This is a genomic window from Brachyspira alvinipulli ATCC 51933 (assembly GCF_000518245.1).
GTDB classification, from domain to species: Bacteria; Spirochaetota; Brachyspiria; order Brachyspirales; family Brachyspiraceae; genus Brachyspira; species Brachyspira alvinipulli.
Genome location: NZ_KI912405.1, coordinates 139452 through 247115 on the forward strand (window position 1 = coordinate 139452; position 107664 = coordinate 247115).

Here is a 107664-nt window from a genome sequence, read left to right on the forward strand (position 1 = left end):
ATTTCTTTTGCTTGCAGCTTTTTTCTTTGCGAAAGGTTCTAAAAAGTTCCATGACTGGTTTATGTCTACAAAATTATACAAAAAACATTTGGAAAGTTTTGTTACATCAAAATCAATGACTTTAAAATCTAAGCTAACTATACTTATACCCGTTACAATAATGCTTGTAATAGCATTTATATTTATTAATAATCTTCATGCAAGAATAGCATTAATAGTTTTGATAATAGCTAAATATTTATATTTCTTTATATACATAAAAACTATAAAAGAAGATAAAATACAAGCTAATATTGAAATGGATGAATAAGGTTAAAATTATGAAAATATATAAATACGTATTAATAATCAATATTATTTCTTTAAGTTTTTTTGATACTGTTTATACTGAAGAGGATAAAAAAAACAAAATAGTATCAGGTCTTGATAATAGATTTTTTTCTATAGGTCTTTACAGCAGTGCTGATACTATAAAAACTAGTGTTAATTTAGAATTCGGATTCAAATTATTTAAATATAATAATTTTGAAATGAAAAGCTATACTACTATAGTAGGCTCTAAAATATATGATGACAACCCTGATTTATATCAATTAGGTCTTATGCAAAAAATAACTTTTGGAGGAGTAGATGAATATAAAGATAAAATCAGTATATCAAGATACGGCTTTGCTTTCGGAAGTTTTGGATTTTTATCATTCAATCCTAGCGGAAGTCATAAATTTTTATTTGCCTATCCTTATTATTGGGAAATCGGAGGAGGTGCTGGGTTTAATATAAATGTAAGCAAACATGCTGCCATAGTATTGGAATTTGGCGGGGGGCTGCATTCTGTTATCGATGGAGATAAATTAGGATATCATAAAAAAATCAATTCAGCTGGTTTTGGAAGAATAAGTATAGGAACTAGATATTATTTTTAATAGAGTATTTTATGAACAATATAATAACATCAAAAGAAGACATATTAAAAGCAAGCAAAGAATTAATAAAAAAGAATGGACTAAACGCTATAAATATGCGTTCAGTTGCTGATGCTTCAAATATCGCTGTTGGCTCTATATATAATTATTTTAAATCAAAAGAGGAATTGACTATAGCAGTTATTGGAAGCGTTTGGCTTGAAATATTTCATCCTTCAAATATTTGCTTGGAATCTGACAGTTTTATAGGAATCATAGATTTAATTTTTAAAAACTTGGAGAAAGGAAATAAAAAATATCCCAATTTTTTTACATCTCATTCTACAATGATTCTGAAAAAAAATAAAAACAAAGGTATTGATAAGATGAACACTATCATAAAGCATATTAAAGAAGGTTTATGCAAAACTCTTATCAATGATAAAAACATCAGAAATGATGCTTTTGATGATAAATTTACACGTGATGAATTCGTAGAAGCTATATTCGCATTTATAATTACTTCTATGGTTAATGGAAACTATGATAGTTCTTGCATAAAAGAAATAATTAAAAGAACTATTTATTAATATATAAAAATAAAAAATAAAGGAAAGTTTATGATCAATAAAAGGCTTATATCTTTGATGGGTAATGCAAAAAAATATATAGCTTGGCATGTTGTAATACAGCTTGTTAATCTATATCTTAATATAGCAGCAGTATTTTTTATGGCGGCTATCATACAAAAAGCCTTTCAGGGTAATGTATTAAAAGAGGATATAATCAAACTATGTATTGAGATATTGGTAATAATAGTTTTAAGATTTAGATTCAATATTTTAATGGCCAAAATGTCTTATCATGCATCTGGAAGAGTTAAGCAGACTTTAAGAGAGAAAATATATTCAAAACTTCTTACACTTGGAAGCAGATACAAAGAAAAATTTTCTACAAGTGAAATTGTACAGATATCTATGGAGGGTGTTGATCAGCTGGAAATATATTTTGGAAGATATTTACCCCAGTTTTTTTACAGTATGATAGCTCCTATAGTACTTTTTTGTGTGCTTTCTACTATAAGTGTTAAGTCAGCTGTTATACTTTTAATATGTGTTCCTCTTATACCTATATCTATTGTTGCTATAGTAAAAATTGCTAAAAGAATACTAAAGAAGTATTGGGGAAGCTACAGCGACTTAGGAGAAATATTTTTAGAAGATGTACAAGGGCTTACAACTTTAAAAATATATAAAGCTGATGAAAAGAAAAATAATGAAATGAATGTAGAAGCTGAAAAGTTTAGAATTGCTACTATGAATCTTTTATTTATGCAGCTTAATTCTACAACTATAATGGATATAATTGCTTACGGCGGTGCTGCTTTAGGAGTAATCATTTCTGTACTTGAGTATATGAAAGGAAATATAAATTTGGCAGGTACATTCACTATAATAATGCTTTCTGCTGAGTTTTTTATTCCTTTAAGACTTTTAGGCTCTTTCTTCCATATAGCTATGAATGGAATATCAGCAAGTGAAAAAATGTTTGAAATACTTGATATGGAAGAAGATGAAAAAAGAGTTAATAATATAAATAAAAACAATGAAGAGATTACTTTTAAAGATGTAAGTTTTGCATACAATGAAGAGAAGACTATATTAAAAAATATTAATATGACTATAAAAGAAAAATCATTTGTTTCTATAGTTGGAGTATCAGGCTCAGGAAAAAGCACTATTGCTGGATTAATATCTTTAAAAAATGAAAATTACAAAGGTTCAATAAAAATCGGAGATATAGAGCTTGATACAATAAATAAAGATGATTTATACAAAAAAATCGTTGTTGTTGATCATAACAGTTATTTGTTTGAAGGTACAGTATACGATAATTTAAAGATGGCTGGAGTTCATATTACAGAAAATCAAATGAATGAAGCATTAAAGAAAGTTGAGCTTTATGACTTTTTACAGTCTGAAGACGGACTTAATACAAAAATAATGGAGAAAGCTGCTAATTTATCAGGCGGTCAAAAACAAAGATTAGCATTAGCACGTGCTATACTCTTTAACGGTGATATATATATATTTGATGAAGCTACTTCAAATGTTGATGTTGAAAGTGAAGAGAGTATTATGGATGTTATAAGAGATATTGCTAAAGAAAAAACTGTTATATTAATATCTCATAGACTTTATAACTGCATATTATCAGATCATATATATTTCTTGAAAGACGGCATCATAATGGAAGAAGGAACACATAATCAATTAATGAATATCAATGGAGAGTATGCTAAAATTTTTAATGAGCAAATTAATTTAGAAAGTATAACAAAGGGAGAGAGTTTGAGCATAGCTATATAATTATTAGTATGCTTATATAAAGGAGTTTATAATGCGTAGAAGCGGTATAAGAATTATGGCAGAACTTATAGGTTTAATTGCACCTCTTATGCATGTTATGATATTAGCAATAACTACAGGAGTATTAGGATTTCTATGTGCTATATCAATAACTATATTGGGAGGATATGCAATATTAACATTTTTAAATTTAAGTTCTCTATTTACAATAAAAACAATATTTATAACTGTTTTAGTACTTGCTGTTTTAAGAGGTGTATTCCATTATATAGAACAGCTAAGTAATCACTTTATAGCTTTTAAATTACTTGCTTTAATCAGAGATAAAGTTTTTAAGGCTTTAAGAAAATTATCCCCTGCCAAACTTGAAGGAAGAGATAAAGGAAATTTGATAGCACTTATTACAAGCGATATTGAGCTTCTTGAAGTGTTTTATGCACATACAATTTCTCCAATAGCTATAGGAGTATTAACTTCTCTAATAATGACAATTTTTATAGGAAGTTTTAATATTATATTAGGAGCTATTGCCTTTTTAGGTTATTTTACTATAGGTTTTATAATACCTTATTTTTCATCAAAGTTCGGCAAAAATGACGGAATGGCTTATAGAAATGATTTCGGAAAATTAAATAGTTACTTTCTTGACAGTTTATGGGGAATAAAAGAAATACTTCAATTCGGATATGGTGAAAAAAGAAGCAAAACTATAGAAAGCAAAACTGATAATTTAATGCACCTTAATGAAAAATTAAAAAAATATGAAGGCATAATATCAGGACTTACTACTTCAGCTGTATCATTATTTACATTAGCTGTACTTGCAGTTAGTGTAATAATATCAAAAGATACAAATACTAGTTTCGTTAATATTATAATACCAACTATAGCAATGGCAAGTTCTTTCGGACCTGTTATAGCACTAAGCAATTTATCAAATAATTTGTTTATGACTTTGGCAAGCGGAGAGAGAGTATTAAATTTACTTGCTGAAAAACCTATTGTTGAAGAAGTTTATAATGGAGAAAAAGATTTAAAATTCAGCGGTGTTGAATGTAATGATGTATATTTTGATTATGAAGGCGAAGAAATATTAAATGATTATAATTTAAATATAGAACCTAATAAAATAATAGGAATAAGCGGTAAAAGCGGAAGCGGAAAATCTACACTTTTAAAATTATTCATGCGTTTTTGGGACATAAAAAAAGGAAGTCTTAAAATATCAAATACCAATATAAAAGATATCAATACAAATACTCTTAGAGATATGGAAAGCTATGTAACACAGGAAACTTCAATTTTTAAAGACACTATAGAAAATAATATAAAAATAGCAAATGCTGATGCTTCAAGAGAAGAAGTTATAGAAGCATGTAAAAAAGCGTCTTTACATGATTTTATTATGACTTTGCCTAACGGATATGATACCAATGTCGGAGAACTTGGAGATACTTTATCCGGAGGAGAAAAACAGCGTATAGGAATAGCTAGAAGTTTTTTACACAAAGCACCTTTCATACTCCTTGATGAACCGACAAGTAATTTAGATAGTTTGAATGAAGCTGTTATATTAAAATCAATAAAAGAAAATACTAAAGACAAAACTGTTGTTTTAGTTTCACATAGACTTTCTACTCTTAATATAGCTGATAAAATCTATAAAATAAAAACTGACAGAGTAAGTTAATATAATAGAAAAAGTAAAAAATAAGCATGCATATAAAATATGCATGCTTATAACTAAAGTTAATTAATTTTCTCTTTTCTTCATTTTGCGTAATACTATTATAACAACACAAAGTAAAACTATAACACCTAAAGCAACAGGTATTACCCATCCTTTATAAGTAGAATCATTAGAAAGTATTTCATTCCATAAATCTTCCATTAATATATTAGTTTCATCAGGTAAAGTTATATAAACTTCGCAATTATCTAATGTTGCTTGGTCTGGATATATTATTTTATTATTTCTAGTCTCTTCACTCATAATAGCAATAGCTCCGTCATTTGGAGAAGCATAATTAATGTATTCTATATTAGCTAAAGCAATTTCAGGCTCGCAAAGAAAATTAATATACATCTCAGCTAATTCAGGGGAACCAGAACTTGAAGATATACATATAGAATCTACAAATAAGTTAGCACCTTTTTTAGGTATAACAAAATTCAAATCAGGGTTGCTGTCTATCATAGATAGAGAATCTCCTGCATAATAAACACCGATAGCAGCCTCTCCTGCTTCCATTTTATCATATATTTCATCCATTACATAAGACTGTACTAAAGGTTTTTGTTCTTTTAAAAGTCTTGCACATTCTCTTAATTCCGTTTCATTAGTAGTATTAAGTGAATATCCTAAATATGCCTGAGCTATACCGAAAGCATCTCTAGGGTTATAATACATAAGTATTTGGCCTTGATATTTTTTATCAAAAAGTATTTTCCAATCTATTTCATCTTCTCTTTCTGAAACTAATTGTCTATTATAAATTATACCTGTTACTCCCCAAGTATAAGCTACAGAGTATTCTCCTGTAGGATCGAAAGGAAGCTTCATAAATCTTGCCGCTATATTTGTATAAGCTGGTATATTATTATAATTTAACTTTCTAACTAAATTTTCTTTTATAAGTCTTTCTATCATATAATCAGAAGGTATAATAATATCATACTGAATACCGCCTACCTTTAATTTTACATATAACTCTTCATTTGAAGCAAAAGTAGAATAATTAACTTTGATGCCTGTAAGTTCTTCAAAAGTTTTGTTTACATCAAGAGAACCTTCTGAACCATCAGATATATACTCTCCCCAGTTGTAAACATTAACAGATAAATTTTGCCCTTTAAATTTGTGATAATAGTTAGTGTCAAATTTGCTGAGATCAACTGTCTGAGCAGTTAAAGATACAGCAATTAACATTAAAACGGCAAAAACTTTTTTTTTCATTTTTATCTTCTCCTTTTAATATCAAATTTATTAATTAAATTATTATTTATGTATCTTTCTTTTAAGCTGAAGCAAATATTTTTCTTTTTTTATCTCTTTTAAATTCATAATGACAAGACTTACAAGTACAACTATAAATATAACAGTAGATATAGCATTAATCTCAGGGCTTACTCTCTTTCTAGTCATAGAATATATTGTAATAGGCAAAGTTTGTGAAGTAATACCTGTAGTAAAATAACTTACAACAAAATCATCTAATGAATAAGTTAATGCCATTAAAAAACCAGCAAGTATTCCAGGAAGTATATCAGGTATAACAACCTTCCAAAAAGCCATAGAGGGAGTACATCCTAAATCTAATGCTGCCTCATATAAACTATTATCCTGCTGTCTTAATTTCGGCAAAACATTAAGAATAACATAAGGAACATTGAAAGTTATATGTGCTAAAATCAAAGTTGTAAATCCGAATTTTAATTTCATTATAACGAATAAAAGCATTAATGATATACCTGTTACAATTTCCGGATTTATTATAGATATATAAGTTACTCCCATAATAGCACTTTTCATTTTTTTATTGAAACTATTAATACCAATAGCTGCCATAGTACCAAGCACTGTAGCAAATATGGAAGAAACAGCAGCTACTATTATGGTATTTAAAAATGAATGAAGTATTAAATCATTAGAAAATAATTCTTTATACCAATGTAAAGTAAAACCTGTAAATACTCCCCTTCCTCTAGCTCTATTAAAAGAAAAGAATATAAGTATAGCTATAGGAGCATACAAAAATAAAAATATAAAAGCAATATAACTTCTTGATAGTATTTTCTTTATCATAACGGCATATCCTTATAAAAACATACCCTTAACATCTTCATCTTCTTCATCTATTTGCTGCATAAGCATAATAGCACATAAAGATATTACAATAAGAACCAAACTTATAGCCGAACCCAAATTAGGATTATAAGACATACCTAAAAACTGCATCTCTATCAAATCGCCTATAAGTATATTAGATCCGCCTCCAAGCATACGTGAAATTACAAAAGTACTGACCGCCGCCACAAATACCATAGTAACACCAGCAGCCATACCAGGCAAACTTAATGGAAATATTACTTTACTAAATACATTAAATGAATTTGCTCCTAAATCTTGAGAAGCCTCTATTAAACTTTGATGTATTTTTGTCATAACTGAATAAAGCGGAAGTATCATAAAAGGCAAATAGTTATATACCATACCAATTAAAACAGCCGCTTGAGTATTTATTAATTTAACCGGAGAAAGCCCCATAAAAAGTAATGCTTTATTTATTAAGCCATTATTTTCTAATATACTCATCCAAGCATAAGTTCTAAGAAGGAAATTCATCCACATAGGAAGCATAACCAACATTATAAGTGCATGCTGAATAGTTTTTTCCTGTCTTGATATATAATATGATAAAGGATAAGCCAATATTAAACATATTATAGTGGAAATAGTAGCAAGTATAACAGAACGCATTATAACAGGAGTAAATGCTGTAACACTTGAAAAATTATCTAAAGTAAAATCACCTCTTTGATTGGTAAAAGCAAAATATATTACCAAAAAAAGCGGAACCAATACAAAAACTAATGTCCAAATTAAATAAGGTACTGCTGGAATTTTTGATTTCATATTATCACCTCTTCTACAGTTTTTTTCATAATATGAATATTTTCTTTGGAAACATCTATTCCTATTTCTGTGCCTGCTTCCCATTTTTCTGTTGAATGTATTATCCATTTATAGCCATGGGCATCAAGTATCATTTCAAAATGAACGCCTTTAAATATAGCTGATTCTACCAAACCAGATATATTAGCATTTTCGGGAGGCACAACTATTATATCTTCCGGACGTATAACTACATCAACTTTTTCTAATTTTTCAAATCCCTTATCAACACAATCAAATACATATCCTGCAAACTCTACAACATAATCATCATGCATAATACCATCTATGATGTTGCTCTCTCCTATGAAGTCTGCTATAAATGCATTCTTTGGTTCATTGTATATATCTTCAGGAGTACCTATTTGAAGTATCTCTCCGTCTTTCATAACTGCAACAGTATCACTCATTGTTAATGCTTCCTCTTGGTCATGAGTAACATACACAAAAGTAATTTCTAATGACTGCTGAATTTTCTTTAATTCTATTTGCATTTCTTTTCTGAGTTTTAAATCCAATGCTCCCAAAGGCTCATCAAGAAGCAAAACTCTAGGTTTATTAATTAATGCCCTTGCAATTGCAACTCTTTGCTGCTGACCGCCTGAAAGTCTTGCAATATTTCTGTTTCCGTAATTTTCTAAGTTAACCATTTTTAGCATTTGATTAACTCTTTCTTTAATTTCTGATTTAGGAACTTTTTTTAAATTAAGACCGAATGCAATATTTTCAAAAACATTAAGATGAGGAAATAATGCATATCTTTGGAAAACAGTATTTACTTCTCTTTTATAAGCTGGAGTATCATTTATAACTTTTCCGTCAAAAAGCACTTCGCCTGAATTTGGCTTTATGAAACCAGCTATTGTTCTAAGTATAGTTGTTTTTCCGCAGCCTGATGGCCCTAAAAGGGTTAAAAATTCTTTATCTTTGATATCAAGATTGAGATTTTCTAGTATAGTATTTTCTTCATACGAAACATTGATGTTTTTTAAAGACACGATAATATTATCGTCCATAAACGACCCCCTATGCGTATATTTACAATAGCCTCCGTAAAATTACGTATATACATATTAACGTATAAAACGCAGTTTACTCGTCGCTTACCCGCATAGGGTTTTTTTCGTTCTAGCTATTTATAGATTAATAAATAAACTATAATAAGCCTTTCTTAGTCAACAGATACACCTGCAAAGAATATCCATTACTCGAGCTATTGCATAATTATTTTTTTAATTGGATTCAATATAATACAAATACAAATAATGTCAATACTATAAATAGATTTTTTATTCATTTTTTTAATGTTTTACATAATCATAATTTTTAACTACAAATAAAAAATGGAGGATTTTTTTAATCCTCCATTCATTGTTTCGTATATAAAAAAAATTATATACTAGTTTATTTTTTTAAAACTTCCTAATGACATGCTAGAATAAGTAAAACCAATGGAGGCAATAGTTATTTTATTGTTAGCATCTATTTGAAAATCCCAGTTAATAGATGATCTTTTCAAAGATATAGTTAAAGTATCCTTAGTATCATTCAAAGACATCTCAGTACCTTTATAAAAATTTTCTTTCACAACAAGCTTTCCAGTAGAAGCATCATTTATGAAGAATGAAACAGGTATTTTTATAATTTTTGTATTTGAAATTGTAACAAATGTATCATCAATAGTTACACTTACAGTTGAACCCGATATATTTTGTCTTTGCCAAGTACCTTTATACTCTGTTGGTATACCTCTATCTGTTCTATCAATATCAATAAATCCTTCTATTATTGTACCATCAGTATTTTTCAAATAAATAGTTCCTACATTATCATCAGTTTTAGGAAACATAATAATTCCGTTATAACTATTATTATATAATATATACTCTTTATAAGTTCCTGTATAATCATCATCGCCATCTGCATTTTTACTGTAAATACTGCTTTTATCAAAAGAGTAAGTTCCTAATCCGCTAATACCTCCATCTTTAATAGTTATTTGATAAGTATTACCGTCCATACTAAAAAAATTTATAACCTTTGCCATCATAAATAGAAGATATTCCATTAGCTTTGTAAGGAGATTCTACAACTGTACCGCCATCATTTGTAGGATCTGAAATATTATTGCCGCATCCGACAATTAACAAACTAGAAATTAACAAAGTAAATAAAAATAATCTTTTCATCATACAGTTTTCTCCTTATCAGCATTCTTATAATAAGATATAAATTTTTATAAATTAGTCAACCGCAAGCTCTACCTCAACAAGCTCGGTACGCTTCGCGGGCACCTTCCCGCACGATACTATTTAATCTTATCAAACGTCCACTATATGCGACCAAAGGAAGGCTGACTACCTATTATTGTACAAAAAGTAATAATTTATCTTACAGTAAAAACATATTTTAACAATATTAGATTATATTATGAAAAAATTATAATTTATATTTACAAAATATTAAAATTGACAAAATATGGTTGTTTAGGTATATTTTTATAAATTAGTAAATATAATATTATTACTTAAGAAAATTAATCAAAATACATGCTATTTTTAATTATCAATAATTATATTCCAATGCTATCTCAAATGTATGTTCCAAAATTTCATTACTTTTAAAAGGCGTATAATAATTAAAGGTAAAACTAAAATTATTATAATTGATAAGAAGTTTTGCATTTAAATCCATTTTATAATTAGGCGAATGAGAAAAATAAGTTATTATATTAAATAAATTGTTAAGGAAAGATAAATAAAGCCCTACCGAATAAAATGAATGGCTATATTCATAAAAATATTCTACATAAGGACTAAGTATAAAATCATAATTATAAATAAAAGTATAATTAATACCTAATAAACTTTTTATATCATTAAGACTCTTTCCTAAATTGTTGCTGCTTAAAATATTATAAGTAACATTTCCATAAAGTTTAAATCCTATATCAAATATATATGAAGCCTCAAAACCAAGCATTAAATTATTTTTCTTTTGTAAGTCATAAGTATATTTAGTTATTCCCATTAATCCCAAATGAGATGAAGAATATTTTAAATAATACCAAGAAGTATAATACTGTGGTTCTTTCAATAAATCTATTGATTTAGTGTCTGTAATGAAACCTATAGAATGCGTTATATTTCCCTGATAAAAATTAAGTTCAGTATTATATAAAGCCTCATAATCATTATAAAGTACGCTTTCACCAACAAACATATACTGCCTGTTGAAACCTTCACCGAAATGGAATTTTCTCTTTCCTATATAAAAACCTAAAATTTCATTGATATAATTAAATTGTATTTCATCGAATGTAAAAGAGAAATATGCCTTATTATCATTTTGTTTTATGAGATTGCCGTTATCATAAATAAGTTCTCTATTGTCTTTTGTGTATATTCTAATTGCAGGCTTGAATGAAAAATAAAAATTATTATTAAGATATTCAAATCCTAAATAAAAATAAGTATCATTACTTAATATTGAATTTGGTATATATTCATTTTCTTTTAAATCTATATAATTAAAACTATTCTTTATACCAAATTTAGGAGTTATATCAGCAAATACTATAGATGATACAGCAAATATAAAAAATAAAAAATACCTTTTCATAAATCACAATTATCAACTTAATATATACATAAACAACTATATTTTGTCAAAATTAAAATTATATTTTCTTTTTAATATATGGGGCTTTGCCCCATACCCCAGTTTTTTTATTGGTATAAAAGAACCAAAAGAACTGCATTTTAGTATAAATATAGGATATATCCTATATTTAATAAGTATTTTTAAAATATAAAGTTCTAGCAATTGCGTTTTTTGCTACTTTGGCAAAGCCCGCAGAGCGTGTGCGGCAAAAAAGTAGATAAAATTTACATAAAGTGCATCGGCTGACAAACTTAAAAATTTTTAGTATATTATCAATTACAAACCAATTATATAAATATTTTTCATTTTCAAAAAATCACATTATAACCCAATGCCTAACCGAGCATAGCGAGGAAATACTCGATGCCTGGCGCAAAAAGTCCCGCCCGCCCACCCTTTAAAGTTAAACAAACATTTTTTAAAGAATAAGCCTGCAAATCCCAATTTTTTAAAAAATAATTAAACTTTCTTCTCCTTAAAAGTCAATAACTTATCTCTATAATACTCATACTGTTTTTTACGCATTTCAATTTCCGCAGGCAACCCTGAACTAATGTCATTACATAATGCCTCAAAACGGTCTAATATCTTAACTATACGCTCCTGCTCCTCCAAAGGCGGTACAGGAACAGGAAAATTATTTAACATTGGTCTTCTAATTGAAGTTACAGAAGAATGAAAAGAAGTTTTTTCTATATAATGTAAAAAAGTAGTTTTCATATAATAAAAATAATATTTAGGTATTACATTTTTATCAATAATATGAATTCTGTAAGCTCTTTGATGTAAAGCATATTTTCCTTCAACATAATGAAATATTTTTCCAACACCTACACCATCTCCAGAAGTTATAATTGCTGTTTCATCATATTCATATTCATTTTTACTACGAACTTCTTGAGAACGTACAAAGAATGGATATTTACCATTTTCAATTTCTTCATTTGTATTGCTACTACCTGTGCCTATTTCAGCAATGTCCGATAAGTTTTTCCATTCAATATCATCACCAAAAGTTAACAGCTTATCCCTATAATACTCATACTGTTTTTTTCTTAGTGTTAATTCTGTTGTTAATTCTGTTGTTAATTCTGTAAAAGTGTCTAATATACGTACTATTTCTTTTTGTATTTCTATTGGAGGGAGTGGAATTTCTATATTTCTTAAATTTTGCTGATTAATTTTAGGAGGTGTACCTCTTACAATATTACTTACATCAGTAGTTTGTAAATAATAAAATACAAATCTTAATGTATTAATATTATCATTAAATAAAATATGAGCATGATTATTAACCCATATTTTACCGCTAGCCCAGTTTAAAACAGGTGAGTTGTCTTTATTTATTACACTACCATCTTCACCCATTAAAATAAATGTACCATCAAAAAGATAATTATCAACATAGTCTTGAATTCCATTAGCACCATAATAAGGATAAATCCCTTTCGTTCTTTTATCTTTAGAAACTGGTTTCCTTAAATTATCTAAAATACTAATAACTTCATCAAGTTTTTTATATTCCACGCCGTCGGGACAATATTTATTAAGCAATTCTTCCAATAAACTCATATAATAACCTTATTCACTATTATTAATAAGCATTATAGCAAATTATCAAAATAAAACTACTTAAATAAACTAAATAGCATTTTCATGTTCTCGCTTCTGAAATACGAACTTGATGAACTTGAAGGCTCTGTCTTTGATATTTTACATACTGTACTTGTATTGGTATTGATAATCAAATTATAAAATTCCATATAATCAAAACAACCTGTAGATGAATTATTTTTATATATTCCCTTTTTTAATGCTTTACCGCTATTATCAAAAAAATCTATACTATAACCGCCTGCAATTTTTTTTAGTGTTGCTTTGGCATAAGGTACGCTCCTATTTTTCTTTACTAGATTTACTTCTTCAGAACTTATAACTTTTTCTACTTTGTAATCATCTATAAAGTTTATAGACATCAAATCATTCATATTCGCAGCACCTGTTACAACATAGTTTCCTGAAATTTTTAAAGCTGAATTTTGTTTCTCGCCTTGAATAAAAAATCCCTGCTTATTTGCCAAAAAAAGACTTCTGCTCTCTTTCAAATACATAAGCTTATAATCTTTTCCCACTATCATATCAAAATTATTAACTTTCTTTTTGCCGTCTTTTATATCAGTGAAAGTTCCTGACATTTTATAACTTTTACCGTCTCTATTATAAATTTTAACAAAATCTTCAAATATATCCTGACTGTACAAATTAAAAGATAAAATACTTATTATAAATAAAATTTTTATTATTCTTTTATGCATACTTTTACCTCGCATTAATCATAACTAAACTACAATAAATAATAATCACCAAAAATTATAGAAAATATCGCAATACAATTAAATATCAAATATGATAAAATTAAACTTATCATCAAAATTCTTATTATAGTTTCATACATATTTAATAACCTCTATTATAGGCATTCTAATAACCTTTATTATTGGATAAATACCTGCTAGTATTGATACAGATAATACCCATACAAATATTAAAACAGTATCTTTCAATGTTAGTAATAAACTTAAAGTATAACCATCTGTAGCACCCGGAAACTTGAATGTAAAATGAATAACATTTAATATGCTTGAAACACCATAAGAAATAATTATTGAAATAACAGAACTCAACACTGCCATTATAATAATTTCCAAAAATAAAAGCAAAGTTACATTTTTTATATTTATTCCCAATGCACGCATAGTACCGAATTCATTTAAACGCTCTAAAAAATTTGTTGTAAGCATTTGCATAACTGAAACAAATACTAATATGCTTAATATAAATAATGCTATTAAATAATTATTAGTATTCATATCAATAACAGAAAGTAAAAATGCATTCAAATCCTTCCAATCTCTAGCCTCATAATTTAAATTATTTTCATTGAAATATTTATTAAGATTATTTTTTATTTCAGTTGCCTTTTTATAATCTTTTAAATATACGAGTAAATTATGAGCATTGCCGTATTCAAGCCCAAATACTTCATACATAGCATTAAGAGGACAGTAAAGAGTAATAGCATCAGCAGCACTATTATTCAAAGACATTGAACCCACAGCCATTAAAGAACCTAGATTTATACCCTCTCCGAAATCTGTCATCAAATTTAAATATGGCGTATCATCATAATTGATATTAAAAAACTCTCCCAAATCTTTGCCCAAAACCATAGTATCAATATCATCATCAAATATAGGAGTTCCTGCCTTTATAGAAACTGATGACATTATTTTTGATGATTTTTCATAGGCATAACCTGAAAAGAATTTACTTTTACTTTCATTACCTACAAGTCCGCTTATATCAAGTTTTTTCTGATAATCATTAACTTCATTTATAGTATCAAGTTTTTTATAAATAACTTCAAAATCATTACTATTAAGCATATTGATTTTTTCGCTTTTTGTATCCCAATAAGATTTATCTGCTATTACAACAGATCCTCCGCTTGTATTAACACTTATAATAATACCTTCTTTTGTGAAGTTATTATATCCGCTTATCATCATAAGGGATACGAAAGACACTATAATAAGTATCATATTTAAAATTGTTCTGGTTTTATTATACCAAAGATTATCGAATGCTAATTTTATTATATTCATTTATCTGTCCAATTATAGTTATTAATAAAATTTTATTATCTATTGAGTGTTACCTCTCCATCCCTCATAATATATTTTTTGTCTGCGTAGTCTTCTATCAATTCATCATGCGAAATAAAAAATCCTATACCGTTTCTTTTCTTTATAGTGCTTCTTATATATTCATAAATAAATTTGCTTGTTTCCGTATCTAAATTTGCACTAATCTCATCGCCGAATATATAATGTGCTTCGCTTACCAATGCCCTTGCAATTGCAACTCTCTGTTTCTGTCCTCCTGAAAGCTGTTCCGGTTTCTTCTTTTTTAAATTATCTATTTTTAAGTTTTCTAATATTTCATTAACTTTTTTATTTATATTAGAAGAACTTTCATTTAAAAATTTTAGAGGAAGTGCTACATTATCAAATACACTCTGAGTTTTCAAAAGCTCAAGCGACTGTAAAATGAGTCCTATGTTTGAAAGTCTGAAACTGCTTCTTTCTTTATCGCTTAATTTTGACACCTCTTTATCATTCCAATAAACAGAACCTGAAGTCGGAATATCTATACTCGATAATATATGAAGTAATGTACTTTTACCAGCCCCAGAAACTCCAGCCACCCATACAATTTCACCATCTTTTATTTCTAAACTTATATTCTTATTTGCTGTTATATTATAATCTTTAGTTTTATATATCTTTGAAATACTCTCGCATCTTATCATAATTAAAAGTCAGAACCCTCCGCACTTAAAAATCCGTCCTTACCTTTATCATAAGAACTCTTTAATAAATATCCGTAAAAGCCTTTAGGATACATTTTTAAAGCTTCATCTAATTCTTTAAAAGCCTTATCTGTTTCATTTACTTTCATATATGCCATAGATCTATAAATATAAGCTCTGTAAACCATATAGTCTGGTAAATTGCTTGTATCATTTAAAGAATTCATTATAGAATAAAAAGCAGCATTATTATAAAAACCTAAAGTAGCTATCTGCCACATTCCATATACTTGTTTTGCCCTTATATTATTTTTATCTTTTAATAAAGCCATACGTGCATAGGTATACATATCAACTATGACACTATAAGGATATTTGTTATTAAAAAAAGCAAGTGAAGTAAATGAGTTTGCAAAATTAGCAAATGAAGCATAAATATCTGAAGAACCTTTTTTGAAAACTTTATCTTTCTTGAGGTTATTGTATACCTCACCTAAAGTCTTATAATCTTCTTCAAAAGTTCCGCTTGCAATAGATACATTGGCCCAAAGAGTGTAGCATTCTATACTTAAATGCATTTTCTCTTCTTCGCTTAAATTGCTATTCTTAACTCTATTTAAAATATCCTTAGCTTCGCTAGTTCTTACAAGTCTTGATCCTGAATGGTATTCATTATTTTTATTATCTATTTCTTTTAATATGGAATTGGCCTCGCTTGAAATCTCTCCATATAATCCGCATAAAAAGAAAGCGTTAATAAAAATAAAAACAATCACTCTAAACATTTTAATTTCCTTATATTTATTCAACTTTTTCCCGCCGCACGCCTGCCAAAGGCACGCAGAGCGAGGGCGGACAGCGTCAAAGTTGCAAAAAGTGCAAATACTATAGCTTTATATAATTGCAATACATATCAGTATATTTAATAATTCTTAAATATATCAATTAAACATTCCTTTTCCTTTGGCGTTCATATCAATAACGTTTTTTATAAAAGCTCCTTCTGGAAATATATCTTTTGCCATTTTTATATATTTATCATAATTGGCTTTATCATTATTTTTAAAATAAGCCTGAGAAGTCCATAAATAAACTATATGTTTTTCCCATTTCTCTTTAGCATTGCTTTCAGCCTTTTTAAATATTGGAAGCGATTTATCTATTCCGCCGCCTACAAACTCAGGGCTGTATGCTGTGAGTATTGCTTTACCCAAAAGAGAAGGAAAATGATTCGCATTAATTTTTAAAGCATTATCATATATTTCTCCTGCCTTGCCTGAAAGTTTTATAACATCATTAAATGAAGAATAATTAATAGCTCCGCTCATAACATCAGCAACAGAAGCCATGTAATCAGCATCCTTCTCCGATAAAAGAGGAGTATTCTTTTTTATATTATCATTCAATAATTTATAAGTCTCTCTTTTACTTCTAGGATTCATATATATGTCCATAAGCAAAATAAGATTATCATAAGTTTGCTTTTCTATTTTTCCAACATTTGCTTTTTTCATTTTTTCTATAGCGAGATTTAAATCATCTGCTTTATTTGTATTAGCCATATAATACAAGTTATAAAGTTCATTAAATTCTTTGTTATATGAAAAAGATGAAATAGTCAAAACAAAAGATAAAAATAAAACTGTCAAAATCTTTCTCATCATATTAAATCCTCCTTAAAACAAAATACAATAAAAACTACTCATTATTATTTAAATTATTCGTATTAGCAAAAAACGGTTTATCTTTTATCTTCATATAAATAAAATAAGAAATCATCACAGCTATAAAAGTAACTATAACAGAAACAACATAAGTAATAATCTGCTGAAGTATTAGAGCATTACTAATATTTATTTTATTTACTATAAAATTAAAAAAGAATGATGAAAAAGATAATCCGCTTATAACAAATTTTATAAATGTAATTATCAAAGCAGTTATTAAAGCCATATTTATATTAAAATCAATACCTTTATTTTCAATATACTTCTTCATAAAATAAATAGTTAAGCAAGTTAATATAATACCAATCACATTCATAATAATACCCAAAGCACTTTGAATCATAATATAAATCAAAGTTACAGGAGTAGAATCTAGTGTAGTAAAAAGTTTTATAATTTCAAACAATCTAAAAAATATATAATATAAAACACCAATAACTATTGAATAAATAGGAGAATATAAAAATGCAGGAAGCAGAAAAAAGACACTAAATATAGCAGCACAAATTATTGCAATTATACCCAATACTTTTGAATTAAAAGGTATCAAAAAAAATACTAAACTCAATGCTGTATAAAAGATCAAGCATAAAAAAGAAAATGTTATTTTATTTTTAATACTTCCCATTAATAATAAACTCCAAAATATTAAAACACTATAGTACTTATTATCAAGTTCATAACCAAACTTTTATTATTATCAACACCAAAAGTTAATTGTAAAGGTGTTGTACCGTAAAGATTATACCCTATTCCGCCTCCTACTACATACAATAAATTACCTTTATCAATACTACTTTCAAAATATTTTCCGTAACCGACATTTCCAAAAGCAACTAAATATATATCATTAAAACCAGATGGAAGAAATCTCATAAAAAACTTATATTCAAGATGAACGAATGTAAGAAAGTCCATATTTTTAAGATGAGCCTCTAAATTTGATAAAGGCATCATCATAAGAGAGTATAAATATTTAAATCCAATAGAATATTTTTTCTCACTTTTATCAAAATAAGCACTGTATCCTATATAAGGCATAATTCCAAGCTCTCCCCAATAATGAAAGAATGAATAAGGCAGGCTAGCTGAAACATTATAAGAATACTGCTTTTCATTAGGTATAATGCTTGCCCCTACACCAGCATTGAATTTTAATTTATTAACTCCGTCATCAACAAATGTAGAACTTAAGTTAATATTTTGATTAATTTTAAATATAGAACTTAATCTATAAACCTCTCTTTCGGAAGTTAGTATCTTACCTATATTCATACCATAAGAAATACTGACATTATCAAAATAATAACCTAATCTTAATTGTCCGTAATATTCTAAATCTTTATAATTGAATGTAGCAAATGGAGGTGTTATTCCTTGCTTGTAATTTAAATCTATAAAAAATCTTCTGTATCTGTATTCCATTCCAGCATTGGCGAATATTCCAAATGATGATTCTGCACCATAATCAAAACTTATTCCTATACGAGGAACATATACAAAATGAGAGTTCTTTTTATATGCATATCCAAAATCAACAGAAAATGGAAATCCAAAATAATTATAACTATAATGGAAACCTGAGTTTACGAAATCATTCTGAGCAAAAAGGAAACTTGATAATATAAAAAATAGTAATAACAATCTTTTCATAAAAACAATACACCTACTATTTATCCTATATTACTATTATAACAGAAGTATTATGTCTGTCAATATACTTTGTGTAAAATATTAAGAATTTCAACTCTTATATAAAAACAAATCATTTTATGAACTGTAAATTACACACTAAGTGATTAACTATATTTAAAAATAGTATATAAAAGAGATTATACACTAAAAAATTTTAAGTTTGTCAACTACTAGCCTATACCCATTGGGTACGCTTTGCTGAGGCAATCCGCACAGTATATACTGAAAATTTTTAAGTTTGCCAATTTTTTGTTGTTCTTTTGGCAAAGCATGCAGAGTAACTGGGAGCTAGTCAAAAAAATAATAGCAATATAAAACTAATTTTTTAAAACATATTCAAATATTCTGCTTCTAAATAAATGATAATCTGCAATTATAGAAATAGTCCAATTTAATATTCCATTGAAAGCCCAAATAAACCACAAATAATTATTATATTGATATGTGATGATATTTACAATAATCATTATCACAGAATAAATTATAACAGCAATAATAGAATTTTTTAAATTCATTTTATATATATCATAACTGTACTTTCTTATTTTAGGCTTTATATTATCAGAAAAATTCCAAAAAGAATAAATCACTATATAAATAAATAATACCAAATAAAAATAAGGCATAGTAAGTTTATAACCTATTTTAGTAGTTTCATTAAAAAAACTTAAATTATCTACAATCAAACCAAAAATAAAAGCTAAAAGAGCTGTAGAAAAAGATGATATAAAAGCTGTTAATATTTTTATATATAAATTATGAACAATTTTTGCATCTTTGCTTATATCTTCAAAAACTTCATCAATATTTCCAAGCTCATCTATAGATTTACTGCATGCTTCTTCATATTTCATTCCATTTTTTACATAATGCTGAACTTTGGAATTTAACATATCTTTTATTTCATCTAATTGCTCAAGAACTTCTTTAGTATTAGGATATTTCTTTTTAATATTTTTATAAAACTCATTAATATTCATCATCATTTCCTATTAATATTTTTATCAGAATTTTTAAAAAATTGATAAAATAAAAACACAGTCAAAGGCCAAGATAAAAAGTATATAATAACAAATACAAACCAAATATGATGCGGAGTAAAAAACATATTAAATATAAATACCGCTATAGATATAATAATAAAACCTATTATAGAATATTTTAAATTTATCTTATAATCATTGTAAGTATATTCTACTGTTTCGTATATATTACGCATATTAATAAATTGTATAACTATGAGTAAAAAAATACTAATTATTCCAGAAATAATAAAAAATATGCTAACAATCAATGAATTATTTATATAAGAGAAAAATGATATATTATTATTTTTTAAAGATATAAAGCATAATAATAAACTTAAAAAAGCCACAATAACAATATCAATAATACCAACAAATAGATATAATCTATATTTACTAACTATTTTTGTATCCTTTGATAATTCCTCGAGAAGCGAATCTACATCTCCAAAAGATTTAAGTGCCTTTTCAAAAGCTTCTTTTTCATCTTTACAATCATCTATATATTCTTCGCTTTTCATATATAAATAATTTCTAAGTTCTTCAATTTGATCTCTAATTTTCTGGGTATTAGGGTATTTATTTTTTAATTCATTACAAAAATCATCTATCATAATATTTTACCATAACATTTTATAAATCTATTCAATATCAAGAAGTTTATCTATTATCTTTTTAGTAAACAGCCATATTTCTCTTTCTTCCTGCAAAAACTTTTTACCTTCTTCAGTAATTTTATAATATTTTCTTCTTCCGCCCTGACTTTCATCACCCCAATAACTTTCTATTAACTTTTTGCCTTCAAGTCTTCTTATAGCACTGTATAAAGTCTGACCGTTAATCTCATATTCTCCATTAGTTTTATCAGTAATTAATTTAGAAAGTTCATAACCGTAAGAATCGTTATCTTTCAAAAAATGCAGAACAACAGCATCTATATGACCTCGTATTATATCGCTTTCTATATACATTAATACTAACCCTAAACTAATTATAATTTATTTTTTAAAGTAAGATAAATATGGAATTTTGTCAATAACTAAAAAAATAATTTATACTTGTTTAAAAACTTTAGCTGATAAAATGATATGTAAAATTATTATAATTTTTTAATTATAAATATAATATGTTGCATATACTTAATTTTTTAAGTTTGTCAACTGATACACTTTATATAAATGTTATCAACTTTTTTGACGTACAAAAAAGTTGCAAAAAACGCAAATATTACAACCTTATATTATTAGAATATGTATTAAAGATGGTGTAATACCTTAGTTTTAGGTTAAAAATGCAGTTGTTTTTGTTCTTTTATACCAATACCGAAAGGTACCTACTCGGTAAAAGAACTGGGGTGCTGCACGCTGTGTACTTCGTAAGGGCAAAGCCCTGCAAATATTTTAAATTTAAAAAATTATTTTTGACAAAATATAGTTGTTTAAATATAAAAACAATCCTATTATTATTTATCAGCATATCTGAAAGTATTAACGGCAAGAATCAAAGCAATTATTAAACATACTAAAAGTACAGCTATTCCAATAAAATATGCATGAAAATCAAAATAAAAAGCACCTCTAAAGGCATTCAAAAAATACTGAAAAATATTTAATTTGCTTAAAATTTTCACTATATTCGGAGCATTGTATAAAGAATAATATCCATCGCTCAAAAACATAGAAGCCATCAAAATAATATTATATAATATGCTCGCAGTTTCATTATTTTTAACCAAACTAGAAACAAAGAAGCTTATAAATATATAAAGCAAAGAAGCCAATATAATTACAGGCAAAAATAAAAGTATAGAAGCAAAAGAAAATTCCAATTTAAAAAATAAAGCACATACAAAAAATACAAATAAACAGCTTATAATAGATATTATCACCCAAGCACATGATAAACTTATAATATATTTGTATAAAGGAAGAGGCGTTACTTTAAGAAGGTTATAAACCCCTCTCCTTCTCTGACTAAGTACATTAAAACTTGTAGTCATAAAGGAATAAGCAAGCACACTCACACAGCTCATAGCGGTAAGTATATGCACAGTGTAGCTTTCCATTTTGAAAAAAAGTCCCAATGATATAACTATCACCAAAGGAAAGAATATAGACCAAAATATAAGAAAAGGATCTCTTATAGCTTTTTTCATTGTGAGTTTAAATATCGTTTTCATAACTATTCTTTTTTATAATAAATTTTTAACATATAGTTAAAATTTTATCAAACTTATTTTTTTAATTTATTTGTTGGAGCTTTACCCCACACCCCACTTCTTTTGTTGCCACAAAGAAGCAGGCACAGCCCGCCTTTGGCGAAGGGCTATATTTTAGCTTAAATTGATAATTTATATTACATATGGTTTAATTACTAATTTTATACTTGCACTTTTTGCAACTTTTTGCGGCGGGAAAAAGTTGAATAAAAAAATTATAAAATTAAAAATTTCAAAAACATATTAATAATTAGTAATATGCAGGTAAAGTTTCTCCAAACTGTCAAAATTATATTTATTTAAAAGTTCTTCTTTGCTGCCGCTTTCTAATATCTCTCCTTTATATAAAAATACTATTCTTGTAGCCATATCTTCTACTTCCTCCAAATCATGAGAAGTAAAAAGTATAGTTTTATTATTCTTAGCAAGCTCTAATATCATATTTTTTACATTATATCTTTCTCTAGGGTCCAAGCTTGCAGTAGGCTCATCAAATATAAGTAAGTCCGGATTTTGCATAGTAGCTATCATTATAGCAAGTTTTTTCTGCTCGCCTCCCGAAAGTTTTATAGCAAGAGTTTTAGGATTTAGTCCGTATTTTTTTATAATATTATCTATTTCCTCATTACTCATATTCATATCATAAAGAGATGAAAACATTAATACATTATCTCTTACTGTATATCCTTCAAAAAATGGAGTAGACTGAAGCTGAACACCTATATGTTTTTTATAATTATCTATATTTATTTTTAATTCTCCGCTGTCAGCTTTCAATATTCCTAACAATATATTTATAAGAGTGGTTTTTCCTGAACCATTAGGACCTACAAGTGCTATAACTTCGCCTTTATTTACATCAAAATTTACTTTTTTTAATATTATATTTTTATTAAATTTCTTTTCTATATCTATGGCACTAATCAATTTTTCCATTAAATCCAACTTAGTCAATTATTATAAAACCCGCTGCATTAATAAAATTAACACAGCAGGCATACTAATTTACTATAAGCTATTATAATAAATTAATTGTTTGTTGTAGTTGTTACATTAACGCAGCAAGAACAACAACAAGAACAACAACATCCTCCAGGAGTCAATACAACAGATTGGCTTTTTAGAGAACATGTTGTGCGTACTTTTGAAGAATATTTAATCATATAAACAACTCCTTTTTGATGTTTTTTATATTAATATTTTATATAAATTTTTTATATAAAATATTAATATCTATAGTAATTTCAAGAATATTTACGCATATTCTCAAACTGTCCAAAATAATACATAGTAAAAGATATATTAGCCAATATAGCAGGCATCAAACTTCCACTATACTCAAATACAAGGCTATTAATAGTAATAACAACAAAACAAGCTATAGTAAATATAATACCTTGTTTAATGCTGTTTACTCTAAAAATTTCCTCCAATGAAAATAACATACTCACTATGAAAATAGTAAAAAATACACTTTTTAATTCGTACTTAATAGCTGAATATATCACTCCATTAAAAAACAAGCATTTTATTATACTTGCTAACATTATCAATATCCATTTAGGACTGCTTCTTGATGAATAAAGCATATCCACAGACGGAACTAATAATATATTGCTAAATACAACATTCGTTTTTATACTCTTATTAATTAAACTCAATATTGCCATAATTATTTCAAAAGAAGAAATAACAGCAAAAATATTAACAAAAATATAAACTATGTATTTTCTATCTATATGTAAATATAATAAAATATTTTGTTTTTGAAAATAACTTATTAATAAAGCAAAAATAATCATAAAAAACCAATATATATAAGTGCTGACATAAACATATATTTCATTATATTCTGTTTTGCTGTGATTCATTAATTTAAAACATATATTGTTAATAATATTCTTATGCTCTGAAAATTTAACTATAATACCTAGTATAAAAGATATTGCTATATATGGCAGAAGTTTAAAAAATATCAATTTAGCCTCTCTTTACTATTTGATGATAATATATATAAAATCATATTCTGTGTAAAATGTGTAATTAAAGGTGCCGTAATACTAAAAGAAGAGTAAATAAAAAGTAAAGAGTATATAATACCTACAATAAACTTTTGAAAAACAGAATTTGCTCCAAAATATATATGATTAATAGAATATATAAATGCAGAAAGTACAATCACAATAAAAATATTTATAGATAATATATTATAAGCAATATTAAAAAATACATGCCTAAAAATTATCTCTTCACATACAACACATATAAATATGATTACAATATCAAAAAACATATTCTTTTTTTCTATAATTTTATGAACTTCAATATTTTTTATCCAAAACCTATATTTAATATAATGAACCGTCATTGCTTCTATTATTTCTAATCCTATACATACAAAAGACATAATAAAAGCTAATACAGCAAAATAAATGCTTATATTATAATTAATACTCCCAATATATCCTGTAAAAAATACTATTATAACAAATAAAATATAACTTAAAGTATTTGGAAGAATATTGTTTATTTTACCTAAATTTAATTTTATAAATATGCCAATTAAGGATGTAGGAAAAGAAACAGCAATAAGCACAAGCACAGCACTAAGGTAATGGGTGTGGGAATTCATTATTAGAAATTCCTCCATTTTTAATTATTCTAGGATGTGCACTATAAGGAAAAGCAGGCATTGACATCTGTACAAATTCCGGAATATACACTCTTATAACACGAAAATCTTTATCATGTATCTCCGAAGGCGTAATATCTAAATATACTGCATATTTTGAAATATCATAAAGCCCTTTTAATAAATATTCTAAATCATTCTCAGTATTAACTTCAAGATTTTTATATTTTTTTAATTGAACCTTTTCCTGAACTTTGCTGTTAATAAATTTTAACTTTTTATCTTTATTATCCAAATTTGCCCAATAATTAACATTACTGTCAAGATTAAGATAACTTTTTTCATGTACAGTTTCTAAATAATCTGCAGGCATAGATAAAGGACCATTAATATTCAATGTAAGTATAGCCAAAGCCTCCATAAAAGCTCTGTATATAACTTTTTTAGGATTAAGTCCTGAAGAAGCTCCTACAACAATATAAGGAGATTTTTCCTCTTTATTTGTAAGCATAACAGTAAAAACATAACCTAAATTGTTATTAACAGTATAATCAAATACTCTTACAGTATAATTAATATCTTTTAAAATAGTATTTAAAGTTTCATTAAGTATATCATCATCAATAATAACTTCTTTAACTTTGCTGTCCGTATACCATTTTATCATACATGCATCACATTCAACTATTTCAGTTATGGCTGATTTTAAAGCAAGCGGAATATTTTTATGACTTGCACTTCCCTTTGAAAAACCGCTTATAAATACTTTCTCTTTTTTATCTCTTCGTATTATATGCGATAAAAAGAAATTCTGAGCAGGAACATAATATTCTTTATCTTTATCAAACAAAGAAGGAAGAAGAACCCAAGATAATATATCATCCTCTGTAATATTTTCCAAAATACCAATACTGTTTAATTTATTACAATCATCATCGCTGTAAATTTTAACATATTCCCAAGGTATAACATTATTAGGGTACTTTTCTTTAAGATGATTATAAGAAGCATATTTTAATTTTTCCTCAAAATACAAATTTGAAGTAAATAAAGTATATCTTTCAATGCCTTCTCCTAATAATCTGATAATAGATTCATCTCTATATATTCCGTATCCTGAAAGATGATAATTAATTTCTGCGTTATCTCCTAATAATATTTTATGATAATTTGGAAGTATTGCAGTACATGTATTAATATTCTCAGAAATTACTGAATTAGACTGCATTATAATAATAGAATCAAGAATTCCTGTCTGATGTCCGCAAATTGAATTATATTTATTTAAAACATTTTTATAACTTGGGTAATAATTAAGCATGTATCCGTCCAATTATTTTAATATAACTTTACTTGAAAACTTTTCTATAACCTCTTTCGATGAAGTATACATCTCATTATATTTTGCTCTGCTTATATGTCCGCATGCAGGACAGAAAGGCACTCTAAGCAAATCCTGAATCTGAATTTCTATAGAAGGTATATAAACATTTATAACACGTCCTGCAAGTTTGCATTTTCCTATAGCAGCAAATAAAAATGCTTCATACAATGCTATAGAAGTGAAACTTTGTAAAATCGGAGTTATATAAGTCTTTTTATTTTTTATTTTGAAGTTCATAGTCTGTTTTACAAAGTTATTATAAACAGTCAAGCTTTCATTTCTTGCTACTACCCTATTTTCAAAACATTCATAGCAAGCTGTTTCCTTTCCTTTAATAGTAGTAATATTTAAAAAAGGACCATCCAATATAGATATTACTATAGGTATTGATTTTTCAAGCAATAATCTATTGATATTTCTAAGCAAGTTGAGTCTTGGTTTTTCTACGCTTACAACTACACATGATATTCCGTCAAATAACTTCAATAATTCCTTTTGAGTTTCTATATTATCAATAGCATCCGTTGTATCTGTAATATTAGATTTTTCTATTTTTTTTATGTCATCAGAACTCATCATATCAACATTCATATATAAATCTTCTGATGCTAATTTAGCATAATCTTTTAATCTGTCATTATCTGTGATGAATATTATTTTATTTTTCTGAACCTTGCTTTCATCCGGTATATCATAAAAATATTCGCCTATAAACTCATAAACCGTATTAAGCATATTATTCTTTTTATCATCATACTCTAAAAATCTGTTTCCAATCAAAGAATTTATAATATCATTTAATAAATTGCTGTCTTTTTCATTAAGAGAGCATTTTTTTACTATATCATCAAAAGATATAAGTTTATCGTCAAGAAGCTCTTTAACAATAAACATTACAACTTCTTTCATATTATCCTCTAAATCGTTAAGAGTTAAAGAAGCCTCTTCAAAATTCCATATTCCTTTTCTAAATCTAATCTCGTCATCAGAACTGAAAAAAATGCTTACACTATCATAAAGTTTGATATTTTTTTTAGCCATATTCAATTAACCTATTATTATTTTTTTATTTGTTTTATTATAAAAATCATTTTGAAAGCAAAGTCAAATGCACAACATGATTAGTATTTCCGTCAATATTTAAAAACTCTTCGGATAAAGTTTTATTAAATCCCCCTATATCGCATGCCAAAATACCGCTAGCAGCAGCAGTAAGCTGTATATTTTGAGCAATTTCTCCGGTTTCTATTAATGCAAATTGAAATCCCATATCACCGTATTTTCTTGAGTTTTCATATATACTATATACATAATAAACAGATACAGCAGTTTTTCTTAAATCTATTTCTCCGCCGAAAACATTATTGTTATAATAATTCTCTAAATCTTCTTCATTAAACAATTTAATTTTTTCAAGAGAATGAGTAAAAGGCATATATTTGTATATACCTTTATCAAGATTATTTACATTAAGAGCTGCAACGTAAAGATATATAGGATAAAGTCCTCCGCCTGAAGGAGCTGTACGTAATTTTGATATATATTTATCTCCGAATGTAATTGTACCATATTCATTTTTACCAAGTTTAAAATCAAAATCTCCAGAAATACCATCTCCATAATAAAGCAATGTTGATAAATCGCTTAATGTTAATGGCTTTCCTTTAAAATCTCTTCTGCTTCTTCTTGATCTTATAACCGAGCCTATAGGAGCATTTAAATTTTTATAAGGAGGAAGTTTAACAGCATTTCCTTTTTTATGAACTTCCTCTTCTAATAATACTCTATTACTTAGTGAAGCATCTATAGGAAATGATGAATAGCTCACAACATTATATATTTCTGATAAATCTATTGATGACTTTTTACAGTTTAAAAGATATTCTTCACTTATATTTCTATTGACCTCGGAACTTATAGCCCCTCTGTATGAAGATTCTGCAGTTTTTATGCCTATAGTATCAGCATACATTGAAACTGGTATATTTGACGAAAAATTTACTACGCTAAAAAGTAAAGGTATTTCTTTTGATTCCAACTCTTCTTTTGTTATTTCTATCTTTTTTGTTTTTTCATTTTTACTTTTCTTATCCGCTCTTTTTATGATTCCCATAACATTCCTATGTATTTTTACTTTGTCAATATAATAACCAAATATAACAAATTTCATAAAAATATAATTAATTATTTTTCATAGTGTTGAAAAACATAATAATTTTTATATAATTTTAATATACTCTAACAAAGTTATATTAGTGAGGATTAATATGATAAAAAAATTATACACAGCCCTAATATTAAGCACTATTTTTATATTTTCTTTTTCTTGTTCAAATCAAGCAAATAAAAAAACAGGAAATTCAGGAAATCTTACTATAATACACATGAATGATACTCATGGAAGAGATGAAGAAGAAATGGTAATCGATAAAGATACAAATCCTCCTACAACTAACTATATGTACGGAGCTTCAAGAAGAGCATTTTATATAAAAAGTGTAAGAGAAACTAATAATAATGTGCTTGTATTGCATGCTGGAGATACTATAACAGGAAGTGCATATTCTACAGTATTTCAGGGAAGAGATGAAGTTGATATAATGAATATGATTGGTGTAGGTGCTGCTACTGTAGGAAATCATTTTATAGATTACGGACTTGATAATTTTACAGAAATAATGAAAGAAAGAAAATTTCCTACCTTTTCTATTAATATAAAAAATAAATCTGACAACAGTTATTATGCGGTTCCATATATGATTACAAATATTAATGGATTAAATATTGCAATTATAGGGGTAACAACAACAGATTCTGTTTACAACCCTAAATATATTAAAGATATAATATTTGAAGAAGAGATAAAAACACTAAAAGATTTTATGAAGCAAAATCCTCTAAACACTACCAATGATGTTACAATATTATTAAGCCATGCAGGATATGAAACTGATAAAAAAATAGCTGAAAATATACCTAATACTTTTGATATAATAATAGGAGGACATAGCCATACGGAATTATATGAAGCTGATATTGTAAATGGAACTCCTATAGTACAGGCTGGATATTATGGTCATCATTTGGGACATATAAATTTAAATGTTAATAATGGAATAATGGATAAAGAAAATTTAGATTATAAATTAGTAGCTATGGATCAGAATATAGAGCAGGATAAAGATATGCTTAGCTTTATTGAGGAGATGAAGGGTACTGTAAATAAAGAATTTAATGTAAGAATAGGTACTTTGCCTAAAGATTTAGAACATGACGGTATAAGAAGCAACTCTATGGCTATAGGAAATTTTGCATGCGATTTGGTTTTAGATTCTTATGATAATATAGATATTGCCATAGTAAATTCAGGAGCATTAAGAACTCCTATATCAGCAGGAGATATAACTTTAGGTAAAATACAAAATGAATTCTTCCCTTTCGATAATCAAGTTGCTGTTCTTTCATTAAACGGAAAGGATTTATTGGACATAATAAAAATATCAGGACAGAAAAGAGGTAAAGGAGGATTTTTACAATTCTCAAGAGGTGTAGAAATAATTTATAAAGAAAATGGAAATTTAGTATCTGCTAAATTAAATGGAGAAGATATTACAGAAAATAAAGATTATAAAATCATTATATCCGATTACCTGCTTGACGGAGGAGACGGATATGTTGATAGTGAAGGAAATCCTATAGGAAGAAAAGGAAAAAATATTATTATGACAGGAAATGATATAAGAGATGCATTAATATCAAAAATAAAAGAACTTAATAATATACCTAATGAATATATAGATGAAAAACCTAGAATAATATTTGAATAAAATATTAATAGAAAAGAGCCTGCTTAAAAAATAAAGACAGGCTCTTTTTTATTAAATAATTATTTAAATCTCTCTCCAGTTATATAATAATATACCCATTTAGCTATATTCTCAGCATGATCGCCCATCTTTTCAAAATATTTTGCTATCATCATTAAATATATAGCCTGATCTGCATTCTCAGCACCGCTTTTAATCAAATCAACCATAGAATCACGCATCTTATAAAATAGTATATCAACTTTATCATCACTTTCTATAACATTTCTTGATAATTGTGCATCTTTTTCTTTAAATGCTTTTAAACAGTTGCTTACCATATCATCTATTATCTTAGACATCTCTATTATAGTATCAATATTATTTTTATATATATTGCCTTCTAATAAAAATCTAAGCAAATCGCATATATCTTTGGCCTGATCTCCTATTCTCTCCAAATCTGTGGATATTTTTAAAGCAGCAGAAACTATCCTTAAATCAGTAGCCACAGGATGATCCAAAAGCAGCATTTTAAGAGATGAGCTTTCTATTTTGTATGATATTCTATTTATATTTCTGTCATTTTCTATAACTTGATTTGCAAGTTCTATATCTCCATTAATTAAAGCTTTAGTAGAATTTCTTAAAGCTTCTAATATCATATCGCCTGCCTCAATAACATGCTCTGTTAATTTATTTAATTCTTCTTCAAATTTTTTCATTTTTTCTCCATGTTTATTTTTTATTCTTGCTATGCCCGCAGACGAACTCTATTTTCGCTAAATTCGTCAAACGCTCATAATCATTAATTAACCGAATCTTCCGGTAATATACTTTTCAGTTTGTTCATTTTTAGGCTTAGAGAATATTTCTTCAGTATCATCATATTCTACTATTTCCCCAAATAAAAAGAAAGCTGTTTTATCCGATACTCTCATAGCCTGCTGCATATTATGAGTAACTATTACTATTGTATATTCATTTTTTAATTCATTTATAAGATCCTCTATTTTACCTGTACTTATAGGATCTAATGCACTTGTTGGCTCATCCATAAGAAGTATTTTAGGATTAACGGATAAAGCTCTAGCTATACATAATCTCTGCTGCTGTCCGCCTGAAAGACCCAATGCATTTTTATTTAGTCTGTCCTTTATATCATCCCAAACTGCAGCCTTAGTTAAACTATATTCAACTATTTCATCTAATTGAGATTTCTTTTTCACTCCGAATGTTCTAGGGCCGTAAGCTATATTATCATAAACACTCATAGCAAACAAATTTGATTTTTGAAAAACCATACCTACATTTTTTCTTAAATAAGATACATTAACATTCTTATTATATATATTAACATCGGCTATTTCTATTTCACCTTCTATTTTACAATTAGCTACTAAGTCATTCATTCTATTAAAAGTTTTTAGCAAAGTAGATTTTCCGCATCCGGAAGGTCCTATAAAAGCAGTTACAGTATTTTTATTTATATCTATATTAACTTTTTTTAAAGCCTGAAAAGATTCATAGTACAAATCCAAATCTTTTACTTTAATAAGCGTATCAGTATCAAAATTGAAATTTATGTTATTTAATTCTTTAGTCATTTAGAATCCTTTTTTAATAGTCTTTCTTTAATTTTGTATTAACAAGAAATAATGAAGCATTAAGAAGTATAACCATAATAAGCAGAATACTTGCTGTAGCGAAAGTTTGATTAATATATAGTCCCTCGCTTGAAAACATCCACATCATTACAGAAAAAGAACTTCCTGAACTCAAATATCCTTTAGGCATATATCTTACAGCACCTGCTGTATATATTAATGCAGCACTCTCTCCTACTATCCTCCCTATACTCAAAATAACAGAAGTCATTATACCTGAAAAACCGCATGGAAGAACTATTTTAAATATTGTTCTAACCTTAGATGCCCCTAATGCTAAACTTCCTTCACGTAAACTTGCAGGAATTGATATTAATGTCTCCTCTGTTTGTCTTATTATAGAAGGAAGTATTATTAATACTAATGTTAAAGAACCTGCTAATATACTTCTTCCTATACCAAACAAATTGGCAAATACAAGCATCCCGAAAAGACCGAAAACTATTGATGGTATCCCTGATAAACTGTCTGTAAATATTCTTATAATAGATATTAATTTAGACTTGGCTTTTGAATACTCTGTCAGATAAATAGCAGCAAACACACCTAATGGTATGGCTATTATTAAAGACATAAAAAGCATCATTGAAGTTGATACTATTGCTGGTAGAAGTGTCATCTGAGAATTATTACTTTCTCCAAATAACAAGTTTAAAGTGATATGAGGTATTCCCCTAATAAGTATAAACAAGACTATAAATACAAGCAGCAATGTTGATACTAGAGAAGCAAATATAGAAATGTATTTTAATATATCCGCTTTTAGAGAAGACATTTTCATTTCAATTTTTTTAAAAGAGAAATCATTTATACTTGTTTTATATTCTTTATTTTTAGAAAATAAACTGCTGAAAGAAAATGAAAAATACAAATTATTTCTTTTAAGCATAGAAAGTACTATATTTATAACAAGTATAAATAACAAAAGAACAAAAGCAGTTCCAATCAATGCCGACCTATGTACTCCTGTAGCATATCCCATTTCTAAAGCTATATTAATAGTCATAGTTCTGAAATATGAAAATAAATCACTAGGTATAAATGGAGCATTTCCTGCAACCATCATAACCGCCATAGTTTCTCCGATAGCCCTTCCCATTCCAAGAACAACAGCAGAAAATATACCTGATTTTGCTGCCTTTACTATAACCCCGAAAATAGCCTGAGAATGAGTATTTCCTAAAGCTATAGCTCCGTCATAATAATATTTGTACACAGCTTCTAAATTATATTTTGTAATTGAAGTTATTGTTGGAAGTATCATTATAGCAAGTATTATTGAACTGGCAAGCACTCCTTCTCCTACATCATTAGGGGATAATCTTTTAAGAAAAGGAACTAATACTGACATTCCAAAAAATCCGTAAACTATTGACGGTATCCCAGCAAGCAAATCTATAACTTGAGATAATATAACTTTTAATTTTTTTGGGGCAAACATTGATATATAAACCGCTGTAAAAAATCCAAATCCTCCTCCTAAAAAAGTAGAAAGAACGGTTATATATACAGAACCTACTATCATTGGAAATATTCCAAAATGTTTTGAAGAAGGCGACCAAGTCATACCAAAAACAAAATTGAAAAATCCAACCTCTTTAAATATTGGAATACTATAAATAAAAATGAAAATACATATTGAAAATACAACTACAACAGAAAATATAGAACATATAAAAAATACATATCTCATTATTTTATCTAGTACTTCATTAAGTATATGTTTATTCACAATCTTACATCCTAATTATTTTACAATCTCAAAAAAAAGCCGATATACAAAATAAATTGCATATCGACTTGATATTTTACTTAAATAGCTACATACCCATTTTCATTGATAACCGCTTTCCCTGTATCACTATTAATGAAGTCCAAGAAAGCCTTTGTACCTTCATCAAGTTCAACTCCCTTTTTAGTGAATATGTAGAAAGGACGGTAAAGTTTGTATGTATCAGTTTTTATATTCTCTACCGATGCCTCAGCGTATCCATCCTGCCCTTTCGCTTTATAAGCTAATGGCTTTATAGTATCGTCAATAGCACCCAAAGATATATATCCTATTTTTGAAGCATCACTCATAACAGATGTTTTTACTTTTCCTGTTCCATCTAATATTTCAACTGTTGCAGGTAAAGGTGCATCCTTTCCAATAGAAGTTAAATCTGTAAAAGCACTTCTAGTACCTGAACCATCTTCTCTTGAAATTGACTTTGTTATATTCCCTATTGCTGTATTGTTTATGTATAGAGAATATAATTCTTCTTCGCTTATCTGAGTAATTTCAGAATCTTTATTAGCTATAATAACTATACCATCCTGACATAACAAATAAGAATCTAAACTAGTCAATTCATCCTCTTTCAAATTTCTTGAAGCCATGCCTATATTATTGTTTCCGCTTATAGTGTCTTGAACTCCAATAGTTGAATCTGATGTTTCTACTGTCACCGTATAATTTGTATTAACTTCTTCAAACTTCTCTGCAAGCTTAAACATAAGAGGAGCAACTGAAGAAGAACCAGTAATAACAATATCAGTAGGACTTGAGGCACCGCCTCCGCAGGATATAAGTCCGAACAGACTTATAAGGGTTAAGAAAATCAAAATCTTTTTCATAAAATTGATTTACTCCGAAATAATAATTTTTTTGTTAATCCTAAAAATTAACGCACACCTTATATACTATAAAGCATATTATGTCAATACAAATTTTGAAATTTAATTTAAATTTTCTTACTTTTTTAGCAAACTATACCCTGCTATAATATATATTTTTTACATTAGTTAATATAATTTTTTAATGATGTAAGATATAATCTATTTTAATTTATCCGGATTTAGACATTTTAAACTATCAATAACAAATAAACCGTCTTTTCTTATCAGTTTATCATCAAAATATATTTCTCCTCCTCCATATTTTTTAGTCTGAATACATACTAAATCCCAATGTATCTGAGAATTATTTCCATTAGGAGCTTCATCATAACAAGAACCAGGAGTAAAATGAAAACTACCCATAATTTTTTCATCAAATAAAATATCTTTCATAGGTTCTGTTATATAAGGATTAACTCCTATAGCAAATTCTCCTATATATCTTGAACCTGCATCAGTATCTAATATTTTATTTATTCTTTTTGTATCATTACATGAAGCATTAACTATTTTTCCATTTTTAAACTCAAATTTTATATTCTCATAAGTAAATCCATCACTATAAAGAGAAGGAGTATTATAGCTTAAAACTCCATTAACAGAATTTTTTACAGGTGCTGTAAATACTTCTCCATCAGGTATATTCATTTTCCCATCGCATTTTATAGACTTAATACCTTTTATAGAAAAAGTTAAATCCGTCCCATTTCCGACTATTTTAACTTTATCTGTCTTATCCATAAGCTTAACTAAATTATCCATAGCTTTTGACATTTTAGAATAATCCAAATTACAAACTTTAAAATAAAAATCTTCAAACTCATCGCTGCTCATTGAAGCCTGCTGTGCCATTGCTGGAGTAGGATAATTCATAACCACCCATTTTGTATTTTTTACTCTCTCTTTCATATGTACAGGATTTAAATAAAATTTCTCATATATTTTATTGTTCTCAGTTTTTACAGAAGAGTTTTCTGCACTATTTAAACCACCCCATATTCCAACATAGGCATCCATATCTTTCATAAGCATTAAATCAGATTTAGCCCAAGTTTTCATTTGTTCTTCATTACATTTTTTTAATAATTCTCTCATTATATGAGGATCATGATTCCATACAAAAGGATTAGCACCAACTTTATAAGCTTCATTAATAATCGCCAAAGCTAAATTACGTTCATCTCCCTCTCCATAGCATTTTATTAAAATATTTTCACCTTTCTTTAATTGACATGAATAATTTACTATTGTCTTTGCCAGTTTTTCTATTCTTAAATCTTTCATAACTATTAATCCTTTTTAAAAAAATTATATTATTTACAAAAAAAGCAGCTATGCAAAATAAATGCAAACTGCTTAACAATTTTCTCAATTTCAATATCACATATTATCTATTAAATAAATGCATATAAGGAGCATTCATAATTTCTGCAAGCATTACAGCAGAAAAATTCGCTTCTTCTCTATTATAATCAGCTCCATTATCCAATAATACCTTAATAACTTCTTCTGGTTGATTCTTAATAATAGCCATATGCAAAGGACTTACGCCTCTTTCATTAATTACATTTACATTTGCACCTTTGGCAATTAAAGCAGCAACTACATCAGGATTATTTATCTGTACAGCCAAATGAAGACAGCTCATTTGATTATCATAATAATTAACATCTTCCTGAGTGCTTTTGTCTATTATTTCTAATAACTTATCAATGTTTTCTTTTAAATCAAAATTTTCATCATCCTTCTTTTTAATAATTTTTTGAAGAAGTTCATACAACCTTGACTTCTTGTATAAATTTGAATTAATTGGCATTATCCTTTATCCTCTGAAATAATAATATTCAATATTATAATATAAACTTAAAATTGTTGCAATAAAAATATAAATTAGAATTTATTTATAATAAATTTTCTATATCATTCATTATATTTTTGGGTTTAACAAAAGGTGCGTATCTATGTATTATATCCCCATTCCGGCTAACTAAAAATTTAGTAAAGTTCCATTTTATATTTTTATTCAACATATAATTACTATTATTTATAAGATATTCATAAATAGGTTCTATATTACAACCCTTTACAGATATTTTACTAAATCTTTCAAATGTGGTTCCATAATGAATTTTACAAAAATTATTTATATCATTATTAGAACCTGGTGCCTGATTTAAAAATTGATTGCATGGAAAATCTAAAATTTCAAAACCTTTATCTTTATATAAATTATATAACTCCTGAAGCTCTATATATTGATTAGTAAATCCGCATTTAGTAGCTGTATTAACTATTAAAATAACTTTATTCTTATATTTTGATATTGATACATCATTTCCATTAATATCTTTGACAATATAATCATATATACTCATTTTTCTTCACGTTCTTTCATTTTATATTCATTCCAAAGTTTATCCATCTCATCCAATGTCATATCCTGCAATTTTTTATTCATCTTAAATGCTGACTCTTCAACATAATTAAATCTTTTAGTAAATTTTTCATTAACTCTTATAAGTGAGTTTAAAGGATTGATTTTATTCATACGGGCAAAATCAAGAACAGTCATAATTAAATCCCCAATTTCTTCTTCAAGATGATATTTATCATTATCATTATATGCTTCTTTTACTTCTTCAAGTTCCTCTTCTATCTTCTTTAACGAATCATCTATATGTTCATATTCAAAACCAACACTTGCAGCTTTTTTCATTAACTTATATGACTTTTCCATTATTGGTAAAGATTTTGGTATACTGTCAAGCACACTCTTAAATTCATTTTTATCATTCGGCTTTTCTTCTTTTTTTATTTCATCCCATTGCTTTAAAATTCCATCTACATCCTTTACATTACTATCAGCAAATACATGCGGATGTCTACGTACAAGTTTTTCATTAATATTTTTAATAACATCATCTACATTAAATTTGTTATCATCTCTAGCAAGCTCAGAAAAAAATACAACATGTAAAAGAACATCTCCAAGTTCTTCTTTAATATTATCATAATCTTTATTATTAATAGCTTCAACAAGCTCATAAGCCTCTTCCAAAAAACAAGGAATTAAACTATCAAAAGTCTGCACTCTATCCCAAGCACATCCATTCTCCCCTCTTAATGTTTTTATTATAGATATTAATTCTTCAAACGAATCCATTTAATACTCTCTTTATCAATTAACTTTATTAACTTCTCTATTTTTTATAATTCTATAATTAATTCTTTTAGGTTCTAATATTGCATTGTATATAATAGCATTTTTTATATCCAAAGAAGTAAGCATATTATTAACATATTTTTTATTTATTTTATTATCTACAACATCAAAGTTATTATCAGTATCATTTTTTATACTATTAATTTGAGATATTTTAGAATTATATTTCTCTTGAAGTTCTAATATTTCTCTGTCACTATTTGAAGTTTCATAATTGGAAGTATATACATTTTGAACTTTTTTATTTTCATTTAAAGTCTCTTCGCTATAATTCTTCAAAGATTCCATATTTTTTTTAAGTTCTCTAAATATTTCTTCTTCAGTATTTTTATTATTATATGTAGTAGTTTTTTTGGTATATGGTTTATTATTTTTAGATGTATTAGTTTTCTTTTTTCCTTTTACATTTTTATTTGGCTTAACAGCTTTTTGTATCAAACTAACAATACCCCATATAATGGCTATTATTATATATATAAGCAATTCTGACATAAAATACCTCTTATTATTTATCTATTTCTTTTTCACTATCATCAATATTTTCTTTTTTATCTTTATTTGCTCTAGAGTTAACTATTCTTGTAGTAACGGCATATACACAAAGTAATAAAAAACCAATTATCAAAAGTATATTAATAGGTGACATTAATTACTCCATTTATAAAAAATATTTACTATAGTTTAATATATAATTATATTAATTTCAAGATTATACTTAATAAATAAAAAAGGTGAAGTATATAAATACTTCACCTTTAATATTCTGTTATAACCTATATTACCAAGTATCTAGTGGATCATCTTCTTCTTTATAAGTTTCTAAGTACATATCTGTCTTAGCTACTAATTGATCGAAGTAGATATAATATTTACCATAAGAATCTCTAGGGTTAACTTTTACATGTATACCCATAAAGCTTATACCTTGCTCTACTTGTCCTCTAAAATCTTCTTGTTTAACTTTAGCTGGTACTTGTACAGTAATGTTTTTCCAACCCATAAAGTTAAGAGCTTCATTACCAACAGACTGAGGTTTACCATTTATATCATAAATGTAAAAACTCATTTTGTTATTGTGGTTACGTCCAGCTACCCAAACACTAAGTTCTTTAGTGTAACCAGGTATTTTAACAGGTCTAGGAGGAGTAACAGCGAACCAAGGGCTACCAGTTCTAAAATACTCTACTTTAGCACCTAATATATATTTATTATTTTCAGCACCTTCAGCCACTACATCAGCAGGACCACCTTCACGGCGAATGATGCTAACTACACCATAATCACTAGGCATAGAAGCTTGCCAAGTATTAGCAAATTCAAAATCATCTATTAAATAGTTAGTGATAGCTTCAGTTACGAAATTATTTCCACCTTCACCCTGATTTTGAGTAGTTTGCTCATCTGTTTCAGCCGCATCTTGGGCAAACAACAAGAATGCAACAGTTAGAATTAACATTGTTATCAAGATACTTAATCTTTTCATATTATTCTTCTCCTTACTTATACCTTATTGTTGCGCTTCTTGTGGCTGTTCTGTAGTAGTAGTATCACCTGTTGTAGTACCATCTTCACCTACTACTTTAGCTCCACCTTCTGTATACTGCTCAGAAGATCTTCCACCAACTTCTTGACCAAGTGTAGTTTCAATATCTGAACCGTCATAAGCTTCTCTAAATGTGTCTGTAACTGTTTGGAAGTAATCTAATAAAACTACAAAGTTATCAGCTCTTTCCTCTGGTGAAGACCAGAAACGGAAATTCATAAATCTTAAACCTTTAGCTCTAGGTACATAAGGTTCTTCTTGAGGTATGAAAGATGGTACTGTTGTACTCATATTTCTCCAACCTATATATCTTATAGAACCTAAAGGTAATGTATAAGTATAACCAAGATAATCTTCAAATATCATTTCCATAGTATAGTCATAATTACCACCCCATACCCAAACATCAAAAGTTTGAGCTTTACCTGGTATGATTTTTTGTACTGTTGGAACTAAATCAAAGAAGTTATAAGATTTTCTGAAAAAAGAAACACTTATTGATAATGAATTAGTTGAATTATAACTTTGGTTACCCATACCATATGGTTTTGTAGCGAATAATCTCATATTAGGATATTTCATTACAACACCATTTTCATTTGTTCTATCACCTCTAAACATAAAGCGGCTTGCATTTGATATTGGCTGCCATTCATCTAATGTTTCAAAGTTGTAAAGTAGTCTAGTTTCCATGTAAACACTAGTACTTTGTCCATAAACAGCAAATGAACATATGCTTATGAATAGACAAATGATTATGAGGTAGCGAGATAAATTTCCCGTACTTCTATAGAATTTCATAGCGCACTCTCCTTAATATTTATAGCTAAGCAATTATATCCAATAACTTAGTACCATTATATTATAATAGACAAAAATTGTCAACTATAAAATATAAAATTCTCATACTATTATATCGTTATAATAGATATTTAATTTTAGTAAAATATTTAATAAATTTGATTAAAAATGAAATTATGTTATTATACAAGAAATAATATTATGGAAGAAATATAATGAGACTTAATAAATATATAGCATCAATAAATATTGCAAGCAGAAGAGAAGCTGATAAACTTATACAAAATGGCCACGTAAAAATAAACGGAATAGTAATAACCAATCCTGCAACACAAGTTTCAGAAAATGATAAGATAGAATGTGATACAAAACAGCATGAAGAAAATAAAATATATATAAAATTGAATAAACCAAGAGGTTATGTCGTTTCTAAAAATAAAGAAGAAGGTAAGCCAATTTATAATTTAATTAAGAATGAATTTGATAATATATACCCTGTTGGAAGATTGGATAAAGATAGTAATGGTCTTATACTCTTTACAAATGATGGAGTATTTAGCAGAAAAATTATTGGAGAAAATACAAACTGTGAAAAAGAATATTATGTTAAAGTTAATGATGATATTTCAGATGGTGCATTAAAAAAACTTGAATATGGAATATCTTTAGATGGACAAAAATTAAAACCAGCAAAAGTAACAAGAATAAATAAAAACTCATTTTATATAATACTTACAGAAGGTAAGAATAGACAGATTCGCAGAATGTGCCAAAAAATAGGTTTTGAAGTTATAATACTTAAAAGATTAAGAATAGCAGATATTTTATTAAATGATTTGAAAGAAGGCTGTTTTCAACGTTTAACAAAAGACGAAATAAATTCAATACTAAAAAAATAATTTCTTAAATAAAAATAATTACTTATCAATTGATAAATTACTATAAAAATCAAATGAAATATCATACATAGTAATATATTTATTAAACATATAATACAAACATCACATTATATGATAACACATCACTATATAATATATTATTATAGTGTATTTATTGTATTTGACACATCTCATATTTTTGATATAATTCTATATATAAAGAATATTATTTTAGGGTTATTTTATATGAAAAGTAATAAAATATTATTAATTAAATTAATAGTTCCATTTGCCGTTTTTTTATTAATTGCCTATGTCATAATATATTTTACTTACAAAAATATATATATGAACGATTTTAAAAATAATACATTAATTGAGATGGATAATACAGAATTAGTTCTTTCAATAGAAATGGAAAAAATATATGATGTAATATATACACTTAGGGGATATTTCCAATCAAATGAAAATATATTTGAAAGCATTAGAAAAACACTAGAAAATATTTTAGAATCAAATAAAAACATATATGATATACTTTATGGAAATGAAATACCTTATAATATAGGCGGGCTTTTTGTTAATGGAATACAGCCTTATCCTGATACTTATGATCAAACATCAAGAGTATGGTATAAAGGTGCCATATCAAAAGATGGAATATTTATTACCGAACCATATATTGATGCTAATACCGGAAATATATGTATAACCTTATCTTTAGCTGTTTACACAAATAATTCATTAAAAGGAGTTATAGGTATAGACTTTTTAGAAATGAATAATGTACTTGAAAAAGTTATCACAGATAATAAAGTAAATCTAATAACATCATCCGGTTTATATATGTCGCATGAAAGTAAAGATCATATATTTAATGACAAATATAATGTATATGAAGAACCATTATTTAAAGATGCAAAATCATTAGAAAGTCCTGATAAAGCTGTGCTGCAAATAGTCGGGAATGAATGGTATTCTATAAAAAATTTAAGAGATACTCCATATAAAATTATAATACGCGGAACAATGGATGAAACTAATAATAGAATAAGAAAAATGATGATTGCTTATTTAGTTATTATGATTATATTAATTATTATACAAACATCTTTGGCATTTTTAGTTGTTATACCTATATCACAAATGTTGGATAAAGCCATAAAAAGTATAGAAGAGATGTCAAAAGGAAATTTTATAATAGAAAATTCTAAATCTGATAAAATTAAAAATAATCAATCAGGACATTTAATTTCTTATGTAAATGAGATGAAAAACACAGTAGGAAATGTAGTATTTAGTCTTAAATCCAATCTTTCTACAATAAATAATGAAATAGAAAATATTTCATCAAGTGCTGAATATTTATCTGATAGAAGCAATACTCAGGCTGCCGCTATAGAAGAACTTACAGGTTCTATACAATCATTATCTAGCTCTATGAAAGAAATAACTTCTAATTCATTAAAAGCAAAAGATATGAGTACAAAAATAATAGAAACTACATCTATAGGTGTAGAATCTGTTAATAATATCTCAGATCATATGAGTAAAATATCAGAATCAAGCAAAAAAATATCTGATATTACTAAATTAATACAATCTATAGCTTTTCAAACTAACATATTAGCTTTAAATGCTGCCGTTGAAGCTGCTCGTGCTGGAGAACAAGGAAGGGGTTTTGCTATAGTAGCAAGTGAGGTAAGATCTCTAGCACAAACTGTAAATGAAGCTGCAACAAGCATAACCAATATAGTGGATGAAACTGTAAAAAGAGTAGAAATTGGAAATGAATCTGCTGATAAATCTTCTGAAATATTAGAAACTATTAATAATTTGGTTAATGATATGGAAAAGGAATTATCAAATATATCTAAATCTACAGCACAAGAAGAAGATGGCCTAATGCAAATAAATGCTGCGATAAAAGAACTAAATAATATAACTCAGGAAAATTCAGGATTGGCCAATCAAAACTCTGCTTCAAGTTCTGAAATATCCAATATGAGTCAGAATATTGTAAAAGAAATAGAATATTTTAAATTTGAATAATTAAATAAAATTAATCTTTTTTAATTATATAATTTTAGCAATATATTATTAGTGAAATAAAGTAACATAATACATATACGACATATATTTAATAATACAATTTGACATATTAATTACTTTTTACTATACTATTAATATAAAATGAGGTTTTGTTGGATTTATTATTTATGAAGAACAAAAAGATATTATTGTTAAAATTAATTGTGCCTTTTGCAGTATTTTTATTAATTTCATACATATGTATATACTTCACATATAAAAAAATATATACCAAAGAATTTATAACAAATACATTAATCGAAATGGATAATACTGAACTAGTTATAGAAATAGAAATGGAAAAGATATATACTCTTATGTATACATTAAGAGGATATTTCCAAGCCAATGAAACAGTATTTACTGATATAAGAAGGACTTTAGAAAGTGTATTAAAATCAAATAAAAATATATACGATATACTTTATGGAAATGAAATTCCATATAATACAGGCGGACTTTTCGTAAATGCAATTAATCCATATCCTGATACTTATGATCAAACATCAAGACCATGGTATAAAGGAGCAATATCAAAAGATGGAATATTTATAACTGAGCCTTATGTTGATGCCAATTCCGGAGCTATAGCTATAACTTTATCATTAGCTGTATATACTAACAATGCATTAAAAGGTGTTATTGGAATAGATTTTTTGGAAATGAATACAATATTAGAAAAGGTTATAACTGACAAACAAGTTAATTTAATTACATCAGATGGTCTATATATGTCTCATCAAAATAAAGACTATATATTTAATGATAAATATAATATATATCAAGAACCTTTATTTAAAGATGCAAAATCATTAGAAAATCCCAATGAATCAATAATGAAAATAGTAAAAAATGAATGGTATTCTATAAAAAATTTAAAAGGAACTCCATATAATTTGGTAATAAGAGGCTCAATGGATCCTATTCATAATAGAATAAGCAGAATGCTCATTATAACATTGGTAATGATGATAATATTATTAATTATACAAACATCTTTAGCAATATTTGTTGTAGTACCTATATCACAAATGCTTGATAAGGCTATGAATAGTATAGATCAGATGTCAAAAGGTAATTTTATAATAGAAAATTCTACAGATAATAAAAATTATAAATCTGGTTCTTTAGTAGCTTACGTTAATAATATGAAAACTACAATTAGAGATGTAGTATTAAAATTAAACTCACATCTATCTACAATAAACACAGAAATTGAAAATATATCTTCAAGCAGTGAATATTTATCTGATAGAAGCAATACTCAGGCTGCTGCTATAGAGGAATTAACGGGTTCAATGCAATCATTATCAAGTTCTATAAAAGAAATATCATCTAACTCATTAAAAGCTAAAGATATGAGTACAAAAGTAATAGAAACTACATCTGTAGGAGTAGAAGCTGTTAATGAAATATCTATGCACATGCATGATATATCTGAATCTAGCAAAAAGATATCTGAAATAACTAAATTGATACAATCTATAGCTTTTCAAACTAATATATTGGCTTTAAATGCTGCTGTTGAAGCTGCTCGTGCTGGAGAACAAGGAAGAGGTTTTGCTATAGTAGCAAGTGAAGTAAGAGCTTTAGCACAAACTGTAAATGAAGCTGCAACAAATATAACTAATATAGTAGACGAAACTGTTAAAAAAATTGTAATTGGTAATGAATCCGCTGATAAATCTGCTGAAATTTTATCAAATATTAATAATTTAGTTAAAGATATGGAAAAAGAATTATATGATATATCACAATCCATAATGCAAGAAGAAGATGGAATAATACAAATGAATACTGCTATAAGAGAATTAAATAATATAACTCAAGAAAATTCCAGCTTAGCATCTCAAAATTCTACATCAAGTGCTGAAATATCAAGTATGAGTAAAGAAATAGTTAATGAAATAGAATATTTTAAATTAAAATAAAACAGGAAACATCTATGATATCCTATTTTTACTATTTCATAAAGAAAAGAATATCTTTCCATTTTCAATATTGGCACTTGCTACTAATATTTTAACTTTATTGCCAAGTTCATAAGCTTTTATTTTATCTATATATACACTTTGCATATCTTGATAGAATTTATAATTTGAACCAACATATGTAGATTCTATAAAACCTTCTATTTCTAACCCCTCAATCTCAACATAAATTCCATTTTTTGTTATAGAGCTTATAACTCCATAATACTCATCTCCAAGTCTATCTTTCATATATCTTGCAGCTTTTATCTGCATCATATAACGTTCTGCCTTTTTGGATGTTTTATCAAGCAATGAACAATTTTCACAAGAATTTACACAAATATTTTTTAATTTTTCATCTATAGCATCATTATTTTCTATTAAAGTATTTTTAACTATTCTATGAACAAGCAAATCAGCATATCTTCTTATAGGAGAAGTAAAATATGTATAATAATCGAAACCTAAACCAAAGTGGCTTTTATTTACTGTACTATACGAAGAAGGCGTCATTGAACGAAGCAATACAGGTATCAATAAATTTTCATCTTGTTTTCCTTTAATTTCATCTATAAAAGTTTTTATATCATAACTCTTATCTTCAAGCTGCTTTAAATCATATCCTTTATTATGTGCTAATATTTTGAAATTATTAAATCTGTATTCATCAGGAGATCCATGATAACGATATATAACACCATCATAATTTGAAAGTTTTTTTGCTATTTCGCTATTAGTAAGAACCATAAGCTCTTCTACTATTTTAGATGATTCTTTTTTCTCTTCAGGATAAAACTCTATAGGTATTCCATCATCATTTAATACTATTTTAACATCTTGATCTTCAAATTCTAATCCCCTGCCCTCTTTTCTCTTTTTGTATAATATATTTTTTACATTTAAAGCATTATCTATTAATTCTAATAACCAGCTCTCATCCTCTGTCTCTTTTTTTATTATTTTTTCAACATAATCATAAGATAATTTTCTATCAGATTTTATAATACTCTTACATATAGAAGAATCTAATATTTCTCCATTTCCATTTATATTTACAATAAAAGTTAAAGCAAATCTGTCAACATTTTCATTTAAAGATATTATATTATTAGATAATATTTCTGGGAACATATTATATACAGTATCTATCAAATAGGTGGAATTTCCTCTATTTCTAGCTTCTAAATCAAGCGGAGAATCAAGCTCTATAAAATGGCTTACATCAGATATATGTATATAAACTTTATAATTATCATCATTCAATTTTTCTATACTAAAAGCATCGTCTAAATCCTTTGAACTTTCACTGTCTATTGTTACAGTTTTAATATTTCTTAAATCAACTCTGTTATCTTCTATATTGTTAAAATCTGCATTATCATTTATTTCTTCAGCTAATTTCAAAAGTTCTTCATTAAAATCTAATTTTATATTATATGCCTTAGCTATGATTTGAGAATCCAATTTTGCATTATTAACATCAATATTAACTTTTACTGATTTTACAGTTTTAGGTGCCTCTTCTTTACCTTCTATCTTATTAATATACTGTCTGCCTTCTTTAGTAACTTTTAGCAAATTGCCGTCTGTTTTTTGTATATATCCGTCGCTTATAGCTTTTCTTATTAAATTAGTAAGAGATGTCTTTTCTATGGCTGTTTTTGAATTGAATTTTATAAATATATTATAATCCATCTGATTTTTCATTAATTTTCTTATTAATTCTTCTACTGTTTTCATAATACGCCTTTTCATTAAAGTTAAAAATAAATATATACTTTTTTTGCTGTTATTTCAAATTAATATTATAAAAAAATGAAAATTATAATTTAATTACTATATATGGTTATTTTTTTATTTTTGTATTATAATATTTATAAAACTTTATTATAAAAGAAATCATCATTATGAACAATTTAATAAATGAGAATAGCATAGTATACAAATTGACAAAAATATATGAACAATACGGATACAAAAAAATCAAATTAAGCAAATTTGAAGATTATAATTTATATAATAATTATAAAGATTTTCTTCAAACAGAGCATATATTAACATTTATGAATTTAAATGGAAATTTACAGTCTTTAAGACCAGATGTCACTTTATCAATAGTAAAAAAAATACTAAAAGATAATGATAAATACACAAATAAAGTATACTATATAGAGGATATATATAAAATAGATGAAGTTTCTAATGAATATGAGGAAATACAGCAAATTGGTGCAGAAATAATAGGAACTTTAACTAAATATTCAAACCTAGAAATAATAAGTATGGCAATAGACAGCTTAAAATCAATAAATGATGATTATATATTAGAAATATCAAGTATAGACTTTATGTTCGCTCTTATAGATGAATTAAATCTAGAAGAGGATAAAAAAATGGAAATACTAAATCTGATATATAGTAAAAATAAACATGATTTGGAAAAGGCATTATCGTATAATAATATCAGCAGCAAATATAAAGATTCTATAATATCATTGATAGATTTCTCAGGAAGTTATAAAGAAGTTTTAAAAAAAATAGAAACATTAATAATAAATGAAAAAATGCAAAGTGCTTATGATGAATTAAATGCTCTATCATCTGTATTTGAACTATATAATAATTTTGAAAATATTTTCATAGATTTTTCTATAGAGAGTAAATTGGGATATTATAACGGTATTATATTTAAAGGATACATAAAAGGCAATAATGATGCTGTTCTATCCGGCGGAAGATATGATAAACTGCTTGCTAAATTTAATGCCCATGAAGTAAATGAAAAAAATAAAAAAAATGCTATAGGTTTTGCTGTTTATATAGATAAACTGTATACACAAAACATTAATAAAAATGAATACGATTTTGATATGCTCATTTTGTATAACAGCGGAGAAGAAAGATTATTATTGACAAAAGTACACGAATTCATAAAGAGCGGTAAAAAAGTAAGAACTGATATATATACAGATAACTATAATACAAATTATAATTACAAAGAAGTATATATATTTGATAATAATACTTTAATCAAAAAAACTTAATCCTTTTTTGTATCTAATAATATTACTTTAGTTACAAAAGGATGTACTTTTACTATAGTACCATCATTAAGTTTTGATTCTAATAAAGTTTTTTTAGTAGTTTCCATGTTTAAATTGTTAGACATATAGTCACCCCCTATTAACTTAGTATATAAATCATATTTGAATTGTCAAGAAAATGTATACAATTAATAATATTTTTTTACATATTATCATAATAATACAACTCTTAAAAAAGAAAAGATTTCATTTTTTATAAACACTAAAGAATAATAAACAGCATAATAATAACAAAAAATATTAACATTACTATTTGAAAAAATATTTTATTATATTATAATGTTTTTTAAAATTTAAAACTATTAAAGAATATAGATTATGATTAATATAGCATTGCCTAAAGGAAGATTAGTAAAAAAAGTTTATAGTCTATTTGAAAGTATGGGCTATGAAAATAAAGAATTACTTGAAGATAATAGGAAATTAGTATTTGAAAATAAAGATAAAAATGTAAGGTATCTAATAGTAAAGCCTTCTGATGTAGGAATATATGTTGAAAAAGGGGTTGCTGATATAGGTATTGTAGGAAAGGATATACTTCTTGAAAATAATCATGATGTTTATGAACTTCTTGATTTGAAATTTGGAAAATGCAGAGTTTGTATGGCATCTGTTAACGGATACAAAGAAGATATTGAAAGAAGATTAAGAGTTGCTACAAAGTATGTTAATATATCAAAAAATTATTTTAACTCTATAAACAGAGATGTTGAAATAATAAAATTAAACGGATCTATTGAATTAGCTCCGATACTTAATCTTTCTGATGTGATTGTTGATATAGTAGAAACAGGAAGCACATTAAAAGAAAATAACCTTACTGTTATAAAAGAAATTATTGATTATATAAGTGCAAGATTAATAGTTAATAAAGTAAGCTATAAGTTTAAAAATGATTTAATAAAAACTATAGTTAAAAATATAGAAGAAGTTTTATAAAGGAAGTTTTATGATAAAAGTAATTAATTATAAAGAATGCAAATCATTAGATGATATATTATTAAGAAGTCAATTCAGCTATGATGATGTTAATGAAAAAGTGAAGGATATATTAGAAGATGTAAAACAAAACGGAGATAATGCATTAAAAAAATATGCTAAAATGTTTGATAATGCTGAAATAGATAATTTAGAAGTAACAGAAAAAGAAATAGAAGAAGCATATAACAGAGTTGATGAGAAGTTTAAAGAAACATTAAAGCTAGCCTATAACAATATAGAAAAGTTCCATAAAAAACAATTAAGAAATAGTTATATAACCAATGAAGAAGACGGAATAGTAATGGGACAGATTATAAACCCAATAGAAAAAGTTGGAGTTTATATTCCTGGAGGCACAGCAGTTTATCCTTCAACAGTACTTATGAATGTAATACCTGCTAAAGTTGCCGGAGTAAAGGAAATAATATTAGTATCTCCTCCAAACAAAGAAGGAAAAATAAATGATAATATATTAGCAGCAGCAAAAATAGCAGGAGTAAACAGAGTATTCAAAACAGGAGGTGCTCAGGCAATAGCAGCTTTAAGTTACGGTACAGAGTCTATTCCAAAAGTATATAAAATAGTAGGACCAGGAAATATATATGTTGCTATGGCTAAAAGATTAGTATTTGGAGAGGTTTCTATCGATATGGTGGCAGGCCCTAGCGAAGTATTAATAATAGCAGATGAAACAGCAAATCATATACATATAGCTTCTGATATGCTTGCTCAGGCTGAACATGATAAATTAGCTTCAAGTATATTAATAACAACATCTAAAGAAATAGCAGAAAAAACAAAAGAAGAATTATACAAACAATTAGAAAAATTAGGCCGTAAAGATATAGCAATGGAATCTATAGAAAATAACGGTAGAATAATAATAACTGAAAATATAGATGAAGCAATATACATAAGCAATGAAATAGCTCCTGAACATTTAGAGATAAGTATAAAAGAGCCTTTCTCTGTATTAAGCAAAATAAAAAATGCTGGATCAATATTCTTGGGAGATTATACTCCAGAAGCATTAGGCGATTATTTATCAGGTGCAAACCATGTAATACCTACAAGCGGAACAGCTAAATTTGCTTCTCCTTTATCAGTAGACGACTTTATAAAGAAATCATATATAACTTATTATACTAAAGAGGCATTAAGCAAAGTAAAAGATAATATTATTAATTTTGCTGAGCGTGAAAGTTTAGGAGCACATGCCAATTCTGTAAAAGTGAGATTTTAATTATTAGTAATATTGGCATTCTTCTGCCATTTGTTTGATTTTAAATAGTACATGCTGAATAAAGTATTTATTATGTAGCATATACCCATAGAAAACCATATACCCATAAGTTCAAATTTTGGGGATAATGTGTATGCTAACAATGTTCTTAATACAAGAGTTGTAGAAGTTGTAAATACCATTATAACAATAGTTTTACCTGCTCCATTAATTACTCCGTTACATACGAACATAATAGAATAGAAAATAAATATAGGCATTATAGTATAAATATAACTTCTTGCATATTCAAAAACCTGCATATCTTTTGTAAACATTCGTATAAGTAAATAAGGATTAACAACAGAGAATATGCTCATAACAGATGATATTACAAGTCCTATTATAATACCGCTTTTTAAAATTTCTTTTACTCTCTCTATCTTTTTAGCTCCAATATTTTGTGCCGACATTGTCATAACAGCATTACCCAAAGCAGCTATAGGCATAATAAATAGCGACTCTACCCTATTTACTATAGCAACTGTTGCACTTGCTGCCTCTCCAAAACTGCTTATAAGTCTTGTAATTATAAGCCAGCCGAATGATACTATAAATTGATTAAATGATATTGGAATGCCTAATTTCATTATTTTTTTTGTCATTTCTAAATCAAATGTAAATATAAAAGGATTAATCTTTATAAAACTATTTTTAAATCTTAAATAAGTTGTACTAATTAATACAGAAGTAAATTGAGAAATAACTGTAGCAATAGCAGCACCTTTCAGTCCCATAGCCGGGATTATCCAAAAACCTTTTATTAGTATAGGATCTAATATTATGTTAAGTACAGATGATACAATTAGAAATATTAAAGGTCTTACACTATCTCCTACAGCTCTAAGTATTGAAGATATAAAAAAGTAAGCATAAGCAAAAGGCAAACCTATTATTGATATTCTTAAATAAATTAAAGCCATATCCATAGCATCTGAAGGAGTATTCATTATAACTAATATTTGTCTTGAAAATATAAGCATTAAAGAACCTACAGTAAAAAGTATAATGACTCCTAATGTAGTAGATACTTTTATTACATGACTTACTGTATCATAATCTTTGGCTCCGTAATACTGAGAAACTATAACTCCGTTAGCCATATTAACACCGAAAGCAAAAGAACCTATAAGCAGCATTATTGGAAAACTTACAGCAACAGATGATAGTCCTAGAGGTCCTATGATATTGCCTATCCAAATACTGTCCACTATATTATAAACAACACTTAATATATTAGAAAGCAGTATTGGTATAAGAAGTTTTATAAGAGTCGGAACTACTTTTTCTTCTGTTAAATCTGTACCTATATGATTAGCCATATATTTTATAACCTCAAATTAAACTTGATCTATTATAAACTATATGATAATTAATTAAATAGAAAAATATAAAATTTATAAAACGCACGGTTAAGTAGTTTATTTATAATAAAAATTAGAATTATAATCAGTATAAAATAAGATAGCATTATTCTGCGTGCGGTAAATTCGTACTAATTTTTTAAAAACTAGGGCGGGCGTTATATTTTCTAATTAAATTCTAAATAAAAAGCAGAAAATACAAAATGCATTAATAAACTTAAAGGGTGGGCAAATGTAATTAATTTTTAAAACTTAATTACATACCCCGCACTTTAATATATACTGAAAATTTTTGAGTTTGTCAATCAATACACTTTATGTAGAATTATCAACTTTTTTGCCGCACAAAAAAGTTGCTGCCACAGGCACGCTTCGCGAAAACGCAATTGCTAGAACTTTATATTTTAAGAATATCTATCAAATATGGTGTAATACCCTAATTTTAGGTTAAAAATGCAGTTGTTTTGGTTCTTTTATACCAATACCGAAAGGTACCTACTCGGTAAAAGAACTGGGGTATGGGGCAAAGCCCCATATATTAAAAAGAAACTATAGTTTTATTTTTGACAAAATATAGTTGTTTAGGTATATATTGCTTATTTAAAAAATATTAACTTCAATTTCTTTTTTAATTAAATTAGAAAATAAAGCCCCCGCACAAATTCTTATTAACTTTACAACTTATTCAACGCAAGATTAATCTTTTATGATTTTATAGATTTAAATAAAATAGCATTTAATTTTATTATTTAGTTTTGTTTACCGTGCGATAAAATATATAAATCTTACTTACTGCATATACTTTCAACGTCTTTTTCTAGAAGTTCTATAACTTTTTCGGTAAAGTCGTATAATTCTTTTTCCTGCTGCGGAAATTGAAATTCCTTTACCCATCTGTCGTCAAAATAAAAAGTATCATCAAATAAATTATGTTTTTTAAGCCAAGCCTCTATATCTTTATTATCTTTCTCCCATTTTTTTATAAGTTTTGGATCATCTCCTGTATTTTCACTTCTTGAAAATAAATTAAACTTATAATAATCATTATATGCATATATGGCTATAGCATAATTAAGTCCTCTTTTCTTGCTTTCAAAATCTCTGTAAAAACATTCTTTACACTTATCACCTTTAAATCTTGAAACTAAGTTATTAATACGAGTTACAATCAAATTATTATACATATCTACTATTAATTTTATTTTTTCGTATTCATCAGTATTATTTATTATTTCTTTATAAAAATCTTGTGTTAATTTATCCATTTTAGTTACTCCTGTTTCTCTTAATATTTTTAAATAATGATCTGCTAATAATATCCATTCTTTAGCTTCATTATTTTCTATAAAATCATTTAAACTATTTTCTATTACTTTAGTATAAAAATCTTCATCTTCTCCATCATATCCATATATGATTTTGATTTTTTCTTTTGGTATATCTTTTATAGACTGAGATGTAGGCTGTTTTAATGTATCAGGAGATAAATATACTATTTTATCAACTTCTAAATTCTTTTTTAGGCAATTATTATAATATCTTGATAATTGTTCATTCATATCTTTAGCCCATCTAAGCTTATTTTCTATAATTATACAGTTTATACCAGATTTAATTAAAATATCAATTTTATTTTCTTCTCTTACAACTGAATAATCATTATTTAAATATTTAGAAGTATCAACATCTATAAAATCAAGAAAATATTTTAATACCGTTTCATGCTCTAAAAGTTTTGCTATTATATCAGAATGAAAATTTTCTTTGTAATATGTATCAGAAATAAGTTCAAATATATTAAAAGGACAATCTTCACTAAAAGTATTTTTCTTGATATAATCACGATATTTTTCAAGCATATCATTATTGACATATTTTGAATAGAAAAAATATCTTTTATAATTTCTTTAGATCTATTAAATGGAAATTGCCAAGTATTTTTTAAATCTTCAATCGTATAATTCATTAATCCCTCTCAATTATAAAGCAGGTGCATGCTTACCCTTATTAGGTCCATTAGGATGTTTGAGACAATAACCATTTACTAATAACTGTAAAGATTTGTTTTTAGCCCCGCAATACTTGCAAAAATATTCTGACTTTTCACCGCCTTCATAAAGTTTATGCTTACCCTTGTTTGGACCATTCGGGTGCTTTAGACAATAACCGCTAGTTAGTGAAGCTATTGAAGAATATTTAGCACCGCAGTATTCACAGTAAAAATTTTGAGCCATAAAAAGCCTCCTTTAATATCAATTATGATTTAATTATATATTATATAGCGACAAAAACTGTCATAATTTTATTTCATTAAAAAATGATTTTTTTAATTACAAACATATAGAAAATTATTTAATAAAACAATTTTCATTAGTAATTATAATATATAATTAAAACTAAATACATATCCATAATCTAATATTCCGTTTTGATTTTGATTTATAATAGGAGCAAAGGAATAATATATTTTTCTCTCTAAATTGCTTTTATAAACTGATGAAATAATAGAAGTTAATGCTCCAGCTGTAAATAAACCTATACCTGTAAAAAACAGTGTTCTATTTAGCTTGCTTGTTTTATCAGTTTTGCTGAAATCAAAAAAATCAAAATTATTAGGCTGTCCGTTTACTGCATTTAATACAAATGGACTAGCGGCAGTTAAAGCTCCTCCAATCATTGTTATTATTCCGAAAGTATTGAAACCTTTTGCTATATTTATACTATTCATATTTTTTTCTATTAATGCTCTTCTATCTGCTTCATAAATTAATCTTTGTCTTTCTTCCTCTAATTTTTTTAATTCTTGTTCTTTTAAGCGGTTCTGTCTTTCAATTTCTTCCTGTTCTTTTATTCTTTTTTCTTTCTCTAATTTTTTTAATTCCTGCATTTTTATTTTTAAATCTTCTGTTTCAATGCACCTTTACTTTTTAAATAATCATACATTTCAAAATTATTATTATCAAATGCATAATGCAAAGCTGTTTTATTATCATAAACTTTAGTATTAATATCCGCTTTTTTAGAAATAAGGAGTTCTGCCATTTCTTTATTATTATTTTCTGCTGCAATCATTAAATATGTTTTATTATCATATCTTGTATTTACATCTGCCTTATTTTCAATAAGAAGCTTAGCTATTTCTAATTTATTGTCTTTTACTGCTAAATATAATTCTTTACCATCATTTTCATTTAAAGATATTTTTTTTGATAAAAGAGCTTTAACTATATCTTTATTGCCTTTTTCTATAGCATACATTAATGTTGTATTTTCATAATATCCATAATCATTATTTACAGTGTTATATATATGAGCATTATTTTTAAGAAGAAATTTAACTCCTTCTAAATCATTATCATTAATAGCATATAAAAGAGGATATGTATTATTAAAATTCTTATCAATATCTAAATATCCTATATCAATTAATTGCTGAGCTACATCATAATACTCTAATGCAGTACATAAACTTAGAAGATAAGTTCCTTTTTCAAAACTTTTAGTATTTCCATTTTTACTTTCAAAACTAGTATCTCTTCCTAAATATAGTTTTTGATTAGTTACCATATTATTTATTTCTTCTATTACAGAATTATTAATATTATTGGTATATGATGATACTAAAGTTTTATATTTATCAAATACATAGCTATTAAAAAATATATTCATAATACCTTTACTGTATGACTGATCCATAGCAAGCATAATAGCTGTTTTTCTGCTGTTATTTGTAATTTTTAAATTTGGTTTTTTATCTAATATTTGTTTTATTATATTTGTAGAATTTTGATCTACAGCATACATTAATAGACTATGATTATTATAATTGCTGTATTGATAATTAATGTTTATGCCTTTATCTAAAAGAGTTTTAAAAACATCATCATAATTTTTTGATGTTATAAGTTTAACAGCATACCAATCATTATTTTTATAATCGGCATTATTATTGATAAGTAATTTTGCAATATCTCTATGCTCATATCTTACTGCTATTTCTAAGGAAGTTAAAGACTCAGTAACGAATCTATTTAGATAACTATCAATATAACTTATCTTAAACAAATTATTTGAATACTCTGCCTTATTTTCTATTAATAATTTTACTATATCATAATGCCCGTTCATAATAGCATCTCTTATTGGGGTATTAAGATTAACATCAGCACCATTTTCTATAAGAAGTTTAACTATATCAAAATATCCTTTATGGCTTGCAATCAATAAAGCAGTATCCTGAATAAAATCGCTTTTTTCATTAACATTAACACCTTTTCTAATTAACTCTCTAACCTTTTTAATATCTCCAGATTCGCATGCTTCGTATAATTGATAATTGAGCCTATCCTCACAGTATAGATAGGATAAATTAAATACTGAAAATAAAATAAATAATTTGAATAATTTCATAAATCTGCTCCATTTAATAATTACTCATTAGTAGAACTGTATTCTTCCCACCATTTTTTTACTTCCATTATATTTGTATAATATTTTTTAGTTAATTCATCATTGTAATAATAGTTTTCTTCTTCTCCATTTATAGAACAATTAAGAGTATTCCCATTTAATTTGAAATTTAAATATGATTTTGAAACAAAGAAATCCATAGTATAAACAGCCTCATTTTTACTCTTTATTTCACTTGCAGAAGTAGTTAATAATGTTATAATCGAAGCCAATGGATTTATTACAGTTTCTTCATCTCCTACTAAGACTTTATCTCCTACAAAGAGCAGCGATTCATTACCATTAGTATAGAATTTATAACTTACATTTTTATACCACCCTTCTTCTTTGCTTTCGCAGGATATAAATACAAATATTGATAATAAAGCTAATAAGAATATTTTTAATTTCATTTTTTGCTCCTAATTAAATACAATTCAAAATAAAAATTAAAGGCTTCACTCAAAAAACTTCAAGCAAAACCCTTTAAATTTTAATACAATTGATTATTATTTTTTATTACATACAATATCTTGACCTACAATATCAGATGCACCTTGATTTTTTGTAAATCTAACTGTTACAGAAGAACCATCAGAAGCAAATTTTAAAGTACCTTTAATTGCATTTGGTGTTCCATAATAGTCAGTAGAAAAGCTATAATCAGTACCAGAACCTGTTACAGAAAAATATCCTTGATATTGAGGTTCTGATGTTTGGTCACTACCGGCACTCATACCAACTTTAGAATCTTTTATTGATACCCAGAAATATTGAGACTGCATTACAGCAGATGTTGATACATAGGAATTACCGTTGAATTGTTCTATGCCTGAAGAACCTGTTTTATCCTTATTGGAACAGCTCATTGATAATACACCTAATAAAAATATACTCAAAAAGATTGTTAATAGTTTTTTGTTCATAAATGAAACTCCTTTAATTAATTTTTTATTAAAAACATTATTACAAACCCAAAATAATTTAAATGCTTTAATACATTTAAATTCGAATTTAAATGTATTTATAAATTTATTATACTATATAATATTTTAAATTTAAAGCAATATAAATTTACACTTTTTTTACAGAAATTAGATTTACTATTAAAATTAATACTACTGAGGTTTGAAGCGTTTTTAAAATCAGTCTGTTATAAGAATTTTATTTCCTATCTCATATAATAGGCTTTGAAGCGTTTCCAATATTAGTCCGTTATAAGACGATATTCCCACCTCCAATAACAAGGAATTGAAGCGTTTTAAAAATTCAAAAACTTCAGAATAGTGAAAAACAAAAAATTAATGATAGTTATAATTAAAATATTAACTATGAAAAATAATCAGCTATTCGTATCTTAATAGAATTTAATTCTAACAGAAACTTGGGCAGGTGCTTTATTTTCTGATTTAATAAAGAAATAAATAAAAATTAGAATTTCAAAATAAACTATAAATATTAAGCGGCGGGGTATGTAATAAAAGTTTTAAAATTTAATTACATTTGCCCGCCCTTTATATTTTCAATCCCATTTGTGATTTTTGTATTACTTTTCTTTTTCATTTTACTTTGTTATTATGACACCCACCCAAGATTTTTTTAAATTTATTGTATCTTTACCGCACGCATACCAAATTTATAATATATACTAAAAATTTTTAAGTTTGTCAATTTTTTGTTGTTCTTTTTCCCGCCGCAAAAAGAACCAAAAAGTGCAAGTGTAAAAAATTAGTACTAAATCATACTAAAATTGTCTTATATGTAATATAGTTTATTAAATTAAAGCCTAAATGTAGCCTTTTTGCTTCTTTGTGGCAATACCACAGGCACTTCCTTCGGTCGCAAAAGAAGTGGGGGTGTGGGGGCAAAGCCACCAGAAACAATAAAATTGAAAAAACTAAAATTGACAAAATATAGTTGTTTAGGTATATATTAATTATAAATCACAATTTTCATTATATATAAAATTTTACTAACCGTGCGTTAAAATAGGTAAAAGATCAATATCTATTTAGTTAATAGAAATTCTTAAATAAATATATTATACTGTTAAAATAAAAATTACGGATAAATATATGCATAAATACAAACCAGAAATTTTAAAAGAATTATACGAAATAGTACAAGATGAAAGTATTTATTTAGGCGATATAGATACAAGTCTTATTAAGGATATGAGCGGATTATTTTCAGGAAGCGAAAGAGAAGATTTTTCAGGAATAGAAACTTGGGATACTTCTAATGTAGTAAGTATGAACTCAATGTTTTCTTTTGCCCGTAAATTTAATCATAATATAAATAATTGGAATGTTTCTAATGTAGAAGATATGGGGTATATGTTTAGGTATGCAATTAAATTCAATCAGCCTCTTAATAATTGGAATGTTCATAAAGTGAAAATTATGAATTATATGTTTTATGATGCTATGGAATTTAATCAGGATATTTCATCTTGGAATGTTGAGAATGTAAAAGATATGAGTTATATGTTTCATGGATGCAGCAAATTTAATCAGACTCTTAATAGTTGGAACGTATCTAATGTTGAAAATATGTATTGTATGTTTTCACAGGCTTCAGAGTTTAATAAGCCTTTAAATGATTGGGATATATCAAATGTTAAAGATACATCATATATGTTTTATCTTGCTTCAAAGTTTAATCAGCCTCTTGATAAATGGAATACTTCAAAAGTAAAAAATATGAGCTACATGTTTGGAGGTACTTATAATTTTAATCAATACAGTTCTTTAGAAAATTGGGATATAAGTCAAGTTAATTCAATGGAAAATATTTTTCAATTCTGTAACAACTTTAAGAATTTTAAAAATTTAAAATTGACTTTATATTTACATGTATTAGATGATAATTATTACGGTAATGATATTATAAAAGACAATTTGAAAGAGATTTACAAAATATCTTCCGAAAGTAAAAATAAAAAAATAATAGCCTTCAAAAGAAAATTAGAAAATACTTATTATAATGAATTAAAAGATTTATCGGATTGCAAAATTTTTAAAAGTATAGAAGAAGCAGAGAATTATGCTGAAAATAATTTCAATAAAAAAGATGAAAAGAAAGTTGATTTTATAAAAGAATCTAGAGTACTAATAAAAGATAAATCAAGAGAAGTTAATATAAAACTAATAAAATACATATATTTAAAATACTTAGAATTAAAAAAATATATTTATCGTATTATTGAAATTGACTCTATTATAGACTTACTTGATAAAGAAAGTTTTTTGAGAGTTGCTTATAATATTTATAAAGAAACAGGTAAAGAAACAGCACAATTAATTTACGGATTATATGGAGGATATGAAGCATTAGAAGAAATATACAAAAAGGACGGCGAATCAAAATTATTTTTTAAAATACTATCTTTAAATAAAGAAAATGAATACACTATAAAAATACTATTTAATATATATAATAATGCTAAAAAAATGGCTGTAAAAAACAATGCTTTAGATATTTTAATAGAAATTGCAAAGGATAAAAAAACTCCTTTTTATAATTTAGAATTGAAATACAATTCAAATATAGGTTTCGATAAAGAGAGTGAAAAAATTATTGATGAAAATTATAAATTAATACTAAACAATGATTATTCTGTAAGTATATTCGATATAAAAGAAAATAAAATATTAAAATCCATTCCAAGAAATTTAGATGAAAACAAAAAAGAAGAAATAAAAAATATAAGAGAACAAGTTTCTAATATGATAAAAAAATTCTCATATATATTAAATCAATTACTCATTGCAGGAGATAAATACGATTATGATTTTTTCAAAGAAGTATTTATTGATAATACAATTATGAATAAATTTGACTTATCCCTTATATGGAGTTTATATGACAATAGTAATAATTTTATAACTACATTCAGATATACAGGTGATGGAAGCTATACAAATAGTAATGATGAGGAAGTAAAAATTGATAATGATACTTTTATTAGTTTGGCAAGTCCTATTGAAATGGAAGATGAAATAATAAAAAAATGGAGAGATCAATTAGAAGATTATGAATTATCACAGCCTATAAATCAATTAAGCATAATAAATATTGATAAAAATAATTTGAAAAATGAAATAGATAAACTTCAAAATATAGAAATTGCTTACGGTACTTTCAAAGCGTTTGGAATGAGATACGGTATGTTTCCTTTATATACAGAATATAGAACAATTAAAGAATATGCTTTGACTCTTAATGATGGAGATACTTTTACAATAAAAGCTCAAATTGATGGAGAGGCAGATTATAAAGATAAAGTTAGAATAAATATTGAATTTACAAATAATGAAAATAAAGAAGTGTCAAATAGATTTATATATACTTTATTAATATTTATGATATGGGATTTTAGACTTAATTAAATAACTAAGGTTTACATTATTTTATAAAAGCATTAAATATTTTTTTATTGATTTATTCAGCCCGCCCACCCCCCCCTAATAATATTTATAATGCAAATAAAAAGGCATACATAAATTATATGCATGCCTTTAACTTCAATTATGTAATTTTTAATCTCTGCTTCTTATTTTAGATAAAAGTTTTAATATCTCTAAATAAAGCCATACTAAAGTAACAAGAAGCCCAAAAGCAGCATACCATTCAAAGTATTTAGGCATATTATACTGCTCACCTTTCTCCATAAAGTCAAAATCCAAAAGTAAATTAAATGAAGCAATAAGAACTATTACAATACTAATACCAATACTTAAAGGACTTGAACCATACAAGAAAGGAATTCTAGCACCAAAGAATGACATTATAAAATTAGCTAAATATACAAGACCTATACATAATGTAGATACAGTTATTACACTTCTAAATTTTTCAGTTACTCTTATTATTCTAAATCTGTATAATACCAACATTATAAATAAATCTAAAAAAGTAAGAAATACAGCCTGAACAACTATACCTTCATAAGCAGCATTAAAAACATAAGAAACAGCACCTATACCAACACCTTCAAGTATAGCATAAAGTATAGAAAATACTTTAGATAATTCTTTTTTGAAAGTCATTATCAAAGCTAAAACAAAAGCACCTATAGATGATCCTAAAGCAGCAGGATAAAGAAGACCAGGATTAGAGGCCAAAACAAAGAATACACTTACCATAGCTGAAAGTATCAATACTAATGTAAGTATTATTGATTTGTTAATTGCTCCATTAACAGTCATTGTATTTTCATTTTCGTAACTTGATGCATAATTAAATGCCTTATCTGATAAAACTGGATTTGCCATAATTCAAAAACCTCCAAAATTATTTTTATTTGATTTATTATTATATAATAACTTAAATAAAATACTAGTGTAAAGTAATATTTCTTTTGATTATTTATATAATAAAATTATTAATAAAACAAATATTATATCTTAATAATAAAAAATTAAATTTGTTTGTTTTTCTCATCTTCTGCTATTTTCCTTACAATAAGTATACCAATTAAAGCCAAAATAAGTAATATAAGTTTATGAAGAATTGCTGCTATTAGCTGAGTTATTATAAAAGCTATTAAAAAAGATACAGCATATTTAGAAAAAGTGTTCGGAAGGAAAGAAGCATTTTCTAATTTGAGATTATAAATAAGAATAGTAAGAGGTATAGCAATTATAATAGTAAATATAGAAACTGATAATATAGGAAATGACTTAATTTTTTTATTTGCTTTTTCGTTTTCCATTTTTCAAAAACCCCCAAAATTGTTTTTATCTAATTTATTATTATATAATAACAAAATAAAAATACTATAGTATATTAAAATAACTAACTATTTTAAATAGAATTGCATTTTTACTAGATAATAATATATATTGAAAAAAGTAAATATATCGAAATATAATATATAGAATTTAGTTAGATAATATAATATAATTTAAAAATATATTTATAAACGGAGGTAATAAATGAAGAAAGCCATACTAACAACTATTGCTGTAATATTATATACTCTTTCATTCAATAACTACTTGAATGCACAAACGCAAAAATCGGCAGAATCTTATATTAATGAAGACGGAAGAGTTAAATCAAGAGGTTTTGCTGCCGTTTCATCAGATATGAAGTTTCAATATCATGAATTCACAAGACATCCAGTAGGAAAAAAAGATGTTTTAATAGAAATATATTATGCTGGAATATGCCATAGTGATATACATGTTGTAGAAGGCAAATCAAGTAATACTCCTCTTGTAGTTGGGCATGAAATAGCAGGAAGAGTTGTAAAGGTAGGAGATGAGGTTACAAAGTTTAAAGTAGGAGATTTGGCTGGAGTTGGATGTATGGTTAATTCATGCGGAAGATGTGAAAGCTGTTTAGATAATCAAGAACAGTATTGTTGGAACAGAGCAGTTTATACTTACGGTTCAAGAGATAGATTTCACGGCAATGAAATTACTCAAGGTGGATACTCTGATAATATAGTTGTATCAGAAGATTTTGCAATTCTTATACCTAATAATGCTCAATTAGATAAAGTAGCTCCCCTTCTATGTGCCGGTATTACAACCTATTCCCCAATAAAAGCAATGAACGTAAAAAAAGGAGATAGAATAGGTATAGCTGGTTTCGGAGGACTTGGATCTATGGCTGTAAAATATGCTGTTAAATTAGGAGCAGAAGTTACTGTTTTTGATATAACAGAAGATAAAAGACAGGATGCCGTAAATATGGGAGCAGTAAAATATATTAATGTAAATAATCCAGATGAATTAAAAAATAATGATAATAGCCTTAATTATATTATAAGCACTATACCTGCATATTATGATGTTAATATGTATATGCGTATGCTTAAAAGAGGAGGTACTATGTGTTTATTGGGGCTTCCTAGAAGTTCAAAAATGCCTACACTTACCGCTATGATTGGACAACATGGAAGTAAAAAATTATTCGGTTCATTAATAGGCGGAATAAAAGAAACTCAGGAAATGCTTAATTATTCAGTAGAAAATAATATATATCCTACTGTAGAAATAATAAAAGCAGATGCACAAACAATATCTGATGCATATAGAAATGTTATTGACGGAAAAGTAAAATTCAGATATGTAATAGATATGAGAACTATAAGCAAATAAAAATAATTCTATATAAAAATAAAGGCTGATAGTATAAAACTTTCAGCCTTTTATTTTTATTAATTACTTATATTCTTTAAATGTATTTCTAGCCCGTTCGCATATAGGACATTTATCAGGTGCAGAATTAGTCTCTACATAACCGCAATTTTCACATAGATAATATTTATCTGTTATTGCTTTATTATTTTCTAAATCATTAATAGCTTTAGTAAATAAATCATTATTTAATTTTTCAACTTTAATCATTCTATTTATTTCATTTGACATTTCTTTTTTATTATCTTTATTTACTATTTTTAATAAATCAGGATACATTTTAGTATATTCATAAGAAGTCATTGATATTGCAGCTTTTAAATTTTCAATATCTGTTCCAACTTTAGGATCAATTACTTGTGCTTTTAAAATAGTATCTGTTATTTTTTCTTGAATAGATACATCATATAAAATATTAGCATGACAAGATTTTGAATCAGAAATGACTAAAAATAAATTACTTAAAGATTTATCTTTTGAAACCATAGAAAATTTTGCATACATAAAAGATGAATTAATATCATTACTATAAGCCTCTGATACAGCTTCTAAAGTAGTTTTAACTGTTTGTGAGTATAAAAAAGAACTGCAAATCAAAAAAATAGAAATAAGCAATAATTTTTTTAACATAACGATTACTCCATATTTGTTATTAATTTAACATTAAAAACATTTTATTATTTATTTTGTTAAAATTAATTTCCAAATTTTAATCCCAAATTAAAAGAGATTTCTAAACCGCTGAAACCATATTTATTTATAAAGCTGCTGAATAATGGGGTTCCTAATTGAGTATCAAGGTAATTAATATCATAAAATATACCAAAATCATAAGAAATACTAACACCAAATAAAAATGCCACATATTCATTAAAATAAAAATAATCATCAACTTGCAATTTTATATATGGTATAATAGGATAAGTAAAATTTTTATTTATATCATCAAAAGAAAGTTTTTTATCGGCCCCTGTATTATCAATATAACTTTCTGCAGTTCCTCCAAAAGGTATTTTCATTCCAAAACCAATACCTATACTTAATATAGTTTTTATATTATAATCAGGATTTATTGAAGTTAGCCAATCTTTTAAATCTATATTTAATTTAGGTATAATACCTACCAATAATGTATCAAATGATAAACTATCTTTAAAATCAATAGAAGAATAATAATATGATGCCGAAAATGTTTGTCTGTAATATCCAAACTCTGTTAAAAGACTTATTGCATATTTTCCGTCCTTTATAGAAAATTTATGTCCGAAGTTTGCTATAACACCTGACGAAAAACTACTGTTTCCTTTAATATTATTCACACTAGCATTTTTGATATCTAAAATAGGAAATGTTGATGTAAAAGATAACGGAGCGTATATACTAGCATCAAATTGTGAAAATAAAACATTTGCAAAAAATAATAAAAATGATGATGTTATAAAAAACAATTTTTTCATATTTTATATCCTATTAATAATTATGCCATTAAAATTTTAATAACATACCCCACCCTTTATTCTTTATTGATTTATAAGAATTTTTAATTTGCAGTATCTTTATTGTTTAATTATGAATCGCACACCCGCCCAAGTTTTTATTAGATTTGTAATTTCTTTACATTAATCCTGCAAAAAATCTATGAATACAGAAAAATCATTAGCTAAATAATCATCAGATATCTTTATCTTGCATTGCAAATTTAACTCTTTTACTCTATCGCAAACCATTTTGAATATATCTTCTTTTTTATAGTAATAATATTTGTCTCCATATTTTTCTTTACATGAAATATCTAATAGATTGAAACATACTCCCTTTCTAGCAGCAACTAAAAAATTTTTTACAGCATCTGCTAAAAACTCTTCATTGTTTCCAAGATTAAGATTAAATATACCAGAAGAATATATATAATCAAAATCATCTTCTATATCTGAAGTTTTAAAAAAATCCATAGTCATAAATTGAGGTGTAATATTTTTAAAAACCTTCTTCTTTGCCCTTTCAACCATCTCTGATACTATGTCAACACCAATATAATAAAGACTAATATTATGTCTGTCTATATATTCTGCTAGATTTCCAAGTCCGCACCCAACATCAAGTAAAACAGACTTTCTAATATCAAAATGATCTAATAACGCCTTAAATCTAGTTTCCTGAGCATCTTTAGATTCCCAATCTAAAACCTCATAATCGGGTATATTCAAATCCTTAACTTTGTCTATATAATGTTCTATTATTATTGATTTTTTATTATTCATAAATATTGCACTTCCAAAATATTTTTTATTATTATTATTTTAAATTTAATTTATATATTGTTTTATGATTATAGTTTTTATCAGGATCAAATATGATGCTTGGGAAATGAGGAAAATTTACCGCCCCTGGTAAAAACTCTGTCTCAAAGCAGAATGCATTATGCTTATTCAAAACTGTATTTCTTACTTCTCTATTATTAAGCATATTTCCGGAATAAAAATGCATAGCAGGCTTTGTGGTATAAAGCTCTAAAACTATTCCTGTTTTCTCACTATAACATGAAGCTCTTAATTTATTAAAATTATTTTCATCCTCATCAGTATATGATAATATATTTTTTTCATTAAAAATAAAACAATTATCATAACCATTAGCTTTTTCTATATCAGTACCTATTTTCTTTGTCTTAGTAAAATCAAAAGGAGTATTCTCTGTTTTTAAAATCTCGCCTGTAGATACACATTCATCTGTTACAGGCAAATAGAATGAAGAATCTATAAATAAATCATGATCATATATAGTACCTTCTCCATTCAGATTCCAATAAGCATGATTTGTTAAATTTATTGGTGTAGGAGCATTAACTGCCGCAAAATATTCCATAATTATTTCATTATCATCTGTTAAAGAGTATGTTATATCTATATCCATATTGGCAGGATAACCTTCATCACCTTCACTTGAACTATAACTGAAAAGTACAGAATGATTATCCAAAACTTTAGAATCGAATTGCTGAAATGATATTCCTTTTTCACCGCCATGTAAATGATGCTTACCATTATCATTTTTTGTTAATTTATATGTTTTTCCGTCAAGAGTAAACTCAGAATTTATTGTTCTATTTGCAACTCTTCCAACAGAAGAACCAATATAATCATGAGGATTTAAATAAAATGAATAATCGTCACTTCCAAATGATACCTGAACTTCATTACCATTCTTATCTTTAAAAAATACTCCTGTTATTGATGCTCCAATATCTGTTAATTTAAGCACCATACCATTTGAATTTTTTAATTCATATAGAAGATATCCGCTTCCCCAATTTTTTACTTGCATATTTTAACTCCATTGTTAATATACTTATATTATATCATTATAAAATATAATTTCAATTAACAAAAAAAGGCTATCAAATAAATTGATAGCCCTAAAAAATATTATTATTTATTTATGATAATACTGTTACGTTAAATACTAAGAATATACAGCAGGCCAAGAACATGGCAACCATAAATTTCCAATTTACCTTAACCCAATCTGTATAGCTAATATAAGCAACGTGAGTACATACCATAACAGCTATTGAAGTAGGCATTATCATGTTTGCTAAACCTATACCCATTAAATATACGTTTATGATAACAGGGCTAGCAACACCAGCAAATAAAGCCATAGAATTCATTATTGACATAGTAGCAGCAGCAAGTCCGCTAGTACTAGATATTAATATTCCCATAATGAAGTAGAATACTAAACTAACTATTACAAATAAAACAGGTGATAAACTGCTTAATGTAGTTTCTCCAAAATGCAATATTGTAGGAGTAATCATACCTTGATCCATTACTACTTGTATACCTCTTGCAAAAGGAACTATGAAAGCAGTTGAAACAACTCCGGCAGCACCTTTTATTATTAAATCTATAGTTTTATTTATATCGTATCCTAATATTTTACCGCATACTAAAGAAGATATTAATAATAGCATTGATACTTCATTAAAATACCATTGTCCGAAAGGAACCATACTTTTACCTAAAACTGTACCGATAAATGGTAAGCCAGTTAAAAATGCTACTATATCTTCAAATATAGTGAAATGCTCATTTAATGATGTCCATGGTATTAAAGAAATCATCATCAAACCAAAAGTAGAAGCAAATATTATTAATATTACTTTGTCCTTTCCTGTCATTTCTAAATTTTCATCTTCAGAAACTGGGAATGCTTTAAGATTTTCTTCTTTTCTATGATACTGAGTAGATTTCTCAGGATGTTCTTTAACTTTTTTAGCATATCTGCATATATAGAAACATGTTATTCCTACAAAAATAACGAACATTAACACTCTTACTAATAAACCGTCTCCAGGACTAATGCCCGCTATATCTGATGCAATACCTACAGCAAAAGGGTTAATAATGGAAGTTAAACATCCAACTTGAGTACCAAATATAATTATCATGGCACCAACCATAGTATCAAGTCCTAACGCCAATATAAAAGGCATTATCATGAGCAAATATACAAATGCCTCTTCATAACACCCTTCTATTGTTCCTAATAATGCCATTATAGTAACCAAAATAATTATAAGAATATTTATATTATTCTGATACCTCATAGCTATCCTTTTTAAAAATATTTTTATAGCTCCTGAACTATCCATTATTTCTAAGAAACTTCCAAACATCATTATATTCAATGAAATAATGATTGCTCCAGTTACACCTTCTCCTCCAACCATACCTATAAATGGTGCTATCAATACATCCCATAAACCTTGAGGATTAGACTCTTTAGCAGTATATGTTCCAGTAATAAATCTTCCTTCTTCATTCATTTGGTAACTTCCGCCTGGTATAATCCAACTCAGAACAGCAACTAATATCATAGCAAAAAATATTATGACGTACGTATTAGGGGCTTTTTTTTCTTTTTTTTCTCCCATATATCCTCCGATTATTATATAAAATATTACTACTAGTAACATTAAAACAAAAAATATTATTGTTAATAGTTATACTTTTTATAATTATTAATAATATAATATAATTTTAATATACTATTAGGTTATATAATTTAGTATATGAATTTTATAGATATTGTCAATATGTTTAATAAAATAATAGTTTTAATACACAACAATTCTTACAAACATTAAAAATTCAAGATTATCATATTTGCTATATTTAAAACCATTATTTTTCATTTATTATAATCTTTTTAAGAAAAACCTAATTTTAACAATATTATATTGACAAATATCGATATGTTTGTTATATTATATATCGATATATTTCGATTTAACATAATAAGTCTAAGGAGATTAAATGCAGGATTATAAAAATGATGCAATTATTTTTAAAGCATTATGCGATGAAAACAGATTAAAAATATTAGAAATGATTAAAGACGGAGAGATATGTGCATGCAGACTATTGGAAGAACTGCATATAGTACAATCTACATTATCTCATCATATGAAAATACTTTGCGATTCAAATATAGTAATAGGCAGAAAAGAAGGCAAATGGACTTATTACAGTTTTAATGAAGAAGCTATATCAAAAGCAAAGGAATTACTGAATTATTATACATCTATAGTATCAAATAAAAATGCTGAAAGTACAAGAAAATGCCAATCTGAAAATGATGCTTAAATAAAAAGGTAATAAAATATGGAAAGAAAAAAAGAAAACATTAGTTTTTTTCAAAAATATTTAACATTATGGGTATTTATTTGTATGGTTATAGGTGTATTAATATCCAAGTTTTTACCATCTATACCAAATACATTAAACAAATTTGAATATGCAAATGTTTCCATACCAATAGCAATATTAATATGGTTTATGATATACCCAATGATGATGAATGTAGATTTTCAAAGTATTAAAAATGTTACACAAAATCCCCAAGGGCTGTTTGTTACTTGGATTGTAAATTGGCTTATAAAACCTTTTACTATGTTTTTTATAGCATCCTTATTCTTTTATACTATACTAGGAAACTTCATACCTAATGATTTAGCAAAAGAATATTTAGTTGGTGCTGTACTTTTAGGAGCTGCTCCATGTACTGCTATGGTATTTGTTTGGAGTGCATTAACAAATGGAAATCCATCATACACTGTTGTACAAGTTGCTACTAATGATTTAATAATACTTATAGCATTCGTTCCTATAGTAAAATTTTTGTTGGGAATATCAAATGTTACAGTACCTTGGAATACATTATTTTTATCTGTTATATTATTTGTTCTTATTCCATTAACTGCAGGCATCCTTACAAGAGTTTATGTATGCGGTAAAAAAGGGATAGAATATTTTAATAATATTTTTGTGCATAAATTTGATAACATAACCATAATAGGATTATTACTTACATTAATATTATTATTCAGTTTTCAAGGAAATGTAATACTATCAAATCCTATTCATATAATTTTAATAGCAATACCTTTGATACTGCAGACTTTTTTGATATTTTTCATAACTTATATTGCCTGCTATATATTAAAACTTCCTCATAATATAGCGGCACCTGCTGGTATGATAGGAGCTTCAAATTTCTTTGAACTTGCTGTGGCTGTTGCAGTATCATTATTCGGAGTAAATTCTGGTGCAGCATTAGCAACTATAGTAGGAGTTTTGGTAGAAGTACCTGTAATGCTTACACTTGTAAAAATAGCAAATGCCACAAAAAATAAATTTAAAAATTAGGAGTTATAAAATGAATATTATAAAAACAATATTTATCTTTATACAAGATCAAATAATATCGATGAAATGGCTTAATACATTAATAGGAAATATATTAAATAATTTTACTTTATCAGATACAATAAAAGGTGTAATACAATTTTTTATATATGATGTTATAAAAATATTTGTTCTGCTTTCTGTATTAATATTCTGTATATCATATATTCAAAGCTACTTTCCGCCTGAAAGAACAAAAAAAATATTGAGCAGATTTAATGGGATATCAGCAAATATACTTGCAGCACTTTTCGGTACTGTAACACCTTTCTGTTCATGCTCTTCAATACCTCTTTTTATAGGGTTTACATCTGCCGGAATACCAATAGCCATGACATTTTCATTTTTAATATCTTCTCCTCTTGTTGACTTAGCTTCTTTAATACTTCTTTCAAGTGTATTTGGAATGAAAATAGCTATTGCTTATGTTGTAGTAGGACTTATTCTTGCTGTTATTGGAGGAACATTAATAGGAAAATTAAAAATGGAAAGATATTTAGAAGATTTTGTAAAAAACATACAAACTAGCAATGCCGAAATAGAAATACAAACTATGACAAAAAAAGAAAGAGTTATATACTCAAAAAATCAAGTTGTACAAACTATAAAAAAGGTTTATTTATATATTTTTATAGGTGTTGGAATTGGAGCTTTTATACATAATGTTATACCGGAAGCATGGATAGATACAATACTAGGAAAAAATAATTGGTATTCTGTTCCTTTAGCTACTTTGGTTGGTATTCCTATGTATGCAGATATATTTGGAACGCTACCTATAGCTGAAAGTTTATTTTATAAAGGTGCAGGTATTGGTACCATTTTATCATTTATGATGGCTGTTACGGCTTTGTCTCTTCCGTCAATAATTATGATAAAAAAAGTAGTAAAAATGCCTCTTCTTATTTTTTTCGTGGGAATAGTTACTTTAGGAATAATGATTATTGGATATTTATTTAATAACTTTTATTTTCTATTTGTATGATATAAACTATTAAAATAAAATATAAATAAAAAAAGGAGAAAATTATGTTTTTTAAAAAGAAACAATCAAGCTGCGGCTGAGGAGGATCATGCTCCCCTTCAGTTGAAGGAAACAAAGAAAAATCTAATAATACAAGAATCAAAATATTAGGTACAGGATGTGCTAACTGCACAAAATTAGAAGCAAATACTTTAGAAGCTGTAAAAGAAATGGGGATTGACTTGGATGTTGGGCATGTTCAGGATATGGCACAGATTGCTGCTTACGGGGTTATGTCCACACCAGCTTTAGTTTTAGATGAAAAAGTATTATCTTATGGAAAAGTTTTAAGCAAAGATGAAATCATTAAAATATTAAAAGAAAATATAAAATAATTTTTAATTTATTTTGTTGGGCTGTATAATTTATTTACAGCCCTTTATTGCAATTTTTTCAATATACCTATATGGTGTATATATAAAAATATATAATTAAACATTTTAAGGAGATAAATATGAACATAAAAGATCTTTTCTTTGGAAGCGGATGCGGATGAAGACCTGCTTCTTCTAACCTTTTCGTTGAAAAGGAAAAAATAAAAGAAACTCCTGTAGAGGCAAGAATAAAAATACTTGGAACAGGATGTGCTAATTGTCATAAACTAGAAGAAAATACTATAGCAGCAATAGAAGAAGCTAAACTTGATTTGGTTATAAAGCATGTAGAAGATATGTCAGAAATAGCTTCTTATGGTGTAATGTCTACACCTGCTTTAGTTTTAGATGAAAAGTGCTATCCTATGGAAAAGTACTAAGCAAAGAAGAAATAATAAAACTTTTAAAAGACAATATAAAATAATAATATTTTCACAGAGTTCTAATATATTTTATTATATTAGAACTCTTTTTACATTGCATTTTTTTAACTATACCTATATAATGTATATTACATTACATAGCAGAGAGTAAAAATATGATAAAAAATAGTATAGAATTTGGATGAGGATGTTTACCTGACCCTTTAGAGGATGAGGGCTCTGATAATTACATAGAAAAGGTATTATTATTGGGCGGTGAAGATGAAGATTCTTTAAACATGCTTACTAATTTGAGAAATGCAATATTAGAATTAGATTTGGACTTATCAATAAAATATACTAATAATAAAGGAACAATGTCATACTATGGGGTAATGACCTTACCCGCCCTTATTATAAATAATAAATTAATATCTTACGGTGAAGTTCTAAGTCAGAAAAAAATAGTAGAAATATTAAAAGAAAATATATAAATATAACCTTTTTATTTTTATATATTGACTTTTTTCCTTATTTTACTAATATAGTAGCATATCAGTATAATTAAAAAAAGAGGTAATTTTATGTCATATATAGTAGGATTTGGAGAAATAATGCTTAGACTTTCATCTGTTGACAATGAAAGATTATTTCAATCTTCAAGACTTAATGCCACATTTGGAGGAGTTGAGGCTAATATTTGCGTTTTAGCATCTATTTTTGGTTTAGAAAGCAGATATGTTACTGCATTACCAAATAATATAATAGGGAAAAAAGTGGAGGAGTTACTTTTAAGTCATAGAGTAGATACTTCAGCAATATCTTGGGAAGGTAAAAGACTTGGAATATATTTTGTAGAGCAAGGAAATAGTTACAGAAGTTCAAATGTAATATATGATAGAGAGTATTCATCAATATCTCAAGCATTAATAGAAGATTTTGACTGGGACAAAGTATTTAGCAATGCTGGATATTTTCACATTAGTGGTGTTACTCCTGCAATAAGCCAAACAGCAGCTGATCTTACATTATATGCTGTAAAAGAAGCTAAAAAAAGAAATGTAAAAGTATCATGCGATGTAAATCACAGAAAAAAACTATGGAAATACGGCAAAAATATAGAAGAGGTAATGCCGGAAATAGTAAAATATTCAGATATAGTATTTGCAAATGAATATGATGCTATAAAAATTTTGGGTGTAAAAAGTGATATAGATGTAAATTCTAATATAAGCGATGAAGACTATGTTGCCATTATGGATGAATTAATAAAAAAATATTCATTGGAAACTGTAATAACAACTAAAAGAGAAACTATAGATTCTAATCAAAATAATATATCTGCTATACTATATAATAATAAAAAATTATATAAATCAAAAAAATATTATATAAAAAATATTGTTGATAGAATTGGCACAGGTGATTCTTTTGCTGCTGGAATATTGTCCGGAATACAATTATTTGATAATTATCAGGATATACTTGAATTTGCTGCTGCTTCTTTTTGTATAAAGCATAGCATACCTGGAGATTGGAATCTTACCACAAAAGAAGAAGTAATTAATTTGATGAAATCTAAAGATGGCTTAGATGTAAAAAGATAGATTATTTACTTAAAATACTCAGGAAATTTACTTTTTAAAAAAATCATGTCATCTTTAACATGAGTTAAATGTGATTCTATTAGGGGAAGAATCTTTTTTATATTTTTTTCTTTTATATATTCTAGTATGTTTTTATGTTCTGTTAATGTTCTGTTTCTATCCATTTCTATAATATTAAATATTCTTACCCTATTAAAATGTTTTATCGAATCTATAATAAGGTTATATATTAACTTTTTATCTGCTATTAAAAATAATATTTCATGAAATTCATTATCCAAATTCAATAAATTGTAAAGTTTATCAGTATTTATATTTTTTTCATAAGTATCTATATTTTTCTTTATAAGTTTAATGTCCTTTTCTGAACAATCTTTACAAACTATTTTTATTATCTCTTTCTCAAGAACCATCCTCATAAAACTTGTCTCTTCCACTATAGAAGCATCTATTAATGATACTCTTGTTCCCTTTTGTGGATATATTTTCATCAAATTCATCTTCTCAAGTCTTGAAAAAGCTTCTCTAATAGGAGTTCTGCTTATAGATAATGCCTCACTTACAATTTTTTCGCTTATAAAAGTACCTGGAGTTAAATTCATGTTTATTATATTATATTCTAAACATCTTACAGCATAATCGCCTATAGGTTCATTAATCTCTCTATCTAATATTATAAGATTATCAGCATTATTATTTTTTGATTTAGCCATATTTATCCTAATGATTTTTCATATTTTTAATGGTAATTAAGATACATTATTTATCAATAAACTTCAAGTAATTAAAAAAAATAAAAAAAAATTATAATTTTTATTGACAATAGATTTTATTTTTACTACAATACTAGTATGCCAATATTTTTAAAGGAGATAACACAACATGAAAAAATATTTATTTTTATTACTAACTTCATTTTTCCTATTAATTTCTTGCGGAGGCGAGAAATCAACAACTCTAAAATTATCCCATAACCATGCAAATGGATATCCAGTTGATATTGCCTACAAAAAATTTGCTGAAATAGTAGAAAAAAACAGTAATGGAAGATTTAAAATACAAATATATCCTTCTAGCCAATTAGGAGATCAGAAAGCATCTTTAGAGCTAGCAAAATCAGGTGTAGTACAATTTGCACATATTAATACATCTGTTTTAGAAAATTTCGATTCTATATACTCAGTTTTAAATTTGCCATATATCTTTAAAGATTATGACCATTATACTAGAGTTATGAGAAGCGACAAAATGACTGAAATTTTTGAATCTACTTTAGACAAAGGATTCATATCTTTAATATATATAGAAGGCGGAGCTAGAAGCATATATACTAAATCTAAAGTTATTAATACACCTAATGATTTAAAAGGATTAAAATTAAGAGTTCAAGACTCTCCAACATATATAGAAATGGCTAAATTATTAGGAGCTACTCCTGTAACTCTAAATTTCAGTGAAGTTTACACATCTTTACAGCAAGGTGTAATAGATGGAGCTGAAAATAACTTCCCTTCTTATGTAGAAGCAGGACACGTTGAAGTTGCAAAAGAGTTCTCTGTTACAGAAATGTCAAGAGCATCAGATATATTAACAGTTGGTGCTCCTTTCTGGAATACTTTATCAGAAGAAGATAAACAATTATTTAGAGATGCTGCAAAAGAGACTGAGATATATTTTGCAACTCTTTGGAAAGAAAGTGAAGAGGCAAGTATGCAAAGAGCAACTAATGAATTCAAAGCTAATATAACTTATCCTGATATAACACCTTTCAGACAATTAATTATTCCTATGCATGATGCATTAGCAGCTAAAGATGCTAGAGCTAAAGAGTTAATAGACTATATAAAAAGTGTAGAAAATGAATAATTTAATTTTATAAGGATTTATTATTATGTCAGTTTTAGAACAAATAAAATATAAAATAGATAAATTTTTATTTTATGTATTATTTATTATAGTTGCAGCTATGCTTTTTTGTGTATCTTTGCAAGTTTTTTCAAGATATTTATTAAGAGCACCTGTTGTTTTTACTGAAGAATTGGTAAGATTTTTATTGATATGGTTAGGTTTATTGGGAGGTGCTTATACATTTGGGGTAAAAGGACATATAGCTTTAACACTTGTATTAGATAAACTAGATAATATCAATATACCAAATATAAAAACATATATAAATATATTAATAGATGTAATAGTTTTATTTTTGGCTGTATTTGTTCTTATAATAGGAGGTACAAAATTAATTTCTGTAACACATAATCAGGTTTCATCAGTAATGCTAATACCTATGTGGTGCATATATATTGTAACTCCTATTAGTGGATTAATAATAACATTTTATCAAATATATTATATCTATAAAAATATATTAAATATTAGGGAGGCAAAATGACATTATCTATAATAGCATTAGTTGTTACATTTGCCATATTCCTATTTTTAGGTGTGCCTATATCTGTTACAATAGCATTATCTTCTGTATTTGTAATGTTTTTACATTTACCATTTGATATGTCTGTTTTAACAGCATCTCAATCATTGATAAATTCATTAAACTCATTTCCGCTTTTAGCAATACCATTATTTATATTATCCGGTGCTATTATGAATACAGGCGGATTGGCTTTAAGATTAATTAATTTTGCTAAACTTATAACAGGTAAATTACCTTCTCCATTATGGCATATAAATGTATTAGCAAATATGTTTTTTGGTGCTTTATCAGGATCCGCCGTTGCTGCTGAGGTTGCAGTTGGAAAAATAATAGGACCACTTGAAGAGAAAGATAATTATGATATGCCTTTCAGTACAGCTGTAAACATAACTTCATGTACAACAGGTTTATTAATTCCTCCAAGCAATACTTATATAGTTTATTCGCTTGTAAGCGGTGGTACTTCAATAGCAGCATTATTCTTTGCCGGATATTTACCTGGTATTTTGATGGGTTTGGGAATAATGGTTATATGTTTAATTTTTTCAATAAAAAATAAAACAAAAGTAGTTAGAGAAAAAATACCTTTTAAAGAACAATTGATAATTATATGGAAAGCTATACCTAGTCTGTTCTTGATAGTAATAGTTATAGGCGGAATTATCAAAGGTGTATTTACAGCTACTGAAGGTGCAGGAATAGCTGCGGTATATAGTTTGATATTATCATTGTGCTACAGATCTTTAGATTTGAAAAAAATTATGAATATTGTAGAAGATACAATAATATTATCAGGTGTATCTTTATTTTTAGTAGCATCATCTTCTATAATGTCTTGGATACTATCATTTTCTCAAATACCTGAATTAGTTGCTAAAGCCTTACTATCAATATCTTCAAACCCAATAATAATACTATTAATAATAAATGCTATATTATTAGTAGTTGGATGTTTTATTGATATGACTCCGGCTGTTTTGATATTTACACCTATATTTTTACCTATAGTTAAAGAAATAGGAATGCATCCTGTACATTTTGGTATAATGTTGGTATTCAATTTATGTATAGGTTTAATGACTCCTCCTGTAGGAAATGCCTTATTTTTGGGATGCTCTCTTACGGGAATGAAAATAGAGCAAGTTGTGCCAAAAATGATACCTATATTTGTAGTGCTAATTATTATATTGCTATTAGTAACTTTCATACCTGCAATAAGCTTATTTTTACCAGAAGCAGCAGGACTTTTGAATTAAAATATAAGGCTATATACAATGAAATTAAATATAGAAAATTTAAATGACAAAACTTTCTGGAAAGATGCTAATATATTAATACCCAAATATGATATAAAGCAGATTAGAAAAAACACAGCTGAAAGACCAACTTGGATACATTTTGGAGCTGGCAATATATTTAGAGGTTTTGTTGCAAGAATAGCAGATACTCTTTTGAATGATAATATTATAGATACCGGCATAATAGCTGTTGATACTCACTCTGCTGGAAGAGATGATTATGATATGATAGAAAAAGTTTATAAACCGTTTGATAATCTTACTCTTCTAGCATCTATAAAAAGTAATGGGGATATAGATAAAAAAGTTATAGGAAGCATCACAGATATATTACATGCCGATTTTATGAATTATTATGAAGGGTTAAAAAAAATTTTTATATCAAGTTCATTACAAATAGTTAGCTTTACTATTACAGAAAAAGGATATTCAATAAAAGATTTAAATGGAAATTATAATAATATAGTTGCAGATGATATTAATAATGCTCCTAACAAAGCAAAAAATATTATGAGTATTACTGCAGCTATGCTATTAGAAAGATACAAAAACGGTGCGTATCCTATATCTTTGCTTAGTATTGATAATTGTTCAAATAATGGAGACAAACTAAAAAATGCTGTATTAGATATAGCAAAAGAATGGAATAAAAAAGGTTTTGTTGATGATGGTTTTATAAAATATTTAGAATACGATAAAAAAGTAGCATTTCCTTTCAGTATGGTTGATAAAATTACTCCTAGACCTTCTGATATTATATACAAAAAACTTGAAAATATTGGTTTGGAAGGAATGGAAATATTTAAAGTAGGACATAATCCAATGGCTGCTTTTGTCAATGCTGAGGTTCCTGAATATTTAGTTGTAGAAGATTTATTTCCAAATGGAAAACCAAATTTGGAAAAAGCCGGAGTTTATGTAACTAACAGAGTAACTGTTCAAAATTCAGAAAAGATGAAAGTTACAACTTGTTTAAATCCATTACACACATCTTTGGCTATATTCGGATGTTTATTAAATTATAATTTTATATACGAAGAAATGAAGGATCCTTTATTAAAAAAACTTATTGAAAAAATAGGTTATGATGAAGGAATGAAAGTAGCTGTTGATCCTAAAATTTTAAATCCAAGAGATTTCATAAAAGAGGTAATAGAAGAGCGTTTTGTAAATAATTACATACCTGATTCGCCTCAAAGAATAGCAACAGATACATCTCAAAAAATACCTATAAGATACGGAGAAACTTTAAAATCTTATATGAATAATGGACTTGATACTTCTGTTTTAATTGGAATACCTATAACTATAGCAGCTTGGCTTAGATATTTAATGGGTATAGATGATAATGGTAATTCTATGGATATAAGTCCGGATCCTATGTTGAATGAATTACAAACTTATATATCAAAAATAAAGTTTAAAGACCCAAATAGCGTTGGAAATAATTTAAAGCCTATACTTTCTAATAAAGTTATATTTGCTGTTGATTTATATGATGAAAAAATTAATTTGGGAAATAAAATTGAAGAATACTTTAAAGAAATGATAAAAGATATACATGCTGTTAGAGAATGCTTAAAAAAATATATAAAATAATAAGGAGAATTTTTTACTATGATAATGACTTTAAGATGGTTCGGGAAAAATTTTGATTCTGTTACTCTAAAACAAATTAGACAAATACCCGGAGTAAAAGGAGTTATAACAACTTTATATGACAGCAAAGTGGGAGATGTTTGGAAAGAAGAAGATGTAAAAAATCTAAAAAAAGAAGTTGAAGATGCAGGTTTAAAAATATATGGTATAGAAAGTGTAAATATACATGATGATATAAAAATAGGTTTGCCTAGCAGAGATAAATATATAGAAAATTACATAAAAACATTAGAAGTTTTAGGTAAATCCGGAATTAATTTAGTATGTTATAATTTCATGCCTGTATTTGACTGGACTAGAAGCGATTTAGCAAAAGTAAGGCCGGATGGTGCAACTGTTTTATCTTATGATCAAGATATAATAGATCAGATAGACCCTCAGAAAATGTTTGAACAAATTGACTCTAGTTCTAATGGTTTCGTTTTACCTGGTTGGGAACCAGACAGATTAAGCAGATTAAAAGAACTTTTTGAAATGTATAAAGGTGTTGATGACGAGAAATTATTTGAAAACTTAAAATATTTCTTAAGTGCTGTAATGCCTACATGTGAAAAATACAATATCAAAATGGCTATACATCCGGATGATCCTGCTTGGCCTGTATTCGGACTTCCTAGAATTATAGTTAATAAAGAAAATATATTAAGAATGGTTAATAGTGTAAATAGCCCATGCAATGGTGTAACTTTATGTGCTGGTTCACTAGGTTCTAATCCTAAAAATGATATACCTGATATAGTAAGAAGTTTAAAAGGAAAAATCTTCTTTGCTCATGTAAGAAACTTAGAACATACTGCACCTGGTAAATTCCAAGAAGCTGCTCACTTATCAAGCGACGGCTCTATGGATATGTTTGCTATTATGAAAGCATTTTATGATATAGGTTTTGAAGGACCATTCAGACCAGATCATGGAAGAGCTATATGGGATGAAGTATCCATGCCAGGATATGGACTTTATGACAGAGCGTTAGGAGCTGTTTATTTACAAGGATTATGGGAAGCTATAGATAAAATGAATAAGTAACAGCATAATATCGATGCAATACAATTGCATCATTATTTTAATCACAAGGATATTATTATGAAAACTTTTATGGATAAAGATTTTTTATTATATAATGATACAGCAAAAACACTTTTTCATGATTATGCTAATAAAATGCCTATATTTGATTATCATTGTCATTTAAGCCCAAAAGAAATTGCTGAAAATAAACAATTCAATAATTTAATAGAAATTTGGTTATATGGAGATCATTATAAATGGAGAATGATGCGTGCTAATGGAATTGATGAAAATTTGATAACAGGAAATGCATCAGACTATGATAAGTTTATAGCTTGGGTAAAAACAGTACCTAATTTAATAGGAAACCCATTATATCATTGGAGTCATCTTGAATTACAAAGATATTTTGATATTTATGAAGTTATTAACGAAGATAACGCTGATATTATATGGCAAAAAGCTAATGAAAAATTGCAGAATATGACAGTTAAAGATATTCTAAAAAAATTTAAAGTTCATACTATAGGAACCACTGATGATCCCGTAGATAATTTGGAATATCATAAAATGATTAAAGAAGGAAATACAAAAATAGGAAAAATAGATACTAATGTTATTCCTTCATTCAGACCAGATAAAGCAATGAATATAGAAATGCCTGGCTTTATAGATTATATAAAAAAGTTAGAGGAAGCAAGCTCTATGTCTATAAAAGATATAAAATCTTTAATAGATGCTCTTTATAAAAGAATAGATTATTTCAAAACTTTGGGATGTGTATCAAGTGATTGTGCTTTAGAAACAGTACCTTTTAATTTGGACAGTGAATCCAATATTGATAACATATTCAAAAAAGCATTGAATAAAGAAACATTATCCGATGAAGAAATAGAAAAATACAAAACATATATGCTTATTAAATTTATTGAAAAATATAAAGAATCAAAATTAGTAATGCAAATACATATAGCTGCTATGAGAAACAATAATGATATAATGTTTAAAAAATTAGGACCTGATACAGGCTATGATTCTATAGCAGATTCTAATATAATTAAAAAGTTATCTTTATTATTTAAAACATGCCACAGCACTGTAGGACTTCCTAAAATTATTCTTTATAGTCTTAACAATAAGGATTATTACTCATTATCAACACTTATGGGATGTTTCCAAGATGGAGGCATAAAAGGTAAAATGCAATTAGGTTCAGCTTGGTGGTTCTGTGATACAAAAGACGGAATGGAAGAACAGATAAAAATACTTGCAAATACAGGTTCATTGGCTTTATTTGTAGGTATGCTTACTGATTCTAGAAGTTTTCTATCATATTCAAGACATGAATATTTTAGAAGAATATTATGCAATATAATAGGAGAATGGGCTTATAAAGGTGAAATACCTAATGATATTAAATATTTAGGAAATATTGTAGAAAATATATGTTTTAACAATTCCAATATTTACTTTAATAATTAAGTATGGTAAATTTATTGTATAAATTTTAATATTATGGAGTTATTATGCTAGAAAAATATATACAAAATAAAATTATACCTGCAGTAGTTGTAGAAAATGAAGAGGAAATAAGAAATATAGCAGAACTTTGTTTAGAATTTCTTCCTTCTATAGAATTAACTCTTAGAACAGAATACGGATATAAAGCTTTAGAAATATTAGCTAAAGATTATCCTTCACTTCCAAGAGCAGCAGCAACTGTATTGAATACAGAACAAGTTGATAGAGTACTTGATTTGGGAACTAATTTAATAATAAGCCCTGGATTTCAGCCTGTAATGCTTGAATACGCTAAAAAGAAAAATTATCATTATATACCTGGTGCTGCAACTCCTGCTGAGCTTGAACAATGTTTAGCTTATGGATTTAAATATATTAAATTCTTCCATGCAGGTTTATATGGTGGTATTAATTGGATCAAAAATATATCACTTGTTTATCAGCATACCGGTGTTAAATTTATGCCATTAGGAGGAGTAAGTATAGACAATGTAAAAGAATATTTACAAAATAAACATGTATTTGCATGCGGAGGTTCTTGGCTTTGTCCTAGAAACTTAATGGAAGAAAAAAATTGGAAAGAAATTAAAAAAAGATTTGAGGAAGCTTCTCAATTAATTAAATCTCTTAATATTTAAAATATTTTTGATAAAAATAATTTTTGGTATATAATATTTTTTATATACCAAAAATTAGGATTTTATCAAATGATTAGTGAATATAATAAATATTTTTATAGTGCTTTGAATAACATTCAAAAATCGAAATACAATGAAGCCATAGAGGATTTATTAAAAGTTATAGAAATTGACAGCAGTAATTTGGATGCATACCATAATCTAGCTAGAATATATTATGAAATTAAAGATTATGATAAAGCTATTGAAACTTATAATAAATCTATAGAAATATATCCACATGACAGCGATACTTATTATTATAGGGCTGAAGTTTATATTGATAAAAAAGATTATGATAATGCTATTAAAGATTTAGAAAATGTCATAATGAAAAATGAGGCCTACTCGGATGCTTACTATTTAATGTCTGTTATCTATAGAAAAAATAAAAAATATAAAAAAGCTATTAAATATTTAAAATTAACTTTAGAATTTAATCCGGAAGATTATATAGCCTATTATGATATTTATAAATTATACACAATATTATCTAAGCATGAAGAAGATGAAAATACTAAGAATAAATATTTGCAAAGGGCTGAGAAATGTTTGAAAAAATCTGCTGATTTAGGATATGAAAAAGCACTAGAAACAATCAAAGAAAAAAAATAAAATATTTAAAAGTTATCAATTTAAAAAAAGAATTACTTGCAATATTACAGATATAATAATATTATTATATCATAAAAACATTATGACAAAAGGATAAAAATTATGTCAAAAAAAATTTTAGTACCATTAGCAGAAGGCGTTGAAGAAATTGAAGTTATCACTATTGTTGATATTTTAAGAAGAGCAGGTATAGAAGCTGTTACAGCATCTTTGACTGAAAATTTAGAAGTACAAGGTGCTCATAATATAGTAATAAAAGCAGATACTTTATTAGAAAAAATAATAAACTATGATTTTGACGGAATAGCACTTGCAGGCGGTTACGGCGGAATGAATAATTTAAAATCAGATATGAGAATTATCGAAAAAATAAAAACTATGTATGAAGATAAAAAACTTGTATCAGCAATATGTGCCTCTCCTATAGTATTAGGTGAAGCTGAAGTTATAAAAGGAAAATATACTTGTTATCCTAGCTGTGAAAGTGCTGTAAAAGGCGGAGAATATGTTGAAAAGGATTTAGTTGTTTGTGACGGCAATGTTATCACATCTAAAGGTCCTGCTACTACAGTATTTTTTGCTTTAGAATTAGTAAAATATTTAAATGGTTCTAATGATAAATTAGCTAATGAATTACTAATACATCTAATAAAATAATTTATAAGGATTTTATTTTGAAAGTTATTATACCAGCGGCCGGGGAAGGTACAAGATTAAGACCGCATACCATAACAAAACCAAAGCCTATATTACCAATAGCAGGGTCTACTATTATAGATTTTATAATGTATGAAATCTCTTCTATAAGAGATTTAGAAGAAATTATATTTATAGTTGGTTATTTGAAAGACCAAATGATAGAATATTTAACTTCTAAATATAAGGATATAAAATTAACATTTGTAGAACAAAAAGAGTATAAAGGTTTGGCTCATGCTATATCTCTTACTAGGGAATATGTTAATGATAATGATAAAATATTCATAATTCTTGGAGATACTATATTTAAATTAAATCTATCAAAAATAGTGAGTAAAAATGAAAACTCATTAGGTGTATGCGAAGTTGATAATCCAAGCAGATTTGGTGTAGCTATTTTGAATGAAAGCGGAGTTATAACAAAATTAGTTGAAAAACCTCAGGAACCTATTAGTAATTTAGCACTTACAGGTATGTATAATATAATTAATTCAAAAGAATTATTTAATGCTATAGATTATATAATAGCTAATGATATAAAAACTAAAAATGAGTATCAGCTTACAGATGCTTTGGAATATATGATAAAACAAGGTATAATATTTAAAACATTCAAATTAGACGGATGGTATGATTGCGGTGAAAAATCAACAATGATAGAAACAAATAAAACTATTATTAAACATGAAATATTGAGCAAAGGAATAAAAGATACTGCTATAATACCTCCTGTATTTATAGATAAGGATGTAAAAATAGAAGGCTCTGTAATAGGTCCTTATGTACATATTGGATCAAATTCAAAAATAGAAAATTCAATATTAAAAAATTGCATTATATTTGAAGATGTTAATATTTCAAATGCATTTATGGATAATTCTATAATATCAGAAAAAGTACATTATAAAGGGAAAACACATTCTATGGATATAGGAGCTTCAATAACCATAGAGCAAAACTAAAAAATAGAGTGAGATTAATATTAGTCTCACTCTTTTATTATGCCGCATTTATCAATGCCATAACTATAAATTGTAAAAGACTTACAAATAAAAATATAGCTGTATCCATTATTAAAAGTGAAAAAGGATAATTTGTAAGTAAAACAGCAAATCTCATCTTATCAGCAACAATAAAAGAAGAATACATTAAAAAACCCATTATAAGTTTTATATGTTCCCTTAATGGAATAAAATGAAAAAATGCCATAAAAAATAACGCTATAAGCAAACTTTGTATAAATGAAAATACTTCAAAATAATAAACCATTTGAAGCCTGTTATTCCAATTACGCACACCAGGAAGTATTTCTCTTCTATAATAAAACTTTTTAACAGACTGAAATTCTAATACCAATCTTGTAGCTAAAAATCTTACTATATAGGATGCAAAGACAAGCTCTAAATATTTTATTATAACTTTTTCCATAACAACAAATTAAAAATTATACAAATACCACTCATCACAATTTTTACAGAAATCCAATTTAGAAAATACATTATCTATATAATATTCTTCTAATAATTTCCATATATTATCCAAGCTATCATCATATATAGAAGAGATTTTTTTATCTTTATTTATATCAAATCTGCAAATATAAACATCTCCGTAAGTATCTATAAATAAATCTCTAGACAAATGCCAGCATCCTATATTTATTAATGGAGCCATATCCCCTACTCTATTGTCAGATATAATTCCTCTATATGTATAAAACTTCTGCATTATAATCTCTGTTTTATATTTATCAAAATATTTATAGTAAGAAGCTAAATAATCAAAATTATCTTTCTGCTTTACTATTTGCAAATAAGTATTTTTAGGCTCTCTAAGAAGATAATAATCAATATTAGAAATAGTTGTTTTTATATCTCCTGTTTCATATATTTTATTATAAACATCCACTTCTACAGCGTCTAAATGAATAATAACATTAAGATTATCATTCTCCATTTGCAAATTTATTAATTTTTTAGCCTTTTCTTCATCTAAAGCTAATGCATTTGTTTCTAAATATATATTTACAGACTTATTTTTAACAGCATATTCCAATATTTCAAAAATATCTTTATTTAAAAGAGGCTCATAATAGCTTCCTATAGATAAATGAAAATCACCGCAAAAATTAAATAATTTATCATAAATATTTTTAAACTCATCAAAAGTAAGATTTTTTTCTTCTTTTGCAAGTTCATTTTTTAGAGTTTCATTTGCAAATAAATATTTATTAATAACATTCTGTCTATTATTAATATCCAATTCTATATAGGATGGTAAAGTTCTTCTAATACTTGGATTTTCTTTTATAGCATTAACAATATCAGCGTAACTTTTATAATCTATAAGTTTTGATATTAGCAAAGCATTTCTTTTACTGTCTGCAAAAAATGAAAGCCTATAATATCTCATATCGTATTCAGATATTATTATTTCTATTTCAAAAAAATTAGGGTCAATAAAAACTATATTACTTATAGCATTTTCTGAAGGTTTTATAGTTTTAGTTTTTATTATATTAAATAACTTATCAAAAGCATCCCTTCTAATTATAAAAGGAATAACACCAAGAGGATAATTTTCACCATAACTAAAATAAGCTATATTCTCTTCATGTATCTTTGTAAGTTTCACAGTTTCATCAATATTAAATAAAGGCATATTTGAAGGTATATAAATTATATTATCATATCCTTCACTTTCTTTATATATATTATTTAAATAATTTTCTATAATATTAATATCATTATTATGAAGCTCTTTAACTCCGCAATTCAAAATATTTTTTAGAGCATCAATCTTATCATTAAAAACACTTTCAAATTCCTTAGAATAGATATTAGAAAAAGACTTATCAATTAATATTAAAAAACTCATTTATAAAACCTCTATTTTTATTATATATAATCCAGCATATTTTCCGGACTTCTCATTATTAAATTACACATATTACATACATAAAAATTATTTAAAACTTCTTCATCATCTAAAGTATAAACATTAACACTTTCTAATTTATTTGTATTTTCATTAACTATTTTAAAAATATTAGTAGAACCGCAATAAGGACATCTATAAACAAAATCTTCAGCTACATTTTTGATGTCTATTTTTAAATACTTATCTTTAACATAACTTTTAAACCTATTATTGATATATCTATGAGGATAAATTTCTATATATTCATTTAAAGTGATTTTTTTAATAGGATAACTATTTATATTTTTTAACTTAGTTTTTCTTATTAATTTCATAAATTGATCATGACGAACATTGCTTATATTAAGTACATCTATAAATTTATCATTAGTAAGGTCATATTTATCATTAGTAATATATTCAGCATAATCATTAACTACAAGTTTATTATATTCTCTGTTTTCTTTAAAAGCTCCAAACTCAACAAAAAAATATTTATCTAACTTATGATAAGCAAAAAGCCCCATTAAATTTCCAGGATCATCTTCATAAAAATAATCACAATATGAAACATTATCAAAACTTTTTATATACATCATAATAGAATCATCATCATGAATATTATGAATAACTTTTTCTTCTCCAAGAATATACTCAATATCTTTCATAAACATTCCCATTATTAATCAGAATATGAAGAAAGCATTTCCTCTTGTTCCTGTTTAAATAAAGCATCAGTTATTTCTGTTATTTCCCCATCCATAAATCTATCAAGTTTATATAAAGTTACATTAATCCTATGATCTGTAACTCTATTTTGAGGGAAATTATAAGTTCTTATTCTTTCGCTTCTATCTCCGGAACCAATCTGCTCGCGTCTCTCCTTAGCCTCTTTAGCCTTTCTCTCAGCTTCTTCTTTCTCATATATTCTAGCACGAAGAACTTTTAATGCTTTTGCCTTATTCTTATGCTGACTCTTCTCATCCTGACATTGTACAACTAACCCTGTAGGCAAATGTGTAATTCTAACAGCACTGTCCGTTGTATTAACAGACTGCCCTCCAGGTCCACTTGAACGGAATATATCCACCCTTATATCTTCATCTTTTATAACAACATCGCTTTCCATAGCCTCAGGCATAACTGCAACTGTAGAAGCAGAAGTATGTATCCTGCCGCCGGATTCTGTAGCAGGTATCCTTTGTACCCTATGTGTTCCGCTTTCAAATTTCAATGTTCTGTAAGCATCCTTTCCAGATACAGAGAATATCACCTCTTTATATCCTCCAAGTTCTGTAGGGCTTGTATCTATTATTTCCATTTTTAAATTAGATCTTTCTATAAATCTTGTATACATTCTAAATAAATCGCCTACAAATAAAGCAGATTCTTCACCGCCTGTACCAACTCTAATTTCTACTATTATATTTTTTCCATCATTTTTATCTTTAGGAAGAAGTAGGAGTCTTAAATCATTTATAACTTTTTCTTTTTTCAGATTAAGTTCCTCTACCTCCAATAATGCCATTTCTTTAAGCTCTTTATCTGTATCTTCATTATTAATCATTTCATTAGATTCTTCTATTTGCTTTAATATGTCTTTTAATTTTTTATATTCCTCTACAATATCCTCTATTTCTGATTTCTTTTTCATTAAGTCTTGAATGACTCTATTATCTTTTATATTTGCATCATTGAGTTTATGCACTATATCATCATAAGTATTTTCTACCAATGCAAGTTTATCAATTATTGACATAAAATAAATTTTCTCCAAAATAATATACTATTATATACAAATAATGATATTTATCAACTGCCAAAAATATAAAAAAGAGAAGCTAGAAAATACTAACTTCTCTATTTATAAAACATTTCATTATTTTCAATTATTTTTTATTCATAATTTCAATTTCTGTTTCTTCATCGCTTTCACTATTTAAACTTTTACTGTCATCTATATTATTGTTATTATCCTTTTCATCAGGACCGTATTTCCAAATTCTGTATTTTTCTATATCATCACTGAAGAATTTGAGACATAAACCAATAATAAAAGCATCATCTAATAATCCAAGACCAACTATAAAATCAGGTATTGCATCTATAGGAACAAGCAAATATAATAATGCCGCCGCTATTCCAGATATAGCTTTCCATGGCACATCCTTATAGCTACCATTTAGATAGTCTTTTATCATATTGATTAATAACTTAATTTTTTCCATCAATTGTGAAAGATGTTCTGATGTTGAAACTCTTGATAATATTTCTTTGGATTTTCCAATAATAGAGTCTAATTTTTCTTTAGTAATACCTCTGGAAATACTATCCCATATTTGTTTTGCTTTATCTTTAAAATCAGACATGTAAATATCCTCTAAATAATAAAATAGGATATAATAAAATAAAAAAATATCAATATCTACTTGTAAAATTTGCTTTAAAATCAATACTAATATGTGTATAATTAGACATTATTGTAGAGCCAAAAATTATACTATTTGGATAACTCCAAGTTCTAAAAGGTATATCAAAATCTCTTAATATATCCTGAGATTTTGAAAGCTGTATTGTAAATATATAGTCAGGATTAATATCTTTATGAATTTCTGTTTTTATATAAGATTCTAAACTGTCAGAATCATAACTATTATCTATAACAGTTTCTATTGCCTTTTCATCTTCACTTACAAAATATACTCTATCTATAAAAGTATAGTAAAGAACATTTCCATTATTTAAATCATAAGAATATATAAAGTTATTATTATATTTTCTTTCTGATTTATTCAAAGTCGGATATTTTTCAACTAAAGCCATTTCAAGTTTAGGCAATAAAGAATTATCATTTTCTATATTAAAAATAACAATAGGATAAACTAATTTTGAAACTTTTGATTCAATATATGCTATAGCCATTTCTCCATACAAATCATTAATAATACTTCCAAATGAATAAATATCATTCATCTTTGTAAATAAAGTATATATTTCAGATGCAAGCTCATTATCATGCTTAAATTTCAAATCATTATACATAAGAGGATACAAACCAGCCAAATATGATTTTAAACCAAGATACATTATAGTATTTTCTTTGGACAAATAACTTTGAACATCTATTTTTCCATCTAAATTATATAATGAATATCTATCAGAACCGCCGTAATCATAATTAATAAATATATCAGCAACCCCATTATCATCATACAGTTTGATATTTCCATATATAGAAGCTGTATTTTCAAAATATTTTAAAGGTGCAAATAATATAGAACCTTCACATTTATTATAATCATACAAATTTTTATTGATATAAAAAGAAACATCTGGATTATATGAATTTTTAGCATCATTTAAAATTTCTATCTCATTAAAATTGCTTGGTTTAGAATCAAAAAAATCTATCAATTTTTTTATATGATTATAATTCTTTGCCGCTATTAATATACCATTATAAAAGCTAAAAAATATAAAAGGCCCGTTATTATCTAAAGCATATATTTTTGTACCATTATAATTAATTTTTTTTACATCATATGAATTATCATCTATAGTCAGCTGCTTTGGATTAAAAAAAGAATTAAATAAAAATGAATTAACTCTTCCTATATCAAACATATAGAATACTTCAGAATCATTCAAATTATTATTATATCCCCACAATAATATAGAAGCATTTCTTTTTAGTATAGAATTGGATAATAGTTTAACAAAAAAATTATTATTGTTTTTTAATTGATTAGCAAAAGCCTCAGCAGTTTTAATCATAATAGAAAAATCATACATAGATTCATCATGCGATATTCTATAAGCATATATAGAATTAGCAAACTTTAAAATACTGCCATCTAAACTTTTAACGCTTGCATATAAAATACTATCTTTTGGCATTTTTACTTCAGACATATCCTTTTTATGCAAACCATAAGGGAAATATCCAAATACAAAAACGGAAACTATTATGATAGCTAAAATAATAGATAATACAACTAACAGTTTAATCTGTCTTTGCCTTTTAATACTAACCATAAAAAATTAATCTCCGTTTTATATATTATCTACTATCTTTTATATATTATATTTTAATTATAATCTTCGTCAATATTTAAATATTATTGATAATAAAAAACCGATTCAAGTAATTAACCTGAATCGGTCTTTATTGAGAAAAATATAAATGATAAAAATCTAATTAAAGATTATTTATTTATAGATTCAACTATAGCGTCTACTAAAGCATCCATCTCACCAACATTAGCAGCTTTCATAGAAGAAGAGACAGAAACTTGAGCATCTAAAATTTCACATTGTTTCAAGTTGTTTTCAATAAATTCTTGCATTAAAGCACCAGACTTAGGAGCCCAAGAACCATTTTCAATGATAGCAAACTTACGCTTTTGAACATTAAGAGCTTTCATATCATTCAAATAGTCATGCATTGGAGGATAAATATTAAGGTTGTAAGTAACAGAAGCTAATACAACATGGCTTAATTTGAAAGTATCAGAAATTAAGTAAGAAACATGAGTGCTTGATACGTCATGCATAGTTATATTAGTAATTCCTTTTTCAGCTAATTTACAAGCTAAAACACCAACCATATTTTCAGTGTTGCCATACATAGAAGCATATACAATTAATACACCTTTTTCTTCAGGCTCATAAGTGCTCCATTTATTGTATTTGTCAAGGATATAACCTAAATTGTTTCTCCAAACAGGTCCATGTAAAGGACAGAACATTTTAATTTTATCAATAATACCGCCAGCTTTTTTGAGTAGGTTTTGTACATGAGGGCCATATTTACCAACGATGTTAGTATAATATCTTCTAGCCTCATCTAACCAATCTCTGTCAAAGTTAACTTCATCATTGAACAATCTTCCGTCTAAAGCAATGAAAGAACCGAAAGCGTCTGCAGAAAATAATACTCCATTAGTAGTATCAAAAGTAACCATAGCTTCTGGCCAGTGTACCATTTGAGCAGCAACGAAAGCAACTTCGTGTTTACCAAATTTTTTGCTGTCACCTTCTTTTACTTGTTCCTTTTTATCTTCAGGGATACTAAAACCAAACTGATCCATAAACATGAAAGCTTTTTCAGTAGCTATAACTTTAGTTTCAGGGTGTCTGATTAAAACTTCATCTATAGAAGCAGCATGATCCGGCTCCATGTGGTTAATAACCATATAGTCAAGTTTTTTACCGTTTAAAACATATTCTAAGTTATCTAAGAATTGTCTGCAAACAGCCCAGTCAACAGTATCAAAAAGAACTGTTTTTTCATCTAAAAGAACATAAGAGTTATAAGAAACACCTCTAGTTAAAGGATGTACATTTTCAAATAAAGCCAAGCGATGTTCATTCGCTCCAACCCAATATAAATCTTCAGTAACTTTTCTAACACAATGCATTATTTTCCTCCTCAAAAAATTATTAATAATTAATTTATAACTTAAGCCTTAATAAAGTTAGCTTTTTCTTCACTACATTCTGGACATACCCATTCTTCAGGAAGAGCTGTAAAGTCTGTACCTGGAGCTACTTCTGATTCTGGATCTCCGATTAATGGATTATACTCATAACCGCAGCCAGTACATACATAGATTTTAGGTATCTCGATTGTTTTCTTAGGAGTAATCTTTTTCATTTTCTTGTATGGTATCTCTGCAGGTTTTTTAGCAGCTGTTCCGCCAAGAGCTTTAGTCAATAAAGGTAAAATCTCTAATACATCTCCAACTATACCGTAGTCAGCATTTTTGAAGATTTTAGCAGAAGATTTTTTGTTTATAGCAACTATAATAGAAGCATTTTTGATACCTTTTAAATGCTGATTAGCACCAGAAATACCGCAAGCTATATATAAGTTACCATTGAATTTTTGACCTGACATACCAACATATCTTATAATAGGTAAATATTTCAACTCTTCAGCAACAGGGCGAGAACATCCTATAGCAGCACCAGCCGCTTTAGCTAAATCCTCAACTAATTTCATGTTTTCTTTAGCACCTATACCTTTACCAGCACTTACTACTCTTTCAGCATTAACAATAGGAGTATTAATATCAATACCCACAGAGAAGTCAATTCCATCTTTCTTAAGAGCAGCTACTAAAGCATCAACTTTATCTTGAACAGAACCTTCTTTGAAGATGATATTTCTTCTTTCACCAGTAATAGGACCTTTTTTAACCATAGGACCAGCAGCAGCAACAGGAGCTTTTGGCATTTTACCAAGTATAGCAGCGGAAATAACAACTTTTTGAATTTCGCTTGTACCTTCATAAATAGTACAAATCTTAGCATCACGATAAGCTCTTTCTACTATATAAGCACCTTTAATATATCCGTTACCGCCATGGATTTGAAGTGCTTGATTTACAACTTCCAAACCTATTTCAGAAGCATATAATTTAGCCATTGCAGATTCAGTACCATAAGGTTCATGTCTATCTTTCATAGCAGCAGCACTGTATATAAGAAGTCTAGCAGCACGTAATTTAGTAGCCATATCAGCAAGTTTGAAAGCAATAGCTTGTTGCTGAGCAATAGGACGTCCAAACTGTATTCTTTCTTTAGAATAAGCTACAGCAGCTTCATAAGCACCTTGAGCAATACCTAATGCTTGAGCAGCAATACCAATACGTCCTCCATCAAGAGTCTGCATTGCAATTTTGAAACCTTGTCCTTCTTTACCAAGTAAGTTTTCTTTAGGAACTTTAACATTATCAAAAAGTAATTGAGCTGTAGCAGAAGCACGAATACCTAATTTGTCGTATTTTTCACCAAATTCAAAACCTTCCCAACCTTTTTCAACTATGAAAGCACTGATACCTCTAGTACCAATACCAGGAGTAGTAACAGCGAATACTACATAAGTTTCAGCTTCAATAGAGTTAGTAATGAAGATTTTTTCACCATTTAATATATAATGATCTCCTCTTAGTTCAGCAGTAGTTTCAGTACCGCCTGCATCCGAACCTGCTTCAGGCTCAGTTAAACCGAAAGCACCTAATTTTCTGCCTTCAGCAAGAGGAACTAAATATTTTTTCTTTTGTTCTTCTGTACCAAAAGCAAATATAGGATAACTACCTAAAGAACAATGAGCTGATAAAATTACTCCCATACTTCCATCTACTCTTGAAAGCTCTTCTACAGCTATAGCATAAGCTATATTATCAAATCCTGCTCCGCCGTATTTTGTATCAAAAGGTAAACCCATAATATCTAATTTGGCTTTACCTAATTGCTTTACAGCTTCTGTTGGAAATTTACCTGTTTGATCGTGCTCATGGGCTATAGGTTTTACTACTTCTTCAGCCCAAGCTCTTATTTTAGCACGAAGTTGTTCATGCTGTTCAGTTGTTTTAAACATTTATCTCTCCTTATAACTTTATTTAATTTATAATGATTAATACCTTATTTGTTACTTCTTCTCCAAATTTTTGCTTTTTCAGCTTCTTTAACTAATTCATCTCTTAAATCAGGATGAGCGATGGATATTAAAGCCTCTGCTCTCTGCCAAGTAGACAAACCTTTTAAATTAATTTTACCATATTCAGTTACTACATAATGAGTATTGGCTCTAGTATCTGTAACAACTGTACCATTAGCAAAACTTGGAACTATTCTTGATTTTAATTGTCCGTCTTTCCCTGTTATAGTAGATGATAAACAAATGAAGCTTTTTCCGCCTTTAGATAAATAAGCACCTAACACAAAGTCTAATTGTCCGCCTGCTCCGCTTATATGTTTAAATCCTGTAGATTCAGCACTTACTTGCCCAAATAAGTCTATTTCTACAGCATTATTTATTGACATAAAATTATCTATAGAAGATATTACTCTTATATCATTAGTATAATCTACAGGAGCAGACATACATTCTGGATTATTATCTATATAGTCATACAATTTCTTAGTACCGGCACCGAATGCATAAGTTTGTTTGTATTTGTCTATATTCTTTTTAGAACCTGTAATTTTTCCAGCTAAAGACATATCAACAAAAGCATCAACATACATTTCTGTATGAACTCCTAAATCTTTTAAATCAGATTCAGCTATTAAAGAACCTACTGCATTAGGCATACCACCTATACCTAATTGTAAACATGCCCCATTAGGAATTTCTTCTACTATGAGTTTAGCTACTGTTTTATCTACTTCTGTAACTCCTACAGAAGGCATTTCTTTTATAGCAGGATTCTGACCTTCAACTATCATATCAACTTGATTAATATGTATAGCTTCTCCTCCTGTATGAGATGCTCCTAAACATCTAGGCATACTTTTATTAACTTCTACAATAACACATTTACATCTTTCTATCATAGCCTGCATATGTGAAGCATTAGGTCCAAAGTTAAAATATCCGTTTTCATCCATTTCTGATACTTGGAACATTGCTACATCTATACCAAAAGGCAAATCTCTATAATATCTTGGCATTTCAGAATAACGTATAGGGTCATAAAAACAAAATCCTTTATCTACAGCTTTTCTTTCTAATCCAGACATATGCCATGAATTCCATGTAATATGTTTAGCAACATCTTCTACTTTAAATATTTCAGGTTCCCAAAATAATATTCCTCCTCTAAAATTAAGATCATATAATTCTGGAAGTCTCCTAGCCAATGCTTTATCTAATTCTATAGGAGTAGCAGCTACCCATCCATAATCAACCCAGTCTCCTGATTTTACAACCTTTACTGCTTCATCTGGAGTAGTTAATTTCTCTTGATAAATCTTTTTAAAATCCATAAAAAACTCCCCGCTTGTAAAATTAATAGTTATTTTAATATACTCTAGTATAGTAAAATAAATTAGTATTGTCAATTAATTTTTACTCTATGTTTGTTTTTTTCCGGTTTTTAAATCATAAAAATAAAACACAATAAAATCATTATATATACTTAATAATATACATTAAATTGAGAATTAAAAATATTAAATATCAATTTAAATAAAATAATATTATATTGACTTTTAATATAATTTTAAATATAATTAAAATAGTTCTATTTTTTCGGAGATAAGAAATTTATGAAAAAAATCTTGATATGTATATTAATTATTTTTATTATTTCATGCAACAATAAGAACAACATCAATAAAATAGATCCTTATAAAGATATCATTGTTAATATTGGAAGCGATCCCAATACTATAGACCCAACCTTAAATTCAACAGGAGCAGTAACAACATACATACTTCATAATTTTGAAGGTTTAACAAAAATGGATATAAATAATAATATACAGCCAGGAATAGCCGAAAAATGGGAAATATCTGATGATGGACTTACATATACATTTCATTTAAGAACAAATGCTAAATGGTCTGATGGAAAACCGGTAACTGCTAATGATTTTCAATATAGCTGGAGAAGAGCAGCAAATCCTAGTACTAGAGCTTCATACGGTTATATGATGGAAATAATTAAAAATGCCAAAAAAATAAATATAGGACTTATGGATGTTACAAATTTAGCAGCTTATGTAATTGATGATTACACTCTACAAGTTGTATTAGAAGCTCCTTCTATTTACTTTTTAGACTTTTTAAGCTCCTCAGGTATATTTATGCCATTAAGAAAAGATATAATAGATGAATATGGATATAAATGGGCAGAAAATATTGATACATACATATGTAATGGACAATATATAATTAAAGAGAGGGTAATTGGTGAAAAAATTGTAATGGAAGAAAATCCGTACTATTATGATAAGGATGAGATTGTAGCTAAAAGAATAACCTTTATATCAAGTGCAAATGTAGCAGATATAAGAGATAAATTATTAAATGGAGAAGTACATTTTTCTTCAATAGAGCCCCATAAGGATGATATAAATTATCTTATGAGTAATGGGTATATAGTAAACAATGAAGCTATAGGTACGCATTATTTAGAATTAAATATTACAAATTCGGCATTAAAAAACAAAATGGTTAGACAGGCCTTGGCATTGGCAATAGATAGGAAATTTATATCTGATAATGTTCTTAAAGGTCAAATACCTGCAGGTGCTTTTGTACCGCCTGCTATAAAAGGTAAAAAACAGTCATTCAGAGTTGAATCGAGCAATTATATAGATTTGGATAATTATGAAAATAATGTAATTAAAGCTAAAGAATTAATGGCCAAAGCAGGATATAAAAATGGAGAAAATTATCCTACTTTAGAAATGAAAGTATCTCCCGGAACATTTTATGAACTTGGAAAAGCCATACAAACAATGTGGAAAGATAATCTAAATATTAATGTCCGCCTAATAGAAGAAGAATTTCCTGTAACATTAATTGCATTAACAAAAAAGAAATATCAAATTGCAAGAATGGGATGGACTGGAGATTATTATGACCCTATGACTATGCTTGATATTATGTTAAGCTATGGAGGAGTAAATCATTCCGGATTTTCTAATGCTCAGTATGACAAACTAATAAATGAAGCTAAAACTACTCATAATAACAATTTAAGAATAGAATATATGAAACAAGCTGAAGCAATATTAATGGATGAAATGCCTATAATACCGTTATATTATAAATCAAATTATCTTATGGTTAGTCCAAAATTAAAAGATTTTGTTATAAACTCTATTGGAAGGTATAGATTTAATTATTGCTACATAGAAAAATAATCAAAATTTTAAAGGTTTAATACAAATGAAAAATATAATATCATTATTAATTATTATATTTGCAGTAATATCATGCAATGCGAATAATAATATACAAAATAATAATAAATCTGGAGAAATATCAATAAATCTTGGAGGAGAACCAAGAACTTTAGACCCTACTCTCAATTCATTAAGTTTCGGATCTATTTATATGATTCACTTTTTTGAAGGTTTAACTAAAAAAGATAATAAAGATAATGTAGTACCCTGTATGGCAGAAAGCTGGGATATATCGGAAGATGGTTTAATATACACATTTCATATAAGAACAAATGCCAAATGGTCAGACGGAAAATCTGTAACAGCAAATGATTTTGAATATGCATTAAAAAGAGCCGTTGATCCAAAAACTGCCGCAGCATATTCTTATATGTTAAGCATTATAAAAAATGCAAGTTCAATATTAATCGGAAAAATATCTCCTGAAGAATTACAAGTAAAATCTATAGATGATTATACACTTGAAATAACATTAGAAAACCCTACCCCATATTTTTTAGAATACATATCAGTAAGCAGCCCTTATTTTCCTGTAAGAAAGGATATTATAGAAAAATATGGTGATGAATGGACTAAAAATCCGGAAACTTATATAGTTAACGGCGCGTATGTTATGACAGAAAGAAAAACTGATGAAAAAATAGTTATGGAAATTAACACAAACTATTATGATAAAGATTCTATAATAGCTAAAAAAATAAATGTTCTTATAATGGATGATTCCAATACAGCATTAGCTGCTATGAAATCAGGAGATTTGCAGTTTTCAGTTATAGAAGCTCCTATGGGTGAAATACCTGCTTTAATAAAAGAAAATTTTATACTGCAGGAACCAGCCTTTGGAATATACTTCTTAGAAATCAATTCAGCTAAAGGAGTATTGACAAATCAAAATGTAAGAAAAGCATTGTCTCTTGCATTTGACAGAAAATATATTATATCTAATGTAACAAAAATGAATCAAATACCTGCTGGTGCTTTTGTGCCTCCAAATATGAGCGATTATAATGGGGATTTTAGAGGAAATGGTGGAAATTATATAGATTATAATAATTATGAAGAAAATATTAAAAAAGCTAAGCAATTAATGGAAGAAGCAGGATATACAAACGGAGAAAATTTCCCTGTATTAGAAATAAGAACTACACCTGGATATTTTACTATTATATGCGAAGCTATGCAGGATATGTATAAAGAAAATTTAGGTATAGATATTATTATAAAATCTGAAGAATACAATGTTACATATCAAGCTATGGTTGAAAAAGATTATGATTTAGCTAGAACCGGATGGACTGCTGATTACAGCGATCCTATGGCTATGCTTAACTTTTTTTCTAAATTTAGTTCTATGAATCATAGCGGATTTTATAATGAAAAATATAATAATTTAATAGAAACTGCATCAAAAACTAATAATCAGGAAATAAGAATGAAAGCTCTTCATGAAGCAGAAGACATACTATTTGATTATATGCCTATTATACCAATAATTTATAGAATGGATCCTTTTATGATAAGTCCGAAATTAAAAGGGGCAATATTCAATCCATTAGGAAGATACAGATTTCATTATTCATACTTAGAATAGAATATTGTACTTTTTAAAATTATGTACTATACTATAATTACTATATGATAGGAGATAGGCAATGCAAAAAATTATTAGTATAGTTCTTATAATATCGCTTGTGATGATATCATGTTCAAAAAAAGCATCTGAAGCTGAAGGCATAATTGTTTCATTGGGCGGAGAAGTTGCTACAATAGATCCTCATTTAAATAATGCCAATATAGGTACAGTTTATATAAGACATTTCTTTGAAGGTCTTATGAAAAAAGATAAAGATGGTAAAATAGTAGGCGGAATGGCTGAAAATTATAAAATAAGTGAAGATGGTCTTACTTACACTTTTTATTTAAGAACTAATGCTAAATGGTCTGATGGTGTTCCTGTAACAGCTGAAGATTTTGTCTATAGTTATAGAAGATTCGTAGACCCAAGAACAGCTGCTCCTTATGCTACACTTATGGCACCTGTAAAAAATGCATTAAAAGTTACTGCCGGAGATATTCCTATAGAAGAGCTAGGAATAAAAAAGATAGATGATTATACTGTTGAAATAACTTTAGAAAATCCTACAGCTTATTTTTTAGAATTAGCTGAGATGTTTCTGCCTGTAAGAAAAGACATTATAGAAAAATTTGGAGATACTTGGGTATTAAATCCTGAAAGTTATATAGGCAATGGTCCTTACAAAATGACAGAAAGAGTAAGAGATGAAAAAATTACAATGGAAATTAACACTAATTATTATGCCAAAGATGAATTAGTAGCTAAAAATATCACTATATCTATGATAGCTGATAGAAATACTGCTTTGGCTGCTGTTAGAAATGGACAAATACATTTTTCTAATTTGATACCTACACAAGAAATAGAAAATCTAAAAAAAGAAGGTCTTACTGTAGTAAATCATGCTTATGGAACTGTATTTTTTGAAATAAATCTTACAAATGAAGCATTTACAGATTCAAGAGTACGCAGGGCATTAGCTCTTGCTATAGACAGAAATTATATAGTAGAATCTATTAATAAATCTGATCAATTACCTGCCGGTGCTTTTGTACCGCCTCTAATTAGCGATTATGAAGGAGAGTTCAGAGCAAACGGAGGAGATTATATAAGCGTAAAAAATGAAGATTATCAAAAAAATGTAGAAGAAGCAAAAAAGTTAATGGCTGAGGCAGGATATCCTAATGGTGAAGGATACCCTGTTATAGAAGTATTAGTTGCTAATGACGGAAATGTTGTTATGGTTGAAGCTATACAGCAAATGTGGAAAAATATAGGTGTTGATGCCATTATTATACCTAGAGAATGGTCTGTTATTTCTCAAAATTTCAGAGAATTAAGTTATCAAATGGTATTAAGCGGATGGACTGGGGACTATAATGATCCTATGACTATGCTTGATTTATATTTAAGCTATACGCCTAGCAATCCTGGTTATAATAATCCCGAATATGACAAATTAATTGAAAGTTCTAAATATATAGTTAACAATAAAGAAAGAATGAAAGTTCTGCATGAAGCGGAAGCTATACTAATGAATGATATGCCTATAATTCCAATACATTATAGATCAAATGTTCTAATGATTTCAAAGAAACTGAAAGATTATGAATTAGATCCTTTAGGAAAATATAGATTTCATTACGCTTACTTAGAAAAATAATTTTTAATAAAGGGAGGATTGATTATAAAAAATTAATCCTCTTTTTTATTTTGACTTTCTGTAATTATCTATAAAAATATTATATGGATACAATTTAAAAGAATCATTATAAACATTTTCAAGCAGATTTTTTATTAAATTAAGTTTTTCTTTAAATGTTTTATTTTTATCTTTAACTTTATTAAACTCTATAAAAAATGACTTCTTTACTATTTTCATAAAGACATTAATTCTTATTAACTCATCAAAAATATAACCATTAGGAACTTTTAATTTTTTTATTATTATAAAGAAAATAGAAAGTAAATATAAAACAGAAGCTATTCTAATAAAATAAATTACAGTAAAATCGGCACCAACTTTATCTATATATAATCCAAATATTTTATAGTATTCACCTCTTGAATTTAACGCCTGAATTATAAATATTGCTAAAAAATAAGGAATTAAATGCAATAGCCTCTTTATAGTTTTATAAATAGATTTGGTAAATATTATATGAAGTATAAAAGAAGCTATTGCAATATATATTAATAAATTTACTTTTACAAAGAAAATACTTATAAATATAAATAAAGCTAATAAAATAGAAATAATATAAAGCATTATTTTATTTTACACGCTCAACATAACTGTCATCTCTAGTATCTACTTTAATTTTATCGCCTATATTAATAAATAAAGGAACATTAACCTCAATACCTGTTTGAAGTTTAGCAGGCTTTAAAGTAGAACCTGTAGTATCTCCTTTAAATCCAGGCTCTGTATAAGTAACTTCTAAAACAACATGTATAGGAAAACGAACTGCTGTAACTTCATCATTTATATATTGTAAATCTACTTCGCTGTTATCTAATAAATAATATTTACTGTCTCCCAATATATCAGAATTAACATGCACTTGCTCATAATTATCCAATATCATAAATATATAACTGTCGCCTTCTTCATATAAATATTGTGCTTTTTTGTATGATATATCAGCTTCTTCAACGCTTTCTGTAGATGCAAAAGTTTTTTCTATCATGTTTCCTTTAAGCATATTTTTCAATTTTGTTTTCACATTTGCTTTTCTTTGCTGTGCTCTGTGAAAATGTGCATCTACTACTAAATAAGTTTCTCCGTCTAAAATAATAGCATCGCCTTTTCTTAAATCATTTACTGGTAACATTAAAATCCCCTAAAATTTTGATATTCTGTTTTTGTGTATGAATTATATTTTATTAATGATAAAATTTCAATATTTTATTTTAACTTAATATATTTTTAATTCTCATCCCTAAACTTTGCCGGGTCTGTAAAAGGACGCCTTCCCTGATGCTTCGATAAATAAATAATATTACTTGCTATAGTTGTAAATCCATTATCTCCGTATTTCATTATAGTTTCTTTGGCTTGCTTATCTTTCATCATAGGATATGCCAAAGGAACATCATCTATAAATAAATGACATAGTATACGCCCGAAAATATCATAAGAGCCTACAAGCATGCTTACATTAGAAGCATTTTTTATTTTATTTTCAACATAAGCTTTAACATTAGTTCCATAATTTTGTTTTAATTCAGGAGCATCAAGTCCTATAAATCTGTAATAATTATCTTTATATTTTATAGTATCTCCATCAACTACTCTTATACTGTTTTTATCAAGTTCTGATAAATATTTATACAGATCATCATTAAAATTAGAATCTATTTTATAAAAGTTTTCATTTGTCAATGATAAAAAAATTTTGGTATTATTATTGTCTTTTAAAGTTAAATATTCATCACTGTTTATATCATCTATACTCAATACAACTTGACAGCATTTTATATTTAAAGACTTTAATTTATTGATAAAATCTTTTTCAGAAGAGTAAAACATTATGCTATCTTTGAACATATGAGAGTAAAGCATAAATCTAAAATTTCCAATATATTTAACGCTTGGAAAATGCATGCTTATATAATTTTTACTATCATCATTTAAAAACTCATCATAAACATACACTTTATCTCTGTTTTTTATATAATCATAAATAATTCTAGTTTTATTATTTTCTATCATGCTTATAATTGATTCTGAGTCAATAAATAAATCTCTGCTTTCTTTAAAATTAGAAATCCTTATAATAAAAATCAAAGCAAGTATTATTAAAGCAGAAAAAATAAAAACTTTTATAATCTTTTTATTTTTTTTATTAGAAGTTCGCATTTAGCTTTTATATCCTCAGAAGACACTATTTCTGTAAGCATGCATAAACTCATAGCATTATGTTCTATAAGCAAATCCATATTATTTAATTTTATACCGCCTATACAAACAAAAGGCACATCAATATTTTTAACAACATAATCAAGATAATCAATACCCGTAGCCTCATTAGCATCAGGTTTAGTGTTAGTTGAAAATATAGGTCCAATTCCAATATAATCGGCACTTGTATTAACTGCCTCATTAGCTTGATTTTTGTTAGTGGTAGAAAGCCCAATAATCATATCATAGCCTACTATTTTTCTTACTGCTTCAATAGGCATATCTTTTTGTCCAATATGAACACCGTCAGCTTCAACTGCAATTGCCAAATCAGCATAATCATCTATTATAAATAAAGCGTCATATTTTTTTGTAAGCTCTCTAATCTTTAAGCATTCCTCATACTTTTCACGCATATATTTATTTGGATTATCTTTTTCTCTGTATTGAATTATTTTAATACCTGCCTCAAGCATTGATTTTACAACTTCTATATTATTTCTTCCGTTAGAAAAATCTTCTGCTGTTACACAGTATATTGAATCTTTAAAATATTTTTCCTTTAAAATCTCTCTTCTTTTATTTATATCTTTTAATCCTTTAATATCTTTCATAAATAAGTCCTGAAATTTATTTGTTACATTTTATATTTTTTCAAATATTAAGTAAAGTATCAAAATTATTCGCATGCAGAGAAAAATAATAAATATTAATAAATTAACATTCATATTTATTTAATAGACAAAAATCGATTAAACATGCGTTAAATAAAATTCTAAATTTAATCAAAACTTGGGTGGGTGCTGAAAATTCTAATAAAAGCAACAAAATAAATGAAAGTAAAAACATCAAAATAAAGCAATTAAGAATAAAGGGCGGGGTATGTAATAAAAGTTTTAAAATTTATTTTCATTTGCCCACTCTTTAGGCTTTTTAATTTTTTCTGATATTTTTGTATTACTTTTCTTTTAAACTTTCAATAGTTATTTTAGCTGCCCACCCAAGTTGTATTTAAATTTATCGCATATTCACCGCACGTAGAACAAAACTAAAAATATAAATTACTTTGCAATTCAAATTTTATTATATTGGAAATTTTGCTAACCGTGCGTTAGATAAAGTTTTATTAACAAATTTATATTTTTTAGATATATAAAAACAAGCAGTTTTTGCGACATTTTTTGTCATATACTTATTATACACTATTAATAAATCGTTAATGGGAGTGCCTACTTATGTATAAAACTATAAAAGAAAAAATTAAAGAAGCAAAAGAAATATTATCAAATGAAGCAGAAAATAAAGAAGCATTAAAAATACTATACACATCATATATGCAGATTGAAAACTATGAGAAATCAAAAATATATTTAGAGAAATATTTGGAAATAGAAAAAAATGATTATAATGCTTGGAAAATATTAGGTAATTACTTGGATATGGATAATAATTTCAAAGAATCTGAAAAAGCATATTTGAAGGCTCTTGAAATTAATGATAGAGATATAAGAGTATTTGCTAATTTAGCAAGAACTTATATTAAATTAGATGATAAAGATAATGCCTATAAAACTATACAAAAAGCTATTGAATTAAAAAGCAGTGATGAAAAAATGACAATAGAAATATCAAATATTCTATGTTTGATAAATAAATATGATGAAGCTATTAATCTGCTTGAAAATTTTTATCAAATCTGTTATTCAAAATCTTTAACTGAACAATTAGCATATATTTATGAAACAGTACATAGTTATGATAATGCTGTAGAGCTATATAAATTATTAAATGATGAAAAATCACTTTTAAATATATATCTATATTCAACAAATCAATTCAAAGAAGCAGCAAAAATTTGCAGAAAAAATATATATATGAATTATTACGATTACGGATATAAATTAGCTAATATATATTTATTTTTAGGACACAGTAAAAAAGCAATGAAAATACTGAAATTGGCGAAAGATAATGATAAACATTTTTATATGCTAGCTTATATGGAAAGATTAGCTAAAATTTATGAGGCTGCTAAAAAATATTCCAAAGCAGCATATATGAGAGAACAAATGGCTAATATTGATCCTGATGAAGAAATAAACTGGGCTTATTTATCAAAATACAGATTTTTATCTAATGATTATGACAGAGCAATAGAAGCAGCAAAAGAAGCATTAGAAATAGATAAAGACTATAGAGTTCCTTTATATTATCTTGCTGCAAGTTATAAAAAACAGGGAAAAGATAAAAAGGCTTATAAAATATATAATAAATTAATAAGTAATTTTGAAAACAGGGCGGAAATATTAAAAAACTTTTATTATAAAAATCTGTATAAGTACTGTAAAACAGAAGAAGAAAAAGAAGATTTTCATAATACAGATTGGAAATATGAAAGAGTTAGTAAAGAAGAATTATTATACACATTATTAAGCTACAAAGATTTAGGAGAATATCAAAAAATAAAAGAAGTTTTTAATGATTACATATACAGAGAAAAAGATAATAATAAAAAAGATATATATTTTTTTGAAAATAAAAATATAAAAATATACATGAATAAATTTCATTATAATGATGGTTATATAACTTCTATTGAAATTGGAGAAATATTTGAAGAATTAGAAATGTATGAAGAAGCTTTATTTATATATTTCGATGTTCTAAATAAATATTCTTATGATGAAAAAATAGGCATTTATCATAGACTTTACAGCTGTTATAAAAAATTAAATAAAGATGATTTGGCAAAAGAAATATTGAACATAGCAAAAGATATAGGAATTAATACAAATAATTTTGATGAATAATAAAGTTATAAATTAATTTTTTAGAAAAAATAGGAGAATAAAATGCTAGATAATAAAAAAAATTACACAATAGAAGAAATAAAAGAATTAATAAATAAAAGCATAAATAATGAAGAACTTGAAGATAACGATGAGCTTCACTATAAAGAAGCTCAAGAAATATTAAAGAAGCATTTAAAAAATGATCCTAATAATAAAGAATTATTATTTTTATTAGCTTTGGTGCAGTATGATGGTTCATATATTTATGATAAATATAAAAAAGTAATAAAAATATTGAAAAAACTTTTAAATCTTAATTATAAAAAAGATAAAGTATTATACTATTTAGCAGCATCATATTATTATGACAGCGATTATGATAATAATAAAAAAATACAAAAAGAAATTATTGAATTATTAGAAAATGCAATCGAATTAAACAATAAAGATTCTGAATATTGGTATTTACTTGGAAAAGCACATTTCTTTGTTATAAAAGATTATGATAAAGCTATAGAGTTTCATAAAAAAGCAGCTGAAATAAATTATACAGAGACAATTCGTAACCATAAAGAATATTATTATTATACATTGGGGAAAATAAATTTATATTTAGGAAAAAGCCAAGAGGCTATAGAAAATTTTAAAAAAGCTATAAAAGATTCAATAGATTGTTTTAATGATTTTTATGAAAACTCTAATTATTGGCATTATTTAGGATTAAGCTATGAAAAAAACGGACAGTATGATGAAGCTTTGAAAAGTTATGAAAGGGCATTAGATATATATCTAAGAAGCGAGTTAGATGATTATTTTTATGATTGTTTAAAGGCATTAAAATCATTGTATGATTTATATAAAAAACTCGGTAAAAATGATGATGCTATATACGCCTTGAAAAACAGTATAAAAAAGGATATATCAGCACCATTTATGATTATACCTTTTGGTGATGAGGATTTTAAAGGAAGCGAAACTTATAATGATATAGTTCAGGCATATAATGATATTATAGATGATAGTTGGTATTATCATCTGTCAAATGCATGCCGTGAAGAGCTTGCAGATCTTTATATAAGATATGGAGAATATGATAAAGCTATAGAATTATATAATCAAATATCTATAGAAAATTATAAAAATATAGCTGAAACATATATAAAAGCAAAAAATTATAAAAAGACAGTAGATACATATAAAATGATTATAAAAATGTATCCTGATAATGAATTGAATTGTTATATTGATATTGCCCGTACTTATGAAAAGGCAGAAAATTATAAAGAAGTTGTTAATTATTACAATAAAGCTATAGAAATTGACAGTGAAAATTCGGACTATTATATTAATATTGCTGAAATTTATAAAAAATTAGAAAACTATGAAGAAGCTGTTAATTATTATAATAAAGCTATAGAAATTTTAAATAAACCATGCGAATATCATGAAAAATTAGCAGAATGTTATGAAAGTCTTGAAAAATACAATAATTCTATAGAAGCATATAAAGAATATTTAAAAATAGATGATGATGAACTATTCTTATATGATACATATACAAATGACAGCAGTAAACTTGATACATTAAAAAAGATTGCTTCTTTATATGATAAACTTAATGATATAGAAAATAGAAATTTATATTATGAAAAAGCCATAAAAAAATGCAGAGAACTTATAAAAAAAGATAAGAGAAACAAAGAAGGATATTTAAAAGAAATAGCAGATATTTATATAAAAATAGGAAATAAAAAAAAGCATTTGAAATATATAATGACTTAATAAAAAACTATAATAAAAAAATATCAAGAAATAAAAATAATTATGGGCTTTTTGAAAAACAGGCTAATTTATATTTGAAAATTGATGATAAAGAAAGTACATTAGAAACATACAATAAAGCTATAGAAGTATGCCTTAAAAATATAAAAAGTTTTGAAAATAAAAAAATATCGATTTCAGATAATGATGATAAAAATAAAATAAGTTCTTATATGAAAGATTTATCATATTTAGCATTTTTCTATCAAAAAGTTTCAAAACCAGATAAAAGCATACATATTTATGAAGAGCTTATAAAAATATATGAAGAAAATATAA

General features: G+C 26.6%; 103 protein-coding genes and 2 pseudogenes (1 of these 105 cut by a window edge). 37 read left to right on the forward strand and 68 right to left on the reverse strand.

Annotated elements, in window-relative coordinates:
- The 5 genes in view from T324_RS0112610 to T324_RS0112630 are tightly spaced (at most 31 nt apart) and all read left to right on the forward strand, a layout consistent with a single transcriptional unit that may run on beyond the window.
- Nucleotides 1-310 carry the 3' portion of a YbaN family protein gene (locus tag T324_RS0112610; protein WP_028330582.1) on the forward strand. 86 nt of this gene lie to the left of the window's left edge, so only the last 310 of its 396 coding nucleotides appear in the window; its start codon lies off the left edge, out of view; it ends in the stop codon at nt 308-310.
- A 10-nt stretch (nt 311-320) separates the two neighbouring features.
- Nucleotides 321-923 carry a hypothetical protein gene (locus tag T324_RS0112615; RefSeq protein ID WP_028330583.1) on the forward strand — a complete coding sequence of 201 codons (603 nt, stop codon included), beginning with the start codon at nt 321-323 and terminating at the stop codon, nt 921-923.
- An 11-nt stretch (nt 924-934) separates the two neighbouring features.
- Nucleotides 935-1492 carry a TetR/AcrR family transcriptional regulator gene (locus T324_RS0112620; RefSeq protein ID WP_028330584.1) on the forward strand — a complete coding sequence of 186 codons (558 nt, stop codon included), beginning with the start codon at nt 935-937 and terminating at the stop codon, nt 1490-1492.
- A gap of 30 nt (nt 1493-1522) precedes the next feature.
- Nucleotides 1523-3271 (forward strand): ABC transporter ATP-binding protein/permease, encoded by a 1749-nt coding sequence (locus T324_RS0112625; protein ID WP_028330585.1) that lies wholly within the window; start codon nt 1523-1525, stop codon nt 3269-3271.
- Nucleotides 3272-3302: 31 nt separating this feature from the next.
- Nucleotides 3303-4961 carry an amino acid ABC transporter ATP-binding/permease protein gene (locus tag T324_RS0112630; RefSeq protein ID WP_028330586.1) on the forward strand — a complete coding sequence of 553 codons (1659 nt, stop codon included), beginning with the start codon at nt 3303-3305 and terminating at the stop codon, nt 4959-4961.
- A gap of 63 nt (nt 4962-5024) precedes the next feature.
- Here the strand turns inward: T324_RS0112630 and T324_RS0112635 are convergent, their stop codons facing one another.
- The 26 genes from T324_RS0112635 to T324_RS0112765 form a co-directional block, all read right to left on the reverse strand.
- Nucleotides 5025-6227 carry an ABC transporter substrate-binding protein gene (locus T324_RS0112635; protein ID WP_028330587.1) on the reverse strand — a complete coding sequence of 401 codons (1203 nt, stop codon included), beginning with the start codon at nt 6225-6227 and terminating at the stop codon, nt 5025-5027.
- Nucleotides 6228-6269: 42 nt separating this feature from the next.
- Nucleotides 6270-7076: an ABC transporter permease gene (locus T324_RS0112640; RefSeq protein WP_028330588.1), complete on the reverse strand. Its 807-nt coding sequence runs from the start codon at nt 7074-7076 to the stop codon at nt 6270-6272.
- A gap of 12 nt (nt 7077-7088) precedes the next feature.
- Nucleotides 7089-7907 (reverse strand): ABC transporter permease, encoded by an 819-nt coding sequence (locus T324_RS0112645; protein ID WP_028330589.1) that lies wholly within the window; start codon nt 7905-7907, stop codon nt 7089-7091.
- Nucleotides 7904-8962 carry an ABC transporter ATP-binding protein gene (locus tag T324_RS0112650; RefSeq protein ID WP_028330590.1) on the reverse strand — a complete coding sequence of 353 codons (1059 nt, stop codon included), beginning with the start codon at nt 8960-8962 and terminating at the stop codon, nt 7904-7906. The genes T324_RS0112645 and T324_RS0112650 overlap by 4 nt, the downstream gene beginning before the upstream one ends.
- Nucleotides 8963-9345: 383 nt before the next feature.
- Nucleotides 9346-9996, reverse strand: a complete 651-nt coding sequence (locus T324_RS0112655) for a hypothetical protein (protein ID WP_028330591.1) — start codon at nt 9994-9996, stop codon at nt 9346-9348.
- Nucleotides 9968-10138: a hypothetical protein gene (locus tag T324_RS18085; protein WP_156920174.1), complete on the reverse strand. Its 171-nt coding sequence runs from the start codon at nt 10136-10138 to the stop codon at nt 9968-9970. The genes T324_RS0112655 and T324_RS18085 overlap by 29 nt, the downstream gene beginning before the upstream one ends.
- Nucleotides 10139-10511: 373 nt before the next feature.
- Entirely contained in the window at nt 10512-11567 is a 1056-nt protein-coding gene (locus tag T324_RS0112665) for a hypothetical protein (protein WP_028330592.1), read from the reverse strand.
- 501 nt (nt 11568-12068) lie between these two features.
- Entirely contained in the window at nt 12069-13181 is a 1113-nt protein-coding gene (locus T324_RS0112670; RefSeq protein ID WP_028330593.1) for a restriction endonuclease subunit S, read from the reverse strand.
- A 56-nt stretch (nt 13182-13237) separates the two neighbouring features.
- On the reverse strand, nt 13238-13924 hold the full coding sequence (locus T324_RS0112675; protein ID WP_028330594.1) for a hypothetical protein: 687 nt from the start codon (nt 13922-13924) through the stop codon (nt 13238-13240).
- Between the two features lie 132 nt (nt 13925-14056).
- Complete coding sequence (locus tag T324_RS0112685; RefSeq protein WP_028330595.1) at nt 14057-15274, reverse strand: ABC transporter permease; 1218 nt, start codon at nt 15272-15274, stop codon at nt 14057-14059.
- Between the two features lie 35 nt (nt 15275-15309).
- The gene (locus tag T324_RS0112690) at nt 15310-15981 is read right to left on the reverse strand and encodes an ABC transporter ATP-binding protein (RefSeq protein ID WP_028330596.1); all 672 of its coding nucleotides are present in this window, start codon (nt 15979-15981) and stop codon (nt 15310-15312) included.
- A gap of 2 nt (nt 15982-15983) precedes the next feature.
- Nucleotides 15984-16766, reverse strand: coding sequence for a hypothetical protein (locus tag T324_RS0112695; RefSeq protein ID WP_028330597.1), 783 nt, complete (start codon nt 16764-16766; stop codon nt 15984-15986).
- A 156-nt stretch (nt 16767-16922) separates the two neighbouring features.
- A complete protein-coding gene (locus T324_RS0112700) occupies nt 16923-17645 on the reverse strand; it encodes a hypothetical protein (protein WP_028330598.1) in 723 nt (240 codons plus the stop codon).
- A gap of 34 nt (nt 17646-17679) precedes the next feature.
- Nucleotides 17680-18336 (reverse strand): hypothetical protein, encoded by a 657-nt coding sequence (locus T324_RS0112705; protein ID WP_028330599.1) that lies wholly within the window; start codon nt 18334-18336, stop codon nt 17680-17682.
- Nucleotides 18337-18356: 20 nt separating this feature from the next.
- Nucleotides 18357-19361 carry a hypothetical protein gene (locus T324_RS0112710; protein WP_028330600.1) on the reverse strand — a complete coding sequence of 335 codons (1005 nt, stop codon included), beginning with the start codon at nt 19359-19361 and terminating at the stop codon, nt 18357-18359.
- Nucleotides 19362-19720: 359 nt separating this feature from the next.
- Nucleotides 19721-20383, reverse strand: coding sequence for a permease prefix domain 1-containing protein (locus tag T324_RS0112715; protein WP_028330601.1), 663 nt, complete (start codon nt 20381-20383; stop codon nt 19721-19723).
- A gap of 2 nt (nt 20384-20385) precedes the next feature.
- A complete protein-coding gene (locus tag T324_RS0112720) occupies nt 20386-21042 on the reverse strand; it encodes a permease prefix domain 1-containing protein (protein WP_028330602.1) in 657 nt (218 codons plus the stop codon).
- A gap of 27 nt (nt 21043-21069) precedes the next feature.
- Complete coding sequence (locus T324_RS0112725) at nt 21070-21399, reverse strand: PadR family transcriptional regulator (protein WP_014488735.1); 330 nt, start codon at nt 21397-21399, stop codon at nt 21070-21072.
- Between the two features lie 491 nt (nt 21400-21890).
- The gene (locus tag T324_RS0112730; protein WP_028330603.1) at nt 21891-22607 is read right to left on the reverse strand and encodes an ABC transporter permease; all 717 of its coding nucleotides are present in this window, start codon (nt 22605-22607) and stop codon (nt 21891-21893) included.
- 282 nt (nt 22608-22889) lie between these two features.
- On the reverse strand, nt 22890-23582 hold the full coding sequence (locus T324_RS0112740; protein ID WP_028330604.1) for an ABC transporter ATP-binding protein: 693 nt from the start codon (nt 23580-23582) through the stop codon (nt 22890-22892).
- A 92-nt stretch (nt 23583-23674) separates the two neighbouring features.
- On the reverse strand, nt 23675-23809 hold the full coding sequence (locus T324_RS19015; protein WP_104618768.1) for a streptolysin S family TOMM toxin: 135 nt from the start codon (nt 23807-23809) through the stop codon (nt 23675-23677).
- Between the two features lie 81 nt (nt 23810-23890).
- Complete coding sequence (locus tag T324_RS0112745) at nt 23891-24625, reverse strand: SagF family protein (protein ID WP_028330605.1); 735 nt, start codon at nt 24623-24625, stop codon at nt 23891-23893.
- On the reverse strand, nt 24622-25278 hold the full coding sequence (locus T324_RS0112750) for a CPBP family intramembrane glutamic endopeptidase (protein WP_028330606.1): 657 nt from the start codon (nt 25276-25278) through the stop codon (nt 24622-24624). Before T324_RS0112750 ends, T324_RS0112745 begins: the two co-directional genes overlap by 4 nt.
- Nucleotides 25253-26599: a YcaO-like family protein gene (locus T324_RS0112755; protein WP_028330607.1), complete on the reverse strand. Its 1347-nt coding sequence runs from the start codon at nt 26597-26599 to the stop codon at nt 25253-25255. Before T324_RS0112755 ends, T324_RS0112750 begins: the two co-directional genes overlap by 26 nt.
- A 12-nt stretch (nt 26600-26611) precedes the next feature.
- Nucleotides 26612-27703: a streptolysin associated protein SagC gene (locus T324_RS0112760; RefSeq protein ID WP_028330608.1), complete on the reverse strand. Its 1092-nt coding sequence runs from the start codon at nt 27701-27703 to the stop codon at nt 26612-26614.
- 46 nt (nt 27704-27749) lie between these two features.
- Nucleotides 27750-28775 carry a SagB family peptide dehydrogenase gene (locus T324_RS0112765; RefSeq protein WP_028330609.1) on the reverse strand — a complete coding sequence of 342 codons (1026 nt, stop codon included), beginning with the start codon at nt 28773-28775 and terminating at the stop codon, nt 27750-27752.
- 154 nt (nt 28776-28929) lie between these two features.
- Between T324_RS0112765 and T324_RS0112770 the strand changes: the two genes are divergently transcribed.
- Complete coding sequence (locus T324_RS0112770; RefSeq protein ID WP_028330610.1) at nt 28930-30489, forward strand: bifunctional metallophosphatase/5'-nucleotidase; 1560 nt, start codon at nt 28930-28932, stop codon at nt 30487-30489.
- A 59-nt stretch (nt 30490-30548) separates the two neighbouring features.
- Here T324_RS0112770 and phoU read toward each other — a convergent pair whose 3' ends face one another.
- The 12 genes from phoU to T324_RS0112830 all read right to left on the reverse strand — a co-directional run bounded on the left by phoU (nt 30549) and on the right by T324_RS0112830 (nt 40255).
- Nucleotides 30549-31193 (reverse strand): phosphate signaling complex protein PhoU, encoded by a 645-nt coding sequence (gene phoU / locus T324_RS0112775; RefSeq protein ID WP_028330611.1) that lies wholly within the window; start codon nt 31191-31193, stop codon nt 30549-30551.
- Nucleotides 31194-31280: 87 nt separating this feature from the next.
- Complete coding sequence (gene pstB / locus T324_RS0112780; protein ID WP_028330612.1) at nt 31281-32075, reverse strand: phosphate ABC transporter ATP-binding protein PstB; 795 nt, start codon at nt 32073-32075, stop codon at nt 31281-31283.
- A gap of 13 nt (nt 32076-32088) precedes the next feature.
- Nucleotides 32089-33828 (reverse strand): phosphate ABC transporter permease subunit PstC, encoded by a 1740-nt coding sequence (pstC, locus tag T324_RS0112785; protein WP_051436855.1) that lies wholly within the window; start codon nt 33826-33828, stop codon nt 32089-32091.
- Nucleotides 33829-33947: 119 nt separating this feature from the next.
- Nucleotides 33948-34754 (reverse strand): substrate-binding domain-containing protein, encoded by an 807-nt coding sequence (locus T324_RS0112790; RefSeq protein WP_028330614.1) that lies wholly within the window; start codon nt 34752-34754, stop codon nt 33948-33950.
- Between the two features lie 201 nt (nt 34755-34955).
- Nucleotides 34956-36080, reverse strand: a complete 1125-nt coding sequence (locus tag T324_RS0112795) for an aminopeptidase (RefSeq protein ID WP_028330615.1) — start codon at nt 36078-36080, stop codon at nt 34956-34958.
- Nucleotides 36081-36183: 103 nt separating this feature from the next.
- Complete coding sequence (locus tag T324_RS0112800) at nt 36184-36612, reverse strand: ankyrin repeat domain-containing protein (protein WP_028330616.1); 429 nt, start codon at nt 36610-36612, stop codon at nt 36184-36186.
- Nucleotides 36613-36697: 85 nt separating this feature from the next.
- Nucleotides 36698-37171, reverse strand: coding sequence for a glutathione peroxidase (locus tag T324_RS0112805; protein ID WP_028330617.1), 474 nt, complete (start codon nt 37169-37171; stop codon nt 36698-36700).
- Nucleotides 37168-37959 (reverse strand): nucleoside triphosphate pyrophosphohydrolase, encoded by a 792-nt coding sequence (mazG, locus tag T324_RS0112810; RefSeq protein WP_028330618.1) that lies wholly within the window; start codon nt 37957-37959, stop codon nt 37168-37170. Before mazG ends, T324_RS0112805 begins: the two co-directional genes overlap by 4 nt.
- 15 nt (nt 37960-37974) lie before the next feature.
- Nucleotides 37975-38511: a hypothetical protein gene (locus tag T324_RS0112815; RefSeq protein WP_028330619.1), complete on the reverse strand. Its 537-nt coding sequence runs from the start codon at nt 38509-38511 to the stop codon at nt 37975-37977.
- A 13-nt stretch (nt 38512-38524) separates the two neighbouring features.
- Complete coding sequence (locus T324_RS18155) at nt 38525-38665, reverse strand: hypothetical protein (protein ID WP_169730117.1); 141 nt, start codon at nt 38663-38665, stop codon at nt 38525-38527.
- A gap of 132 nt (nt 38666-38797) precedes the next feature.
- Nucleotides 38798-39502 (reverse strand): flagellar filament outer layer protein FlaA, encoded by a 705-nt coding sequence (locus T324_RS0112825; protein ID WP_028330620.1) that lies wholly within the window; start codon nt 39500-39502, stop codon nt 38798-38800.
- Between the two features lie 24 nt (nt 39503-39526).
- Entirely contained in the window at nt 39527-40255 is a 729-nt protein-coding gene (locus tag T324_RS0112830; RefSeq protein WP_028330621.1) for a flagellar filament outer layer protein FlaA, read from the reverse strand.
- A 323-nt stretch (nt 40256-40578) separates the two neighbouring features.
- On the opposite strand from T324_RS0112830, the gene T324_RS0112835 reads away from it, so the two are divergent.
- The 3 genes from T324_RS0112835 to T324_RS0112845 all read left to right on the forward strand — a co-directional run bounded on the left by T324_RS0112835 (nt 40579) and on the right by T324_RS0112845 (nt 45266).
- Complete coding sequence (locus T324_RS0112835) at nt 40579-41262, forward strand: pseudouridine synthase (protein WP_028330622.1); 684 nt, start codon at nt 40579-40581, stop codon at nt 41260-41262.
- Between the two features lie 225 nt (nt 41263-41487).
- Nucleotides 41488-43296: a methyl-accepting chemotaxis protein gene (locus T324_RS0112840; RefSeq protein ID WP_028330623.1), complete on the forward strand. Its 1809-nt coding sequence runs from the start codon at nt 41488-41490 to the stop codon at nt 43294-43296.
- Nucleotides 43297-43463: 167 nt separating this feature from the next.
- Entirely contained in the window at nt 43464-45266 is a 1803-nt protein-coding gene (locus T324_RS0112845; protein WP_028330624.1) for a methyl-accepting chemotaxis protein, read from the forward strand.
- A gap of 36 nt (nt 45267-45302) precedes the next feature.
- Here T324_RS0112845 and T324_RS0112850 read toward each other — a convergent pair whose 3' ends face one another.
- Entirely contained in the window at nt 45303-47048 is a 1746-nt protein-coding gene (locus T324_RS0112850; protein ID WP_028330625.1) for an RNB domain-containing ribonuclease, read from the reverse strand.
- A 167-nt stretch (nt 47049-47215) separates the two neighbouring features.
- Between T324_RS0112850 and T324_RS0112855 the strand changes: the two genes are divergently transcribed.
- The gene (locus T324_RS0112855) at nt 47216-48352 is read left to right on the forward strand and encodes an ATP phosphoribosyltransferase regulatory subunit (RefSeq protein WP_245580717.1); all 1137 of its coding nucleotides are present in this window, start codon (nt 47216-47218) and stop codon (nt 48350-48352) included.
- Here T324_RS0112855 and T324_RS18805 read toward each other — a convergent pair.
- Complete coding sequence (locus tag T324_RS18805) at nt 48349-48477, reverse strand: hypothetical protein (RefSeq protein WP_281171819.1); 129 nt, start codon at nt 48475-48477, stop codon at nt 48349-48351. The two genes, T324_RS0112855 and T324_RS18805, sit on opposite strands and share 4 nt — an antisense overlap.
- Nucleotides 48478-48730: 253 nt before the next feature.
- Between T324_RS18805 and hisG the strand changes: the two genes are divergently transcribed.
- On the forward strand, nt 48731-49351 hold the full coding sequence (gene hisG / locus T324_RS0112865; RefSeq protein ID WP_028330627.1) for an ATP phosphoribosyltransferase: 621 nt from the start codon (nt 48731-48733) through the stop codon (nt 49349-49351).
- 10 nt (nt 49352-49361) lie between these two features.
- Nucleotides 49362-50636, forward strand: a complete 1275-nt coding sequence (hisD, locus tag T324_RS0112870; RefSeq protein ID WP_028330628.1) for a histidinol dehydrogenase — start codon at nt 49362-49364, stop codon at nt 50634-50636.
- Here hisD and T324_RS0112875 read toward each other — a convergent pair.
- From T324_RS0112875 to T324_RS0112905, 7 genes are all read right to left on the reverse strand, one after another.
- The gene (locus T324_RS0112875) at nt 50633-51997 is read right to left on the reverse strand and encodes an MATE family efflux transporter (protein WP_028330629.1); all 1365 of its coding nucleotides are present in this window, start codon (nt 51995-51997) and stop codon (nt 50633-50635) included. The two genes, hisD and T324_RS0112875, sit on opposite strands and share 4 nt — an antisense overlap.
- Before the next feature lie 827 nt (nt 51998-52824).
- The gene (locus T324_RS17370) at nt 52825-53898 is read right to left on the reverse strand and encodes a PDDEXK-like family protein (RefSeq protein ID WP_245580718.1); all 1074 of its coding nucleotides are present in this window, start codon (nt 53896-53898) and stop codon (nt 52825-52827) included.
- 120 nt (nt 53899-54018) lie between these two features.
- On the reverse strand, nt 54019-54273 hold the full coding sequence (locus tag T324_RS0112885) for a hypothetical protein (RefSeq protein ID WP_028330630.1): 255 nt from the start codon (nt 54271-54273) through the stop codon (nt 54019-54021).
- Between the two features lie 143 nt (nt 54274-54416).
- The gene (locus T324_RS0112890; RefSeq protein WP_028330631.1) at nt 54417-54926 is read right to left on the reverse strand and encodes a hypothetical protein; all 510 of its coding nucleotides are present in this window, start codon (nt 54924-54926) and stop codon (nt 54417-54419) included.
- 8 nt (nt 54927-54934) lie between these two features.
- Nucleotides 54935-56449 carry an ankyrin repeat domain-containing protein gene (locus T324_RS0112895; RefSeq protein WP_028330632.1) on the reverse strand — a complete coding sequence of 505 codons (1515 nt, stop codon included), beginning with the start codon at nt 56447-56449 and terminating at the stop codon, nt 54935-54937.
- A 20-nt stretch (nt 56450-56469) separates the two neighbouring features.
- Nucleotides 56470-56901, reverse strand: a complete 432-nt coding sequence (locus T324_RS0112900; RefSeq protein ID WP_028330633.1) for a hypothetical protein — start codon at nt 56899-56901, stop codon at nt 56470-56472.
- A 96-nt stretch (nt 56902-56997) separates the two neighbouring features.
- A complete protein-coding gene (locus T324_RS0112905) occupies nt 56998-57414 on the reverse strand; it encodes a hypothetical protein (protein ID WP_028330634.1) in 417 nt (138 codons plus the stop codon).
- A 1149-nt stretch (nt 57415-58563) separates the two neighbouring features.
- Here T324_RS0112905 and T324_RS0112910 point away from each other — a divergent pair.
- Nucleotides 58564-60879, forward strand: coding sequence for a BspA family leucine-rich repeat surface protein (locus T324_RS0112910; protein ID WP_028330635.1), 2316 nt, complete (start codon nt 58564-58566; stop codon nt 60877-60879).
- Nucleotides 60880-61029: 150 nt separating this feature from the next.
- On the opposite strand, the gene T324_RS0112915 is transcribed toward T324_RS0112910, so the two are convergent.
- Nucleotides 61030-61764: a Bax inhibitor-1/YccA family protein gene (locus T324_RS0112915; protein WP_028330636.1), complete on the reverse strand. Its 735-nt coding sequence runs from the start codon at nt 61762-61764 to the stop codon at nt 61030-61032.
- 146 nt (nt 61765-61910) lie between these two features.
- The gene (locus T324_RS0112920) at nt 61911-62204 is read right to left on the reverse strand and encodes a hypothetical protein (RefSeq protein WP_038375275.1); all 294 of its coding nucleotides are present in this window, start codon (nt 62202-62204) and stop codon (nt 61911-61913) included.
- 223 nt (nt 62205-62427) lie between these two features.
- Here T324_RS0112920 and T324_RS0112925 point away from each other — a divergent pair, with 223 nt between their 5' ends.
- Entirely contained in the window at nt 62428-63600 is a 1173-nt protein-coding gene (locus tag T324_RS0112925; protein WP_028330638.1) for an NAD(P)-dependent alcohol dehydrogenase, read from the forward strand.
- Nucleotides 63601-63663: 63 nt separating this feature from the next.
- Here T324_RS0112925 and T324_RS0112930 read toward each other — a convergent pair whose 3' ends face one another.
- From T324_RS0112930 to T324_RS0112950, 5 genes are all read right to left on the reverse strand, one after another.
- The gene (locus T324_RS0112930; protein ID WP_028330639.1) at nt 63664-64269 is read right to left on the reverse strand and encodes a rubrerythrin family protein; all 606 of its coding nucleotides are present in this window, start codon (nt 64267-64269) and stop codon (nt 63664-63666) included.
- A gap of 65 nt (nt 64270-64334) precedes the next feature.
- Nucleotides 64335-65096, reverse strand: coding sequence for a hypothetical protein (locus T324_RS0112935; RefSeq protein WP_028330640.1), 762 nt, complete (start codon nt 65094-65096; stop codon nt 64335-64337).
- Between the two features lie 162 nt (nt 65097-65258).
- Nucleotides 65259-65900: a class I SAM-dependent methyltransferase gene (locus tag T324_RS0112940; protein WP_028330641.1), complete on the reverse strand. Its 642-nt coding sequence runs from the start codon at nt 65898-65900 to the stop codon at nt 65259-65261.
- A gap of 34 nt (nt 65901-65934) precedes the next feature.
- Nucleotides 65935-66963, reverse strand: a complete 1029-nt coding sequence (locus T324_RS0112945) for an aldose epimerase family protein (protein WP_028330642.1) — start codon at nt 66961-66963, stop codon at nt 65935-65937.
- A gap of 112 nt (nt 66964-67075) precedes the next feature.
- Nucleotides 67076-68578: a YfcC family protein gene (locus tag T324_RS0112950; RefSeq protein WP_028330643.1), complete on the reverse strand. Its 1503-nt coding sequence runs from the start codon at nt 68576-68578 to the stop codon at nt 67076-67078.
- 382 nt (nt 68579-68960) lie between these two features.
- On the opposite strand from T324_RS0112950, the gene T324_RS0112955 reads away from it, so the two are divergent.
- The 7 genes and pseudogenes from T324_RS0112955 to T324_RS0112990 all read left to right on the forward strand — a co-directional run bounded on the left by T324_RS0112955 (nt 68961) and on the right by T324_RS0112990 (nt 73758).
- Nucleotides 68961-69290, forward strand: coding sequence for an ArsR/SmtB family transcription factor (locus T324_RS0112955; protein WP_028330644.1), 330 nt, complete (start codon nt 68961-68963; stop codon nt 69288-69290).
- Between the two features lie 18 nt (nt 69291-69308).
- Nucleotides 69309-70352 (forward strand): ACR3 family arsenite efflux transporter, encoded by a 1044-nt coding sequence (gene arsB, locus T324_RS0112960; protein ID WP_028330645.1) that lies wholly within the window; start codon nt 69309-69311, stop codon nt 70350-70352.
- A 10-nt stretch (nt 70353-70362) separates the two neighbouring features.
- Nucleotides 70363-71376 carry a permease gene (locus T324_RS0112965; protein ID WP_028330646.1) on the forward strand — a complete coding sequence of 338 codons (1014 nt, stop codon included), beginning with the start codon at nt 70363-70365 and terminating at the stop codon, nt 71374-71376.
- A gap of 44 nt (nt 71377-71420) precedes the next feature.
- Nucleotides 71421-71750 (forward strand): thioredoxin family protein, encoded by a 330-nt coding sequence (locus T324_RS17935; protein WP_340638816.1) that lies wholly within the window; start codon nt 71421-71423, stop codon nt 71748-71750.
- A gap of 200 nt (nt 71751-71950) precedes the next feature.
- Nucleotides 71951-72213, forward strand: a pseudogene (locus tag T324_RS18895) (thioredoxin family protein).
- Nucleotides 72214-72327: 114 nt separating this feature from the next.
- On the forward strand, nt 72328-72645 hold the full coding sequence (gene sec1 / locus T324_RS18300; protein WP_211232594.1) for a thioredoxin-like selenoprotein Sec.1: 318 nt from the start codon (nt 72328-72330) through the stop codon (nt 72643-72645).
- A 90-nt stretch (nt 72646-72735) separates the two neighbouring features.
- Complete coding sequence (locus T324_RS0112990) at nt 72736-73758, forward strand: sugar kinase (protein ID WP_028330649.1); 1023 nt, start codon at nt 72736-72738, stop codon at nt 73756-73758.
- A gap of 5 nt (nt 73759-73763) precedes the next feature.
- Here T324_RS0112990 and T324_RS0112995 read toward each other — a convergent pair whose 3' ends face one another.
- Nucleotides 73764-74471 (reverse strand): GntR family transcriptional regulator, encoded by a 708-nt coding sequence (locus T324_RS0112995; RefSeq protein WP_028330650.1) that lies wholly within the window; start codon nt 74469-74471, stop codon nt 73764-73766.
- Between the two features lie 169 nt (nt 74472-74640).
- On the opposite strand from T324_RS0112995, the gene T324_RS0113000 reads away from it, so the two are divergent.
- From T324_RS0113000 to T324_RS0113045, 10 genes are all read left to right on the forward strand, one after another.
- Nucleotides 74641-75624, forward strand: a complete 984-nt coding sequence (locus T324_RS0113000; RefSeq protein ID WP_028330651.1) for a TRAP transporter substrate-binding protein — start codon at nt 74641-74643, stop codon at nt 75622-75624.
- Nucleotides 75625-75649: 25 nt separating this feature from the next.
- A complete protein-coding gene (locus T324_RS0113005) occupies nt 75650-76150 on the forward strand; it encodes a TRAP transporter small permease (RefSeq protein ID WP_051436852.1) in 501 nt (166 codons plus the stop codon).
- Nucleotides 76147-77448 (forward strand): TRAP transporter large permease, encoded by a 1302-nt coding sequence (locus tag T324_RS0113010; RefSeq protein WP_028330653.1) that lies wholly within the window; start codon nt 76147-76149, stop codon nt 77446-77448. The genes T324_RS0113005 and T324_RS0113010 overlap by 4 nt, the downstream gene beginning before the upstream one ends.
- An 18-nt stretch (nt 77449-77466) precedes the next feature.
- Entirely contained in the window at nt 77467-79089 is a 1623-nt protein-coding gene (locus tag T324_RS0113015; RefSeq protein WP_028330654.1) for a mannitol dehydrogenase family protein, read from the forward strand.
- An 18-nt stretch (nt 79090-79107) separates the two neighbouring features.
- Complete coding sequence (gene uxuA / locus T324_RS0113020) at nt 79108-80175, forward strand: mannonate dehydratase (protein WP_028330655.1); 1068 nt, start codon at nt 79108-79110, stop codon at nt 80173-80175.
- Nucleotides 80176-80232: 57 nt separating this feature from the next.
- Complete coding sequence (gene uxaC / locus T324_RS0113025) at nt 80233-81639, forward strand: glucuronate isomerase (protein ID WP_028330656.1); 1407 nt, start codon at nt 80233-80235, stop codon at nt 81637-81639.
- Nucleotides 81640-81683: 44 nt separating this feature from the next.
- Nucleotides 81684-82316, forward strand: a complete 633-nt coding sequence (locus T324_RS0113030; protein ID WP_028330657.1) for a bifunctional 4-hydroxy-2-oxoglutarate aldolase/2-dehydro-3-deoxy-phosphogluconate aldolase — start codon at nt 81684-81686, stop codon at nt 82314-82316.
- A 69-nt stretch (nt 82317-82385) separates the two neighbouring features.
- Entirely contained in the window at nt 82386-82970 is a 585-nt protein-coding gene (locus tag T324_RS0113035; protein ID WP_028330658.1) for a tetratricopeptide repeat protein, read from the forward strand.
- Nucleotides 82971-83072: 102 nt separating this feature from the next.
- On the forward strand, nt 83073-83627 hold the full coding sequence (locus T324_RS0113040; RefSeq protein WP_028330659.1) for a DJ-1 family glyoxalase III: 555 nt from the start codon (nt 83073-83075) through the stop codon (nt 83625-83627).
- A 17-nt stretch (nt 83628-83644) separates the two neighbouring features.
- Entirely contained in the window at nt 83645-84631 is a 987-nt protein-coding gene (locus T324_RS0113045) for a sugar phosphate nucleotidyltransferase (RefSeq protein WP_028330660.1), read from the forward strand.
- Nucleotides 84632-84668: 37 nt separating this feature from the next.
- Here the strand turns inward: T324_RS0113045 and T324_RS0113050 are convergent, their stop codons facing one another.
- From T324_RS0113050 to T324_RS0113090, 9 genes are all read right to left on the reverse strand, one after another.
- Complete coding sequence (locus tag T324_RS0113050; RefSeq protein WP_028330661.1) at nt 84669-85097, reverse strand: hypothetical protein; 429 nt, start codon at nt 85095-85097, stop codon at nt 84669-84671.
- 9 nt (nt 85098-85106) lie between these two features.
- Entirely contained in the window at nt 85107-86546 is a 1440-nt protein-coding gene (locus T324_RS0113055; RefSeq protein ID WP_028330662.1) for a spiro-SPASM protein, read from the reverse strand.
- A gap of 20 nt (nt 86547-86566) precedes the next feature.
- On the reverse strand, nt 86567-87256 hold the full coding sequence (locus tag T324_RS0113060) for a hypothetical protein (RefSeq protein ID WP_028330663.1): 690 nt from the start codon (nt 87254-87256) through the stop codon (nt 86567-86569).
- A 14-nt stretch (nt 87257-87270) separates the two neighbouring features.
- On the reverse strand, nt 87271-88347 hold the full coding sequence (prfA, locus tag T324_RS0113065) for a peptide chain release factor 1 (protein ID WP_028330664.1): 1077 nt from the start codon (nt 88345-88347) through the stop codon (nt 87271-87273).
- A 130-nt stretch (nt 88348-88477) separates the two neighbouring features.
- Entirely contained in the window at nt 88478-88957 is a 480-nt protein-coding gene (locus T324_RS0113070; RefSeq protein WP_051436853.1) for a YkvA family protein, read from the reverse strand.
- 49 nt (nt 88958-89006) lie between these two features.
- Nucleotides 89007-90623 (reverse strand): hypothetical protein, encoded by a 1617-nt coding sequence (locus tag T324_RS0113075; RefSeq protein WP_028330666.1) that lies wholly within the window; start codon nt 90621-90623, stop codon nt 89007-89009.
- Between the two features lie 170 nt (nt 90624-90793).
- On the reverse strand, nt 90794-92008 hold the full coding sequence (locus T324_RS0113080) for an FprA family A-type flavoprotein (RefSeq protein ID WP_028330667.1): 1215 nt from the start codon (nt 92006-92008) through the stop codon (nt 90794-90796).
- A 41-nt stretch (nt 92009-92049) separates the two neighbouring features.
- On the reverse strand, nt 92050-93972 hold the full coding sequence (locus T324_RS18605) for an acyl-CoA dehydrogenase family protein (protein ID WP_084548665.1): 1923 nt from the start codon (nt 93970-93972) through the stop codon (nt 92050-92052).
- 44 nt (nt 93973-94016) lie between these two features.
- Entirely contained in the window at nt 94017-95363 is a 1347-nt protein-coding gene (locus T324_RS0113090) for a butyryl-CoA:acetate CoA-transferase (RefSeq protein WP_028330668.1), read from the reverse strand.
- A 282-nt stretch (nt 95364-95645) separates the two neighbouring features.
- Between T324_RS0113090 and T324_RS0113095 the strand changes: the two genes are divergently transcribed.
- The 3 genes from T324_RS0113095 (at nt 95646) to T324_RS0113105 (ending at nt 100531) form a co-directional block, all read left to right on the forward strand.
- Nucleotides 95646-97250: a peptide ABC transporter substrate-binding protein gene (locus T324_RS0113095; protein ID WP_028330669.1), complete on the forward strand. Its 1605-nt coding sequence runs from the start codon at nt 95646-95648 to the stop codon at nt 97248-97250.
- A 25-nt stretch (nt 97251-97275) separates the two neighbouring features.
- Nucleotides 97276-98883 (forward strand): peptide ABC transporter substrate-binding protein, encoded by a 1608-nt coding sequence (locus tag T324_RS0113100; protein WP_028330670.1) that lies wholly within the window; start codon nt 97276-97278, stop codon nt 98881-98883.
- 61 nt (nt 98884-98944) lie between these two features.
- A complete protein-coding gene (locus T324_RS0113105; RefSeq protein ID WP_028330671.1) occupies nt 98945-100531 on the forward strand; it encodes a peptide ABC transporter substrate-binding protein in 1587 nt (528 codons plus the stop codon).
- 45 nt (nt 100532-100576) lie between these two features.
- Here T324_RS0113105 and T324_RS0113110 read toward each other — a convergent pair whose 3' ends face one another.
- The 4 genes from T324_RS0113110 to thiE form a co-directional block, all read right to left on the reverse strand.
- On the reverse strand, nt 100577-101137 hold the full coding sequence (locus tag T324_RS0113110; RefSeq protein WP_028330672.1) for an energy-coupling factor transporter transmembrane component T family protein: 561 nt from the start codon (nt 101135-101137) through the stop codon (nt 100577-100579).
- A gap of 4 nt (nt 101138-101141) precedes the next feature.
- A complete protein-coding gene (gene efp / locus T324_RS0113115; protein ID WP_028330673.1) occupies nt 101142-101702 on the reverse strand; it encodes an elongation factor P in 561 nt (186 codons plus the stop codon).
- Nucleotides 101703-101797: 95 nt separating this feature from the next.
- A complete protein-coding gene (locus T324_RS0113120) occupies nt 101798-102730 on the reverse strand; it encodes a thermonuclease family protein (RefSeq protein WP_028330674.1) in 933 nt (310 codons plus the stop codon).
- Entirely contained in the window at nt 102694-103386 is a 693-nt protein-coding gene (gene thiE / locus T324_RS0113125; protein WP_028330675.1) for a thiamine phosphate synthase, read from the reverse strand. The genes T324_RS0113120 and thiE overlap by 37 nt, the downstream gene beginning before the upstream one ends.
- A gap of 621 nt (nt 103387-104007) precedes the next feature.
- Here thiE and T324_RS0113130 point away from each other — a divergent pair.
- The 3 genes and pseudogenes from T324_RS0113130 to T324_RS18610 form a co-directional block, all read left to right on the forward strand.
- Nucleotides 104008-105582 carry a tetratricopeptide repeat protein gene (locus T324_RS0113130; protein ID WP_028330676.1) on the forward strand — a complete coding sequence of 525 codons (1575 nt, stop codon included), beginning with the start codon at nt 104008-104010 and terminating at the stop codon, nt 105580-105582.
- Between the two features lie 42 nt (nt 105583-105624).
- The gene (locus T324_RS17390) at nt 105625-107346 is read left to right on the forward strand and encodes a tetratricopeptide repeat protein (protein WP_245580720.1); all 1722 of its coding nucleotides are present in this window, start codon (nt 105625-105627) and stop codon (nt 107344-107346) included.
- A 74-nt stretch (nt 107347-107420) separates the two neighbouring features.
- Nucleotides 107421-107664: pseudogene (locus T324_RS18610) on the forward strand (tetratricopeptide repeat protein); the annotation flags it as partial.

Excerpts from the sequence above, each read along its gene's own strand:
- T324_RS0112615 (WP_028330583.1), top strand. The coding sequence starts at position 321 with ATGAAAATATATAAATACGTATTAATAATCAATATTATTTCTTTAAGT.
- T324_RS0112620 (WP_028330584.1), top strand. The coding sequence starts at position 935 with ATGAACAATATAATAACATCAAAAGAAGACATATTAAAAGCAAGCAAA.
- T324_RS0112625 (WP_028330585.1), top strand. The coding sequence starts at position 1,523 with ATGATCAATAAAAGGCTTATATCTTTGATGGGTAATGCAAAAAAATAT.
- T324_RS0112630 (WP_028330586.1), top strand. The coding sequence starts at position 3,303 with ATGCGTAGAAGCGGTATAAGAATTATGGCAGAACTTATAGGTTTAATT.
- T324_RS0112635 (WP_028330587.1), bottom strand. The coding sequence starts at position 6,227 with ATGAAAAAAAAAGTTTTTGCCGTTTTAATGTTAATTGCTGTATCTTTA.
- T324_RS0112640 (WP_028330588.1), bottom strand. The coding sequence starts at position 7,076 with ATGATAAAGAAAATACTATCAAGAAGTTATATTGCTTTTATATTTTTA.
- T324_RS0112645 (WP_028330589.1), bottom strand. The coding sequence starts at position 7,907 with ATGAAATCAAAAATTCCAGCAGTACCTTATTTAATTTGGACATTAGTT.
- T324_RS0112650 (WP_028330590.1), bottom strand. The coding sequence starts at position 8,962 with ATGGACGATAATATTATCGTGTCTTTAAAAAACATCAATGTTTCGTAT.
- T324_RS0112655 (WP_028330591.1), bottom strand. The coding sequence starts at position 9,996 with ATGATGGCAAAGGTTATAAATTTTTTTAGTATGGACGGTAATACTTAT.
- T324_RS18085 (WP_156920174.1), bottom strand. The coding sequence starts at position 10,138 with ATGATGAAAAGATTATTTTTATTTACTTTGTTAATTTCTAGTTTGTTA.
- T324_RS0112665 (WP_028330592.1), bottom strand. The coding sequence starts at position 11,567 with ATGAAAAGGTATTTTTTATTTTTTATATTTGCTGTATCATCTATAGTA.
- T324_RS0112670 (WP_028330593.1), bottom strand. The coding sequence starts at position 13,181 with ATGAGTTTATTGGAAGAATTGCTTAATAAATATTGTCCCGACGGCGTG.
- T324_RS0112675 (WP_028330594.1), bottom strand. The coding sequence starts at position 13,924 with ATGCATAAAAGAATAATAAAAATTTTATTTATAATAAGTATTTTATCT.
- T324_RS0112685 (WP_028330595.1), bottom strand. The coding sequence starts at position 15,274 with ATGAATATAATAAAATTAGCATTCGATAATCTTTGGTATAATAAAACC.
- T324_RS0112690 (WP_028330596.1), bottom strand. The coding sequence starts at position 15,981 with ATGATAAGATGCGAGAGTATTTCAAAGATATATAAAACTAAAGATTAT.
- T324_RS0112695 (WP_028330597.1), bottom strand. The coding sequence starts at position 16,766 with ATGTTTAGAGTGATTGTTTTTATTTTTATTAACGCTTTCTTTTTATGC.
- T324_RS0112700 (WP_028330598.1), bottom strand. The coding sequence starts at position 17,645 with ATGATGAGAAAGATTTTGACAGTTTTATTTTTATCTTTTGTTTTGACT.
- T324_RS0112705 (WP_028330599.1), bottom strand. The coding sequence starts at position 18,336 with ATGGGAAGTATTAAAAATAAAATAACATTTTCTTTTTTATGCTTGATC.
- T324_RS0112710 (WP_028330600.1), bottom strand. The coding sequence starts at position 19,361 with ATGAAAAGATTGTTATTACTATTTTTTATATTATCAAGTTTCCTTTTT.
- T324_RS0112715 (WP_028330601.1), bottom strand. The coding sequence starts at position 20,383 with ATGAATATTAATGAGTTTTATAAAAATATTAAAAAGAAATATCCTAAT.
- T324_RS0112720 (WP_028330602.1), bottom strand. The coding sequence starts at position 21,042 with ATGATAGATGATTTTTGTAATGAATTAAAAAATAAATACCCTAATACC.
- T324_RS0112725 (WP_014488735.1), bottom strand. The coding sequence starts at position 21,399 with ATGTATATAGAAAGCGATATAATACGAGGTCATATAGATGCTGTTGTT.
- T324_RS0112730 (WP_028330603.1), bottom strand. The coding sequence starts at position 22,607 with ATGAAAACGATATTTAAACTCACAATGAAAAAAGCTATAAGAGATCCT.
- T324_RS0112740 (WP_028330604.1), bottom strand. The coding sequence starts at position 23,582 with ATGGAAAAATTGATTAGTGCCATAGATATAGAAAAGAAATTTAATAAA.
- T324_RS19015 (WP_104618768.1), bottom strand. The coding sequence starts at position 23,809 with ATGATTAAATATTCTTCAAAAGTACGCACAACATGTTCTCTAAAAAGC.
- T324_RS0112750 (WP_028330606.1), bottom strand. The coding sequence starts at position 25,278 with ATGAATTCCCACACCCATTACCTTAGTGCTGTGCTTGTGCTTATTGCT.
- T324_RS0112755 (WP_028330607.1), bottom strand. The coding sequence starts at position 26,599 with ATGCTTAATTATTACCCAAGTTATAAAAATGTTTTAAATAAATATAAT.
- T324_RS0112760 (WP_028330608.1), bottom strand. The coding sequence starts at position 27,703 with ATGGCTAAAAAAAATATCAAACTTTATGATAGTGTAAGCATTTTTTTC.
- T324_RS0112765 (WP_028330609.1), bottom strand. The coding sequence starts at position 28,775 with ATGGGAATCATAAAAAGAGCGGATAAGAAAAGTAAAAATGAAAAAACA.
- T324_RS0112770 (WP_028330610.1), top strand. The coding sequence starts at position 28,930 with ATGATAAAAAAATTATACACAGCCCTAATATTAAGCACTATTTTTATA.
- phoU (WP_028330611.1), bottom strand. The coding sequence starts at position 31,193 with ATGAAAAAATTTGAAGAAGAATTAAATAAATTAACAGAGCATGTTATT.
- pstB (WP_028330612.1), bottom strand. The coding sequence starts at position 32,075 with ATGACTAAAGAATTAAATAACATAAATTTCAATTTTGATACTGATACG.
- pstC (WP_051436855.1), bottom strand. The coding sequence starts at position 33,828 with ATGAGATATGTATTTTTTATATGTTCTATATTTTCTGTTGTAGTTGTA.
- T324_RS0112790 (WP_028330614.1), bottom strand. The coding sequence starts at position 34,754 with ATGAAAAAGATTTTGATTTTCTTAACCCTTATAAGTCTGTTCGGACTT.
- T324_RS0112795 (WP_028330615.1), bottom strand. The coding sequence starts at position 36,080 with ATGAAAGATTTAAGAATAGAAAAACTGGCAAAGACAATAGTAAATTAT.
- T324_RS0112800 (WP_028330616.1), bottom strand. The coding sequence starts at position 36,612 with ATGCCAATTAATTCAAATTTATACAAGAAGTCAAGGTTGTATGAACTT.
- T324_RS0112805 (WP_028330617.1), bottom strand. The coding sequence starts at position 37,171 with ATGAGTATATATGATTATATTGTCAAAGATATTAATGGAAATGATGTA.
- mazG (WP_028330618.1), bottom strand. The coding sequence starts at position 37,959 with ATGGATTCGTTTGAAGAATTAATATCTATAATAAAAACATTAAGAGGG.
- T324_RS0112815 (WP_028330619.1), bottom strand. The coding sequence starts at position 38,511 with ATGTCAGAATTGCTTATATATATAATAATAGCCATTATATGGGGTATT.
- T324_RS18155 (WP_169730117.1), bottom strand. The coding sequence starts at position 38,665 with ATGTCACCTATTAATATACTTTTGATAATTGGTTTTTTATTACTTTGT.
- T324_RS0112825 (WP_028330620.1), bottom strand. The coding sequence starts at position 39,502 with ATGAAAAGATTAAGTATCTTGATAACAATGTTAATTCTAACTGTTGCA.
- T324_RS0112830 (WP_028330621.1), bottom strand. The coding sequence starts at position 40,255 with ATGGAAACTAGACTACTTTACAACTTTGAAACATTAGATGAATGGCAG.
- T324_RS0112835 (WP_028330622.1), top strand. The coding sequence starts at position 40,579 with ATGAGACTTAATAAATATATAGCATCAATAAATATTGCAAGCAGAAGA.
- T324_RS0112840 (WP_028330623.1), top strand. The coding sequence starts at position 41,488 with ATGAAAAGTAATAAAATATTATTAATTAAATTAATAGTTCCATTTGCC.
- T324_RS0112845 (WP_028330624.1), top strand. The coding sequence starts at position 43,464 with ATGAAGAACAAAAAGATATTATTGTTAAAATTAATTGTGCCTTTTGCA.
- T324_RS0112850 (WP_028330625.1), bottom strand. The coding sequence starts at position 47,048 with ATGAAAACAGTAGAAGAATTAATAAGAAAATTAATGAAAAATCAGATG.
- T324_RS0112855 (WP_245580717.1), top strand. The coding sequence starts at position 47,216 with ATGAACAATTTAATAAATGAGAATAGCATAGTATACAAATTGACAAAA.
- T324_RS18805 (WP_281171819.1), bottom strand. The coding sequence starts at position 48,477 with ATGTCTAACAATTTAAACATGGAAACTACTAAAAAAACTTTATTAGAA.
- hisG (WP_028330627.1), top strand. The coding sequence starts at position 48,731 with ATGATTAATATAGCATTGCCTAAAGGAAGATTAGTAAAAAAAGTTTAT.
- hisD (WP_028330628.1), top strand. The coding sequence starts at position 49,362 with ATGATAAAAGTAATTAATTATAAAGAATGCAAATCATTAGATGATATA.
- T324_RS0112875 (WP_028330629.1), bottom strand. The coding sequence starts at position 51,997 with ATGGCTAATCATATAGGTACAGATTTAACAGAAGAAAAAGTAGTTCCG.
- T324_RS17370 (WP_245580718.1), bottom strand. The coding sequence starts at position 53,898 with ATGCTTGAAAAATATCGTGATTATATCAAGAAAAATACTTTTAGTGAA.
- T324_RS0112885 (WP_028330630.1), bottom strand. The coding sequence starts at position 54,273 with ATGGCTCAAAATTTTTACTGTGAATACTGCGGTGCTAAATATTCTTCA.
- T324_RS0112890 (WP_028330631.1), bottom strand. The coding sequence starts at position 54,926 with ATGCAGGAATTAAAAAAATTAGAGAAAGAAAAAAGAATAAAAGAACAG.
- T324_RS0112895 (WP_028330632.1), bottom strand. The coding sequence starts at position 56,449 with ATGAAATTATTCAAATTATTTATTTTATTTTCAGTATTTAATTTATCC.
- T324_RS0112900 (WP_028330633.1), bottom strand. The coding sequence starts at position 56,901 with ATGAAATTAAAAATATTCTTATTAGCTTTATTATCAATATTTGTATTT.
- T324_RS0112905 (WP_028330634.1), bottom strand. The coding sequence starts at position 57,414 with ATGAACAAAAAACTATTAACAATCTTTTTGAGTATATTTTTATTAGGT.
- T324_RS0112910 (WP_028330635.1), top strand. The coding sequence starts at position 58,564 with ATGCATAAATACAAACCAGAAATTTTAAAAGAATTATACGAAATAGTA.
- T324_RS0112915 (WP_028330636.1), bottom strand. The coding sequence starts at position 61,764 with ATGGCAAATCCAGTTTTATCAGATAAGGCATTTAATTATGCATCAAGT.
- T324_RS0112920 (WP_038375275.1), bottom strand. The coding sequence starts at position 62,204 with ATGGAAAACGAAAAAGCAAATAAAAAAATTAAGTCATTTCCTATATTA.
- T324_RS0112925 (WP_028330638.1), top strand. The coding sequence starts at position 62,428 with ATGAAGAAAGCCATACTAACAACTATTGCTGTAATATTATATACTCTT.
- T324_RS0112930 (WP_028330639.1), bottom strand. The coding sequence starts at position 64,269 with ATGTTAAAAAAATTATTGCTTATTTCTATTTTTTTGATTTGCAGTTCT.
- T324_RS0112935 (WP_028330640.1), bottom strand. The coding sequence starts at position 65,096 with ATGAAAAAATTGTTTTTTATAACATCATCATTTTTATTATTTTTTGCA.
- T324_RS0112940 (WP_028330641.1), bottom strand. The coding sequence starts at position 65,900 with ATGAATAATAAAAAATCAATAATAATAGAACATTATATAGACAAAGTT.
- T324_RS0112945 (WP_028330642.1), bottom strand. The coding sequence starts at position 66,963 with ATGCAAGTAAAAAATTGGGGAAGCGGATATCTTCTATATGAATTAAAA.
- T324_RS0112950 (WP_028330643.1), bottom strand. The coding sequence starts at position 68,578 with ATGGGAGAAAAAAAAGAAAAAAAAGCCCCTAATACGTACGTCATAATA.
- T324_RS0112955 (WP_028330644.1), top strand. The coding sequence starts at position 68,961 with ATGCAGGATTATAAAAATGATGCAATTATTTTTAAAGCATTATGCGAT.
- arsB (WP_028330645.1), top strand. The coding sequence starts at position 69,309 with ATGGAAAGAAAAAAAGAAAACATTAGTTTTTTTCAAAAATATTTAACA.
- T324_RS0112965 (WP_028330646.1), top strand. The coding sequence starts at position 70,363 with ATGAATATTATAAAAACAATATTTATCTTTATACAAGATCAAATAATA.
- T324_RS0112990 (WP_028330649.1), top strand. The coding sequence starts at position 72,736 with ATGTCATATATAGTAGGATTTGGAGAAATAATGCTTAGACTTTCATCT.
- T324_RS0112995 (WP_028330650.1), bottom strand. The coding sequence starts at position 74,471 with ATGGCTAAATCAAAAAATAATAATGCTGATAATCTTATAATATTAGAT.
- T324_RS0113000 (WP_028330651.1), top strand. The coding sequence starts at position 74,641 with ATGAAAAAATATTTATTTTTATTACTAACTTCATTTTTCCTATTAATT.
- T324_RS0113005 (WP_051436852.1), top strand. The coding sequence starts at position 75,650 with ATGTCAGTTTTAGAACAAATAAAATATAAAATAGATAAATTTTTATTT.
- T324_RS0113010 (WP_028330653.1), top strand. The coding sequence starts at position 76,147 with ATGACATTATCTATAATAGCATTAGTTGTTACATTTGCCATATTCCTA.
- T324_RS0113015 (WP_028330654.1), top strand. The coding sequence starts at position 77,467 with ATGAAATTAAATATAGAAAATTTAAATGACAAAACTTTCTGGAAAGAT.
- uxuA (WP_028330655.1), top strand. The coding sequence starts at position 79,108 with ATGATAATGACTTTAAGATGGTTCGGGAAAAATTTTGATTCTGTTACT.
- uxaC (WP_028330656.1), top strand. The coding sequence starts at position 80,233 with ATGAAAACTTTTATGGATAAAGATTTTTTATTATATAATGATACAGCA.
- T324_RS0113030 (WP_028330657.1), top strand. The coding sequence starts at position 81,684 with ATGCTAGAAAAATATATACAAAATAAAATTATACCTGCAGTAGTTGTA.
- T324_RS0113035 (WP_028330658.1), top strand. The coding sequence starts at position 82,386 with ATGATTAGTGAATATAATAAATATTTTTATAGTGCTTTGAATAACATT.
- T324_RS0113040 (WP_028330659.1), top strand. The coding sequence starts at position 83,073 with ATGTCAAAAAAAATTTTAGTACCATTAGCAGAAGGCGTTGAAGAAATT.
- T324_RS0113050 (WP_028330661.1), bottom strand. The coding sequence starts at position 85,097 with ATGGAAAAAGTTATAATAAAATATTTAGAGCTTGTCTTTGCATCCTAT.
- T324_RS0113055 (WP_028330662.1), bottom strand. The coding sequence starts at position 86,546 with ATGAGTTTTTTAATATTAATTGATAAGTCTTTTTCTAATATCTATTCT.
- T324_RS0113060 (WP_028330663.1), bottom strand. The coding sequence starts at position 87,256 with ATGAAAGATATTGAGTATATTCTTGGAGAAGAAAAAGTTATTCATAAT.
- prfA (WP_028330664.1), bottom strand. The coding sequence starts at position 88,347 with ATGTCAATAATTGATAAACTTGCATTGGTAGAAAATACTTATGATGAT.
- T324_RS0113070 (WP_051436853.1), bottom strand. The coding sequence starts at position 88,957 with ATGTCTGATTTTAAAGATAAAGCAAAACAAATATGGGATAGTATTTCC.
- T324_RS0113075 (WP_028330666.1), bottom strand. The coding sequence starts at position 90,623 with ATGGTTAGTATTAAAAGGCAAAGACAGATTAAACTGTTAGTTGTATTA.
- T324_RS0113080 (WP_028330667.1), bottom strand. The coding sequence starts at position 92,008 with ATGCATTGTGTTAGAAAAGTTACTGAAGATTTATATTGGGTTGGAGCG.
- T324_RS18605 (WP_084548665.1), bottom strand. The coding sequence starts at position 93,972 with ATGTTTAAAACAACTGAACAGCATGAACAACTTCGTGCTAAAATAAGA.
- T324_RS0113090 (WP_028330668.1), bottom strand. The coding sequence starts at position 95,363 with ATGGATTTTAAAAAGATTTATCAAGAGAAATTAACTACTCCAGATGAA.
- T324_RS0113095 (WP_028330669.1), top strand. The coding sequence starts at position 95,646 with ATGAAAAAAATCTTGATATGTATATTAATTATTTTTATTATTTCATGC.
- T324_RS0113100 (WP_028330670.1), top strand. The coding sequence starts at position 97,276 with ATGAAAAATATAATATCATTATTAATTATTATATTTGCAGTAATATCA.
- T324_RS0113105 (WP_028330671.1), top strand. The coding sequence starts at position 98,945 with ATGCAAAAAATTATTAGTATAGTTCTTATAATATCGCTTGTGATGATA.
- T324_RS0113110 (WP_028330672.1), bottom strand. The coding sequence starts at position 101,137 with ATGCTTTATATTATTTCTATTTTATTAGCTTTATTTATATTTATAAGT.
- efp (WP_028330673.1), bottom strand. The coding sequence starts at position 101,702 with ATGTTACCAGTAAATGATTTAAGAAAAGGCGATGCTATTATTTTAGAC.
- T324_RS0113120 (WP_028330674.1), bottom strand. The coding sequence starts at position 102,730 with ATGCGAACTTCTAATAAAAAAAATAAAAAGATTATAAAAGTTTTTATT.
- thiE (WP_028330675.1), bottom strand. The coding sequence starts at position 103,386 with ATGAAAGATATTAAAGGATTAAAAGATATAAATAAAAGAAGAGAGATT.
- T324_RS0113130 (WP_028330676.1), top strand. The coding sequence starts at position 104,008 with ATGTATAAAACTATAAAAGAAAAAATTAAAGAAGCAAAAGAAATATTA.
- T324_RS17390 (WP_245580720.1), top strand. The coding sequence starts at position 105,625 with ATGCTAGATAATAAAAAAAATTACACAATAGAAGAAATAAAAGAATTA.